Below are 112,239 nucleotides of genomic sequence, written 5' to 3'. Positions count from 1 at the left end.
GCGCGGCGTTGACGCTCCAGCCGAACACCGAGGTGTAGAAGGCCAGGGCCCGGTCGGTGTCCCGGGTCGCCAGCTCGACCCAGCCCAGCGTGCCGGGCGCGTTGAACAGCCCGGCGCCCGGGAAGGACCGCGCCTGCCACAGCTGGAACACCGCCCCCGTGGGATCGACGGCCACCGCGAACCGGCCCGCGTCGAAGACGTCCATCGGCCCGAGGATCACCGCCCCGCCGGCCTCCGCCACACGCCGTGCCGCCGCGTCCGCCTCGGCCACCGCGAAGGAGACGTTCCACGCTACCGGCTGGGACTCCTGGTACAGCGGGCTGAGCGCGGCCACCGCGGCGTCCCCCAGGTGCGCCACCGTGTACCCGCCCGCCTCCTGCCGCGGGTCGGTCTCCGGCCGCCACCCGAACAACTCGGTGTAGAACCGCTTGGCCCCCTCCAGGTCGCCGGTCCCCAGCTCGGTCCAGCAGGGACCGCCGGTCACCGGCTTGTCGAACTTCATGGCGGTTTCCTTCCGGCCGGGGCGGTCCGCCGCGGAGAACCGGAGCGGCCTGCCGTGTGGAAAGCGGCCTTCTCCCGCGCGGGAGAGCCCCTGTCCGCACGCTAGCCTCCGCTCCCGGGCCCGGCCATCCGAAACCCTCCGGCCCACCCGCCCGGGACCGGCGTACCCGCGCCGCCGTACCGCATAGCACGGCGTTCCCTCCCGGCCCGGCACCGGCCAGCCCGGCCCGGCACCGCCCGGCACAGTTCGGCCCGCCCGGCGTCGGCCAGCCCGGCCCGCACACCACCGGTCGGCGGCCCCAGCCCCCCGGTCGGCGACCCTAGAGCCCCGGCCGGTAACGCAACGGATGGTCCGGCGGGACCTCCACCAGGGCGATGCGGGTGCCGTCCGGGTCGGTGATCCACATCTCGACCAGGCCCCACGGCTCCTTCACCGGCGGCCGGACGATCTCGACGCCCTTGGCCCGCAGCTCCTCGTGCGCGGCCGTCACGTCCTCGACCTGCATCCAGAGGGCGACGGCGGGCGAGGGCGGGGTCTCGGACCGCCCGGACACCTCCAGGAATCCGCCGCCGAGGAAGTAGACCGTCCCGCGCTCGGGGCCCGTACCGAACTCGCGGTAGACGGCGAGTCCCAGATGCTCGCCGTAGAAGAGGCGGGAACGTTCGGGGTCGGTGGGCCGCAGAAGTGTCCGGCCGCTGAGTACGTGCACCATGCGTGCGGAGCCTAGTGGCAGCATTACGCTCATCCCTGGCTCAGCCACGCCCGAGATCGGAGACCGCCCCATGCACACCGCCACCGGACTCACCTTCCGTGACGCCACCGACGCCGACGTCGACGCGCTCGTCGCGCTGGTCGAGTCGGCGTACCGCGGGGACGCCAGCCGGGCCGGGTGGACCACCGAGGCGGACATCCTGGAGGGTCAGCGGACCGACCCCGAGGGCGTCCTGGAGGTGATCAAGTCGCCCGACAGCCGGCTGCTGACCGTCGAGCAGGGCGGCCGGATCGTCGCCTGCTGCCAGCTCGAACACCGCGGCGACCACGCCTACTTCGGCATGTTCGCGGTCAGCCCCACCCTGCAGGGCGCGGGCCTCGGCAAGACCGTCATGGCGGAGGCCGAACGCCAGGCCCGCGAGACCTGGGGCGTCACCGAGATGCACATGACGGTGATCTCCGTGCGCGACGACCTGATCGCCTGGTACGAGCGCCGCGGCTACCGCCGTACGGGAACGATGTCCCCCTTCCCGTACGGCGATGAGCGCTTCGGCGTTCCACAGCGCGACGACCTGCAGTTCGAGCTGCTGGTCAAGTCGCTGGTGTGACGCTCACCCCGGGGACCGGGCGCCGGGTCACGCGGTGAAGCGGCCCGTGCGCTTGATCTCCGGATAGTCGGTCGTCGCGCCGTCCAGCTCCAGCGCCCGGACCAGCCGCAGATGGTCCTGCGTGTTGACCACCCAGCCGATGATCCGCAGCCCGGACGCCCGCGCGCGCTCGACGATCTCGAGGGTGATCCGGCGGATGTCGAGGCAGACGGTCGCGGCGCCCACGGCGACGGCCCGGTCCACGACGTCGGTGCCGTAGCGGCTCGCGACCAGTGCGGTACGCACGCCCGGCACCAGCCGGGCGATCTCGGCGACCGCCTCGTCGTGGAAGGAGGACACCTCCACGCGCCCGACCAGGTCCCGCCGGTGCATGACGTCGGCCAGCGCCCGGGCCGCCGCGACGTCCTTGATCTCGGCCTGCACCGGCGTGCTCACCGCGTCCAGCACCTCCTCGAACACCGGCACGCGCTCCCCGCGGCCGGCGTCCAGGGCGCGCAGTTCCGCCAGGGTCTTCTCGGCGATCGGCCCGGAGCCGTCGGTCGTCCGGTCCACCTCCGCGTCGTGCATGACGACCAGGGCGCCGTCCTTGCTCAGATGCAGATCCAGTTCGATCAGGTCGAGGCCGGCGTGCTGCGCGGCGACGAAGGAACGAAGGGTGTTCTCGGGCTCGACACCCATGACCCCGCGGTGACCGATGGTAAGGAAGTTCAAGGTTCGACTCGCTTCCGTCGACGGCGGCTCGGCACGCGCGGGACGGGCGGACGCCGTCGTCCGCGCGGGCAGAGTCGCAGCCTAATGGCCTGGACCCGCGATGAACCCGCATGTGCGCGGGTGATCGGGGCGCGTGGCGGGCGCGGTCTGGCCGGTATCCGCTCCCGAGGTCACCCTGGCGTGGGCGATTCCCGCAGCCCTTGACTGTCCGGTTCGACCCGGTCGCGACCACTCCGTTCCCTCCTAGGTGCGGTGGAAGTGAGCGTCGTCACGGTTTACGGCAGGAAAAACATCGGTGACCAAGGGGTTGGGCAGAATAATTTCCAGGGTTGCCTCTTGCTGGCTGAAACCGGGTATGCATACGGTGTCCATACGCGAGGTTCTCCCGTGGAGGATGGGACATGACGGAAATTCTTGTGCAGGCCGGTGCGGAGGAGCAGGTTTCTTCGCTGAACAGGGTGGTTGAGCACCCGGCTTGGCCCGTGCTCAAGGATGCCGTGGAGCGGATCCGGCCGTGGCAGTCGAAGGATGGATCGATCGACTTCGACGCCGAGGATGCCCCGCAGCGGGCCGACGCCGTGGCGGCCGTCGAGCGTGTCGCCGACGCGGTCGAGCGGCTCTCCCCGCTCGTCCCCCACGATGCCGCCTACCACCAGGCCCTCGTGAAGGACCTGCGCCGCTGGGCCGAGGGCGGCTTCGAGGTCCCGGACTTCCTGGACTCCCTGCTGGCCTTCCAGCCCGCCGCGAACCGCAGGGACGGCCTGCAGCATCTGGTCGTCTTCCCGATGTACACGCAGAACGGCAACCTGGACCGCAACCTCGAGGCGGTCGTGCTGCGCATGGTCTGGCCCGACTGGCTGGCCGAGCTGGAGCGCACGCGTTACGACAACCCGCTCTTCTGCGGCATCACGTTCGAGGACTTCACCTCGGGCTACGACACCAACTCCGCCGTGCTCTTCCCGGAGACCATCGCCGTTCGCGAGGCGCCGGAACGTTTCTCCTGGGGTGGCATCTTCTGCGACCGCGAGGCCGCCCGGTTCCGTCGGGTCACCGAGGCCGCCGTGGACATCCTGGGCCTGGAGCTGCCCGAGGACATCGCCGCGATGGTCCACGACCAGAAGCGCTGCGAGGAGGCCTTCGTGCTGTGGGACATGGTCCACGACCGCACCCACAGCCACGGCGACCTGCCGTTCGACCCGTTCATGATCAAGCAGCGCCAGCCCTTCTGGATGTACGGCCTGGAGGAGCTGCGCTGCGACCTCACCGCCTTCAAGGAGGCCGTGAAGCTCCAGGCGGACGGCGTCCCGCAGGCCCGTGACGTGCAGTACGCGGTGCTCTTCGACCGCATGTTCCGCTTCCCGGTCACCGGCGACCGCGTGCGCAACTACGACGGCCTCGGCGGCCAGCTGCTCTTCGCCTACCTGCACAAGCACGACGTCGTCCGCTGGACCGACAACAAGCTCTCCATCGACTGGGAGCGCGCCCCGCAGGTCACCAACCAGCTGTGCGCCGAGATCGAGAAGCTCTACAAGGACGGCATCGACCGCCCGAAGCTCGTGCACTGGTTCGCCGGCTACGAGCTGGTCGCCACCTACCTCGCCCCGCACCCCGGCTCGAAGTGGGCCAAGGGTCCGGACGCCCTGGACCTGACCCAGCCGCCGCGCAAGCTCGTGGACGACGTGCTTCCGGATGAGTTTCCGCTCAGCATGTTCTATGAGGCCCTGTCCAAGAAGCTGAAGAATGTGATCGCCTCGACCAAGGGCATCACGGCGGACAGCGCCGAGCGGATCGCCGCGTGAGCGACCGCCTCCGGAACACTGCGCAAAAGGGGAAGAACATGGTGGGGAACGGGTCTCTCAGTGGTGCGGTGATCGCGGTGGCCGGCGCGGGCGGGCCCGCCGGGCACGCGGCGCTGGTCCGGCTCGCCGAGGCGGGCGCGGTGGTCGTCGGTGCCGACAACAACCCCGAGCGCCTGGCCGAGGCCGTGGACGCGGCCCGCTACGCCCGCGGCGGCGCCACGGTCACCGGTGAGACGGTCGACCTGCTCGACCTGCGGTCCACTCAGGACTGGGCCGCGCGCATCGAGAAGGACTTCGGCCGCATCGACGGCGTGGTCCACCTCGTCGGCGGCTGGCGCGGCAGCGCCACCTTCGCGGAGACGGACCTGGCCGACTGGGACCTGCTGGAGAAGCTGCTGATCCGCACGGTCCAGCACACCTCCCTGGCCTTCTACGACGGGCTGCAGCGCAGCGACCGCGGCCGGTACGTGCTGATCAGCGCGGCCGGCGCGTCGAAGCCGACGGCGGGCAACGCCGCGTACTCCGCGGCCAAGGCTGCCGCCGAGGCCTGGACGCTCGCCATGGCCGACGGCTTCCGCAAGGCGGGGGTCGCCGAGGGCGGTGAGGGGCCGCGCTCGGCTGCTGCCATCCTGGTGGTGAAGGCGCTGGTGCACGACGCGATGCGCGCCGAACGCCCCAACGCGAAGTTCGCGGGCTTCACGGACGTCAAGGACCTGGCCGAGGCCATCGAGGGCGTCTGGAGCAAGCCCCCCGCCGAAGTGAACGGAACCCGCCTGTGGCTGACCGAGAAGCCGTGAACCCTCCCAAGACCGACGCGCGTCGCCACCACGACCCGCAGGTCCGCGGTTTCGCAAGTGACAACTACGCCGGAGCCCACCCCGAGGTGCTGGCCGCCCTGGCCCTGGCCAACGGCGGCCATCAGGTGGCCTACGGCGAGGACGACTACACCGACAACCTCCAGCGGATCATCCGCAGCCACTTCGGGTCCACCGCCGAGGCCTTCCCGGTCTTCAACGGCACGGGCGCGAACGTGGTCGCGCTCCAGGCGGTCACCGACCGCTGGGGCGCGGTGATCTGTGCCGAGAGCGCCCACATCAACGTCGACGAGGGCGGCGCCCCCGAGCGCATGGCCGGCCTGAAGCTGCTGACGGTGCCCACGCCCGACGGCAAGCTCACGCCCGAGCTGATCGACCGGCAGGCCTGGGGCTGGGAGGACGAGCACCGTGCGATGCCGCAGGTCGTCTCGATCACCCAGAGCACCGAGCTGGGCACGCTGTACACGCCCGACGAGATCCGCGCGATCTGCGAGCACGCCCATGCCCGCGGCATGAAGGTGCACCTGGACGGTTCCCGGATAGCCAATGCGGCGGCCTCCCTGAACGTGCCGATGCGCACGTTCACCAACGCGGTCGGCGTCGACATCCTCTCGCTCGGCGGGACGAAGAACGGCGCGGTGTTCGGCGAGGCGGTCGTGGTCATCAACCAGGACGCCGTCCGCCACATGAAGCACATCCGCAAGATGAGCATGCAACTCGCCTCCAAGATGCGCTTCGTGTCGGTCCAGCTGGAGGCGCTGCTCGCCAAGGACCTGTGGCTGCGCAACGCCCGGCACGCCAACGAGATGGCGCAGCGGCTGGCCGAGGGCGTCCGCGCGGTGTACGGCGTGGAGGTCCTCTACCCCGTGCAGGCCAACGGCGTCTTCGCCAAGCTCCCGCACGACGTGAGCGAGCGGTTGCAGAAGCGGTTCCGGTTCTACTTCTGGGACGAGGGCGCCGGGGTGGTGCGCTGGATGTGCTCCTACGACACCACGGAGGAGGACGTCGACACCTTCGTGGCGGCGCTCAAGGAGGAGATGGCGCGCTAACCCGCGTATGCATAGGTATGCGGTCGCCTGAAAAGTCATTGACGTTCGGGTGATCGCATTCCTATGCTCTGCGGCCATGGAGCTGATCCAGAACACCGCCGATCTCTCCGCCTACCTGGCGGCAGATGACGTCATCGACCATCACCATCCCGTGGTCCGGGAGGCAGCCGCCCGGCTGGCCGAGGGCGCGGCCGACTCGTATGACTATGCGCGCGCCGCCTTCGAATTCGTTCGGGACGCCATCCCGCACTCCCAGGACTCCGGTGACCTCCGCGTCACCTGGCGCGCCTCCGACGTGCTGACCCTGCGCACCGGCATCTGCTACGCCAAGTCCCACGCCCTGGCCGCTCTGCTGCGGGCCGAGGACATCCCGACCGCCCTCTGCTACCAGCGCCTCGGTGACGACGAGGGCGGTCACGCGGTGCACGGGCTGGTCGCCGTCCGCTTCCACGGTGCCTGGCACCGCCAGGACCCCCGCGGCAACAAGCCGGGCGTGGACGCGCAGTTCTCCCTCCACGGCGAGCGGCTGGCCTGGATCCCCGACCCTGCCTCCGATGAGCTGGACCATCCCGTCCTGTATGCCGAACCGCACCCGGTCGTCCTGGACGTCCTGAAGGCGGCCCCGGACCGGCCGTACCTCTGGAAGACGCTCCCCGACACACTCTGAGTCGAGGGGGATGACCTTCACGCGCTCGAGGCGTACTCCGATCCCGGCGACGTGGTGTGGCGCGACGACGCCCGCGTGACCTGCCGCCGCTGGAACGGCGCCAGCCGAGGTGCAGACCGCGGGGCGCCGCACCTGCCGAGCCGCTCGAGAAGTTCGGTCCCTGCGCACGGGGCGAGGTGCCTGCCCGGTCATGGTCTGGGCCCCGCCCGACCGGCGGCCCGTCGCACTCGCTAGTCTCCCGCCCATGAGTGACGGGGGAGCGGCGGAGAACGAGGACGGCGCAGCCGATACGACCGCCGCGCCGGGTGGGACCAGCGGTCCGGCGTCCGTCGCCCCGGAAGGCGCCGCCGGATCCGCGGGCGGCGGGGGCACACCTGCCGCGTCCGTGGGCCGGGAAGGTGCCGCGGGTTCGGCCGGGGGCGTGGAGCCCGGTGAGCGCGCCGGTCGGCCGGCATGGCTGCGCAAGCACCGGCTGCCCGCCCTCGCCGTGGCGGCGGCCCTGGTCGCGGGTGCCGTCGCCGTGCCGCTCACGCTCGCCGGTGGCGCCCCCTCCTGCGCGGAACTCCCCGCCTCCCCACGGAGGTTGGCCGAGAACCCCGCGGCGGCGACCCGGGCCCTCGACCCCCAGGACGACATGTCCCGCTTCGACGCGGTGCGCGCACTCCTGTCGACCCGCGCCCTGTGCGGCGACGGCGGCCAGTCACTCGGCCGAGTGGTGGACGCCGCGACCCGGGCCCCGGCTCCCGACAGGGCGCACACTCCGGCCCAGGCCCGTGTCGTCTACGCGGTCGCCGCGGTGTACCACCGGGCCGACGTGCCACCCGGCGCGGCACCGGGCCTGGCCCGCATGCTCGCCGGATACGTCGTCGACACCACTGCCTTCGACGCCGACGAGCCCGACGCGAACACCCCGGCGGTTCCCGGCTCGTCGGCCACCCCCGACGCGTCCGGCTGGACCCGCTACGGCCGTTTCCCTCGCTCCCGGGGAGGCCCACCCGGACTTCGGCTTCGACTACTCCGGCACGGTGACCACCGACCAGCGGCCGCTCTTCGCCGACTGGCCGAGGACCCGCAGGCGTTCGCGATCCTCTACGACGCCGAGCGCGCCTACCTCGCGCACTACCTGGAGCGCCTCACCCGCCAGGGCGGAGACCCGGACTTCCACCCCGGCAAGGACCGGGGGGAGCTGACCTCCAGGACCACCACCTGGCCCGACAACGACCTCGAGGACATCGCCGGCCGCATCGGCACCCTGCTGGGCGCCAGGGCGAGCGGCGCCCGCGACGGCGGCATCGCCGACCTGGCCTCCTTCGACGCGGCGGTACGCCGGTACACCCGGGGCGCCTACCGGGCGGCCGGCCGGCAGCTGACCAGCCGGCCGCCGATGAGCGGCATCGCCGCCAGGCCGGTGAGCGGGCCGGTGCGCGGTGACCTCATGGACGGGCGCGACCAGATGTTCCGCACGCTGGACGCCTGGGCCGAGGCCCGGCAGGTCCCGGACGAGCGGGCGAACGCCATGCGGCAACTCCTCGACGACGCCTACCTGAAGGCACTCCGGTACGGGCCGCTGTGACGCCGGGAAGGGGCCGGACCCCTTGGGCGCCGGTCAGCCGGTCAAGCGCAGCCCGAAGCAGCCGCGCCGCTCGACCTGGTCCCGCGCGAACGCCCGCAGCAGCCCGCGCTGCTCCTCCCGGCCGACGCCGGGAATGTCCTTCGGCGCGCTGACCGCGAAGTTGGCGGCCTCCCCGGCGCAACGGGCGGTCGCCATCAGGGGCCGGCGTACGCCGTCGTAGGAGACCACGCGGTTGCTCCAGTCGCCGTACCAGGCGGCGAAGTCCAGGTTCTTCCCGGACTCGGAGGTCTCGCCGCCCCTGATCAGATCGCAGCGCCCGGCGGGTGCGGCGTCGTTCATCAGGATCCGCACCTGCCACCGGGCGGCCTGGGGCAGCCGGGCGCCGGCCACCCAGCCGCAGGCGGTGCCTGCCGCCTCGCGGACCGGGAGGGGCTTCGGCTCCTTCTCCCGGTCCGGTGGTGCCACATCACCCTTCGGCACCTTCAGCGGCTCCGCGCCGCAACCCAGACGCGTGGAAGCGGAATTGACGAGGGGGATCACCGTCTCGTACACGGCGTGGCTGGTCCGGGCGGTGGCGTCACCGACGACGGCGCTCACCAGCAGCCTGCGGGGCCGGCCCTCGGCGTCCTTGCCCAGGTCCGGGCAGTGCAGCAGGAACTGGAAGTCGCCGAACGAGTCGACGAACCCGGGCAGATGCCGCGGCAGCGGGTGCAGGGCGGCGAACGCCTCCTGCGGAAAGGCGGCCAGGAACGCGCTGTCCTGGTCGTCGCGCCGGACGTAGGCCGCCATCCGCACGACCAGCGTGTGCTCCCCCCGGCCCTCGAAGTGCAGGCTGCAGCCGTAGTCGCCCAGCCGCGGGTGCGACGTCGTGTCGGCCTCGGTGAAGTGGCCGCCGCCGACGGCCAGTTGCCGTACCGCACCGGCGGGCAGTGCCCCGTCGCAGGCGGTGCGCACCAGCCACCGGTCCTTGACGTACGGCGCGGCGATCCAGCCGCCGAGTCCCAGGACGGCCACCGCCGCCACCGCCGCCTTCATCCAGCGCCGCATCGACACGCCCCCGTAGCGCAGCCGTTCCACGAGAGCCGCGGGCTCTCCCGTTACGACCGCGAACCCTATCGGCCGCCGAACGGCGCCCCGTGCGCGGGTGTCAGAGCGCCTCGGCCGCGCGCAACTGCTCCGCCGTCGGCGCCGAACCGCCGAGGTGCGAGGGCAGCCACCAGGTGTCCTCCGCCCCCTTGGGGCGGCCCGGGTAGGCGCGCTGCGCGGCCTCCAGCAGCTCCTGGACGCGCTCGCGCAGCCGGCGGGTGATGGCACCGGCGTACTGGTCGCGGGGTGCCTCGACCGCCTCCCCGACGCGGATCGTGACGGGCAGGTGGTTGCGCTTGAAGTTGCGGGGCTGGCCCTTCGTCCACAGCCGCTGCGTGCCCCACACCGCCATCGGGACCAGCGGGACGCCCGCCTCCTGGGCCAGCCTGGCCGCCCCGGACTTGAAGCTCTTCAGCGTGAAGGACTGCGAGATCGTGGCCTCCGGGAACACCCCGATGATCTCACCGGAACGCAGCGAGTCCAGCGCGTGGGCGTAGGCCGTCTCGCCCTGCTTGCGGTCCACCGGGATGTGCTTCATACCGCGCATCAGCGGGCCGGAGATCTTGTGCCGGAAGACGGCCTCCTTGGCCATGAAGCGCACGAGGCGCTTCTGCGGCAGGGCTGCCAGGCCGTTGAAGATGAAGTCCAGATAGCTGATGTGATTGCTCACCAGCACGGCGCCGCCCGAGCGCGGGATGTTCTCCGACCCCTGGCAGTCGATCTTCAGGTCCCAGACCTTGAACATCGTCTTGGCGAATCCGATGACGGGACGGTAGACCAGCTCTGCCATGGGCGGGGCGGACCCTTTCTGCTCTGCTCGGGAAAGGGGATCCCGGCGGTCAAGTTACGCAGCCGTAGGTTTACGGCGTCTCGCAGATCGTGCCCGAAGAACGGACGGGTAGCCAGTCCTGGTGCCCCGCGGCGGCGAGATCCTCGTCACGTCGGCCTACATCCCGCCTCGAAACCCGGGAATCTTCGCAGTCTCCCGAATGCTTGTGCAGATGATGACCGGACCGGTGGTGCGCGTCGCGGTGTTCGTCGCGGCGAGCGCTCGAGGGAGTGCCGCACAAGCGGCGGAGCGGGAGGACGTGGGTGCGCGGGCGGGACGACGGTAAGCGGCTCGGGGCGGCCGAGCTGGGCGGCGAACTCGGCGAACGGGCCACCCTCGTGCAGTTCTCCAGCGCATTCTGCGCCCCCTGCCGGGCCACCCGGCGCGTCCTCGGCGAAGTCGCCGGCATGGTCCCCGGCGTGACCCACGTTGAGATCGACGCCGAGGCCCACCTGGACCTCGTACGCGACCTGCGGATCCAGAAGACGCCCACCGTGCTGGTGCTCGACGCCGACGGCCGGGTGGTGCGACGGGCCACCGGACAGCCCCGCAAGGCCGACGTCATCGCGGCACTGGGGGAGGTTGTATGAGGGGGCCTCAGGAGGCGGTGCGGGGGTTCCCGGATCCCCGACCGTACTTGACTGTGCGCACCACCTATCGTCAGCCTGACCGTATGCCGACCGACATCCTTCTCCACGAGCGGGTCCATGTGGACCTCGTGCGCACCGCGAGCGCCACCTGTCCGGGCCGTTGAGCACCGACGGCCCAGCACGTGACCTCCAGCAGAAGGACAACTCCATGACGGCCACCCCCGGCCTCCGCACCTGCCAGATCGCCTCCCCCGACCTGCTGCGGTCCACCTTCCGCCGGCATGCCGCCGGTGTGGCGGTGATCACCGCGCGCGGTGACTCCGGCCCGGTCGGTTTCACCGCAACCTCCCTCACCTCCGTCTCCGCGGACCCGCCGCTGGTCTCCTTCGGCATCGGCACCGGCGCCTCCAGCTGGCCCGCGATGGCCGAGGCCGACCATGTCGGCGTGCACGTCCTCGGCGAGCACCAGAGGGAGCTGGCCGCCACCTTCGCCCGCAGCGGCGCCGACCGCTTCGGCGCGCCGACCGCCTGGCGCGAGGGCCCGGAAGGCGTACCGGTGCTCGACGGCGTGCTCGCCTGGCTGGTCTGCCGGATCGTCGGGCGCGTCCCGGCCGGTGATCACCGGATCGTGCTCGCCGAGGTCGTCCTCGGTGATCCCTCGGGGTCCGGCCGCCCCCTCCTCTACCACCAGGGCCGCTTCAACGGCCTGCGGGATTGATCACGCCACCCTCTCCTGCGAAGCCGTCCGGTTCCGGTTACGCTGCGTTGCGAAGGTCACAGTTCAAAGCGCTTGCTTAGCGGGCATGAACTGGGTGTACTGACGAGTAATGTTTCGGTCGAAGCGCGCGGACGCCCCGACCGGGATCGGCCGCTTCAGGCGCCTATGCTGCCTGCAAGAGGCAGCCAGGAAATGACGATGCAGTAGGAGAGCCGGCGTGAGCTTGAGGATCGTTGTCACTGTGAAGTACGTGCCCGACGCCACTGGCGACCGGCACTTCGCCGATGACCTGACTGTCGACCGCGACGACGTGGACGGTCTGCTCTCCGAGCTGGACGAGTACGCGGTCGAGCAGGCACTGCAGATCGCGGAGAACGCGGACGACGCCGAGGTCACCGTTCTGACGATCGGCCCCGAGGACGCCAAGGACGCGCTCCGCAAGGCCCTGTCGATGGGTGCCGACAAGGCCATCCACGTCGAGGACGACGATCTGCACGGCACCGACGCCATCGGTACCTCCCTGGTGCTGGCCAAGGCCATCGAGAAGGCCGGCTACGACCTGGTCGTCTCCGGCATGGCCTCCACCGACGGCACCATGGGTGTCGTACCGGCGCTGGTCGCCGAGCGCCTGGGCGTCCCGCAGGTCACCCTGCTGTCCGAGGTCTCGGTCGAGGACGGCACGGTCAAGGGCCGCCGCGACGGCGACGCCGCCTCCGAGCAGCTCGAGGCGCAGCTCCCGGCCGTCGTCTCCGTCACCGACCAGTCGGGCGAGGCGCGCTACCCGTCCTTCAAGGGCATCATGGCGGCCAAGAAGAAGCCGGTGGAGTCCTGGGACCTGTCCGACCTGGACATCGAGGCCGAGGAGGTCGGTCTCGACGGTGCGTTCACCAAGGTCGAGACCGCGACCGAGCGTCCGGCCCGCACGGCCGGCACGATCGTCAAGGACGAGGGCGAGGGCGGCAAGCAGCTCGCTGAGTTCCTCGCGAGCCAGAAGTTCATCTAAGGGCTCGCCCCCGCTGACCGCCCCTCAACTTCGTTACGCAGGAGAGCAATCCCATGGCTGAAGTCCTCGTCTACGTCGACCACGTGGACGGTGCCGTCCGCAAGCCCACCCTGGAGCTGCTGACCCTGGCGCGCCGCATCGGCGAGCCCGTCGCCGTCGCGCTGGGCAACGGCGCCGCCGACACCGCCGCCACGCTCGCCGAGCACGGCGCGGTGAAGGTCCTCACCCACGACGCGTCCGAGTACGCCGAGTACCTGGTCGTGCCCAAGGTGGACGCCCTGCAGGCCGCCCACGAGGCCGTGTCCCCGGCCGCCGTGCTGGTCCCGTCCTCCGCCGAGGGCAAGGAGATCGCCGCCCGCCTGGCGCTGCGCATCGGTTCCGGCATCATCACCGACGCCGTCGACCTGGAGGCCGGCGACGAGGGCCCGGTGGCCACCCAGTCGGTGTTCGCCGCGTCCTTCACCACCAAGTCCCGTGTCATCAAGGGCACCCCGGTCATCACGGTCAAGCCGAACTCGGCCGCCGTCGAGGCCGCCCCGGCCGCCGGTGCGGTCGAGGCCCTGTCCGTGACCTTCTCCGACAAGGCGACCGGCACGAAGGTCACCGGCCGCACGCCGCGTGAGTCGACGGGCCGCCCGGAGCTGACCGAGGCCGCGATCGTGGTCTCCGGCGGCCGCGGCGTGAACGGCGCGGAGAACTTCTCGATCATCGAGGCGCTCGCCGACTCCCTCGGCGCGGCCGTCGGTGCCTCGCGTGCCGCGGTGGACGCGGGCTGGTACCCGCACACCAACCAGGTCGGCCAGACCGGCAAGTCGGTCTCGCCGCAGCTGTACATCGCCAACGGCATCTCCGGCGCCATCCAGCACCGCGCGGGTATGCAGACCTCCAAGACGATCGTGGCCGTCAACAAGGACGCCGAGGCCCCGATCTTCGAGCTGGTCGACTTCGGTGTGGTCGGCGACCTCTTCGACGTCGTCCCGCAGCTGACCGAGGAGATCAAGACCCGCAAGGGCTGAGCTTCGCCTTCGCTGTACGAGGCCCCCGTGACCAGCGCGGTCACGGGGGCCTCGGTGCATGCTGGACACGGTGTTGACCAGCGGGAACCATGCCGGATACCTTCATTCTACGGATTGTTGATTCCGTAGAGCGGAAAATGGAGGGTGTGGGATGGGCCAGGGCCAGCAGGAGCAGGGCCGGCAGGAGCGGGTGGCGACGAGCCTCGCGGGCGCCGTCAGCGAGGAGATCAGCGCCTCCCTCGCGCCGGTCGACGCGGAGCTGGAGCGCCGCTACCCCGGCGACCCCGGCACCCGGCAGCCCGTCCACACCGTCTACGTCCCCGGTGACGCCTTCGCCGCCGACACTCTGCGCTCGTGGGGCGACCGGGCCCTCGCCGCGCTGGACGAGCACGCCCCGGACGCGGCCTCCTTCGCGGCCGTCCTCGGCCTCCCCGACGACCTCGCCGAGCCGGTCCACTCCCGCGTCCGCGCCAAGCTGGAGCGCGAGCCCATCGAGGACCTGCGCGTCGACTTCGAGGACGGCTACGGCCCCCGCCCGGACGCCGAGGAGGACGCGGCGGCGGCCCGCGCGGCCCGTCTGATCGCCGAGGCGTACCGGAACGGCACGGCGGCGCCGTACATGGGCATCCGCATGAAGTGCATGGAGGCCGCGGTACGCGACCGGGGCATCCGCACCCTCGACGTCTTCCTCACCGGTCTGATGGAGGCCGGCGGCCTGCCCGAGGGTCTCGTCCTCACCCTGCCCAAGGTGACGTACCCCCAGCAGGTGAGCGCCTTCGTCCGCCTCCTGGAGGCCTTCGAGAAGGCCCACGGTCTGGACGCCGGGCGCCTCGGTTTCGAGATCCAGATCGAGACCAGCCAGTCCATCCTCGCCACCGACGGCACCGCCACCGTCGCCCGCATGATCCAGGCCGCCGAGGGCCGCGCCACCGGACTGCACTACGGCACCTTCGACTACAGCGCCTGCCTCGGCGTCTCCGCCGCCTACCAGGCAAGCGACCACCCGGCCGCCGACCACGCCAAGGCGATCATGCAGGTGGCGGCCGCGGGCACCGGAGTCCGCGTGTCCGACGGCTCGACGAACGTCCTCCCCGTCGGCCCGACCGCCAAGGTCCACGACGCCTGGCGCCTGCACTACGGCCTCACCCGGCGCGCGCTGGCCCGCGCCTACTACCAGGGCTGGGACATGCACCCCGGCCACATCCCGACCCGCTACGCGGCCGTCTTCGCGTTCTACCGTGAGGGCTTCGAGCAGGCCGCGGCCCGCCTCACCCGGTACGCCAACCGGACCGGCGGCGACGTCATGGACGAGCCCGCCACCGCCAAGGCCCTCAGCGGCTACCTGCTGCGCGGCCTGGACTGCGGCGCCCTCGACATCGCCGAGGTGGCCCGTCTGACCGGCCTCACCCGCGCCGACCTGGAATCCTTCGCGGCGCCCCGCCGAGGCGACCTGACGGCCTCCGCGAAGTAGCGGCCGCACTCGGGGACACCACTCAGCGAACGGCGCAACGGTGTCCCCGGGGCAACGGAAACCGGCCGGCGGAAACGGGATCGCAGGCTCGGGGGCCCGGAGCGACGGAACCGGTGGGCGGCCGGACCGCGTCAGGGACGACCGTGCTCCCACGGCCCCCGGCCGTCGGCGTACGGTTCGAGTCCCGATGCCGTCACCCACTTGTGGTGGGCGAACAGTCGCGTGCCCCGTGCGCACCGTGCGGCGTCACCGCGCGCCCGGGCGCTGAACTCCTCCGGTGTCACCCCGAACAGTTCCCGCAACGCGGCGGATTCCCTGAGGAGTTGGGTGAGGATCGCACGCTGGCCGGGATGGCGGCGGGGCGTACCGTCGCCGTTGCGCAGCACCCCGTGCCGGTTGACGTAGGAGTACACCCCGGGGAGGACCTGGCCGTCGGCGAGCTCGACGGACACGTCCGGTGCGGGCAGCCAGACCCGCCGGAAGTTGCCGTCGGGCAGCGGCACGCCCTCGCTGGCGTCGATCACCTCGAGTTGCCGGCGGTCGAGCCAGATGACGAACAACTCCCGCAAGGCACCGGGTGACTTGACGGGAGAGGCGGACACATAGCCCATGCGGCTGACGTGCGCGGAGACGCCCACGTCCACCCCGGTCACCCGCGTCCGCACCATGGGGATGGCACCGTCGATCCCGAACTCGGCCATCTTGTGCCGCAGTTGAGCGGGGGAGGCGTTGGAGCCGACGGCGAGCACCGGGGCCCGGTCGGCGTACACCAGGCGCTCAAGCGGCAGCATCCGGTCGCCGTGCAGCAGCCCGGAGTCCGCGGGCCAGGCGCCGGGATAGGTCAGCGGATGGTCACGGGGTGCCTCGGCGAGGCCGAGTTCCGCCAGGGTGCGGCCGGCCATGCGCGGCTCAGTCGGCCGGCGGCAGCTCGCCGGAGCCGCGCGTGATCAGCCGGGTCGGCAGCTCGATGCGCTCCGGTGCGACGAGGCTGCCGTCCAGTTGGCGGAAGAGACGCTCGGCGGCGGTCCGGCCGAGCGCGGCCGCGTCCTGCGCGACGACCGTGACGCCCGGCTGGAGCAGATCGGCCAGTTCGATGTCGTCGAAGCCGACGAGGGCGACCGGGCGGGGCCGCTCGGCGAGGACCCGGATCACGGTGACCGTCACGCGGTTGTTGCCGGCGAAGATCGCGGTGACCGGGTCGGGCCCGGAGAGCATCTCCTCCGCCGCCCGGCGCACCCGCTCCGGGTTCGTCGCCCCGAGGGACATCCAGTGGTCCTCGACCGGTATCCCCGCGTCCTCCATGGCCGTCCGGTAGCCGCGCAGTCGCTCGGCCGCGGTGTGGATCCGGGGCATGTCACCGATGAAGCCGACCCGCCGGTGCCCGTGCGCGATCAGATGGGCGACGCCGTCACGGGCACCGCCGAAGTTGTCGGACAGGACGACGTCGGCGTCGATCCGCCCGGCCGGGCGGTCCACGAACACGGTGGCCACGCCCGCCCTGATCTCCGGCTCCAGATAGCGGTGGTCGTCCCCGGCCGGGATCACCACCAGGCCGTCCACCCGTCGCGCGCACAGGGCCAGCGCCAGCTCCTGCTCGCGCTCCGGGTCCTCGGCGCTGGAACCGTTGATCAGCAGGGCGCCGTGGGCGCGGGCCACCTCCTCCACCGCGCGGCTGAGCGGACCGTAGAACGGGTCCGCGAGGTCCTCGAGGACCAGGCCGATGCTCGCCGTGCGGCCCTTGCGCAGCACCCGGGCGCTGTCGTTGCGGCGGAAGCCGAGGGCGTCGATCGCCTCCTGGACGCGGCGTTCGGTGTCCGGGGTGACGCCGGGCTCGCCGTTGACCACGCGGGAGACCGTCTTGAGGCCGACGCCGGCCCGTGCCGCCACGTCCTTCATCGTCGGGCGGTTGCCGTAGCGGGTCCCGGAATGGCGGTCTGTGCGGCGGGTGGTCTCGGGCACGATGCGCTGTCCTGTCCTGTTGGCCGTGTTCCCCCATGGGGTGGTGCGGCGGTCCATGGGCTTGTATGAGGATGTGGCGTCGAGCATAGAGCCTGGACAACGTTGTCAGATGCGAGAGAGACTGTCCACCGCTGTCTCCGGCCTGCGCCCCCACCGCTTGACCGGCCTGCCCCTCTTTGGTTCTCGAGCTTTCAACGGGGAGATCTGACTCTGATGCACACCGACCTCGTGGCGGCCCTCGACATCGGCGGCACCAAGATCGCCGGCGCGCTGGTGGACGGCCACGGACGGATCCTGGCGCGGGCCCAGCGCGCCACGCCCGCTCAACAGGATGGCGAAACGGTCATGCGGGCCGTCGCGGAGGTGCTCGGCGACCTCGGCGGGTCGCCCCTGTGGGGACGCGCCGGCTCGATCGGCATCGGGAGCGCCGGCCCGGTGGACGCCTGCGCGGGCACCGTCAGCCCGGTGAACGTGCCGGGCTGGCGCGACTTCCCGCTGGTCGAGCGGGTGCGCGCGGCCACCGGTGGTCTCCCGGTCGAGCTGATCGGCGACGGCGTCGCGATCACGGCGGCCGAGCACTGGCAGGGTGCCGCCCGCGGCCACGACAACGCGCTGTGCATGGTGGTCTCGACGGGTGTCGGCGGCGGTCTCGTCCTGAACGGCCGGCTGCACCCCGGCCCGACCGGGAACGCCGGGCACATCGGCCACATCAGCGTCGACCTCGACGGCGACCTGTGCCCGTGCGGCTCGCGCGGCTGTGTGGAACGCATCGCCAGCGGGCCCAACATCGCCCGCCGGGCCCTGGAGCAGGGCTGGCGTCCGGGCTCCGACGGCGACACCTCGGCCGCCGCGGTGTCCGCCGCCGCACGCGAGGGCGATCCGGTCGCCGTGGCGTCCTTCGAACGGGCCGCCCAGGCGCTGGCCGCCGGCATCGCGGCCACCGCGACCCTGGTCGAGATCGACATCGCGGTGATCGGCGGGGGCGTGGGCAAGGCCGGTGACGTTCTCTTCACACCCCTGCGCAAGGCGCTCACCGACTACGCGACCCTGTCCTTCGTGCGGCGGCTGACGGTCGTGCCCGCGCAGATGGGCACCGACGCGGGCCTGGTCGGCGCCGCCGCGGCCGCGCTGGCCCGCAGGCCGGACGCGACCGCGGCGAGCGTCTGATCGCAAGGTTCAGCAGCTCAGGCGGGCGTCCGCCCAGTCCGCGTGGTCCGAGTCGACGCCGTCCCCGCCGTCGCTGACGACCAGCCGGACCACCTGGGCGCCGCTGACGTCGGCGGTGACCGGCTGGGCCGGCTGCGCGTTGGTCAGCACACCGGTCGAGGCGGCCTTCGTGCCGTCCGCCCAGATCTCGAAGGCGACGGTGCCCTTGGCGCCCTTCTCGTCGTCCACCCCGACGTCCGCGGTGATCTTCTCGCAGGCCTTGCCCGTGTAGAAGGACAGCTCGCTCAGTGCGTGCACGCCGAGCCCCTTGGCGTACGTCACCCCGCCGATGCTGAGCGGGTTCCCGTCGCCCGCGGCGCTCTCCCCGTTGCTGGTGTCGCGTTCCACCGGCCCCCAGCCGCTCGTCGCCGACAGCCACGGCAGGTCGCTGAGGTACGACGTCCCGGAGGGCGGCGGCAGGACGACGGACGCGGTCAGCGCGAGGGTGCTCGTCACGCGCTGACCCGAGGGCGAGCGGTAGCGCGCCTCGAGCGTGAGGCCGTAGGAGCCCGTCGGTGTCCCGGCCGGGGTGGTCAGGCGCCAACCGGTGCTCAGTGACCGGCCCGTGGCGAGGGCGGCGGCCGTGGTCGCCGATGTGGGGCGCACGCTCCATCCCTGGGGGCCGGTCAGCGACACGGACACCTGACGCGCGGGCGTACGCCCGAGGTCGGTGACGGTGCTCGTCAGCGTGGCCGGGGCGCCCGCCACCAGCAACGGGCTGCCGTCCAGTCCGAGTTCCACGGCGGGAGGCCGGGCGGCCCAGTCCGGGTCGGCCGCGACGCGCAGCAGGACCGTGCCGTGGGCCGGGACGGTGGCGGCGATGGTGCCGGCGGTGTTGTAGCCGCGGTGCTGCCACAGGTCGCGCAGCGTGTAGGCGTCGGCGTCGGGCAGGCCCACGGCGCTCGCGCTGGTGGCGATCCGCTGGGCGGTGCCGGACTCGTTGAAGAGGGCCACCGCGCGGCTGCCGTCCTTCATCTCCTTGGCGACGACCCAGCGCCCGCCCGCGGAGGAGACGACCGTGCCCTGCTTGCCGAGCGGGTCCTGGTCGACGGCGATGACCTCCTTGTTGCCCAGGATGTCGTACGTCGCCTGGGAGGCCTTGCGCAGGTCGGTGCCGATGAGCAGCGGTGCGGCCATGACGGACCAGAGGGAGAAGTGCGAGCGGTACTCGGTGTCCGTCATGCCGCCGTTGCCGACCTCCAGCATGTCGGGGTCGTTCCAGTGGCCGGGTCCGGCGTAGGGGGCGAGCGGGAGGTTCTGCTTGAGGATGGACAGCATCGAGCTCCAGCTGTCGCTGATGTCGCCGGTGGTCCGCCACAGGTGACCGACGTCCGAAGCCCATTCCCAGGGCTTGTTCTCGCCCCATTCGCAGATGCTGTAGACGATGGGCCGGCCGGTCCTCGCGGAGGCGGCCTTCAGCGCGTCGCGCATGGTCCGGTAGCGCGTCCTGGCGTCGACGCCGAGGTTGTTGCAGTTGTCGTACTTGAGGTAGTCCACGCCCCAGTCCGCGAACTGCTGGGCGTCGCTCTCCTCATGGCCCAGGGCGCCGGGGAAGCCCGCGCTGTTGCACGTCTTGGTGCCTGCGCTGGTGTAGATGCCGAGCTTGAGGCCCTTGGCGTGCACGTAGTCGGCGACGGCCTTGATGCCGTTCGGGAAGCGGGCCGGGTCGGGCACCAGCTTGCCGTTGGCGTCGCGGTCGGGCAGCGCCCAGCAGTCGTCCAGGTTGACGTACTGGTAGCCCGCGTCCCGCAGGCCCTTGTCGATGAAGAGGTCCGCGATCCCCTTGACCATGGCCTCGTCGAAGTCGGCACGGCAGTGCGTGGAGTTCCAGTTGTTGAAGCCCATCGGCGGGGTGAGGGCGAGGCCGTCGGCCAGGGCGGGCGCGGCGGGCTCCTGCGCGGGAGCCGCCAGGGCGGGGGCGGCGAGACCGCCCGCGCACAGCAGGGCCGCGGTGAGTGCTCCGACCACTCTTCGACGGGTTGTGCGGGTGTGAGGGTGACGCATCGTTGACGTTCCTCCGACTCGCGAAAGGTGGATGACGGCATGCGGCCACCCGGGACTGCATGTACGCGTCATCGGTGCGCGTTCACGGTAGAAGCTGTCCGACTCTGTTGGAAGAGGTGCGTCGGGTTTGGACGATATCCCGTCAAAACCCTTGACAGGCGGACGATTTCGCAGTGCCGACGTGCTCGGACGTTCGGATGTGTTGGCTTCGGGCGATCTGGCCTCGTAGCCGAACCGGCGGCAGGTCGGAAGAGGCCAAGGGCGGCTGGGGCCAGGCGGGCGGGGACGGCAGCAGGAGCGCCGAGCTGCCCCGTCAGCCCGTCAGCCTGCCGCTGAGCCGGGCCGGCAGCCGGTGCCCAGGCCCGGCGACCGAGGGCCCGTCGAGCGCCAGGGGCCGGCGCCGGCCGGATCCACGACCGCCCCCTAGGTGGAGCCGTCGGCGAGCACCTGAGCACGCGTGCAAGTCGTCAGTCCCGAGGGACCCGCAGCTCAGCGTCGGACATTCCGGCAGCGCCCTCGCCCGACCGCAGGACGTCCTCGACGAGGCCGCCGCCCGTCCGTGGAAGCCAAAAGAACCGCTCACACCCGCTCCTGGTCCCGGCGGAACTCGTGCACGACCTCGATCCGGCCGACGATGTGGGTGTTGAACTCCTCCAGCTCCTCGGCCGGAACCCACAGCTCCAGGATCGTCTCGCCGCCCGCCTGCCGGACCGGATAGCGGCCGAGGAATTCCGCGTCGACCTCGAACCGGGTCACGAAGCCCGCGCCGTCGTGCTTGACGTTCCAGTCCCGGGCGATCCGGATCGCGTAGTCCTCGTTGAGGGCCGGGTAGAAGATCGGCTGCTCCGGCAGCCGGGGCGGCCACGCCCGCCACCCCAGCTCGCGCACCAGCTCCAGCTCCGCGGGCCCCGTCGGACGCCAGAGGGTCGTGGTGGAGCGGGGGCCGGTCATGGCTGTGCCCTCCTGGGCGGTCGCGGCGGTCAGGGCCGGTTACCGGGGTTGCGAACGATGCGGCGGTCACCGCGATGCAGGCCTCCGGACGATAGCCGCGGCATGATCGTCGGAGCCACGGGATTTCGCCGCTGCCCGCTGCCCGCTGCCCGCTGCCCGCCGTTGACGCCCGCCGTCCGCCGTGCTCCGGAGCGGAACCGTGGCGATCCGCGTGACCCCCGGCCGCTTCCGCAGTTGATCAGCGCATGAAGAAGCGCAGCATGCTCGCCCTCGCCACCCTCGCCGCCGGATTCGTCGTGGCCGCCGTCACCCCGTCCCACGCCGCGGAGGCCGGGCCCCTCGGCGACCTCAACGTCGCGGACACCCTCGACACGGCCGGTCAGCTCGTCAGCCACGACAGTTTCTCCGTCGACGACAACGCCCTCGGGCAGGAGTGAGGTCCGACGGCGTACGGCGAGTGTGCCGGTGTCCCCGCCGCGGGGGGGGGACCGGCACTCCCGTATGGGCGCCCTCACCGGGGCGGGGTTTCCGTGGCAGGGTGGAGCGGGCAAGCCACAGGGGGCCGACACAAGAGGGGGAGTCCGTGACCGTCGTCTGGATCAACGGCGCGTTCGGTGCGGGAAAGACCACCACCGCACGGGAACTGATCGAACTGATCCCGAACAGCACGCTCTTCGACCCCGAGGTCGTCGGCACGGCGCTCACGCACCTGCTGCCGGCCAAACGCCTGGCCGAGGTCGGCGACTTCCAGGACCTGCCGATCTGGCGCCGGCTCGTGGTCGACACGGCGGCCGGGATGCTCGCCGAGCTGGGCGGGACCCTCGTGGTACCCATGACCCTGCTCCGCCAGGAGTACCGCGACGAGATCTTCGGCGGTCTCGCCGCCCGCAGAATTCCCGTGCACCACCTGGTCCTCGCCCCGGCCGAAACGATCCTGCGCGCCCGGACAGCCGGCCGGGAGGTCCCACCGGACCTGCCCGACGGCGAGCTGCGGGTACGGCAGTGGTCGTACGACCACATCGAGCCCTACCGCGCCGCCCTCGCCTCCTGGCTCACCGCCGACGCCCACCTCGTGGACACCAGCGCCCTCACCCCGTACGAGACCGCCGTGCGCATCGCCGAGTCCGTCGGCAGCGGTGCCGTACCCGCCTGCGAGATCGTGCAGACCCCCGAGCCGACCGCCGAGACGCTCGCCGCCGGGGTCCTGCTCTTCGACGAGCAGGACCGGGTGCTGCTCGTGGACCCCACCTACAAGCCCGGCTGGGAGTTCCCCGGCGGCGTGGTGGAGCGCGGCGAGGCCCCGGCCAGGGCCGGCATGCGCGAGGTCGCCGAGGAGACCGGGATACAGCTGCGGGAGGTGCCCCGGCTGCTCGTCGTGGACTGGGAGCGGCCCGCGCCGCCCGGCTTCGGCGGGCTGCGGCTGCTGTTCGACGGCGGCAGGCTGGAGCCCGGCGAGGTCTCCCGGGTGCTGCTGCCCGGGCCGGAGCTGCGGGCCTGGCGCTTCGCCGGCGAGCAGGAGGCCGCCGAGCTGCTCCCGCCGGTCCGCTACGAGCGGCTGCGCTGGGCCCTGCGCGCCCGCGAGCGGGGGACCGCCCTCTATCTGGAGGCCGGCGTGCCGCTCGGCTGACCTGCCGCCGCGTGGGGACGTGATCAGAACGCGGCCGCCGCGCCGCGCAGAGCGGCCGCGGCGTCGCCCACCACCGGGTCACCGTGCCCGAAGCAGGCCACCTCCGCGTCGAGGTCCGCCAAGGTGCCCAGGGAGGCGAGGAGCTGGGGGCGGTCGAGGTTGAACACCCCTGGCATCACCGACCCGTCGACCGGTGAGGCCGCCACCGTGTCCCCGGTGAACAGCACGCCCTCGTCGGGCAGGAACAGCGCGATGCTGCCGTCGGTGTGGCCGGGGACGTGGAGCACCCGGGCGCCGCCGCCGAAGTCCAGCACGTCGCCGTCCGACAGGCCGGTGACCGCGTGCGGGGGCACCGGCGTGCCCTCGGGCAGGTGCCTGGCCGCCGCCGCGTGGACCGGCAGCTCCCACTCCTCGAACCGCGGCGGCGGGCCGGGGAGTTCTCCGCGGACGAACGGTGCGTCCAGCCGGTGCGCCAGCACCTCCGCACCGCTCAGCGCGGCGAACTCACCCGCCCCGCCCGCGTGGTCCTCGTGGAAGTGGGTCAGCACGATCCGCCGTACGTCCTCGGGGGCGCGCCCCAGCGCCGTGACCGCCTCCGCGATCGTCCGGCCGGCACCGAGCGCTCCGGCGTCGATCAGCGTCAGCTCGTCGTCGTCGCGCCAGAGATAGGCCTGGCCGACCGGGAAGCGCAGGAGGTGGAGGCGGGGGAGCAGTTCGATGACGTCCATGCGCCGACCGTAGGCAGGGCCCCCGCCCGCGGGCGAGGGCCCTCTGCCGCCGGCAGAAGGGTCAGCCCGCCGCGTAGTTGCGCAGGAAGAGCGCCTCGGCGACCGACAGCCGCTCCAGCTCCTCGGGCGACACGCTCTCGTTGACCGCGTGGATCTGCGCCTCCGGCTCGCTCAGGCCGATGAGCAGGATCTCCGCCCGCGGGTACAGGCCGGCGAGCGTGTTGCACAGCGGGATCGAGCCGCCCTGGCCGGCGTACTGCATCGTCTCGCCCGGGTAGGCCACCGCCATCGCGTCGGCCATCGCCTGGTAGGCAGGGCTGGAGGTGTCGGCGCGGAACGCCTGGCCCTGGCCGATCTGCTCGGTGGTGACCCGGGCACCCCACGGGGTGTGCGCCTCGAGGTGCGCCTGGAGCAGCTTGGTGGCCTCCGCCGCGTCCACGCCCGGCGGCACCCGCAGGCTGATCAGGGCGCGGGCGGTGGACTGCACGGACGGGGTGGCGCCGACGACCGGCGGGCAGTCGATGCCGAGGACCGTGACCGCCGGGCGGGCCCAGATGCGGTCGGCGACCGAGCCGTCCCCGATCAGCCCGACGCCGTCCAGCACCTTGGCGTCGTCGCGGAACTGCTCCTCGGTGTACTCCAGACCGTCCCACCGCGCCGTGGCGTCCAGCCCGTCGACCGTGGTCGAGCCGTCCTCGGCGCGCAGCGAGTCCATGACGCGGATCAGCGCGGCGAGCGCGTCCGGGGCGGCGCCGCCGAACTGGCCCGAGTGCAGGTTGCCGGCCAGGGTGTCGATCCGCACCCGGAGCAGCGTCATGCCGCGCAGGGTGGTGGTGACCGTCGGCAGGCCGACCCGGAAGTTGCCCGCGTCGCCGATGACGATCGTGTCCGCAGCCAGCAGCTCGGGGTGCTGTTCGGCGTACCGCTCCAGGCCGCCCGTGCCCTGCTCCTCCGAGCCCTCCACGATCACCTTCACGTGCACCGGGACGCCGCCGTTCGCCTTCAGGGCGCGCAGGGCGAGCAGGTGCATGATCAGGCCGCCCTTGCAGTCGGCGGTCCCGCGGCCGTACCAGCGGCCGTCGCGCTCGGTCAGCTCGAACGGCGGGGTGGTCCAGCCGGACTCGTCCAGCGGCGGCTGCACGTCGTAGTGCGCGTAGAGGAGAACCGTTTTCGCGCCCTCGGGGCCCGGGAGGTAGCCGTAGACCGACTGGGTGCCGTCCGGCGTGTCCAGCAGGGCCACGTCGACGAAGCCCTCGGCGCGCAGCGCGTCGGCGATCCAGCTCGCGGCGGCCTCGCTCTCGCTCTTCGGGAACTGCGCGAAGTCCGCCACCGACTTGAAGGCGACCAGCTCGGTCAGCTCCGCCTTCGCCCGGGGCAGCAGCGAGGCGACGGTCTCGGCGACCGGATTCGACGACATGGGCACGCTCCTCGTGGGTGCGACGTTGAACGGGGTGAGTACCCCCGATACTCCCACAGTGGCCTGCGGCGACGGCCGCCGTAGGATGCGAGGGACACTACGGCAGCGGCTTGATCGGAGCAGTAGACCATCGTGAGCGGCGAGAACTCTTCGGCGGACGACGTGCAGCGGGTGTGGGACGTCGTCGTGGTGGGCGCGGGACCCGCGGGGGCCTCGGCCGCCTACGCGGCGGCGGTCGCGGGGCGGCGCGTGCTGTTGCTGGAGAAAGCCGAGTTGCCCCGCTACAAAACCTGCGGCGGCGGCATCATCGGCCCCTCGCGCGACGCACTGCCGCCCGGCTTCGAGCTGCCCTTCCGGGACCGGGTGCACGCGGTCACCTTCTCGAACAACGGCCGCTTCACCCGCACCCGCCGCTCCAAGCAGATGCTGTTCGGGCTGATCAACCGGCCGGAGTTCGACCAGCAGCTCGTCGAGCACGCCCAGAAGGCGGGCGCCGAGCTGCGTACGGGCGTCACGGTGCAGCGCGTCGAGCAGCACGGCTCGGCGGTGCCGGACCGGCGTACGGTCGCCGTCGTCCTGCAGGGCGGGGAGACGGTGCTGGCCCGCGCGGTCGTCGGCGCCGACGGCAGCGCCAGCCGCATAGGAGCCCACGTCGGTGTGAAGCTGGACCAGGTGGACCTCGGCCTGGAGGCGGAGATCCCGGTGCCGGAGCCGGTCGCCACGGACTGGAAGGGGCGGGTCCTCATCGACTGGGGTCCCATGCCCGGCAGTTACGGCTGGGTGTTCCCGAAGGGCGACACGCTGACGGTCGGCGTGATCTCCGCGCGCGGCGAAGGCGCGGCCACCAAGCGCTACTTGGAGGACTTCATCGCCCGCCTCGGTCTGTCCGGCTTCGAACCGGCCATCTCCTCCGGCCACTTGACCCGTTGCCGCGCCGACGACTCGCCGCTCTCCCGCGGCCGGGTGCTGGTCTGCGGTGACGCGGCCGGCCTGCTGGAGCCGTGGACGCGCGAGGGCATCTCCTTCGCGCTGCGTTCGGGCCGGCTGGCGGGGGAGTGGGCGGTGCGGATCGCCGAGGCCCACGACGCCGTCGACGCCCGGCGCCAGGCCCTGAACTACGCGTTCGCGATCAAGGCCGGGCTCGGCGTCGAGATGAGCGTCGGCAAGCGGATGCTGGCCGTCTTCGAGAAGCGTCCCGGGCTCTTCCACGCGGCCCTCACCGGCTTCCGTCCGGCGTGGAAGGCGTTCAAGGACATCACGCAGGGCTCGAGTTCGCTGGGCGAGATGGTCCGTGCCCATCCGCTCGCCCAGCGGGCCCTGACCGCACTGGACCGGGGGCAGGCCGCCCCGGCGGAGGAGCCCGTCAGTTCGTGACGGTGATCCGGAAGACGGGGTGGTCGGGGGCGCAGGCGACGATCTCCTCGTCGGAGGACGTGGCGGTCACCCCGTCGAAGTACTGGTTGACCTCCCAGCCCCACTTGTCCAGGTAGGTCCGCAGCATGGGGAGCTTCTCGGCGTCGGGAAGCTCCACCGCGGTGAAGGTGCGCACCTTGCGGCCGACGCGCAGTTCGCCGCCGCCGGCGGCCCGCATGTTCCGCACCCACTGGGAGTGGCCGCGCGCCGAGACCAGGTACTGCCCGCCGTCGTAGGTGTGCGGGTTGACCGGGATGCGCTGCATCTTGCCGCTCTTGCGGCCGGGCACGGACATCTCGGCGGTGCCCGCGAGGCTGAGCCCGTGCCGGGCGAGCCAGCCGATCACCCTGTTCAGGCGGACGTTCAGCGGGCTGCCCTTGAGGTAGTACGGCGAAGACGACGACATGGTGACCCCCACGGTTCGGGAGAGCGGTGCTCTCGCTCCACTCCAGTGTGGAGCAGACGGGTGCTCCGGAGCAAGAGCGGTGCTCTCTTTTCCGTGCGCCGCTCTTGTTCGCGTGCCCTGCTCTATTTATTGAGCGCCGCTCTCTCTTGTGTGCACCGCTCTTGCTCCGTGGCACACTGCTGGCATGAGCACCGCACAGGGCGCCCGAGCGCGGGCCAGGGCCGAAGTCACCGCGGCCATCAAGGAAGCCGCCCGCAGGCAGTTGGCGGCCGAGGGCGCGGCCAAGCTCTCGCTGCGAGCCGTCGCCCGCGAGGTGGGCATGGTCTCGTCGGCCGTCTACCGCTACTTCCCCAGCCGTGACGAGCTGCTGACCGAGCTGATCATCGACGCCTACGACTCCCTCGGTGAGGCGGCGGAACAGGCGCGGGACGCCGCGTCCGACGCCACGCCCGGGGAACGCTGGACGGCGGTGTGCGAGGCGGCGCGCGGCTGGGCGCTCGCCCATCCGCACGAGTACGCGCTGATCTACGGCTCGCCCGTGCCCGGCTACGCCGCCCCCGACACCACCGTCCGGGCCGCGTCGCGCGTCGGCCTGGTCCTCATCGGCATCCTCCGCGACGCCCACCGGGGCCCCGGTCTCGCCGCCCCGCCGCTCCCGGCCGACCTGCGCCCCGAGGCCGAGCGGATGGCCGCCGACCTCGCCCCCGAACTGCCGGCCGAGGTGGCGGCGTCGCTGGTGGCGGCCTGGGCGCAGCTGTTCGGACTGATCGGGTTCGAACTGTTCGGGCAGTTCAACCGGGTGGTGGAGGACCGCGAGACGTTCTTCCGGCACGCGGTCGCCCAGCTGGCGCGCGGGGTGGGCCTGGTGCAGGCCTGAGCCGCGTACTCCCCGGGGAGTACCGGTGATCACGCCGCCCGGCTGACGCCCTCGCGCCCCGGCGGCGTCTAGCGTGGCGTGCATGGAAGAGGAGCACGGGGGCGGTCCCTCCCACTGGTGGCGCTACGGGCCTCCCTGGTGGAACCGCCCGGGCGATCCCGAGGTGCACCGGGCCCGGCTGCCGTGGCGCTCGACCGCGTTCCTCACCGCGTTCGTGCTGATCGGTACCCACTTCGCCGCGCACGACCAGCAGCACCGCGTACAGCTCGACGGTTACGGGCGCGCGTTGCTGCTGATCGCCTCGGTCCTGCTGCTGTGGCGGCACCGCCGTCCGGTGCCCGTGGCCTTCGGCACGGCGACGACGGTCCTCCTCTATCTGGTCCTGGGCTACCCGTACGGCCCGGTCCTCCTCACGGTCGCGGTCGCCTGCTTCAGCGCGCTCGTCGCCGGGCACCGGCGGGCCGCCTGGGCGGCCATCGGGCTGCTGTGGGCCGGCCACGCGCTGGTCGCTCTCTGGCTCTACCGCCGGCTCCCGCCCGCGGGGGACGAGAGCGCGGGCCTCACCCAGGAGATCGTCATCGCCACCTGGGTGCTCGCCGTCGTCGCCCTGGCCGAGCTGGCCCGGGTGCGCCGCGAGCAGTGGGCGCGGGAGCGCGCGGACCGCGCCCAGGCGGCCAGGCGGCGCGCCGACGAGGAACGGCTGCGGATCGCCCGCGAGCTGCACGACGTCCTCGCGCACAGCATCTCCGTCATCAACGTCCAGGCGAGTATGGGGCTGACACTCCTCGACAGCGACCCCGAGCAGGCGCGGGCCGCGCTCACCACCATCAAGGCCGCCAGCAAGGAGGCGCTCGGGGAGGTGCGTCAGGTCCTCGCCACCCTGCGCGCACCCGGTGCCGCGCCGCGCGCCCCCGCCCCCGGCCTCGACCGGCTCCCCGAGCTGGTCGAACAGGCGGCGGCCGCGGGCCTCACCGTGGAGATCGAGGGCGGCCCGCCGCAGCTGCCGCCCGGCGCCGACCTGGCTGCCTTCCGCATCGTGCAGGAGGCCCTGACCAACGTCGTACGCCATTCCGGATCACGGCACGCGCGTGTGCGCTTCGCCCACGACGGCGGCGCGCTGCGGCTGCGGATCGACGACGACGGCCCCGCGACCGGCGCGGACGCCGGGGGCAGCGGGAACGGGCTGGTCGGCATGCGGGAGCGGGCGGCCGCGCTGGGTGGCACCATCGACGCGGGCCCGCGCCCCGACGGCGGCTTCCGGGTGCTCGCCGTACTGCCGACGCACCTGAGGGAGGACCAGTGATCCGGGTACTGCTCGCCGACGACCAGTCGCTGGTGCGGGCCGGTTTCAGGGCGCTGCTCGACGCCCAGCCGGACCTCGCGGTGGCCGGGGAGGCGGCCGACGGGGAGGAGGCGCTGCGGCTGGTACGCGAACTGCGGCCGGACGTCGTCCTGATGGACATCCGCATGCCCCTGCTGGACGGCCTGGCCGCGACCCGGCGCCTCACCGGGGAAGCGGAACTGAAGGACGTGAAGGTGATCATGCTCACCACCTTCGAACTGGACGAGTACGTCTTCGAGGCGATTCGCGCGGGCGCCTCCGGCTTCCTGGTGAAGGACACCGAGCCGGCCGAACTCGTGCGCGCCGTGCGGGCGGTGGTGGCGGGCGACGCGCTGCTGTCGCCGGGCGTCACCCGGCGGCTGATCGCCGAGTTCGCGGCCCGCTCCAAGGAGCCGGCGGCCGCCGACGCGCTCTTTCGGCTCACCGAGCGGGAGCGGGAGGTGATGGCGCTGGTCGGCATCGGCCTGTCGAACGAGGAGATCGCCCGCCGCCTGGTGGTCAGCCCGCTCACGGCCAAGACCCATGTGAGCCGCACGATGGTCAAACTGGGCGCCCGCGACCGCGCGCAACTCGTGGTCCTCGCCTACGAGTCGGGGCTGGTACGACCGGGCTGGCTGGGCTGAGCCGCTCGCCGGACGGTACGGCCCGTCCGCGCGCGTGAGCCCGGCGGGTGCGCAGCCGTGCGCCCGGCGGAGCGGCAACTCCCACCGGGCGCACGTTCGGAGGCGGTCCCCCTGGGGCCGTCCGACCGTTCCCGTCCGCCCTTCGGGCGACGACGCGGATGGTCGGAACAGGCCCTAGTCGTGGACCGGTACGCGGTCCACTTCCGCCTCCCCCACGGTGGACTTGGCGACGACGACCGACTGCCCGCCGCGTCGGCTGCGCAGACCGGTGAGGCTGATGAGCAGACCGGCCACCGCGATGCCGGTGACGACGAGGAAGCCGGGCCGGTAGCTGTCGAGGACGGCCTGCGGGGTGGCGTGCGCTGGAGCGCCCGCGGTGACCACGGCGGTGACCACCGCCAGGAAGATCGCCCCACCCACCTGGATCGAGGTGTTCAGCAGCCCGGAGACCATGCCCTGCTCGTGGTCCTCGACCCCGTTGGTGGCCTGGATGTTGAGCGCGGGGAAGACCAACGCGCAGGCCGCGCCGATCAGCAGCATGGACGGCAGGACGACGGCCGCGTACACCGGGTCGAGGTCGACGCGCAGGAACAGCGCGTACCCGAGGACCATCAGCGCGAAGCCCGTCGTGATCAGCCGGGGAGTGCCGAACCGGTCGACGATCGCGCCGACCTTCGTGGCGGACACCGCCACCAGCGCACCGGCCGGCAGGAAGGCGAGCGCCGTGTGCAGCGCCGACCAGCCGAGCAGCGACTGCATGTACAGGGTGGTCAGGAACTGGAATCCGACGTACGAGCCGAAGAAGCAGATCGCGCCGAGCTGGGCGCGTACCTGGCTGCCCGCGCGCAGCACGCCCAGCCGGATCAGCGGGCTCGGCGAGCGCCGCTCGACCAGGACGAAGGCGGTCAGCAGGACGGCGACGGCGAGGAAGGACAGCAGGGTGCGGGCAGAGGTCCAGCCGGACTCGGGCGCCTGGACGACGGTGAACACCAGCAGCAGCATCGACGCGGTGCCGAGGACGGCGCCCGGGATGTCGTAGCCGTCGTGGTCCTCCTCGCGGGGGCTGCGCGGCAGCAGCTTCAGGCCGGCGGCGAGGGCGATCAGGGCGATCGGCGCGGGCAGCAGCATGGTGAAGCGCCAGCTGGCCTCGGTGAGCAGCCCGGACAGCACCAGGCCCATGGAGAAGCCGGTGGCGGCGCAGGTGGTGTAGATGGACAGGGCGCGGTTGCGCAGCGGGCCCTCCGGGAACGTCGTGGTGATGATCGACAGGCCGGCCGGTGCCGTGAACGCCGCGCTCAGGCCCTTGATGAACCGGCTGGCGATCAGCAGCGGTCCGGAGTCCACCAGCCCGCCGAGCAGGGACGCCAGCGCGAAGACGGCCAGTGCCACCAGGAACACCTGGCGCCGCCCGAGCAGGTCGGCGGTGCGGCCACCGAGGAGGAGCAGGCCGCCGTATCCCAGGATGTAGCCGCTGACGATCCATTGCAGCGTCGACGTGGACAGGTGGAGATCGGAGCCGATGGACGGCAGCGCGACGCCGACCATCGACACGTCCAGCGCGTCCAGGAACATCGCGGCGCACAGCACCAGCAGAGTGCCCCACAGCCGGGGAGTCCAGCGGACCGCCGATGACGCAGCGGCGGAGGTGGTGAGCGGAGAGGTCATGCCGAGGAGACTACATGCATATGCATTGAATGCAAGAGCATTTAATTCCGATGCAACAAACTCTCTTCTCTGCTACCGTGCGCTCATGGCGGCGAAGAAGGCCGAGCAGGCGCTCGTGGAGCAGTGGCGGGACATCCTCGGCCTGCACGCCCGCACCCAGTGCGAGCTGGACCGGGCACTGCACGGACACGGCCTGTGCGCCAGCGACTTCGAGGTCCTCGACCTGCTGGCCGAGGGCACGGCGGCGGACGGCGGCTGCGCCTACCGTGTGCAGGAGATCTCCGAGCGGGTCCACCTCAGCCAGAGCGCGCTGTCCCGGCTCATCGGCCGCCTGGAGAAGGACGGCCTCGTCGAGCGGGCCATGTGCGCCGAGGACCGGCGCGGGGTACGCGTGGCGCTCACGGCGAAGGGACACGCGCTGCACGGCGAGGTGCGGCCGGTGCAGCGCGCGGTGCTGGCCCGCATGCTCGACGAGGTCGACTGACGGGCCTCAGATCCCGGACGCAGCCCGCCACAGATCGGCGAGAGCGCGATCCCCGGTCACGGCCGGGACCGGCGCCCGGTTCCACAGCGCCAGGTACAACTGGTCCGCGGGGCCCGACAGCTCGGCCTCGGCCTCCCCTGCCGCCCTCCGCACGGTCACCGGCGGCTCGGTCGTCAGCCGTACGGTCCACACCGCGTCCGCCCCCGCGTCCACCGCCCGCACCCGCAGCACCCGCGGCCGTTCGGTGCGGACCCGGCTCCTGGGCCGGGCGTGGAATCCGCGCAGCAACTCGTCGATGCCGTCCGCCGCGAAGTCCGGCGCGATCGGTGTGGCCGTACCCCCGTGCGCCGCCTCCGCGTCGTGGCGGTGCACGGTCGTCTCGTGCGCCTGCCGCCGGGTCCAGAACGCGAGCGGCGAGGGGCCGGGCGCCGGCAGGAAGGTCCAGCACTCCACGTCGGCCGGAGCACCGGCCAGGGTGTCGACCAGCAGCCGGTGGCTGTCGCGGTACCAGGCCACCAGCTCGGCACCGTCCAGGTCCGGCGGGTCACCGAGGGGCCGGGGCGCGGTATGCGCGTCGGCGACGAACGCGGCGGCCCACCGGTGCACCGCCCCCGTGTGCCGCAGCAGGTCACGCACCTGCCACTCCGGACAGGACGGCACCTTGGCGTCGGGCCCGGCCTCCGCGGCGGCCGCGGCCAGCAACCGGCCCTCCCGGTCCAGGGCATGAAGGAACTCGGCAGTCTCCATGGGGCGAGTGTGCCGGATGGAGCGCGCTCAAGGGTGATTGTTCTCCGGCGCCGCGTGGCCGTACCCGGCGGCGACGGCGCAGGGCCGCTGCGCCGAACGTCCCCGCGGGGGACATTGCGGGATCGGGGGCGGTGCACGCGGTGCACCGCACTCCTTCACGCACCGACTGCCGCCTCGCGCCCGCTCCGGCCCGTGGGACCCGCCGCGCGGGAGGCCGACGTCAACCGCCCATCGCCCGCCGGGTCGACACCCCGATGGCCGCGGCGACGGCGGCCAGTGCGGCGACGCTGGTGAGCGCGGTGGGCAGGGAGAACCAGTCCGCCATGAAGCCGATCGCGGGCGGCCCGAGGAGCATGCCGCCGTAGCCCAGCGTGGAGGCGACGGCGACGCCGGACGGGCCGGCGAGGGCACCGGCACGCTCCACGGCGACCGGGAAGAGGTTGGCGAGCCCGAGTCCGGTGACGGCGAAGCCGATCAGCGCCGCCCACGCGGACGGGGCGAGCGAGCCGAGCAGCATGCCGGCCGCCGCGACGGCACCGCCGGCGATCACGGTCCGTGCCCGGCCGAGGCGCGCCAGCAGCGCCGCCCCCGTCAGCCGGCCGATGGTCATGGCCAGCGCGAACGACGCGTACCCGGCGGCCGCCGTGCCCGAGGACGCCGCCAGGTCCTGCTGGAGGTGGAGCGCACCCCAGTCGGCCATGGCACCTTCGCCGTAGGCGGTGCACAACGCGACCAGCCCGAAGACGACGACCAGCCCACGACCGCCGGTCCGCCGCGCCCCGCCGCCGGTCCCCGCCTGCGCCGACGGCGTACTGTCCGCCGGTGCGGGGGGCTCGTGCCGCAGCAGGACGCGGCCGGCGACCGCCGTGACGAGCAGCCCGATCAGCGTGAGACCGAGCAGATGACGGGCGGGGGAGAGAGCACCGGCGACCAGTCCGCCCAGGCCCGCGCCGATCATCCCGCCCAGGCTGAACGCGGCGTGGAAACTGGGCATGACCGGTCTGCGCAGGGCGGCCACCAGATCGACGGCGGCGCTGTTGAAAGCGACGTTCACACCCCCGTACGCGGCGCCGAAGAGCAGCAGGACGGCGCCGAGTGCCGTTGCCGAGTGGGTGAGCGGGGGCAGCGCGACGCTGAACGCGAGCACCACCATGCAGACGACGGTCACCGGATGGCTGCCGTAGCGACGGCACAGCCGGCCGATGAGCGTCATCGTGACGACGGCACCGGCGGACACGCCCAGCAGGGCGAGCCCCAGGGCGCCGGCGGAGGCATGCGTCTGGTGCTTGATGTCGGGGATGCGCACGACCCATCCGGCGAAGATGAAGCCGTCCAGCGCGAAGAAAGCGGTGATCGCCGCGCGCAGCCCGGCAAGACCCTGGCCCGGCACTACGCTGTGCGTACGGGTTTTGTTTATTAGCGACACAAAGTCAACCCTAGGGCGAGCCGTGGAGGGCGAGCAAGAGGTGGGAGGGCGAGCAAAAGGTGTGCCGGTGGGCGGCCGGCGACCCGGTTCCCGATCCTCGAGGACGTGTTCGGCCTCGCAGGCGGCCTCTGCGAGAAGCAGTCCCTCACCGGCGCCCGTCGGTTCGGCGCGGGTGGACCCGCAAGGGCGGTGACGGTCACGGCGGTTCGCGGCGACGGGGGCCGGCGGGTTGCCTGTGCGGAGCGTGAACGCTCGTGTGGGATGGGGGCGTGTTCCGCGGCGAACAAAGGTCGGTTAATGCTTGTCCACAAGCTGGTTGCGGGCGGGTGAGCGCGCCATGATGGGCCCATGACGTTGGCCTCGCGCGCGTTCGCGCAACTGGCGACCTGGCCGGACCTGAAGCAGGCCGCACCGAGCTGCGGACTGGGGCAGGCGGTGAGTTCGGCCCAGGGCGAGATAGCCCACTTCCACTCGGACCGGGATGTCGATCTGCGACTGACCGACCGGGCCATCCGCCGGTTCGCCAAGGACTTCAAGGGCGCGGGGGCGATCAGGATCGTGCCGGGCTCGCAGTGGGTGACCCTGCGCCTCGACGCCGCGAGCGACGTAGACCTTCTGCTGACCTTGGTGAGCGTGGCGCTCCAGGCCCCGCAGAGCTGGCCCGACCCCGCCGACCGACCCTTGGCCGGCTGCAACGACCAGCGCGGCAAGGGGTTCGTGAAGGCCGACCTCGGCGCGTTCTGAACCTGCCGTCGGCCGTCACACCGCCACGACCCGGATCCCCGCGTCCTCGAACCGCCGCACCGTCTCCTGTTCCACCGCCGTGTCCGTCACCAGCGTGTTCACCAGCTCCGCCCCGCAGATCCGGGCGAACGCCCGCTGGCCCAGCTTGCTGGAGTCGGCGGCGACCACCACCCGCTCGGCGCGCTCGCACAACAGCCGGTTGATCGCGGCCTCCGCCTCGTCGTGCGCCGCCGCGCCGTGCGTGACGTCGAACGCGACCACCCCCAGCACCGCCACGTCCAGCGTGATCTGGCCGAGCACCCCGTCCGCGAGCGGGCCGATGAGTTCGTACGACTGCGGGCGCGCCACCCCGCCCGTCACCACGATCTTGAACTGGGGCCGCACGGCGAGTTCGTTGGCGATGTTGAGCGCGTTGGTGACGACGGTGAGCGCAGGCGACCCGGTGGACAGGTCACCGCGTACGGCAAGTGCGCGGGCCACCTCCGTGGTGGTCGTACCACCGGTCAGCCCCACCGCCTCACCCGGCGCGACGAGGTCGGCCACCGCCTTGGCGATGCGCTGTTTCTCGGAGGCGCGGCGGGCCGTCTTGTAACGCAGGGGGAGTTCGTACGACACCCCGTGCACCACCGCTCCGCCCCGCGTGCGCACCAGCATCTGCTGTTCGGCGAGCTGGTCGAAGTCCCGGCGGATCGTGGCCGCCGACACCTCCAGCTCGGTGGCCGCCTCCTCGACCTCCAGCCGGCCGCGCTCGACGAGCAGTTCCAGCAGCGCCTTCCAGCGGGCGTCCCGGGACATCCGCGGCCTCCGTTCTGCGATCGGTCCCCGAGCGGTCTGCGACGGCGGCGTCGGTGGCGTCCCCGATCGCTCGCCGATCATTCCGCGACCGTACCCCGATCGTTTCCCGCTCCCTTTCTGCGTCTCCCGGTGACCCTAGCGCACCCACCTTGCGCTCGGATGCTTGATTGTGCTCAAAAGATCGCTATATCTTGCAGGAACGATCAGCAAGGGAGGGTGTGGGCATGACCCATGTCGAGGACGAGCTGAACAGCCAGCCGGAGTGCTGGACCCGGGCGGCCGAGGAGGCGGGACGGCACCGCGACGCGCTGCCGGGGCCGGGGGAGCGGGTCGCCGTCGTCGGCTGCGGAACCTCGTACTTCATGGCACAGGCGGTGGCCGCCCTGCGCGAGCGCGCCGGACAGGGCGAGACCGACGCGTTCGCCGCCTCCGAGTTCCCGCACGGGCGGTCGTACGACCGGGTGCTCGCCCTCACCCGCTCCGGGACCACCACCGAGGTGCTGGAACTGCTCGGCGCGTTGAAGGGGCGCACACGCACCACGGCCGTCACCGCCGACCCCGGCACCCCCGTCATGACGGCCGCCGACGACCTGGTCGTCCTGGACTTCGCCGACGAGCGATCCGTCGTCCAGACCCGGTTCGCGACCACCGCCCTCACCCTTCTGCGGGCACACCTCGGCCTGCACGCCGACAGCGTCGTCGCCGACGCGCGCACCGCCCTCGCCGCTTCTCTGCCCCGAGGACTCGTCGGCTGCACCCAGTTCACCTTCCTGGGGCGCGGCTGGACCGTCGGACTCGCGAACGAGGCCGGGCTGAAGATGCGTGAGGCCTCCCTGTCCTGGACCGAGGCCTACCCGGCGATGGAGTACCGGCACGGCCCGATCAGCGTCTCCACCGAGGGCACGGCCACCTGGATGCTCGGCGAGGCGCCCGACGGGCTCGCCGAACAGGTCCGCGCCACCGGCGCGAGGTGGATCGAGGGCGCGCTCGACCCGCTCGCCGAACTCGTCCGCGTCCAGCGCCTCGCGGTCGCCGTCGCCGCCGCCCGCGGCCTCGACCCCGACGAGCCGCGCCACCTCACCCGCTCGGTGATCCTCGCCCCCTGAACCCGCCGCCCCGCGTCCCGGAAGGACACCTCACGTGCCTCTCGCGTCAACCGGCGAGCTGGTCACCCGTGCCGCCGAAGCCCGCTCGGCCGTCGCCGCGTTCAACGTCATCACCCTGGAACACATCGAAGCCGTCATCTCCGGCGCCGAGTCGGCGGACGCGCCCGTCGTCCTCCAAGTCAGCGAGAACGCCGTCAAGTTCCGCTACGGTCGGCTGCTGCCGCTGGCCCGCGCGGCCGTCGCCGCCGCCGAGCGGGCGGCCGTACCCGTCGCGCTGCACCTGGACCACGTACAGAGCGACGACCTGCTGCGCCAGGCGGCCGGTGCGGGCTTCAGCTCGGTGATGTACGACGCGGCCCGCCTCCCGTACGCCGACAACCTCGCCGCGACCCGGGCCGCCGTCGACTGGGCGCACGCCCGAGGACTGTGGATCGAGGCCGAGTTGGGGCAGGTCGGCGGCAAGGACGGGCGGCCCGCGCTGGACGCACACGCGCCGGGCGCCCGCACCGATCCCGACCAGGCCCGGGACTTCGTCACCAGGACCGGGGCCGACGCCCTGGCCGTCGCCATCGGCAGCGTGCACGCCATGACCACCCGCAGCGCCACCCTCGACCACGGCCTGCTGGGGCGCCTGTCCGCCGTGCTGGCCGTCCCGCTCGTCCTGCACGGCTCCTCCGGTGTGCCGGACGACGGGCTGGTCGCGGCGGTCGCCCGCGGCATCGCCAAGGTCAACGTCGGCACCGCCCTCAACGCCGCCATGACCGGGGCGATCCGCGAGTTCCTCGCCGCGCACCCGGAGGCGGTCGACTCCCGGAAGTACCTCAGCGTGGGCCGGGAGGCGATGGCCCGCGAGGTGGCCCGGATCATCCGTGTCCTCTCCCGGATCCCCGGCTGATCATGCGCCTGACGACCCTCCACCTCGGACAGCCGCCGGACGTGGTCGCCGCCGGAGTCGGTGTGCACGGCGTCGCGAGCCGCACGGACGTCTTCCGGCTCCCCGAGCTGTGGCAGCTGCACCTGTACGGCTACGACGCCGAGCTGGTCGTGGACGGCACCCCGCACATCCTGCGGCCGGGCCGGGTGAGTCTCGTACCGCCCGCCACGACCGTCCACTACCGGTACCGGGGCCGCTCCGAGCACCTGTACGCGCACCTGCGCATCCCGGCCGCCGGACCGCTCCGCACGATCCCCGTCGTGCAGGACACGGGACCGGAACGCACCGTCATCACCGCTCTGCTGCGGCAGGCGGTGGCCGCCGTACCCGCCTCGCCCGAGCGGACCCGCGCCGAGGTGTGGGCCGCGCTGTGGCGCGTCGCCCACCTGACGCCCGCCGTCGGCGAACGGCCGGGACCGCACCCGGCGTTCAGCGCGGCCGTCGCCCACATCGAGGCGCACCTGGCCGAACCGCTCAGCGTGCCGGAGATCGCCCGGGTGGCGGGCGTCTCGCACAACCACCTGATCCGCCTCTTCCGCGCCGCGACCGGAGACACGGTGGTCGGCTACGTCCGCCGCCGCAGACTGGACCGCGCCCACCACCTGCTGCGCGCCACGACCCTGTCCATACCGGCGATCGCCGCCGCCGTCGGCATCCCCGATCTGCAGACCTTCAACAAGGCCTGCCGCCGGGAACTCGGCGCCTCCCCGCGGGCCGTGCGCGCTAGCTCTGCCTGACGGCCTTCAGCACGACGAACTTCCGGTCGCTGCCGACCAGTTCGCAGTTCCCGAACAGCCGCTTGAGCTTGACGTGGTAGCCGAGGTGCCGGTTGCCGATCACCCACAGCTCACCGCCCGGCCGCAGTGCGCGCTTCGCCCCGGTGAACATGCGCCAGGCCGTCGCGTCGGTCGTCGCCTGGTGGGAGTGGAACGGCGGGTTGTTCAGAACGAGGTCCACACTGCCGGGAGCCACCCCGGCCAGCCCGTCCCCGACCCGGAACTCGGCGTGCCCGGGCACCCCGTTCGCCTTGTACGTCGCCTCCGCCGAGGCCACCGCCTGGAACGACTCGTCCACGAACAGCACCTCGGCCGCAGGGTCGGCCAGCGCCACCGCCGTACCGACCACGCCGTTGCCGCACCCGAGGTCCACCACGCGGCCCGCGCCCGGACCGGGCAGATGCTGGAGGAAGAAGCGGGTACCGATGTCGAGCCGGTCGGCGCAGAAGACGCCCGCGTGATTGACGACCGTGCGCCCCGACACCGCGCCGACTCCCTCCGGGAGCGCGTAGCTGTACGGCCACGGGTTGGCGGGCCGCTCCGGCGCCGGATCCGGGGTACAGAAGATCAGCCGTGCCTTCTGCTGTGCCGGCGAGGTCCGGGTCGGGCCCAGGATCCGCTCGAACAGCTGGAGCGTGGAGGTGTGGATCTCCTTCACCATCCCGGTGCCGACGACGACCGTGCCGGTGTGCACGGCGGGCGCCAGCCGCAGCAACTGGTCCTCCAGCAGAGCCAGGCTCTTGGGCACCCGCACGAGCAGCACGTCCACACGCTCCGGCGGCGGATCCTGCGTGGTGAGGAGCCGTACCGCACCGGGCTCGACGCCGGCCCGCGCCAGATTGGCCCGGGTCGCCTCCTGACTCAGGAAGGAGTCGGTGATCTGCGTCGGCCCGTGCTCCGCCAGCGCCGTGACCAGTGCGCCCCAGCGGTCCCCGACCACCACGACCGCCCCCGTGAGCGGCACCTGCTGCTCGGCCAGGTGGCGCAGCAGATACGCGTCGGAGGCGTCCCAGGCACGCAGCCGGTCGCGCGGATCCTCGGGGAAGCGGGTCAGCTCGACCTCGCCCCACGGTGTCGTCATACGGTCGCTCATCGTGCGTCCAGGCTAGCGGAGCCGCAGATCAGGGGCGGTGGGGCGGGCATGCGGCAGGATGGAGCGCGTGGACGCGGAGCTGTTTCCCAGGGAGCGTGCGGAGGTCGCGCCGGGCGCCGTGCACGTCCCGGACTGGCTCGACCCCGAACGGCAGCGCGAGCTGGTCGCCGCCTGCCGGCGGTGGGCGCGGCCCCCGGCCGGCCTGCGCACGGTTCGCACCCCGGGCGGCGGCACGATGACCGCGCGCCAGGTCTGCCTGGGCCGGCACTGGTACCCGTACGGCTACGCCCGCACGGCGGTCGACGGCGACGGAGCGCCCGTGAAGCCGTTCCCGGCCTGGCTGGACGAGCTGGCCCGCCGCGCGGTGGCCGACGCGCTCGGCCCGCGGACCGTCCCGGCCGGGCCGTACGACATCGCGCTGATCAACTTCTACGACGGCGACGCCCGCATGGGCATGCACCGCGACAGCGACGAGCAGACGGACGCCCCGGTGGTCTCGCTGAGCCTCGGCGACCGTTGCGTGTTCCGCTTCGGCAACACCGAGACGCGTGCGAAGCCGTACACCGACGTCGAGCTGCGCAGCGGGGACCTGTTCGTCTTCGGCGGCCCCTCCCGGCTCGCGTACCACGGCGTACCGCGCGTCCACCCGAACACGGCCCCACCCTGGCTGCACCTCACCGGCCGCCTGAACATCACCCTGCGGGTGAGCGGCCTGTAGCGGCCGGTGCCCGTACCCAGGGGACCGGCTCGGCTGCGCGGCCTGTGGTCGGCGGCGTCGGTCATCAGGGGTGCGGATCATGGGAGACTCGCCCTCATGAGCGGTAAGGCGGATCCCCGGACGGCGGGGGAAAGTACCACCTCGAGGGCGCGGCTGGACCGGGGGCGCGGTGCGCTGGGCCCCGCGCTGGAGCTGGTGCACACGGGGCGGGCGCCGACCCGGGCCGTGCTCACCGCCGAACTCGGCGTCACCCGTGCCACCGCCGGCGCGGTGGCCGCCGAGCTGGAGGCGCTCGGCCTGATCCGGGTGGACGCCCGGCCGGGCGCGGCGGCCGGTTCCCAGGGCCGCCCCTCGCACCGGCTGGAGATCGCCGAGGACGGGCCGGTCGCCCTGGCGGCGCAGGTCCACGCCGACGGCTTCCGGGCCGCGCTGGTCGGCCTCGGCGGGCGGATCGTCGCGACGGCGCCGGGCTGCGAGACCGTCGACGCCGACCCGGCGAAGGTGCTGGGCTCGGTCGTGGAGGCGGGCGCCGAACTCCTGCGCACGACCGGCCGCCGCTGCGTCGGCGCCGGACTCGCCGTACCGTCGGCCGTCGCCGAACCCGACGGCCTGGCCCTGAACCCCCTGCACCTGGCCTGGCCCGTCGGCGCCCCCGTCCGCCGGATCTTCGAGGAGTGTGTGCGCGCCGCCGGCATCACCGGCCCCGCGTTCGCGGCCAACGATGTCAACCTCGCCGCGCTCGCCGAACACCGGCACGGCGCCGGGCGGGGCGCCCGGGACCTGCTGTGCGTGGCCACCGGGCACCGGGGCGTCGGCGGCGCCCTGGTCCTGGACGGCCGCCTGCACACGGGCAGTTCGGGCCTCGCCCTGGAGGTCGGCCACCTCACGGTGAACCCGGAGGGCCGCCCCTGCCACTGCGGCAGCCGGGGCTGCCTGGACGTCGAGGCGGACCCGCTGGCCCTGCTCGTCGAGGCGGGCCGCGAGCCGGGCCCCGAGGTGTCCCTGCTCCAGCAGGCCAACGACCTGCTGAGCACCCAGTACGCCGACCCGGCCGTCCGCACGGCCGCGCAGGCCCTGATCGACCGCCTCGGACTCGGGCTCGCCGGACTGGTCAACATCCTCAACCCCGACCGCATCATCCTCGGCGGCCTGCACCGCACCCTCCTGGACGCCGACCCCGGCCGCCTGCGAGCGGTCGTCGCCGACCGCAGCCTGTGGGGCCAGAGCGGCGGCGTACCGATCCTGCCGTGCACCCTGGACCACAACAGCCTGGTCGGCGCCGCTGAGTTGGCCTGGCAACCGGTACTGGACGACCCACTGGGGGCACTGCGGTGACGGACACCGCGGATTCCCCGGTTTCCCCGCTTCCCGAGGCGTCCGAGGTGGAACTCCTGCCCGCCACGCGTATCCGGCTCGTGGAGACGGCCGCACCGGAGCTGTCGTCACGGCACCGCTCGGCGATGGACCGCGTGTGGGAGGAGGCGGTACGGGCCAACCCGGCGCTGTTCGACGGCCCGGTGGCGGTGCTGACCGGACTGGAGCGGGACGGGCACGACGGTCTGCTGCTGTCCTGGGCGCGGGCCACCTACCGGTACCGGGCGCTGCGCCAGGTGCCCGGGGCGCCCGTGTGCTCCTCCCTGTTCGTCTCCGTGCTTCAGCCCACCGGCGACGGGCGTCTGCTGATCGGCCGGATGGCACCCTCGACGGCTGCTCCCGGCCGCTGGCAGCTGCCTGGCGGCACCGTCGAACCCCCGCAGACAGACGGAGAGTTGGACCTGGCCGACCTGCGCGCGCACGCGGCTCGCGAGCTGGCGGAGGAGATCGGCTCCGACACCTCCGCGGCCGCCCTCACCCGCTGGCTGACCGCCCGCGGCGCGCGAGGCAGCGTCGGCGTCTTCTTCGTCGCCCCGCCGCGCCCGGCGCGGGAACTGCGGGACCGGTACGCGGCGCTGGTGGGGGCGGAGACAGCACGCGGCGTCGACCCGGAGTTCGACCGCATCGAGCTGATCCGCTCGCCCGCCGCTCTGGCGGCTCTCGGAGGACCGCACGTCGACTATCTGCGACCGGTCGTACGCCGTTACACCGGCACCTGAGCCGCCCGACTCCGCGGCACCGCCCCGAGCGGCCGCCGTGGCCCCGTCCTGAGGACGCCCAGCCCGACCGGGAAGCGTGCCGGTGCCGGGCGGTCATGCGCAGACATCAGGACCGTGAGCCAGTGGTCCTGGGTCCTGTGGTCCTGTGGTTCTTCCCTCTCCGTCGTCCGGACGGCGGCCGGCGCGGAAGCCGTCCGGATGGACCGAGATCCGCACGATCGGGCCACAGTGTCCCCACTCCGGCTCGACCGCGAGCGTCCTCACCTCCAGTCGGCCGCGAACGCCCGGCCGGGGTGCTCCGTGAGGATGCGGTCCACCAGCTCCGCCCCGACGGCCTCCGCCAGCCGCGGCCGCAGCCGGCGCAGCAGGTACGGCATCCCGGGGCCGCCGTCGACCGAGCGTGCCCCGGCGACCACCGTGTCCCCGCCCAGCAGCAGCCGGTCCCCGAACCCGGCCTCCACCAGGGCCCGTACCGTCTCCGGCATCCGCCAGTCGGTGGCGTGATGGGCGCGGGACGGTCCGTCGAACGCCAGCCAGCAGCCCGACTCGGCGGCCTGCCGCTGCGCCACCGCGTCGGGGAAGCGGTTCAGATGACCCAGGATCACCCGGTCACCGGGAACCCCCAGCTCGCCGCAGAGCAGGTCGAGTACGTCGAGCGCACCGGTGCCCAGCTCCAGGTGGACGGCGATCGCGGCGCCGGTGGCGTGGTGCGCCTCGGCCGCCGCCGTCATGGTCCAGCGGGCGTGTGCGTCGAGGCCGTGGAAGCCGCCCGCCACCTTGATCAGTCCAGCCCGCACACCGCTCGTGCCGATGCCCTGGGTCAGCTCGCAGACGAACACCTCCGCCAGCCGGTCGCGCAGACCGGCGAGCAACTCGTCGTCGTAGTGGGCGACTTGGTGAAGGCCCGTGGCGCAGACGACCCGCACCCCGGTGGACCGGGACAGCTCCGGCAGGTCCGCCGCCCGCCGTCCCATGCCGTACGGCGTCCACTGCACGACGGCCGCTCCGCCCGCCGCGCGGAACGCGTCCAGTTCGGCACGCGCGGCCCTGACGTCGTCCAGCTCCCGCCCCGGCAACTGCGGGCTGCGCAGGAAGAGATGATCGTGGGAGTCGCACACGCCAAGTTCGTCGGGGCCGATGTCACCGAGGACCGTACGGACGCGGCTCACCACTGCCGTCCGCGGCGGAGCCGGTCGCGGCCCGGCGCGGACAGGTGCAGCACCTCGAAGACGTCCCCGACGGCCTTGGAGGTGTCATGCTCCCAGAGGGAGAAGTGCACCAGCTCCCAGCGGTGCGGATCCACGGCCGCCGCCGCGAGCACGGCACCGTCTTCACCGGCCAGCCGCTCCGTCTCACCGGCCACGTCCTCCATCAGCACGGACAGTTCGGCCCCCTCCGGCACGGGCACCCGCCGCCGCACGGCGAACGCGGCGCGCGAGCCCGCGCCCTCGGAGCAGGCGAGCCCGGTCCACTGCCGTACGGCGGGACGCCCGAAGTCGTCGACCACCCCCTGGAAGGCGCCGCCCCACAGGAAGCGGTTCATGCCCTCCACGGTGTTCCACAGGTAGAACGGCGCGTACTGGTTGACCGGGGAGCCGTGCCACCCGCGTTCGCGCACGAGGTAGGCCTTGAGGCCGAGGCCGTCCCAGTCGTCGAGCCGGTGCCCGATGCGGGCGACCCGTGCGCGGACGATGTCCGTGTCGTAGTCGGCCGGGAGAGTCAACTCGTACTGCATGGCGTGCATGAGGCGGGTCCTTCCGTAGTGACGCGCCGGCTCAGGCGGGGTATTCGGTCGTCGACACGTGGGCGTCCCACTCCGTGGTGGTGCCGTCCTCGGCGGCCTCCACGACCGCGAGGTGGGTCATGAAGGTGCGGGGACCGGCCCCGTGCCAGTGCCCTTCGTCCGGCTCGATCCACACGATGTCGCCCGCGCGGATCTCCTCCACCGCACCGCCTTTTCGCTGCACCGGTCCCTCGCCCTCCAGGACGTGCAGGACCTGCCCGTGCGGGTGCCGGTGCCAGGCCGTGTGGGCGCCCGGCGCGAAGTGGACGTCGAACATGCGCAGCCGGGACGGGGCCGTGGGGGCGGCGATCTCGTCCAGCCGGACCGTGCCGGTGAAGTTCTCCGCCGGGCCCTGCCGGGTGTCGGGACGCCGTCTGGTGATGTGCACGTGATTCAGTTCTCCTGTCCGGGAGTTCGGGGTGCGAGCAGCGAGAGAAGGCCCCGGACACCGGCGTCGAAGGCGGCGGGCGAACCGGACGCACGGGCGAGGACGTAGCCGCCCTGCACGGTCGCGACGACGGCCGCGCCGATCTCCTCACCGTCCAGCTCCGGCGCGAACTGCCCCTGCCGCTTGCCCTCTTCGACGATCTCGGCGATCAGCTCCCGGATCCGCGCGATGGTCCCGTCCACCGGCGCCCGCAGCTCGTCGCTCGCGATCACGTCCGGGTCCATGGTCAGCCGACCGACCGGGCAGCCGCGCAGCACGTCGCGCTCGCGCAGCAGATACGCCTCGATCCGCTCGTACGGCGTGCCCGGACCGTTCAGGACACCTTCGGCGGTGGCCCGCAACTCCTCGGCGGTGCGCCGGATCGCCACCAGGGCGAGATCCGGCTTGCCCTTGAAGTGGTGGTACATGCTGCCCTGTCCGGCGCCCGCGCGCTCCAGGATCGCCTTGGGACTGGTGCCCACGTACCCACGCTCCCACAGCAGCTCACGGGTGGACTCGATCAGTCGCTCCGAGGTGCTCATGCGGTCACTGTACATACTAGTAGTTACAGACCGCCAGTCCGTAGGGAGCAGCGGTCCCTCACCCACGTACTCCCCGGGAGGTACGCGTACTGCCGTCGGCCGCACGACGACCCCGGCCCCCCTGCGGAGGGAGCCTCGGGACATCACCCGAGACCCGAACCCATGAGGGAGATGACCCGAGATGCAGACCCTGGCGAACTGGGACGGCGGACCCGGTCCCTGGATCCTGTTCTTCCCGCTGATCTGGGCGGCCGTCGTGATCGGCGCCGTCACCTTCCTGCGCCGCACCGCCTGGCGCGGCCGCGGCGGACCCTGGCGCTCCATGGACGGCGGCCGCCCCACGGGCGACTCCCCGCTCGCGGTCCTCGGCCGCCGCTTCGCCTCCGGCGAGATCGACGAGGACGAGTACTGGCGCCGCCTGTCCGTCCTGGAGGAGCAGTTCGGCCGCCTCGGCAAGGGCGGTGCGGCATGACCACGACGACCGCAGTGTGGGCCGCGGACCGCGTCGTGGACGCGGTGAAGGTGTACGGCGGCGGCGACACTGCCGCACGCGCCCTGGACAGCGGACGTGGCCTTCCCGGCCGGACGCTTCACGGCGATCGTAGGCCCCTCGGGCTCGGGCAAGTCCACCCTTGCTCACCCTCGTCTACGCGCTGCTCGCCCTCGCGGTGGTCATCGCCCTGCTCGGCATCACCAACACGCTGACCCTCGCCCTGCACGAGCGCACCCGGGAACTGGGACTGCTCCGGGCCGTCGGCCAGACCCGCGCCCAACTGCGGTCCATGGTCCGCTGGGAGTCGGTCCTGGTCGCCGCCTTCGGCACGGTGGGCGGTGGGCGGACTAGGCCGGGGCGGCTTCCTGGAGCGACACGGCGTGCGCCTTCGCGCTCCCGCCCGCGCACCTCGCGGTGGTGGCGCTGATCGGCGTCACGGCCGGAGCCCTCGCCGGCCCGCGCCCCACCCGGCGCGCGGCCCGCCTGGACGTCTGCGGGCGATCGCGACGGAGTGACGACCACCGGGCACCGAGAACGTGGGGCGGGGCGCCAGGCCGTCACTCCGAGGCGCGGGCCACGGCGGGCCCGGCAGCCCCCGCCCGCACCCCGACGGGAGCGCCTGCACCGACGGGAGCGCCTGCACCGACTGGAGCCCCTGCACCGATCGGTGTACCCGCGCGTACAGGTGTACCGGCGCCGACAGTTGTACCCGCGCTGCTCGGAGTCCCTGCACCGACGGGTGATCCGGCAGCGACCGGAGCCCCCGCACCGACCGGACGCTGTGCACGCGCCCCGACCGGAGTGTCCGGACCGGCGGGTGATCCGGCAGCGACCGGAGCCCCTGCTCCGACCGGAGCGCCTGCGCCTACCGGTGTACCGGTGTCGCCCGGAGTTCTCGCGCTGCCCGGAGTCCTCGTGCCCACCGGAACCGTGGCCGCCACGGGGGCGGGTGCCCGTGCCGGGCGCGCCTCGGCCGGTCGGGGCGCCGCAGGCTGCCGTTCCGCCGCGCGGCGCGGCGTGCGGGCCGCGTGGGTGCGTACCGCCGTAGGGGCGGGCAGCGTGAACCACACGACCTTGCCGTTCTCGCCGTCCGGCCGCGCACCCCAGCTCTCGCTCATCGCGGCGACCATCGCCAACCCGCGACCGCAGGTGGCCAGTGGGCCGGTGTCCGTCGCGTCCGTGCCCTCGGCCGGCACCGGAAGTCGCGGATCGTGATCGCGCACCGACACCGTGAGCCGGTCCGGCAGCAACTCCAGCTCGACGGTGCACGACTTGTCGGGCCTGGCGTGCCGGTGGACGTTGCTCAGCAGCTCCGTCACACCGAGCGCGGCCCGGTCTATCAACGGGTCCATATGCCAGTAGCGCAACTGCGCAGATACGATTCTGCGGACCTGGCCGATCCGCGACGGCAGGGCTTGGAGCTCCACCGTGCAGTGCCTGCTTGGGTGACTGATCACGGCTGCGACTCCCCGATGTAGAGGTCCGGAGGCACCGGAAGAACACGGAGAACAACGGATCCAGCAGGGTGCTTGCGTCCAAACGTCCGCCTGCTGTCGTGGCCGGCGGCTGGTTCGCAGCGTTATCGCCGGTAAACCCAGAGTGACGTGAGACCAGCGTGACGCAGCGGATGCCCGCACGCAACTCGCCGCGACGGGCCGCTGCGCAGAGTTCGCGACACCAGGTCGCTCAGCCGCCGCGTCCGGCCGCCCGGCGCACCGCCTCGATGAACCGCCGCGCCGCAGGCGGCCCCGGCTCGCCCGGTGCGGGGTCGTGCTCGCCCAGCGTCAGCAGGTACCGCTTGCCGTTGAGGTCGGCCAGCGCCCGGTCGTCCGGCGCGAACCACGGCTTGGACGCCCGTACCGCCTGTACCGGCGCGCTGTCGATCTCGCTGCCGTAGCTGGTGAGCAACTCCAGCCTGCCGTCGTTGATCCGGACCTGCCCGGCGCGGGTGAGCGAACGCAGCCGCTTGCCGATCCGCACGCCCGTGGCCGTGAACTCCGGCTCCGCCATCCTTCGCCGCCCCCTTGCGCGTGTTCCCGTGATCCCGTGTGCGCCCCCGCTCGGGACGATCGTCCCGACGCGTGCAGTCTGCCCCGATGCGGCGTGGAGCACCAGTACGCACGGGACGCGTGCGACGGCCGGCCGGAGCACTCCCGCCAATGCGCCCCCCGGTTGCCTCGCACGCCCGTTTCCCCAGGGCGTCTTTGGGCAGCTCAAAGATGCGTTTATGCAGGTGGGATGCGGTCTGAAAGATGCCTATGCTCGAGGTGCCGGCCGTGCGCAGCGCCGTCTGCGCCCAGCGTAAGGAGCACCGCCGTGAGCATCGTCCCCCAGGCCCGGACCGGCGCCACCCTCGACGTCGACCGCAGCGACGCCGCCTACCGCGACTGGCTGAAAGAGGCGGTCCGCAAGGTCCAGGCCGACGCCAACCGCTCGGCGGACACGCATCTGCTGCGCTTCCCGCTGCCCGAGCGGTGGGGCATCGACCTCTACCTGAAGGACGAGTCGACGCATCCCACCGGCAGCCTGAAGCACCGGCTCGCCCGTTCCCTGTTCCTCTACGGCCTCTGCAATGGCTGGATCCGCCCGGACAGCCCCGTGATCGAGGCGTCCAGCGGCTCGACCGCCGTCTCCGAGGCCTACTTCGCGAAGCTGATCGGCGTGCCCTTCATCGCGGTGATGCCGCGCACGACGAGCGCCGAGAAGATCCGCCTCATCGAGTTCCACGGCGGACAGTGCCACTTCGTCGACGACTCCCGGAAGATGTACGAGGAGTCCGCCCGCCTCGCGGGGGAGACCGGCGGCCACTACATGGACCAGTTCACCTACGCCGAGCGGGCCACCGACTGGCGCGGCAACAACAACATCGCCGAGTCGATCTTCCGCCAGCTGGAACTGGAACGGTTCCCGGAGCCGACGTGGATCGTCGCCACGGCCGGCACCGGCGGCACGTCGGCGACGCTCGCGCGCTACGTCCACTACATGCAGTACGACACCCGGGTCTGTGTGGCCGACCCGGAGAACTCCTGCTTCTTCGAGGGCTGGACCGCCGGCGATCCGGACGTCACCTGCGACTGCGGTTCCCGGATCGAGGGCATCGGGCGGCCGCGGATGGAGCCGAGCTTCGTGCCCGGCGCGATCGACCGGATGATGAAGGTCCCGGACGCGGCCAGCGTGGCCGCCGTACGCGCGCTGGAACGGGCCATCGGCCGCAAGGCGGGCGGCTCGACCGGCACCGGGCTGTGGAGCGCGCTGAAGATCGTCTCCGAGATGGTGGCCGCAGGGCGCCGGGGGAGCGTGGTCACCCTGCTGTGCGATCCCGGCGACCGGTACCTCGACAAGTACTACTCGGACGCCTGGCTCGCGGAGCAGGGCCTGGACATCACGCCCTACACGAAGGCGATCGAGACCCTGCTGGCAACGGGCGTCTGGCCCGACTGACGTCCGGGGCCCGGAAGACCGCCTCCGGCGCGGCAGCCATGTCCCGGACGAACACCAGTCGTACGGGAGCGGTCCGACGAACTCGCGTACCGACCGCGGGCGCAGACGGTGAGCCATGGCGGCCAGCCCCTCGTGAAGTCCCCTGCGGGAGACGGGCGCCGGCCGTCAGCGCAGTTGACGCACCGTCAGAATTCCTCGTCCGGTTCCGGCTCGGGCTCGCCCGCCACGACCAGCCGCGGCAGATGCTCCGAGATCTCCGCGCGCGCATCGGCGGGCAGGCCCGCGTCCGTGACGAGCGTGTCAACCTGCTCCAGCGCGGCGAACGAACTCAGGCCCACCGTGCCCCACTTGGTGTGGTCGGCCACCACCACGACGCGGCGCGCGGAGTGCACCAGCCGGCGGTTGGTCTCGGCCTCCGCGAGGTTCGGCGTGGACAGTCCGGCCTCCACCGATATGCCGTGCACGCCCAGGAAGAGCAGGTCGAAGTGGAGCGCGGCGATCGCCTGGTCGGCCACCGGACCCACCAGTGAGTCGGACGGGGTGCGCACCCCTCCGGTCAGCACGACCGTGGCCGCGCCCTGCCGCTGCCCGGAGGTCCGCTGTGCCGCGTGGAAGACGTCCGCGACCCGCACCGAGTTCGTCACCACGGTCAGATCGGGCACCTCCAGAAGGTGCTGCGCGAGCGCGTACGTCGTCGTACCGCCGGACAGGGCGATCGCCGTGCCCGGGGCGACCAGCCGGGCGGCGGCGCGGGCGATGTCCTCCTTGGCGGTCAGCTCGAGGCCGGACTTCGCCTCGAACCCCGGCTCGTGGGTGCTGGGCTCGACCACCGGCACCGCGCCGCCGTGCACCTTCTCCAGCACCCCCTGGCGGGCGAGCGCGTCCAGATCGCGGCGCACGGTCATGTCGGACACGCCGAGCTTGCGGGTCAGTTCGTTGACCCGCACACCGCCCCGGCGCCGGACCTCGTCCAGGATCAGGGCGCGGCGCTGCTCCGCGAGGAGGTTCTGATTCTCACTCACGTACGCTCCGGTCCTTTCGCCGTCAACCGTCCGACACGCCCGGCGCACCTGCTCCGACCAGGACGTACCAGCTGTCTGAAGTGCGCGGGCGTCCCATCTTTTCACGGGTCGGTACCGGTTGCGCCACCCACCTGACACGATGCGCACATGCCACTCCGGTCGCGGGCGCTCCCCTCGTCACACGGATCGGGGAGATTCCGTGACGACGCGTGTACACCGCCGCGGAACCGGAGATCCTGAAGCGCGCACCGACACAACCCTTCACGGCGGCACGGGGGAAGTGCGAGAACAGTGGAACGCGCGCAGGAACGCCCCACCGGGCAGGAATCGACCGAGCCACGGCACGAGCCGGACACCGACCTCGAGCTCCTCGTGCACGGGGTCGGCGGCACCACGCCCGAGAAGATGCTCGGTGATCCGCGCACGGTCCGGATCACCGGCGACGACACGGCCGCCGTGTTCCGGCGCGCCGCGGACGCCGGGGCCGGGAGCCGCCCCAGGCGCGGGCCCGTCCAGGAGGCGTACGTCTGGTGCAACCTGACCTCCGGCGACGGCAGCCGCGCCCTGTGGCTGTTGCTGCTGCCGTTCATGGTGGTGAACCTCGCCCACTGGATGCGGCCCGCCGCACCGGGCCGGCAGCGCACCGTCCGGCTCTACGGACTCCTCGTGCGCCTGGCCGCCCTCACCCTGACCGTGCTGCTGGTGGCCGCCGCCTGCGAGGTGGCCCTGGACCTGGTGGCCTGGCAGTGCGCCGGGACCCGTGCCTGCGCCCGCCGCCACTCCTGGCTGGGTTTCCTGGCGCCCGGCCCGGCCGGCGGCTGGTGGAGCGCGCCCGGTCGCCGGCTCGCCCTCGCCGCAGTGGTCCCGGCCGCGCTCACCGGCCTGCTCTGGTACCTCTCCCACCGCACCTGGAACGCGTACGAGTCCCACCAGCCGATGTCCCGCGACCCGGAACCGGCCACCGACGCCAGCGCCCTGGCCCGGCCCGGCTTCTGGTACGGGCGCCGCCTGGTGGCCCGGCTGCGCGCCGCCCACACCGCGGCAGGCCTGCTGACCGTGGCCGCCGCCGTCGCCCTCCCCGCGGTCCGCTTCGACCACCGTCCCGGCGGACCCGCCGCCCTGGACGCCCTCAGCCGGCTGCTGCCCGCGGCCCTGACCGCCTGCGCGGGTGCGGCGGTGGGCGTGGTCTGCCGCCGGGGCCGCAGCGAGAACCGCCTCGACCAGCGGCTCGACCGGCACCTCGTACGGCTCCTGCCGCTCGGCGCGCTCACCCTGCTGCTCCTCACCCTGGTGTACGCCGGCTGGTCCCGGCCCGGCTGGCAGTCCGCAGGCCGGCTGCCCGGGAACCCGGCCTTCGGCGCCCTCATGCTGGTCCAAGGGCTCCTCGTGGTCGCCCTCGCCGCCGTGGCCCGGGACCTGTACCGGCGCCGTCCCGACCCGCGCGCCGGACTGCGCGGCCTCGGCGGCCCGGCCGTTGCGCTGCTCGCCTGCGCACTCGGCGGGGTGATCTCCGGCGGGGTCGCCCAGCGCGTCGCCGACTGGCTGGACGGCACCCGCGCCCTGCTGCCTGGGCCACCCGTCCTGCTCACCTGGCAGGCGTCCGCGATCCCTCCCCTCCTCGCCGTCCTGTTGCTCCTGGCCGCCCGGCTCGCCCTGAGCACCGCCCGGCTCGCCCGCGCCGAACGCGACCGGGTCCGCCGCGAGCACCCCGGCGAACCCGAGGACCCGGCCCGCACCCGCGCCATCGCCCACGCCCGCGCCATGGCCACGCTCACCGACCGGGCGCCACTGGTTCTCGCCGTGCTCACCATCACCACACTGCTCCTGGGCGCCGGGGCGCTGGCCGGAGCCCTCGCCACCGGAAAGACCCCCGGCGGCGCGGCCCACCGCACCCACCACGCCGTGCAAGCCCTGGCCGAGACCTCGCAGGCCGTGGGCTCCTGGCTGATCGGGCTCGGTTTCCTGCTGTTCGTCACCTGGGGCAGGCGCGCCTACAAAGACGCCTCGGCCCGCCGCACCATCGGCATCCTCTGGGACGTCGGCACCTTCTGGCCGCGCGCCGCCCACCCCTTCGCGCCGCCCTGCTACGCCGAGCGCGCGGTGCCGGACCTGACCTGGCGGATGGCGACCTGGATCCAGCGCACCGGCGGCCGGCTGGTCCTCTCCGGGCACTCCCAGGGCAGCGTCCTCGCCGCCGCCGCGGCCTGGCAGCTGACGCCGTCGGTACGCGGACGCGTCGCCCTGCTGACCTACGGCTCCCCGCTTGAGCGCCTGTACGGCCGCTGGTTCCCGGCTCACTTCGGCCCGCCGGCGCTCGCCGCGCTGCACCGCGACGTCGCCTGCTGGCGCAATCTCCACCGCCCGACCGACCCCATCGGCGGCCCCGTCCGTGTCCCCGGCGCCCCGCCGGTGGACCACGAGCCCCTCGCGGACCCCCTCGCCTACGGCCGCACCCCCGACCACCCGCTGCCGACCCCGATCCACGGCCACTCCGACTACCAGGCGGACCCGGCCTTCACCCGCGAACGCGCTCGGCTGCTGGCCCGCCTGTGCCCGGAACTGCCGGGGCAGCGCCCGGGTCCGGACGCGCCGGAGTGAGGCGGGCGGCCCCGTGCTCCCCGCAACGGTCGAGGACCTGCTCGCTGCTGCGACGAGCGGGCTGCTCAAGGCAGCTCCGGCAGATCCTCCGCGTACAGCAGGGTCAGGTCGTCGGTGGTCGGGTCGGCGAGCTGGGCGACGCGGCTCGCATGCCGCTCCACCATCGCCTCGAACGTCTGGCGGGCGGTACGGCCGTTGCCGAACGCCGGTCCCTTCGGGATCTGCGTGAAGTACTTCAGCAGCGCCTCGGACGCAGCCGGCGTCAGCCGGTACTCGTGCTCGTCGGCCTGCTGCTCCACGATCCGCAGCAGCTCCTCGGGGCCGTAGTCGCCGAAGGTGATGGTGCGTGAGAAGCGGGAGGCCACACCCGGGTTGACGGAGAGGAAGCGCTCCATCTCCGCGGTATAACCCGCGACGATCACCACCACCGCGTCCCGGTGGTCCTCCATCAGCTTCACCAGCGTGTCGATGGCCTCCTTGCCGAAGTCACGCCCGGCGTCCTCCGGGGACAGCGCGTACGCCTCGTCGATGAACAGCACACCGCCGCGCGCCCGCTCGAAGGCCTCCTGGGTGCGGATCGCCGTGGAACCGATGTGCTCACCGACCAGGTCGACCCGGGAGACCTCCACCAGGTGTCCCTTCTCCAGGACACCGAGCGAGGCGAGGATCTCGCCGTAGAGCCGGGCGACCGTCGTCTTGCCGGTGCCGGGGGAGCCGGTGAAGACCAGATGCCGCTTGACCGAGGCCGCTTTCAGACCTGCCTGCTGCCGCCGCCGGCCCACCTCGATCATGTCGGTCAGCGCCCGCACCTCGCGCTTGACGCTCTCCAGGCCCACCAGCGCGTCGAGTTCCCCCAGCACGTCCTTCGACGCCCGCACCGGCTGCGCCGGCTCCGCGGCGGCCACCGACGGCTCCTGGTCGCCGGTGCGCTGCCCGGGGATCGAGCCGAGCAGGCCGGGGGACTGCGGCACCGTCTGCACGGCCGTCTCATGGGCCGCCGGCGGCCGCAGGCTGCCGCTCTCGTCGCTGGTGCAGTCCTCCACGACCGGGCCCGTCCCGGACCCGGTGTCCGGCCCCGCCTCGGCGAACTCGTAACCGCCGCGCGCGCACCGCTCCGTACGGCACTTGCGCAGCGTCGTACGGCAGCCGTCGATCACATGGAAACCGTAACCGCCGCTGCCGGTCACCCGGCAGTTCAGGAAGCTGCCGCGACCGCCCGCCGACACGTAGAAGCCGGCCTCGGCGGGGGAGTCGACCGTGCAGCGCTCGATCGTCGGGTCGGCGCCCTTGGTGACGATCACTCCCGTCTGGGTGCCGTCCAGCGTGCAGTTGTTGAGCGTGCCGCCGCTGCCGTGGTCGCGGAACCACGCGCCGGTGGCCGCGTCCCTGATCCGGCAGTCGTCGAGCTGCGCGGTCGCCCCGTCACTCACCGAGACGGCCGTGTTGCGCACCTGGGACAGGTCGCTGTCCACCACGTCCGCGCGGGAGCCCCGGTCCAGCACGAACAGCGCGTCCGGCACGTCATGCACCCGGCAGGACTCCAGGACCGCGGTGGCGCCGTCGCTCACCCACACCGCCGGGTAGTCACCGGTGCTGTCGAAGATCTCGCACTGGTTGGCGTCCACCCGGGTGCCCGGGTCCCAGACCGACAGGCCGTTGCGCCCGAACTGACGGACCGTGGTCCGGGTCAGCGTGAGCACCGAACGGGAGCGCAGGTCGACCGCGTTCTCCGGGATGTCGTGGATGCGGCAGTCGGCGAGCGTGAGCACCGCGTCCGTGTCCAGCGTGACACCGTCCGCGGTGGTGCGGTGCACATCGCAGTCGGTCAGGTGCGCCGTGGCCCGCTGGGTGATCTGCACCCCGGAGCCGCGCACCTCGTAGATCTCGCAACCGACCGCCTCGAGCGCGGAGTTCTCGCCGGTCGCGGTCAGCCCGGTGCCGGAGGCGTGGTGCACACGGCAGCGCTCCAGGCGCGGATGGGCGCCACCACGGACCGCCACACCCGCCTGTCCGGCCGCGACGACCTCGCACTCCTCGAACACCCCGCCCCCGCCGTCCAGTACGGCGATGCCGATGCCGGCCGGGTTGTCCACGGTGCAGCGGCGCACGGTCGGGCGGGCGCCTCCGCGCACCTCGATGCCGACGGCGGACCGCGTGACGATCCGGACGTCCATCAGCTCGGGCGTGCCCTCCTCGACCAGCAGCGCCGGCGCGGCCGCGTCCTGGCCCTCCACATGCAGGTCCTGCACCACGGCCGAGGCCCGCACGGTCAACGGCACGCCGTCCGCCGGTGCGATCCGTACCGAGCCGGGGGAGCCCTCCGGCCCACGGAGCGTCACCGCCCGGGCGACGACGAGGTTCTCCCGGTAGGTGCCGGGGGCGATCGTGAGGACGTCGCCGTCGGCGGCGGCCTCCAGGGCGGCGGCGAGCGATGCGTACTCACCCGTGCGGCGCCGCCACCGCGAAGTACCGGTGTGCGTCACCTGGACCGTGCCCTGTGCCATGGCGTTGCTGTGCCCCCACCTCGTCGTACTGATGGCTCGCTCCCGTCGGGGCGTCGCCGCCGGTGCCGGGACCGCGAGCGGGCCCGACCCCCGGATACCCGAGCGCGTTCGCGCCCTCGAGAACCCGTACGCCCCTGGGATGCGCTCATCCGCGGGTCGTCGCCGAAAGCGCGTCGGCCGGTCCACCGTAGCGTGTGCGTGCACGGTGGGTTGACCAGAGCCGGAAGGCCGTCAGCTGCCGGTGCCCGCCTTGCCCCAGTCCGGGCCCGCCCGGTCCCAGGCCTGGTCCCAGCGTGCGTACCGGCGGCGGACCATGCGCCACACGGCCAGACGCCGCCCGCCCTCGACCAGGGCCGCGACCAGGAGGGCCGCGCCTACCCCGGCGAGCACCGCGTGTGTCGTCGCCGTCGGGGAGTCCAGCGGGCGGGTCGTTATTCGGCCGTGCGGGTCCGTCCAGAGCTTGAAGTGGTCCCCGGGATGCGGGGACTTCAGGTCCGCGAGGACCGGGCCGTGCCGCCGGATGCCGTCCGGCGCGGACCAGTCGGCCACGACGCGGCTGCGGGCCTCGTGCGAGGTGCCGGTGTCGGGATCGGTCTCCAGCCGGACTCGCCCCAGGTCACGGACCACGGTGGCCGTGACGAGGTGGCGGGTGTGCTGCTGCTCCCGCACCGACCGCTGCAGCGCGTCCTGGGCGGCGGCACCGACCAGACAACCGATCAACGGCGCGGCCACGGCGATCAGCACCAGCGCGACCAGGGCCACCCATGCCTCGGCCAGATCGGTCGCACGGCACAGCGGGTTGTGCCGCCAGCGCCACAGCCCCCTCAGTGCCCGCATCTGCCCACCCCCTTTCGCACCGTCATAGCCCCCCGCGCAGGCGCTCGCCCCTCGGTCCCGGCCGAGAGAGAGCGACATCACGTCCCCTGCCGCGACATCACGTCCGCCGCCACCTGCGGCGGACGCGGCCTCTCACGAATTCCTCATGCCGTCCCAACGACCGGGACCCGGCCCCGTGTTCCCGGCCGCCGGACCTGTCTGCGAGCCGCGGGTGCGCTAGTCCAGCACCCGGACCGGGTCCCCGACCCTGATGGTGCCGCGCGAGAGAGGCACGAGGTTCTGGCCGAAGACCAGCTTGCCGCCGATCCTGCGATGCCGTGCCAGCGTGCGCAGCGGCTCCCGGCCGCGTACGGCGGTGTCCTGGTCGGTGGTGGTCACCACGCACCGGCCGCTGGCCTTCGGGGCCCGGAAGACCACCTCGCCGATGGAGAGCCGCGACCAGTGGTCCTCGGCCCAGGCCTCGGTGCCCGCCACGACGACGTTGGGGCGGAAGCGGTTCATGGGCAGCGGGCCCTCGTGGGCGCGGTCGCCCTCGGCTATCAGGGAGTTGAGGGCGTCGAGGGACGCCGCTGTGGTGACCAGCAGGGGATAGCCGTCGGCGAAGCTCACCGTCTCGCCGGGCAGGGCGTAGTCGGGGTCGACCGGGCGGCGGGTGGCCGGGTCGTCCATGTGGACCAGGCGGACCTCCGCCCGCAGATAGGCGCTGCACCAGGCGTGCGCGGCCGCCGCCGCGGGGACCGCCTCGACCTTCGTGCCGAAGACGTTCACCGGCACTGTCGTCGCCGGCTCCGGCACCGCGACCGTCAGCGGCGCCCGACCGGGCGCCGACAGACGAAGGCCGCCGCCGGCCAGAGGCTCGGCGGCGGCCAGCGCGAGGCGCGGCTGCTCTCGCTGTGTGACGACCTTTCCCCCGTCGTCGATCAGTGTCCAGCGGCGGTCGCCGGCCAGGCCCCAGGGCTCCACCACGGCCTCCCGGGGTGACAGGCCCCGGAACGCCTTGACCGGATGGACGTGGATCGACTGCACTTCGGCGTTTTCCATGACGCCATCGTGCCAGCCGACACCGCCGGCCCAGGGAGTGCGCCGGTCAGTACCCGCGGTACTGCTGGTTGTTGTACGGGTCCTGATAGGAAGGCTGCGCGGGCCGCGGCGCGGCCGGGCGCATGGCCTCGTATCCCGTGCCCGCCGCCATCGGGCGCTGCTGCTGCGGGGCCTGCGGACCGGGGTACGCCCGCGGCGCGCTCGCCTGCTGCGGGATGTACGCCGTGGGCGCCTGCTGCAGCGGGGCGGGCTGCTGAGCCTGCGGGTAGCCGTAGGCGGCGGGGGCCTGCTGGGACGGGGCCGCCGGGAGGGCGGGCAGTGCCGACGGCAGGGCGGGCAGGCTGCTGCCCGTGTCGTAGGCGGCGGGGACCCGGATCGGGGCGATCTGCGGGGTGCCCCGCTCGGCCACGAGGGAGTCGTAGATCGGGGTGTCCGGGAAGGAGGCGGAGTAGTAGCCGCCACCATAAGTGGAGCGGGGGGAGGTCATGGCACATAAGTTAAGCCCACGATGTGCTGGTTGGGGAGACCGATAAGAGGGTTGTTTTCCGTGTCGGCTGTGACCCGGGAGCCCCAATCCGATCGAACTCGGCAAAAAGGGACGCCGATCAACGTTTGGATCGCGCAAAAGCCGAGTTCCTGCTGGGTTACCGGCGGTTGACCGGCGATCTTCCTGCGCCGCTCATGGGACTCTGCCGTAGCCGGGAATAGGTTGTGCGGGTAGGGATGAACCGGACCACCGGGGACGCCCGGAAACCGACACGGGATGGGGGCGGACATGTCAATGCCGAAGGGATCGAACACGCCGGTGCCGGCCACGGCCCTGCGCGTCGAAATGGGCTGGCGCCCCGGACCCGGTGTGCCCGACGCCGACGCCTCGGCGCTGCTGCTCGCCGCCGGAAAAGTCCGCTCCGACGGGGACTTCGTCTTCTACAACCAGCCCGCCCACCCCTCCGGCGCGGTCCGCCACGAGGGCAAGCGGACGGCCGACGGACGCGTCACCGACACCCTTTTCGTCGACCTCGCGCGCGTGGAGACCACGATCGAGCGGATCGTGCTCGCCGCCTCCGCGGACGGCGGCACGTTCGGACAGGTCCCGGACCTCTACGTCGAGGTGACCGACCCCGCGACCGGCCAGGTGGCCGCCCGCTTCGACAACCCCGGCGCGACCGTCGAGACGGCCTTCGTGCTCGGCGAGTTCTACCGCCGCCAGGGCGGCTGGAAATTCCGCGCCGTCGGCCAGGGCTACAGCAGCGGACTCGAAGGCCTGGCAACGGACTTCGGCATCACCGTGGACGAACCGCAGCACGCCGAGCCGCCCAAGGGAAGCACCCCGGCGGCCGTACCACCGCCTCCGGCCGCGGCCCCGGTGCCGCCGCCGGTGACCGTGCCGCCCCCACCTTCGGCCCCTCCGGCACCCTCGGCCCAGCCGGTTCGCCTGTCCAAGGTCACCCTCACCAAGGCGGCACCCTCCGTCTCGCTGGCCAAACAGGGCGGTACCTCCGGAACCATGCGGGTGAACCTCAACTGGCAGGTCCACAAGCAGCTTTCGGGCTGGGGCGGCCGGTGGGGCGGCGGACGGGGGGACCTCGACCTCGACCTGTGCGCGCTGTACGAACTCGCCGACGGCCGCAAGGGAGTCGTACAGGCCCTCGGCAACGCCTTCGGCTCGCTGCACCGGCCGCCGTACATCCACCTCGACGGCGACGACCGCACCGGCGCGGTGTCCAGCGGCGAGAACCTCACCATCAACCTCGACCACAAGCAGGACTTCCGGCGCATCCTCGTCTTCGTCACCGTCTACGAAGGCGCCAGCTCCTTCGCCGACCTGCACGCCACCGTCACCCTCCAGCCGCAGCACGGCGCCCCCATCGACTTCTCCCTCGACGAGTGCACCGTGCCCTCCACGGTGTGCGCGCTCGCGCTGATCACCAACACGGGCGGCGACCTCTTGGTCCAGCGCGAGGCGCGGTATCTGGTGCCGGAGCGCGGAGTGAGCCCGCAGCGGACCATAGACCACGCCTACGGCTGGGGCATGAACTGGACGCCCGGCCGCAAGTGACCGGGCTCAGCCCTCATCGGGCACCGCGCCGGGACGGGCGTAGGTGCGTCCCTTCCAGGCCGCCCCGCGCCCCCGGTAGTGCTGCACGGCGGAGTCGACCGTCATCAGGAGGTAGAGGAAGGCGGTGAACGGCAGCAGCGGCGCGAGCCACAGCGGCTGCCGGTAGTAGCGCAGCATCGGCACGTACGTGCCCGTCATCACCGCCCACGCCAGCGCACCGAGCACCGCTGTCGCCGCGCTGCCGGCGGCCGCGCCCACGACCAGCGCGGCGGGCGGCACCAGGTACACCAGCGCGAGCCCGGCGACCGTACCGAGGAGCAGCAGCGGGTTGTGCCGCAGCTGGGCGTAGGCGCTGCGCGAGACCATCCGCCACAGATCGTGCAGCCGCGGGTAGGGCCGCACGCTGTCCACCCGGTCGGCCAGTCCCAGCCACACATGGCCGCCCGCCCCCTTCACCGCGCGCGCGAGCGCCACGTCGTCGATGACGGCGTGCCGGATGGCGTCGGGGAGGCGGGCCTGCTCGGCCGTACCGGCCCGCAGCAGGACGCAACCGCCCGCCGCGGCGGCCGTACGCGATCCCCTCCGGCCGATCCGGCGGAAGGGGTACAGCTGCGCGAAGAAGTACACGAACGCCGGGACCACGAGCCGCTCCCACAGGCTCTCCACGCGCAGCCGCGCCATCTGCGACACCACGTCGTAGCCCCCGGAGCGGGCCGCCGCCACCAGCTCGCGCAGACTGTCCGGCGCGTGCGCGATGTCCGCGTCCGTCAGCACCAGGTACTCGGGTTCACGCGCGTGTGCCAGTCCCATGCCGTACCGCACCGCCCACAGCTTGCCCGTCCAGCCCGCAGGCGGCTCGCCGGGCGAGCCCACCGTCAGCGGCAGCCCGCCGTGCCGCCGGGACAGCTCGCGGGCCAGCTCCCCGGTGCCGTCCGTACTCCCGTCGTCCACCAGGAAGACCTCCGCCCGCCCCGGATAGTCCTGCGCCAGTAGCGACGGCAGGCTCGCCGGCAGCACGGCGGCCTCGTCACGAGCCGGTACGACCACACAGACCGACGGCCACTCGTCCGGATCCCGGCGCGGCGGCAGCCGGACGTCCGTGCGCCAGAAGAAGCCCTGGCACAGCAGTAGCCAGCACCAGGCGGCAAGTGATACGGCGGTGATCCACAGGATGGCGCTCACGGCCGCAGTCTGCCCCACCGGACCGGTCCGCAAGAGCGCATCGTCTATCGTGGCCGGGTGAAGATCGCGCTCATGGACTCCGGAATCGGCCTGCTTCCCGCCGCTGCCGCGGTACGTCGACTGCGGCCCGACGCGGATCTCGTACTGTCGTGGGACCCGGACGGAATGCCCTGGGGACCGCGCACTCCGGAAGACATCACCGAGCGCGCCATCAACGTGGCCGAGGCCGCCGCCGCGCACGAGCCCGACGTCCTGATCGTGGCGTGCAACACCGCGTCCGTGCACTCCCTGCCGGCGATGCGGGCCCGTTTCGAGCCGGATCTCCCGATCATCGGCACCGTCCCGGCGATCAAGCCGGCTGCCGCGGGCGGCGGCCCCGTCGCCATCTGGGCCACCCCGGCGACCACGGGCAGCGCCTATCAGCGGGGGCTGATCGAGCAGTTCGCCCAGGGGGTGGCGGTCACCGAGGTCGCATGCCCCGGCCTTGCGGACGCCGTGCACCACGCGGACGAGGAGGGCATCGAGGCCGCGATCGCCTCGGCCGCTGCCCGCACCCCGGACGACGTGACCACCGTGGTCCTCGGCTGCACCAACTACGAACTGGTCGGCGAGCGCATCCGGGCAGCCGTCCAGCGGCCCGGCCGCCCGCCGCTCATCCTGCACGGCTCCGCCGGAGCGGTGGCCGCCCAGGCCCTGCGCCGGATCGGAGCGGAGCCGGATCCGGCCGCCGTCGCCGACACCACCCTCACGGTGCTGCTCAGCGGTCGCGACGCGACCCTTCCGGACACGGCCCTGGCCTACGAGGAAGGCCGCTTCCTGCGGACCGTCAGCCCCGTCCGCTGACCGGGGACCGGACCGGCCCCTCCGGTCCCGCCCATGCCCCCACCCGGGCCAGTCACCGTGCGTTACGCCCTCCCCGCGCGGCGAAACCTGAGTAACCTCATATACATGAGGGACCACCCCCACGCCGACGACCGGCACCCGGACGTCTGGACCGGGCGCGCCACCAACCGCGTCCAGTGGCTGCTGGCGCTGGCCGGTGCCGCCTGCATGGCGCTCGGCATCCAGCTGGCCGTGGACTCGACCTGGAACTCCGGCATCGCCCCGCTGGTGATGTCCGTCGTGGGCTGCATCGCGGCCGGTCTGCTGGTCATCTTCGGCACACTGGCCTTCGTGCACGTCGACCTCAGACTCGACAAGGAGTGCGTCGAGGTGCGCTGCGGCCACATCGGACTGCCACGCCGCCGCATCCCGCTCTCCCACGTGGCCGGCGCCGACTTCACCGCCCTCGTCACGCCCCGGCACTGGGGCGGATGGGGCTACCGCTGGCGCCCGGAGAAGGGCACGGCGGTCGTCGTACGCCGTGGCGAGGGCATCGTGCTGCGCCTGTGGGACGGCCACACCTTCACGATCACCGTCGACAACGCGGAGTCGGCGGTACGGGTCATCAGGGACCGGCTGCGGACGAACACGCCGGGGCCGGGTCGCTGATCCCGAACGGCCGGGTCGCTGGTCCGAAAAACTCCCGCGTACAAAGGGGGGTATCCATGCCTGGCAAGGTTCGGACTGTGCGACGAGCCGCTCGGACGGGGTCTTCGTGGGGCGCGGCTCGGGCTGCGTGAACGTGAAGGCGTAGTACCGCCCGGATCGGTCGTTTGCCGGGCGTGGCTCGGGCTGTGCGAAGACGTACGGCCGTCCGGATCGGTTTGCCGGGCGCGGCTCCGGCTGCGTGAAGACGCACCGCCGGCCCTTCGGGTGCCTGCTCAGAAGTGTGGCTCCGGGTCGTCGCCCGCCCACGGCCGTGCCGTCGCCCATCCGGCCAGCAGCCCCGCGCCCACGGTCACCGTGGTGAAGCTCAGCGCGTTGCCCACCGAGGCCAGGACGGCCAGCGCCGTCAGGGACGCACCGGCGGTGAGGGCGACCGGGGTGGAGCGAGGAGTGCGCCACAGCGCGTGCAAAACCCAGCAGAACGCGGCCGCCAACAGGAACACCCCGACGAAACCCTGCTCCGCCGCCTGCTGCAGGGGAGCCGAGTGCGGTTTGCCGTCGGACAGCAGGGTGTGCGGCGTCGTGTCGCTCAGTTCGCCGAACCGGCCGGGGCCGACACCCAGGCCGCTGTCCCGGCCGGCCAGCCGCAGGGCGTCACGCCACAACTGGACCCGGTGCGGGGTGAGGCGGTCGGCGAGCGCCCCGGTGAGGCCGTCGGGCAACCAGCCCGCGGCGACCGCCCAGGTCGTCCCCGCCACCAGGGCCGCCGCGACGGCCAGAGCCGCCAGGCCCGCGCCCCGACGGGACACCCGGCCCGCGGCGAGCGAGCACAGCAGGACGGCCGCGCCGGCCGCACATCCGGCCGCCGATCCCAGGGCGGCCGCGGTCAGCACGGTCGCGGCGGCCAGCGCCCGCAGCCCCAGCCGCAGTGCCGGTACGGGCGTCGCCCACGCGGCACAGCAGGCGGCCCCGGCGGCCAGCGCCAGCAGCGCGGCCGTGGCGCCGACGTGCCCGAGCGGGACGGTGTACCGGGGTCCGGGGGAGAGGCCGGGCAGCGCCACGGCGAGCGCGAGCCCGGCCGCCGCACCGGCGCCGGGCGCCGCCACCGGCAGCAGCGTCCCGGAGACTCGGCCCGCGGCGTAACCGGCGGCCACCGCGAGCACCGCGAGCAGCATCCCTTCGGGCCGCCCGTCGTGGGCCGCCGCGGTGATCAGCGACCATCCCGCGCAGGCTCCGAGCAGCATCATGCCCGCACCGTCAGAAACGTTTCGTCCGGCGTTCTCCGCGTCCGCACCGGTCGCGGACCTCATCCCCGTCGGCCCCACCCGTCGCCCCTCGCACCCGGTCCCCCGACCTGTGGCAGGCCAAGGCCGTGCGCCGGGTCCGGCCGCACCGCCGAGGCTGGGCACACCGTAACGGCTGACGAGCCGTTTGTGGACGAGTACGGAGGAACGCCGTGATGTCCACCGGGTTCCGGCACCGATGCCTGCCTGCGTTGCCGACCGGCCGGTTGCCGACCGTACGCCGGAGTCGGCGCCCGTGGTGTGCGCGGAGCGGTGCCACGTCCGGACGGCGACCGGCGAGTCATGAGGGGGCCGGAGCGGGTGCCGTCCGGTGGCTGCGGCGGAGGCCGATGTGTCGACCGGCGGGGCCCTGGTGGTGTCGGGCGGCGCCGGTCGCCGGGGCCGTTGCGGCTGCCGTTCGGCGGTTACCGCGGATGCCGGTCTGCGTCGACGCGGGGGTCGGGGAGGGCGGCGAGCGGCGACCTATGAGAAGGACGGGGCGGGTGCCGTCCGGTGGCTGCCCCGGGGGTCGGTGCGGGTGCCGTGCGGTGACTGTCGCGAGGGGCGGCCCGCGTCGGCCGCGGGGGGGGCGGAGGGGGCGCCGACCAGCGGTGACCTGGGTGGCCGGAGGCGGTTCGGCGGCTGACCGCGTTGTCGGCGGCCGGGGCGACCGCCGTACACTCACCCGGGTGACCGTCACCGCAACTTCCGTGGACCAGCCGGATCGACTCCGGCCGTCGCCCGCGCCCGGCGCGCTCGGCGGCCGGCTGCTGCGCCTGGTCCCGGCCGCCGTCTCCGCGCTCTGCGGAGTGCTGCTCTACGTCAGCTTCCCGCCGCGCACCCTGTGGTGGCTGGCGCTGCCCGCCTTCGCCGGTTTCGGCTGGGTGCTGCGCGGCCGTGGCTGGAAGGCGGCCCTCGGTCTCGGTTACCTCTTCGGGCTCGGCTTCCTGCTGCCGCTGCTGGTGTGGACCGGCGTGGAGGTCGGGCCCGGTCCCTGGCTCGCCCTGGTCGTCATCGAGGCGGTCTTCATCGCCCTGGTCGGCGTAGGCGTCGCCGCCGTCTCCAGGCTGCCGGCCTGGCCGGTGTGGGCGGCCGCGGTCTGGATCGCGGGGGAAGCGGTACGCGCGCGCGTGCCCTTCCGTGGCTTCCCCTGGGGCAAGATCGCGTTCGGTCAGGCGGACGGTGTCTTCCTGCCGCTCGCCGCGCTGGGCGGCACGCCGGTGCTCGGCTTCGCGGTCGTGCTGTGCGGATTCGGCCTGTACGAGGCGGGACGCCTGATCGTCGAGGGGCGCCGGACCCGGGCCGTGCGGCGCGGAGCGGCGGCGGCCGCGCTGCTGAGCGTGGCCGTGCCGGTGGCCGGCGCGGTCGCGGCCCGCGCGCTGGTGAGCGACAAGGCCGAGGACGGCACCGCGACCGTGGCGCTCGTCCAGGGCAACGTGCCGCGCGCCGGGCTGGAGTTCAGCGCCCAGCGGCGGGCCGTGCTGGACTACCACGCGCGCGAGACGCTCAAGCTCGCCGCCGACATCAAGGCGGGCAAGGCCGCGAAGCCCGACTATGTGCTGTGGCCGGAGAACTCCTCCGACATCGACCCCTTCGCCAACCCCGACGCGGCCGCCGTCATCGAGGGCGCCGCCAAGGCGGTCGGCGTGCCCATCTCGGTCGGCGGAGTCGTCGAGAGGGACGGCAAGCTGCTCAACGAGCAGGTCCTGTGGGACCCGGTCAAGGGCCCGACCCAGACCTACGACAAGCGGCAGATCCAGCCCTTCGGCGAGTACCTTCCGCTGCGCGGGCTCGTCGGCGCGATCAACAAGGACTGGACCGGCATGGTCCGCCAGGACTTCAGCCGGGGCGGCAAGCCGGGCGTCTTCGACATCGACGGCGTCAAGGTCGGCCTGGCCACCTGCTACGAGGCAGCCTTCGACTGGGCCGTGCGGGACACGGTCACGCACGGCGCGGAGATGATCTCCGTGCCGAGCAACAACGCCACGTTCGACCGCAGCGAGATGACCTACCAGCAGCTCGCCATGTCCCGGATCCGCGCCGTCGAACACAGCCGCACCGTGACCGTGCCGGTGACCAGCGGCGTCAGCGCGTTCATCATGCCGGACGGGAAGATCACCCAGAAGACCGGAATGTTCGTACCCGCCTACCTCGTCCAGAAGGTGCCGCTGCGCAGCTCCAAGACCCCGGCGACCGAGCTGGGCGTCCTGCCGGAGATCGCCCTCGTGCTGGTCGCGGCGGGCGGCATCGGCTGGGCGATCGGCTCAGGTGTGCGCGGTCGGCGCGCCGGTGGCGCGTAACCGTACGACCGTCGTGCGGCACCCGAGTCCGACGGGGATCCGCGGACCGTCCCGTTAGGGTCGGGCCATGGCTACTCCCGAATTCATCCGCACGCTCCGGTCCTCCATCGACCACCAACTGCTCTGGCTTCCCGGAGTCACCGCGATCGTCTTCGACGACGACGGCAGAGTGCTCCTCGGCCGGCGGTCCGACACCCGCAAGTGGTCGGTCATCGGTGGTATCCCGGAGCCTGGCGAGCAGCCCGCCGCCTGCGCCGTGCGCGAGGTCTTCGAGGAGACGGCGGTGCACTGCGTCGCCGAGCGGATCGTCCTCGTCCAGGCCCTGGAGCCGGTGACCTACACCAACGGGGACGTCTGCCAGTACATGGACATCACCATCCGCTGCCGGGCGGTGGGCGGCGAGGCCCGGGTCAACGACGACGAGTCGCTGGAGGTGGGCTGGTTCGCGGTGGACGCGCTGCCCGAACTGCACGAGTTCGGTGTGTTCCGGATCAAGCAGGCCATGTCGGATGCACCCACATGGTTTGACCCTATGACTGCGAGCTGAAGTATGGGTGGTCACCATATGTGGTGAGGGGTGGGCTCCGCTTAGGGTCGGCACATGACCTCGCCCACCCCCCTGCCCGGTCCGGGCCCCCACGGCCAGCTCCTCGCCCTCGACCTCGGCGGCCGCACCGCCGTCGTCACCGGCGCCGCCAGCGGCATCGGCCGCGCCTGCGCGCTGCGGCTCGCCGCCGCCGGGGCCGAGGTGCGGGCCGTCGACCGCGACGCGGCCGGCCTGGCCGAGCTGGCCCAGCAGGCGAAGCAGCCCGGAGACCTCGCGGGCACCGTCGTGCCGCACGCCGTCGACCTCACCGACCTCGACGCCGCCGAACGCGCCGCCGCCGGGGCCGACGTGCTGGTCAACAACGCCGGGCTGCAACTCGTGCGCCCCATCGAGGAGTTCCCGCCCGAGGTCTTCCACACCGTGCTGACCGTGATGCTGGAGGCACCGTTCCGCCTCATCCGCGGTGCCCTCCCGCACATGTACGCGCAGGGCTGGGGCCGGATCATCAATGTGTCCTCCGTCCATGGTCTGCGTGCCTCCGCCTTCAAGTCCGCCTATGTGGCCGCCAAACATGGCCTCGAAGGTCTCTCCAAAACGGCGGCTCTGGAAGGCGCCCCCCATGGCGTGACCTCCAACTGTGTGAACCCGGCCTATGTGCGCACCCCCCTGGTCGAGAAGCAGATCGCCGACCAGGCGCAGGCGCACGGCATCCCCGAGGAGCGCGTGCTGTCCGAGGTCCTGCTGAAGGACAGCGCGCTCCAGCGGCTCATCGAACCGGAAGAGGTCGCCGAGGCCGTGGCCTACCTGTGCAGCCCGCAGGCGTCCTTCGTCACCGGTACGTCGCTGGTGCTCGACGGCGGATGGACGGCACACTGACCGGCCCGGCGGCATCGGTCCCCGGAGTTTTCCACAGGCCTGACGGGCCGGGCGGCGGATGCGGAATCCTGTGACCATGTCTCGCGATCACCTTCAGTCGGCTCCCAGCGGCAGCGCCGAGGCCGAGTACCTCGACCTGCTGGCCCGCGACGCCTCCGTGGAGGCCTACGAGCAGCCGGTGCTGCTCGCCCGTGCCGAGGGCCGGTCCGCCGACCGGATCGCCGCGCTGGAGCAGGCCAAGCTGCTCGCCCTGCGCGTCCGCGCGGAGCTGGAGGGCCGCAGGCGACGCGAGGCGGAGCTGTCCGCCCTGTTCGAGACCGCCCACGACCTGGCAGGGCTGAGGGATCTGGACGCCGTCCTGCAGGCCATCGTGCAGCGCGCCCGCTCCCTGCTCGGCACGGACGTCGCCTACCTCACCCTGAACGATCCCGCGCGCGGCGACACCTACATGCGGGTGACGGAGGGCTCCGTGTCCGCGCGCTTCCAGCAACTGCGCCTCGGTATGGGGGAGGGGCTGGGCGGGCTCGTCGCCCAGACCACGCGGCCGTACGTCACCGACGACTACTTCCAGGACGCCCGGTTCCAGCACACCCTCGCCATCGACACCGGGGTCCGCGACGAGGGCCTGGTCGCCATCCTCGGCGTGCCCCTGATGCTCGGCCCGCACGTCATCGGTGTGCTCTTCGCCGCCGACCGCAGGGCCCGCGTCTTCGAACGCGAGCAGATCGCCCTGCTCGGCTCCTTCGCCGCGCTCGCCGCGGCCGCCATCGACACCGCCAACCTGCTCACCGAGACCCGCGCCGCGCTGGCCGGGCTCGAACGGGCCAACGAGATCATCCGGGACCGCAGCGCCGTCATCGAACGCGCCTCCGAGGTCCACGACCGGCTCGCCGAACTCGTCCTGCGCGGCGGCGGGGTCCACGACGTGGCGGCGGCCGTCTCCGAGGTCCTCGACGGCACGGTCGAGTTCACCGAGGCCGACGCGGCACCGGCCGGGGCGCTGGAGGCGTCCCGCGCCGAGGGCCACGCCGTGCGGCACGGCGGCGACTGGATCGCCGCGGTCACCGCGGGCGGCGAACTCCTCGGCGCCCTCGTCCTGCGCGGGCACCCGGCCATGGACCCCGTCGACCAGCGCACGCTGGAACGCGCCGCCATGGTGACCTCGCTGCTCCTGCTCGCCCGCCGCTCCGCCGCCGAGGCGGAACAGCGCGTACGGGGCGAGCTGCTGGACGACCTCCTGGACGCCCGCGACCGGGACCCGCGGCTGCTGCGTGAACGCGCCGCCCGGCTCCGTGCCGATCTGGACGCCACACATGTCGTGCTCGCCGCACGCCTCGACGGCCCGGCGGCCGACGCGGACGAGGAGGCAGCGGCCCGCCGCCGGCTGTGGTCCGCCGCGTCCCACCTCGCCGCCACCCGGCACGGCCTGGCCGCCGCGCGGGACGGGGGCACCGTCCTGCTGCTGCCGCTCGGCGCCGGCGCCACCGCCACGGACGTGGCCCGCCGCACCGCCCGGCACCTGGGCACGGCCGTCCACCAGCCGGTCACGGTCGGTGCCTCGGCCCCCGTCACCGATCTTGCCGCGCACCCGGAGAAGGTCGCCGCGGCCTACGCCGAGGGCCGCCGCTGCCTGGACGCGCTGCATCTGTTGGGCCGTGCCGGTGACGGCGCCGCTGCCGAGGACTTCGGCTTCCTCGGCCTGCTCCTGGCGGGCGAACGGGACGTCACCGGCTTCGTCGACCGCACCATCGGCCCGGTCGCCGACTACGACGAGCGGCGCGGCACGGAACTGCTGCGCACCATGGACGCGTACTTCGCCTGCGGGATGAGCCCGGCCCGCACCAAGGACGCGCTCCACGTGCACGTGAACACGGTCGCCCAACGGCTGGAGCGGGTGGGCCGGCTGCTCGGCGAGGACTGGCAGACCCCCGCCCGCGCCCTCGAGATCCAACTGGCCCTGCGGCTGCACCGGTTGGCGGCACCGGACAGACGGTGACCCGGTTCGGACGGTTACCCGGCGAGGACGGTGGCCTTCTCCGGCGGTGAGCCGTCCAGGCAGCGATCCCCTTCCAGAGGCCGGCCCCCGTACGGACGTGCCGTACGGGGGCCGGGGCGGGGCGGGGTGCGCGCTGGAGCGGGCCCGCCGCTCAGACCGTCCGCGCCTCGGCGGCCGGGCTCGCGTCGGAGAGCTCGCCCTCCTCGCCGTCGACCCGGGCGAGGTCCCGGTGCCGCGTCTCCCGGGCCACGCCCACCGCCACCAGGGTCAGCACCGCGGCAGCGATCACGTACAGGGCGATCGGGGTGGAACTGCCGTAACCGTCGAGCAGCGCGGTCGCGATGAGCGGGGCGGGCGCACCGGCCGCCACCGAGGCGAACTGCGCACCGATGGAAGCCCCCGAGTACCGCATGCGGGTGGCGAACATCTCGGTGAAGAAGGCGGCCTGAGGCGCGTACATGGCGCCGTGCAGCACGAGCCCGACGGTCACGGCCAGTATCAGGTAGCCGAACGACCCGGTGTCCACGAGCGCGAAGAACGGGAACATCCACAGGCCGACACCGGCGGCGCCGAGCAGGTACACCGGCCGCCGCCCGACCCGGTCGGACAGCGCGCCCCAGGCCGGGATGACCGCGAAGTGCACGGCGGAGCCGATGAGGACGGCGTTGAGGGCGGTCTGCTTGGAGACACCGGCCGAGGTGGTGGCGTAGACGAGGATGAAGGCGGTGATCACGTAGTAGCTGATGTTCTCCGCCATGCGGGCGCCCATCGCCACGAGCACGTCACGCCAGTGGTGGCTCAGCACGGAGACGAGCGGGAGCTTCTCCGTCTCCCCGTCCCGGCGGGACTCGGCTCGCGCCAATGCCTCCTTGAACACGGGCGATTCGTCGACGGACAGCCGGATCCACAGACCGACGAGCACCAGCACCCCGGAGAGCAGGAACGGGATCCGCCAGCCCCAGGTGCCGAACGCGTCGTCGGACAGTACGGCGGTGAGCAGCGAGAGCACGCCGGTGGCGAGCAACTGCCCCGCGGGCGCCCCGGTCTGCGGCCACGAGGCCCAGAAGCCGCGCCGCCGCGCGTCCCCGTGCTCCGACACCAGCAGCACGGCGCCGCCCCATTCGCCACCGAGCGCGAACCCCTGCACGAGTCGCAGCGCGGTGAGCAGCACGGGAGCGGCCGTGCCGACGGTCGCGTGCGTGGGCAGCAGGCCGATGGCGAAGGTGGCCCCGCCCATCAGCAGCAGGCTGAGCACCAGAAGCTTTTTCCGTCCCAGCCGGTCACCGTAGTGCCCGAACACCAGCGCCCCCAGCGGGCGGGCCGCGAATCCGACGGCATACGTCAGGAACGACAGCAGCGTCCCGACCAGCGGGTCGGAGTTCGGGAAGAACAGCTTGTTGAACACGAGGGCGGCCGCGGAGCCGTAGAGGAAGAAGTCGTACCACTCGATGGTGGTGCCGATGAGGCTGGCGGCGACGATGCGGGGGAGGTTGGGCGGAGCTGGTGGAGCGCTTGCGGGCGACGACATCGGCACCACTTCCTGGCGTTACGAACGGGGACGTTTGCGTGTCGCCACACCGTAGGAATCTGCAGGTCAGAGGCGTATGTGGTGGGACACCATAGTTTTTGGTGTGGGAGTGCGCGTGTCCACCATGTCGGCGAGTCAAGGGCCGCCGTGAGTGCTTCGGCAGGGTCGCCAGGGGGCGTATCCGAATTTCGCTATCACGGTTCGGCCGGTTCAGCCGGTCCTGGAGCCGGGACGAGGAGTGGATCATCGTCTCCGGCGGCCCGACGGGCAGCGTGCGCGCCCGTATCGTCAAGCCCGCCGACGCGGCTGGTGGAGACGCGTCGTGCGCGCTGCCTCTCGCCGTCCGCGCCAGTTGGCGACGGAGCCGTATGCGTCGGGCGAGCCGGTTCCGATCCGTGAGGACAGGCCGTCGTACGGCTGCTGGTCCGACCGGTCAGCCGGGGTCGTCGAACAGGGCCAGCAGTGCTTGCTCGTCTGTCTCCGGCGCAGGCTGCTCCGGCCGCGGAATCTGCTCGGCCCACACCGTTTTGCCCTGCGGCATGTAGCGGGCACCCCAGCTCTTGGTGAACTGCGCCACGAGGAACAGGCCGCGCCCGCCCTCCTCGGTCGTGGCCGCGCGGCGGATGCGCGGAGAGGTGTTGCTGCGGTCGGAGACCTCGCAGATCAGTGAGTCGTCGCGCAGCAACCTCAGGCCCACCGGCCCCCGGCCGCCGTACCGCACAGCGTTGGTGACCAGCTCGCTGACCACGAGCCCGGTGTTGAAGTCCAGCTCCGACATGCCCCAGGCGGCGAGCTGGGCCCGCGTCAGCGCCCTGGCCCGGGCCACGGCCGCGGGGTCGGACGGAAGTTCCCAGGACGCCATCCGGTCCTCGGGCAGCGCGTGCACACGGGCCAGCAGAAGAGCCACGTCGTCGTGCGGGCCGCCGGGGAGAAGGGTGTCCGTGACCTGGTCGCAGACCTCCTCCAGCTCCGGACCGGCAAGGTTCAGGGACGCCAGCAGCTGCGCGGTGCGCGCGTCGGTGTCCTCGTAGCCGCGGCTCCTTTTCAGAAGGCCGTCGGTGTACATCGCCAGCAGGCTGCCCGCCGGCAGATCGACGGTGGCGGACTGGTACGGCTGAATCCCGCCGAGGCCGAGAGGTGGACCGGTCGGAAGGTCGATCAGTTCGCTCTCTCCGTCCGGCGTCAGCAGAGCGGGCAGCGGATGACCGGCCGTCGCGGCGGTGCATCGGCTGGACACCGGGTCGTAGATCGCGTACAGGCAGGTCGTCCCCGTCGCCGGGTCCTGATCGTCGGCCGATTCGTCGGGTGCGCGGCTGACGAGGTCGTCCAGGTGGGCCAGTACCTCCTCGGGCAGCAGGTCCAGTCCGGCCAGCGTCCGTACCGCCGTACGCAGCCGGCCCATGGTCGCTGCCGCCTGCAGCCCGATTCCGGGCACGTCACCGACGACCAGCGCCACACGCATACCGGACAGCGGGATCGCGTCGAACCAGTCCCCGCCCACGCCTGACCTCGCGTCCGCGGGCAGATAGCGGGAGGCGAGGCCGACGGTGCTCAGCCGCGGCAGCGTATGCGGCAGCAGGCTGCGTTGCAGCATGAGGGAGGCGTGCTGCTCCCGGCGGAAGCGGCGGGCGTTGTCCATGCCGATCGCGGCACGGGCCGCCAGCTCGCCCGCCAGCGTCAGGTCGTCCTGCTCGTACCGCCTCGTCCTGCCGCGGCGGTAGAACCCCGCCAGGCCGATGACGGAGCCCCGCGCGGACAGCGGAGCGCCCAGGTAGGAGTGCGTGCCCTCGCCGAGAAAACCGACCGGGTGCACCTGGCCGGTCGGGTGCCCGGCCAGGGCGGCGGTCACCACCGAGTCCGTGACCGGCCGTCCGGTCTCCAGGCACCGGGCCTGGGGTGAACCGGCGGGGTAGCCGGTCGGCTCGTTCACGCCGCCCACCGGGAGGTCGCGGGAGTCCTCGCCGGCCCAGGCGGCCACCCGGCGCAGTGGTACGTCGGGGCGCAGCGGTCCGGGCGGAGGCTCCTCACCGGCCAGGACGCTTTCGGCCAGGTCGACGACGACCAGGTCGGCGAAGCGCGGCACGGTGATCTCCGCCAGTTGCTCGGCGGTACGCCACAGGTCCAGGGCGGTGCCGAGTCGCACGCCTGCCTCGTTCAGCAGGGCCAGCCGTCCGCGTGCCTCGGCGGCGACCCGGCCGACTCCCGGGTCGCCCACGAGCAGCAGCCACGCGTCGGTCGCTGCGGCGGCGTGCGCTTTCGCCGGCGCGCCGGGAACGTCCGCTCCCGCCTCCTCGGCGGGGCGGTTCAGGAGTGGCACACGACGACCGTCGGAGGCGGTCGCGGTAGCAGTCGGACCCGCTGCACCGGTGCCGCCGGTGTCCTCGAAACTGACCTCGACCGCCGCCCCCTCCGCGTCGCCGTGGTGCAGCTCCCGGCGGCGCAGGACGGCCACGCGACTGCCCGCAAGCGGCACCTCGGCGAATGCCTCACCGGTCGAGGAGATCAGTTCGACGGCACGCTCCAGCAGAATCGACCGCTCCTGCGTGGCCAGCCGGGGCGGCGGTCCGCCGCGCCGGGTCAGCTCCCCCGATTCGACATCCAGCTCGGCATGCCCGCCGCTCTCCATGGCCCGGCGGAAGGCGTTCGTGAGCTCCAGCTCGCGGACCGTGCTCAACTCCAGCAGGCGTTCCCCGATACGTTCGGTGGCGTCCTGCAGGACAAGTGCCATGCCGGGGTCGGCCAGCGCCCGGGGCACGGAGAGGTTGACCGCGCCCCGCACAGTGCCGCCCACCGGGTCGCACACCGGCGCGGCCATGCAGGTGAGCTCCTTGAGGTCGTGCAAGAAGTGTTCGTGGCCCACGACCACGAAGGGCGCCCTGGTGCTCAGCACCATGCTGACGCTGCTGGTTCCCATGAATCGCTCGTCGACATTGGCGCCCGGTACCAGGGAGGCGGCGTCCATCAGCTTCAGCCCCGCCGGGTCGCCCCACCGGTCCAGGATGTTCGCCCGTGAGTCTGCCAGTGTCATGGTCACCGGCACGCCCGAAAACCGTTCGTACAGGCGGGCCAGCACCGGCGCGGCCGCCCTGATCAGCCGGGAGTCGGGATCCAGGTCGGTCTTGATCGGCAGGGCCGCCCGCTCGCGGTCGATGCCGAGCGACTGCGAGCGCTGCCAGGAAGCAAGGATCTCCGGGCGTACTCCGCCGACCAGCGGCGACCGGTCGCCGCGATCGCCGGCCGAAGGAGTTGGGTACGACTCCATCACTCCAGAGTAATCGGGCAAACAGGACACTCGCTTTGGTGTGGCTGGTACAGCTACAAGTGCTTCGGCCCGTCCACCCTGCCGGGCTCGCTGTGGCCGGCGTACAGGACCCCGAGCACGACGACCACCAACGCGGCGACGGGCGCGATCAGACCGAGCCACGGGCGCAGCGACGGGTGCAGCACCGCGGGCGCCGGCCGGCCGGTCACACCCCCACCGCGTCCGGACGACCCGGCGCGTACGACCGTCCACGGACATCGATCCGGCCCTTGCCCTATGCCGTCCGAGCTGTCATCTCCACTGGCCCGGCCGGGGGAACCACGCGCCCTGGGGGCGTCTCGAGTGGCCGGGAGATATCGGTGGTGCCCAGACTCGATGGCAGACCTGTGCTCGTCGCCCCCGGCGGGGCACCGCCGGCGCACGAATCGCCCTGCCTCAGGAGGCACCCTCGCATGACGTTCAATCCACTCGAGCAGCGGGGCATCCCGCTGGACCGCCAGCTGCGCAATTGGCGTGAGCTGAACGTGCAGCCGATCGACCCCGACCGCTGCGACCCCTATACCCGGTGCCGCATCATCACGATGAACGGCATCGAGGTCGAGGCGATCCTCTTCAGCCACCAGCTCGCCCGTAACACTCTCGACCCGGAAGTGAAGCGGCAGCTGGCGCGGACCCGGTACATCGAGGCACAGCAGCAGAAGGTCGTGAACTGGCTGCTGCCGGGCGTCTCGTCGGTGCTGGAGACCACGATCGCCTACGAGCAGGTCGCGGTGGACCTGACGGCGTGGGTGGCGCGCATGGAGCCGGACCCGTACCTCAAGCAGGCGTACCAGTTCGGCGTGCTGGAGGACTTCGACCATCTGTACCGGTACGCCAACCTGTACGAGATGATCGAGCACCGCAAGGCGGAGTCGATCGTCGACAACCTCACCGAGGTGATGCCGGGCCGTCCCACCAGGTTCCACCATCGCGATCCGGTCGACAACGTCCGCGACCCGTACGACAAGAACACGACGGACCCGCTGTCGAAGCTGCACGCGCTGACGATCATGTCGGCGGAGCAGCAGACGATGAACTTCTACATGAACACCGGCCCCACCTACATGGAGCCGATCGCCCGTCAGCTCTACCAGGAGATCGGGCTCATCGAGGAGGAGCACGTCACCCACTACGAGTCCCTCGTCGACCCGGGCGAGACGTGGTGGGAGCAACTGGTCAACCACGAGTACAACGAGTGCTACCTGTACTACTCCTTCATGGAGCAGGAGAGCGACCCCAAGGTCAAGGCGATCTGGGAGCTGCACCTGAACATGGAGCTGGAGCACCTGCACGCCGCCTGCGACCTGATGCGCCGTATCGACGGACGGGAGCCGCAGGAGGTTCTGGCGCCGGAGCTGCCCAACGTGCTCACCTTCGAGCCGAACAAGCAGTACCTCCGCGAGCTGCTGGACACACAAATGGACCTGACCACTCTCGGTGCGGGCTATGTGCGGGAGGCCCACGAGCGGTTCGAGAAGATGCAGGAGCAGATCCACGGGGGCGAGGAACCCCCGAGCGACCGGGTCATGGCCGAGCACGACGCGATGTTCGGCCGCGAGTACCGCGTCCAGACGGAGGGTGAGCACCCCGACCCCGCACAGCGCGAGAAGTGAGGCGGCCTCGCATGTCCGAACTGCACACTCCCCAGGCCGGCGACGACCAGGCACCCGACACCGATGTCGTCGCCCTGCTCATGCGTCAGCACGGCGACATCCGCAACCTTTTCGACGAGGTCGAGCGGAGCGAGGGCGAGGAGCGCCGTGACGCGTTCCGTCGCCTTGTCCGCCTGCTGGCCGTGCACGAGACCGCCGAGGAAGAGGTGGTGCATCCGTTCGTGCGACGCGCGGTGTCCGGCGGTGCGCAGGTCGTCGAGGACCGCCTCGCCGAGGAGAAGGCGGCCAAGGAGACGCTGTCCGTCCTGGACGAGATGGACACCGACGACCCGACGTTCATGCCGCAGCTGATGAAACTGCGCACGGACGTACAGGAACACGCCCGGGCGGAGGAACGCTACGAGTTCTCCCACATCCGCCGCAGCACCGACGTCACCAACCTCGCCGCCATGGCCAAGGCCGTCAAGGCCGCCGAAGCCATGGCTCCCACCCGGCCCCACCCTGGTGTCGAGTCGGGCGCGGCGAACGTGGCCCTCGGTCCGGTAGCCGCCCTCATGGACCGGACCAAGGACGCCGTCCGCAAGGCCATGGGCCCGCCCTGACAACCGCTACGCCCGGAGGTTCCGCCTGTGGGCACACCGGCTTCACGTGGGTGCTCCACAGGCGGACGTTCTTCGGTGGATCACGCGGACACGCGGGCATCGAGCTGACGCGTTCACCGGGCCCCGAGAGCAACGTCCCGCATGCCGGCTTCTCCCGCACGCCGGGCGGGCGCACCGACAGCGATGGCTCCTGCGGGGCCGGCCCTGTGCCATTACCCGTGGTCCGTGGCGCGGATGCTGCCGCCGCCGGAGCCGCGGCAGCATCCTGGTGGGCGACGGGGGTCGTCAGGCTCCTGGCTGCTCGGTGGATGTGGCCCCGCCGTCGGAGTCGGTGTCCTCCCCGTCCCCGGTGTCGTCGGCCGCGGTCTGCGGCTGTCGGCCTTCCTCTTCCTCGGGATGGACGTCCTTCTCGCCGGTGACCTGCTCCAGCGGGTGGGCCAACTCGTTTTCCTGTGGGTCGCTCATGTCGGTTCCTTCCAGAACGGCGGGCTTCCGGGTTCCCACGGGGACGATCCACTTATCCCGTTTTCACTCTTTTATCCGTTTCGTTCTCAGGCGCTGACGTGGGTGATGCCCGCCGCTCCATCCCACCTCTGTCCGTACCGACGTCGTCCTTCCGTTTGCCGTAGGGGCCGGCGGGGACCCGGCGCGCATGAGCACAACGCCCCGTCGCCGTCGGTTGCGGCAGAACCGGATCTCGAGATTGCCGGACGCGTTGGAGCGTGTTCCGGACCTGTGGCCCGGCCGTCCCCGGGAGGCGGGCGTGCTGGTGGGCGTGGGCCTGGCGGCGGCCGTGCCTGCCGCGCCGGCGGGCGCCGTCGACCAGGCGGAGCTGCACCGGCGGCAGATGCGTGTCGGGCTCGTGCACGCCCTCACCGACACGGCGGCCGTCGGTCTGTGTGCGACGTCGCTCGCCTGCCGTGCCAAGGGGCGGGCGGGAGCAGGCCGCATCTACGGCTTCCTGGGGCTGCCCGCGGTCGGGCTCGGCGGCCACCTGGCCTACCGCCAGGCGTCCGGTGCCAAGCATGCGGAAGAGGTCCCGCACATCGTCCGCGACATCGGGCACCGGGTCGGCGCGGTGACGGAGTTCCCCGCCGGAGAGTGCGTGCGTCGCGTCGACGATGTGCCAGCCCTTGTGCGTCACGGCCGGGACGGCGACCAGGAAAAGAGCGCGAAAGGAAGGGTCCGGGCCGATGGGTACAGCACTTGACAGCCGCCTGGCGCGACGGGCGAACGGGCTGCTGCGGCGCATGCACCGGAACTACTCCGCCGGGCACGATCGGCCGCTGGGCGGCTATCTCGCGGCCATGGCGGGGTTCGGAGCGTATTCGGCGCTCTGGGCCACGGCCGTGCGGCTCAGCGGGCGTCCGCTGCCGGAGCGCCCCGAGCCGTGGGACGTGATGCTGACATCCGTGGCCACCTTCCGACTCAGCCGACTGCTGAGCAAGGCGTCGGTGACCAGCCCGCTGCGCGCCCCCTTCACTCAGTACGTCGGCCCGCAGGGCCCCGCCGAGCTGCATGAGGAAGCACAGCCCGAGCCGGGCAAGGAAACCGTGGGCGAGTTGATGACCTGCCCGTTCTGCATGAGCGTGTGGGTGGCCTCGACGCTGACCGGCGGCCAGTTGCTGTGGCCGCGCGCGACGCGCACCGTCATGGGCGCGCTCAGCGCGCTGGCCGGAGCAGACGCGCTGCAACTGATGCACAGCGCGATGGTGGACAGGACCACACGTGACTGATCCGCGCCTTCGCCGGTCGGCCGAGCCCTGACGGTCCGTGCCGTGGGCGCGGCGAATCGGGAGTGGCTGCCCGTCGAAAGGACAGGTGATGAGCAGTGGTCAAGAGCGCCGAGAGCGCGTGGAAGCGGGATTCCTCTGGCCGGTCTGGGGACAGCCATGTCGAAAAGCATCAAGGATCAGACGCTCGAGCAGTTGGGTGGTCAGGGGAGCGTGCTGGCGCGGCAGCGCCGCGACCACGCGGAGATCGACCGCCTCATGGAGTGTTACCGGAGCGGCGCCGGCCGTGATCGGGAACGCGCGTTGAAAGACGTGGTTCAGCTGGTCTTCAGCCACGCCTTCGCGGAGGAGACCGTGCTGTGGCCGGCCGTGCGCCGCTCGGTCCCCGACGGGGAGGAGCTGACCGCCCGCGTCGAGGAGGAGCACCAGCAGATCAACGATCTCGTAGCCGACATCGAACGGCTCTCTCCCGGCGATCCGGAACGCGAGGACAAGGTGCAGCGGGCGTTCACGCTCATCCGGCAGGACATCAGGGACGAGGAGGATCTTCTGCTCCCGCGATTGCAGGACGCGATGGAGGCCGGGCACCTGCGGCGCCTGGGAGCCGCATGGGAGACGGTGCGCCGGACCGCGCCCACGCACCCCCACCCGGTGGTTCCCCGGCGTCCCCCGGGCAACGCGATGCTGGGCGTGCCGCTGAGTCTTTACGACCGGATACGGGACGCGATCGGTCCCGCGGGCTCCGAGCGGGGCGGTGGCGGGCGCTCCGGCACGTGACGCCGACGCCATCTGTTCGTCGGAGACGGTCGTCCGCAGGGGTCCGCCAGGCGGGCCGACCCGTCGACCGCCGACGGTTCACCAGTTGCCCTGTGGGGCCCCGCGGCGGCTGCCGGCGGCGGTGCAGGAGCCGGTCGGGGCCGGTAGCTCGGCCGTGGCAGGGGAGTGGGGGTGTCCGGCGCCCGGAGCAGGTCGTGGGCAGCGGCGTGACCAGCCACGGAGCCGCTACGCCGCCCGGTCGCCGCAGCTCTGCATTGCGGCCGACTGGCGGGCGGTGATGACGCTGCCGTCGGGTGCGGCGGCGTGACAGCCACGGAGCCGCTACGCTGCCCGGTCGCCGGCTCGCAATCCACTGCGGCCACTGCCGGGTACGGGTGTGACGCTGCCGTCGGGTGCGGCGGCGTGACAGCCACGGAGCCGCTACGCCGCCCGGTCGCCGGCTCGCAATCCACTGCGGCCACTGCCGGGTACGGGTGTGACGCTGCCGTCGGGTGCGGCGGCGTGACCAGCCACGGAGCCGCTACGCCGCCCGGCCGCGGCTCACACCCACTGCGGGCGACTGCCGGGTACGGGTGATGACGCCGCCGTCGGGTACTCGCCCGGACATGATCAGGCGCGCGTTGTGGCAGGGGCCGGTCGCCGGTATTGCCGGTGGCGTCGTGATGACTCTCGGGGAGAAGATCGAGCAGGCCCTCACCGGTCGGCCCGATTCCCACGTGCCCGCCCGCGTGCTGCAGCGCCTGACCGGCCTGCCGGAACGCCCCGGCACACAGCCGCTGCCGGTGAACTGGGCCATGCACTACGGTCAGGCCGCCGTGCTCGGCGTGCTGCGCTCGGTCATGGCCCAGGCCGGACTGCGCGGACCGCTCGCCTCCGCCAAGTTCACCGTGGTCCGCATCACCAACGACCAGATCCTCGAGAACGCCACCGGTGTGGGCGCTCCGCCTGCCACCTGGCCCCGTAGGGAACTCGTACTGGACCTCCTGCACAAGGCCGTCTACGCATTCGTCACCGGAGCCGTCGCCGACCTGCTCGCAGCCGCCGACGGTCCCGGCCCGGGACAACGCCACGCCGTCCTCCGCCCCGGCCGCCACGCCGACGTGGGCCCCCTTCCACGCGGGAGCGCGCACGCCGGATGAAGGCGGGCACCACGTGAACGGCCAGATATCAGGTCACGGAAACGCGGCCCGCTCCTCGTCGACGCGACCCGGTGTGACAGCCCTGGATCATGGATGCGACAAGGTGATGAACATCCCGGGCGGACGGGCGACCAGCAGGTGAAGGAGATGAGGAGATGGCAGGGCCGGAGCACACGGAGACTCACGGGGAACAGCCCCTGGCGGCGACGGGTGAGCTGACCGGGGCGCTCGAAGCGATCGGGACGGGCGCCTACGTGGTGGACGAGCAGGGCCGCATTGTCGGGGTCAACGCCCGCGCCGGAGAATTGCTGGCCCGGCCCACGCAGGACTTTCTCGGCCGCGACGCGCACGACCTGCTGCACCGAGACGCCCACGGTCAGCCCGTGCCCAGGACTCGGTGCACCATGCGACAGGCGTTTCACGCCGGGCGCACCGCGCAGGCGGAGGACGGCTATTTCCTGGGCGGGGACGGCTCCGTGTTGCCCATCTCCTGGCTGATCACCCCCTACGAAGCCGGCGACGGTGAACTCGGCACGCTCGTCCTCTTCCACACCCGGTGCGCGCAGGCAGCCGATCCGCAACCCAAGCCGACGGCCCCCCAGCTGTCGGAGCTCGAACGGCTCGCCCTGCTGGCGGAGACCACCACGCGGCTGACCTCCACCCTTGATGTCGACGAGGCACTGCGCCGGCTGGTGGCCCTGGTGGTGCCCCGGCTGGCGGACTGGGTCGTCATCGATCTGATCTCCGAGCGCGACGAGGTGTGGCGTACCGTCGTCGTCCAAGCGGACGGTGACAACCTGGTGCACCACGAGGAACTGCAGGGGCCGATGCCACCGGTCCCGGAGGAGTCTCCGATGCCGCTGTCGAGGGCCCTGCGCGGGGTCGCCTCCACCTTGGCCGGACCGCAGACCTATCAGGGGTCACCGGATTCCGGCATCGCGGTCGAACAGCGCCGTCTGTTCGACGCCACGGGCATCCACTCCGCGGCGATCGCCCCGATCCGCAGCACTCGCGAGGTCCTGGGGGCCCTCACCCTGGGACGCGCCAAGCAACCGGGCGACTTCGCCATCGCCGACCTTCCGCTGCTGGAGGACATCGCCCGCCGTGCCGGCCTCGCCCTGGACAATGCCCGTCTCTACCAGCGCCAGCGCAAGGTCGCCGAGACCATGCAGAACCACCTGCTGCCCCAGATGCCGCGCGTGCCAGGGCTGCAGATGACGGTGCGCTACCTGCCCGCCCCTGATGCCTCGCAGGTCGGCGGCGACTGGTACGACGCCTTCAGCCTGCCCGACGGAGCGACGGCCCTGGCCGTCGGGGATGTCGTCGGTCATGATCTGGAGGCCGCGGCCGGCATGGCCCAGGTCCGCAACATGCTGCGCGCCTACGCATGGTCCCAGCAGGAATCCCCCAGCCGGATCGTCGAACGGCTGGATGAGGCGGTCCTGCACATCACCGACGTCGCGATGGCGACCATGATCTTCGCTCGGGTGGAGGAAGCCGACGACGGCCACTGGAAACTGTCCTGGACCAACGCCGGCCACCCACCGCCCCTGCTGATCACCCACGACGGCCTGGCCGACTACCTGACGGACGGCCACAACATCCTGCTGGGCGCCGGGGTACGCTCATCCCGCGCTGACGCCACCGTCCTGCTGCCGCCCGGCTCGACCCTGGTCCTGTACACGGACGGCTTGATCGAGGAAACGGGCCGCACTCTCGACGAGGGCTTGCACCGGCTGCGCCGGCACGCCGCCGCCCTCGCCCACCGGCCCCTGGCGTCCTTCACCGACCAGCTCCTGCGCCGGGTCCGTCCCGTCGCCAACGACGACGACGTCGCCCTCCTCGCCTTGCGGACGCCCACCCGGCCCCGGACCGGAGGGACGGCTCCCGAACGCGGTCGGTGACCGGGCGCGCAGCTCGAAGATGCCGCTTCCCGAGGCCATGAGCTTGCTGAGGGGGCCGCGCCGAGCCGGTCGCGTCGTGACTCAGCAGGCCGCCTCCCGCGTTCCTCCCGGCAGCGCAATGGCAGATTGGACTGGCACGTCCCCGACTGGCTGAACTGGCCACTGTCGACAGGCGGCTACTCCTGTCCGGGGACCGCCATCTCCCCGAGGAGCGACCAGTCGTCCTGCGCAACGGTCGCGTTCACGATGCGTGGCGTCTCGGCCAGATGGGGCGGCAGCGTCTGCTGCGCGGCCTCGAAGTGCGCGGACTGCACATGCGCGGCCCCGGCCTCGTCGTCGCGGAAGGCCTCGACCAGGACGTACTCCGTAGGGTCCGCAACGCTGCGCGACCAGTCGAACCAGAGGCAGCCCGGCTCGGCGCGGGTGGCCCGGGTGAAGTCGGCAGCGATCTCGGGCCAGCGGTCGGCGTGCTCGGGACGGACTCGGAACTTGGCGGTGATGAAGATCATGGGTTTCCCTCCATGGGCAGGCGGGGCTTTGCCCGGCTTCCGGCCGCGCAAGCAGGACTCATGGCGACAGGATCGTACGGCCTGGGCTTGCCGTCGCCGGCTCGTCGACCGCACGGCGGCGGACGCGTCGCGGCATTCCGCCGCACGGCCGCGGCCCCCCACGCGTCGCGGTGCGGCGGGCCGGGGGCGCGGGCAGGAGGGAGTTCCGCGGTGAGGAGGTACTCGTACACCTGCCGCGCGCCAAAGTCCTGCCGTACGTAGCGGCGTCGCTCCTCCGGCTCGGTGCAGTCCCTCCGGCGCGCATGCTTCCCTCCCGCCGTCCCCGGGCGGGGTTGCGCTCGCCTACGTGGGATTCACCACTAGCAGTTATGTTGACAGGAGTTGGACGCAGTGGTCGCACAGGTGGCGCAGCGCACCCGCGCCTCGGTGGAGCGCGAGGCCGTCGGCCGCGCCGTCCGCACCGCCCACGGAAAGACCTACGGCCTCCTCAAGGCCACCGTCACCATCGGTGACAACCCGGGATTCCACGGCCAGGGCATCTTCGCCCGGCCCGCCGTGTACGACGCCGTCGTCCGCTACTCCAACGGCCTGGGTCACCAGCGCCCCGACCACCAGCTGGGCGCGGCGTGCGGGATGGGCATCAAAGTGTTCGGGGTGCCCGGCCCCTCACTGCTGGACGACGAACCGGACAGCGGCACGTTCGACCTCAACCTGATCAACAACGAGGTCTTCTTCGCGAACACCGCCTACGACTACATGGTCATCGAGGACCTGTTCGCGGAGCTGCCCGAGGCACTGGTGAACCCCGCCCGCCGCAAGACCTGGTTGGCGGATTTCCTGACTCGCCGGGGAACGCTCACCGATCCGGACAGCTGGTTGTGGGACGAACTGTTCGCCATGCTGTCGTTCACCACCGTGCCGCGCAGGAACCTGCTGTCGTACACCTACAACAGCATGGGTGCCTTCCGGCACGGCGACCACATCGCCAAGATCCGTACCGTTCCGACGGCCGAGTCCCTGGCCGTGCTCACGCACCGGATCGTGGACGTGCGCGCGGACAACGAGGCGTTCCGCCACACCCTCGTGGCCGAGGCCGCGGAACGGGACCACTCCTTCGACCTCCAGGTGCAGCTCAACACCGATCTGGCCCGCATGCCGGTCGACAACACCTCGGTGAAGTGGCCCGAGGAACTGTCCGGCTGGGTGACCGTCGCCCGGGTGGACCTCCCGCGCCAGGACATCGGCGGGGACGACAACCTGACGGCCGCCGACGCCACCTCGATCACACCGTGGCGCGCCCGCGAGGAGCACCGGCCCATCGGTGAGATCCAGCGGGTGCGACAGGAGGTGTACCGGCGTTCGTCCGTCGAACGGCACCGCATCGACGGACAACAGCGGCGCGAACCGGCCGGCAGCGCGCAACTGCTCGGCTGAGGCCATAGCGGGGAAAGGGGGTCACCGACCTTCGCGAGCTGTTCCGTGCGGCCTACAACCGTTCGCCGACGGACCGCCGACCGCGGCGCACGCCGGAAGGGCCCGGGAGGACCTCCCCCCGGGCCCCGCGTGTGTGCGGGTGTCTCAGGGCTCAGACCTTGTCCGCGGCGAACGCGGCCGCCGCGTCGGCGTCCGCCGCGTATCCGAGGTGCGCCGGTGTGTTGACCCCGCCGGGTTCGCAGACGGGGTCGCCCTTGGCGCAGAAGTCGATGGTGCGGCTCTGGTACGTGCCGGTGACGCTCCTGCCGAGGGCCCGGATCGGGTTGCCGAACAGCAGCACCGCGCTGACCCTCGGCTCGACCGAGGCGGGCAGGGTGGCCACGATGGGGCTGCCGACCACCGCGCCGGCACTGCTGACGCCGATCGAGTTGTCGACGACGTTCGCGCCCTGCGAATAGCCGACGAGAACGAACTTCTGATCCGGGCACGCGGCAGCCTGGTTCCTGACGTGGTTCACCAGATCCGCGTTGCCCCGCGCGGCCGAGGTCAGGGAGAGGTCCGCGGGATAGTTCACCGCGTAGCCGGACAAGGTCTTGCCCGTCAGCTTCTTCTGCAGCGCCGCATACACCGGGTCGCCGACGATCAGGCCGAGCGTGCCCGGCTCGAAGGTACCGCGAGCCGAGACGACCTGGATGTCCGTGCAGGCGGCGGCCGATGCCGTGGATGACGAGAGGGCGGCAAGTCCGGTCCCGCCGACCAGCGAGAGCACGGCGAGGCACCAACGGATACGCATGGGGATCCTCCGCGTGTGGGGCGCATGAGGCGCCCGTGAAAAGGACGGCCCGAACGTATTCCGCGTGCTCGGCGGGGCGTTATGGACGGGATGATGAAAGTGCCACGGGTTTTTGTCGCCGCTCGAGTATCGGAATCAGTCCTGCTGTGGTTCCCGTGCCTCGGCCCGTAACGCGAGAATCAGGTCGAGGCGGGTGCCCGGGTCGTGCAGGGCGTCGCCGAACAGCTTCTCCAGCTGGCGCAGGCGGTAGCGGACCGTCTGCGGGTGGATGTGCAGGCGGACGGCGACGTCCGGCACGTTGCTGCCGCTGAGCAGCCAGGCCAGCAGCGTCTCGGTGAGCCGGGCGCGCTGCCCCGCCGTGACCGCGTCGAGCGGGGCGAGGACACGGGCCTGGAGCTGGGCGAGCAACGGCTCGTCGGCGTGCAGCAGCAGGGTCGACAGGTGGTCGGCACACCGCACCACGCCCTCGCGTGGCAGGATCCCACGGCCCATCAGCGCCAGCGCGCGGGTGGCCCAGCGCAGCGACGGGGCGGCCTCGGTGACCGCGACCGTCGGTCCGATCGCGGCGGGCCGGCCACGCAGCGCGAGCGTGAACGTCCGGCCCGCGAACCGGCCGGAGGCGTCCGGGTCGGGCACCAGCATGCGCGGCGGCCGGGACTCCATGTCCACCAGCGCTCCCGCCGCGGCCGGGGGCCGGTCCTCCTCTCGCCGGTCCGGGGCGGCCGCCAGCGCGACGACCGCCACCTGCCGCGGCACCGGCCACCGTGCGCGGTGAGCCAGGTCCTGCACGGCCTCGCGGGACACCGGTCCCTCCTCCAGGAGCAGGTCGAGCAGGCGCCTGCGGCGCCGTTCCAGCTCCTGCGTGCCGTGCGACTGAGCCTCCGCGTAGCCGGCCGCGGCCGCCTCCGCGACCTCGTGCACGGTCCGGAACGCGAGCTCTCCCAGCGCGGCCACGACCGCCGAGTCCAGCCCGAGTTCCTCCGCCGTACGGCCCATCAGCCGCCAGGCGTGCAGCCCGCCGACGCGCACTGCGGACTGCAGCGCGCCCAGACCGCGGCCTCGCGACGCCGCATCGCGCCCCAGTTCGTGGTACGTCGCGGCGATCGCCTCCCCGTTGCCGCGCGGATCGGCGATGTGGTCGACGAACAAGGTCAGGGCCTGCACCACTCCGGCCCGCAGGGTTCTGCCGTCGGGGCCGTCCGCGGGCCGCGCGTACTCGGGGACCTGGCGGCGGACCTCCTCCTGAACCTCGTCGGCGACGGCCTCGAGCTGGGCGCGCAGCAGCTCGGCCAGATCCGACGGCACCGGCGCGGCACCGGCGCCGTCCGGCACGCGGTGCGAGGGGGGAACAGCCTTCACGGGCACTCCTTTCACCAGGAAGCGGCTCACCCGCGCACTGTTGTCAGCGGGACCGGTGGGATGTCCTGTGTGGGACGAACGGCCTCTGCGCTGCGTTCCGTTGTCCCGACGGCACCGCCAGGTCGCGTCACGTGCTGGTCGTGATCAGCCGGCCTTCCACTGCGGCCACTGCTTCAGCGCCGTGTCGACGCGGTCCGTCAGGGTGGGGAGGACGTCGCTCGCCTGTTCGTAGGCGTCGAAGAGCTGCTCCACCATCTTCGTGTTCCGCCGTACGTCGTCGCTCTTGGAGTCGAGCACGGACGTGCACTCGCGGGCCGCGTCGCGGCTCTTGGCCAGCAGGGCGGACCATGCGCGGCCCAGTTCGGGGTCGGGTACGCCCAGATGGCGCCGAGCGGTGCTCGTGTCACGGGCGAGACCGGTGCAGACGGGACGCAGGGCGTCACCGTCGATGGCACCGGTCTCGGCGTCCATCGACTCCTTGAACCACGTGCCGAGATCGGTGTAGCGAGAGGCCAGGGCAACGATGTCGGCCTGGCCGCTCGCCTTGAACCAGGCCAGCAGCTGGAAGCTGCGCACCCTTTCGTTCGTGTCGGCGGCCGGGGGACGGTCGGGAGCCGCCAGGGCCGTGCCGTCGCCCGTCATCGAAGGGACGGCGAAGACGGACGACGCGACGGCCAGGACCGCGACGGCGCCGACGGCGATCCGGAGCGGCCAGGAGCGCCGTACGGCCTCGGTGGGCGCCGAAGGCCGTTCGGCGCGGGGGAGCCGGGCCAGGGGGGCGGCGACCAGGGCGGCGCCGAACATCGCCGGTGCGGCCGTCTGCACCAGGAGTTCCGTCAACGACCACGAGGCGTCGGGCAGCCAGTGACAGGTGTTGCCCATGACCCGCAGCGGGCCCAGGCAGCCGTCGGCGGACTGGAGCACGAACTGCCCTGCCAGCGCCACGATGTGGGCGATGCCCGCGGCGGTGAGGGCGCGGGGTAACCGGTGGGCGCGGGTGGTCACGGCGACGACGGCAGCCGTCACGGCCACGCCGGCCCACAGGGCGACGGTCCGCCACCACATGTAGACGACTCCGAAGGCGATGCCCCGCACCCCTAACGGAGGGCGCCAGGAGTGGACGTACGCCATCACCGCCGCCACGGCGGCGACGCCGAACACACCCCCGGCCAGCCCGGCTAGGACCGTGGACCGCAGCCCCGTCGCTCGTGGCCGCCTGAGCAGCAGCGCTGCCGGATACACCCACAGCACCACGGCGGCCGCCGCGATCAAGGGGGTCGAGCCCGCGACGCTCGCGCTGACGAGCGCCGTGGCGATCCAGGGCAGCACCGTCGCGTACTGCGCGTACCGGTCCCAGGGGCCGGGGAAGATCTCGCGGACGTGCTGCTCCAGACCGCCCGCCCGGTACAGGTTCCCGGCCGACCACAGCTGGCCCTCGCCCATCCACCAGCCGAGGCCGGCCGCCGCCACCACGCATCCCGCGGCGACCGCGACGAGCACCGCCGCGCGCAGCGCACGTGGCGTGCCCCGGGTGTCCCGCAGGTGCAGCCGGGTGCACTGGGTCAGCCAGCAGACGTAGGCCACGGCGCCGAGGAACGGGAAGAGCAGGGGCTCCAGGTGCGCGGGCCACCAGTCCGGGCCGATGCTCGCCCCGGAGAGCAACTCCCCGCAGACCAGGCCGAGTCCGAGCGACAAGCCCGCCCGCACACCCGAGGGGCCGGGGGTGCCCCGGTGCGCGGCATACAGGGCCGCGCGCCACACCGAGACCGTCAGGAGGGCCGCCGCCAGGCCTCCGACGAGCCAGGCGGCCGGACGCTCGTCCCACAGGTCGCTCAGCGCGTTCCCGGTGACCAGGGTGACCGCGCCGAGCAGGAACAACGGCAGGTCCGTCAGCGCGAACAGGCCCGCCGGATCCCCGAGTACGCGGCACCGTTCCTCCCAGGAGGGATGACTGCGCCACAACGCCGAGATGCTCCGCGCCGGGCGGCCCCGTGCCACGGCCCCGTCGGCCCGCGACCGCCAGACGCCGGGATCGGCACCCAGGGCCACGGCCCCCCGGTCGGCGTACAGCTCGCGGTGGCGCAGGGTGTCGGCGCGGGCCAGGACGACCAGCAGGAACAGGAACGCGGCGGTCGCGATCTCCCTGACCATGTACGGCCGGGCGGCGGGCCAGAAGACGGCGTCGGCGCCCATGAACCAGCCGAAGTGCGCCGCGACGAGGCTCCCGCCGACCATGAGGGTGAACGGGACGGCGGCCAGCGCGAGGAAGGCCCGCCAGAGCGCCGTCACGGCGTAGGCGATGTCCACGTCCCGGTGGCGCAGGTGGGACAGCTCGTGCAGGACCACGGCCCGGAAGCGGGCCGGGTCCGAGCGGCGGACGTGCAGCAGACCGTTGTTGAGGCAGAGGGTGCGCCTGCCCGCCCGGCCGAAGACCACCGCGCCGGCGTCGAGGGCGGTCAGGTCGACGACGAGGTCGGGCAGGGTGCGCACGCCCGCGATCCCGGCCAGCCGGGCGACCTCGGCCCGGATCTCGCCCTGCGGGTCCCGGCCGGGCAGCGGCACCAGACCGCGCCGCCAGCGCTTCCAGCGCGGCAGCAGGAGGTACACGGCCGCGGCCGCCAGCAGGACGACGGCGCTGCCGGCCGGGCCGTACCACTCCGGCGTCACGGGGGCGCCCTCGGCACACTCCCTGATCGCCGCTGCCTGGGCGTTGCTCCGCGCCACGTTGTCGATGAGGTTGCCCCCCGGGTCGTAGCCCGCCGCGAACTCGCAGAGGAACTCGACGTTCCGGGCGGGGTACGGCCGCAGGATGCCGCTCAGCATCTCGAGCGTGGCCACCGCCATCGCGACGACCAGGACGAGGAAGCGCAAAGTGGTCCCGGCGGGCAGCGTGCCCGGGTCGGGGGCGGGCGGCACCGGGGCCTGGCGGGGCACCGCCGCCTCCGTGCTCCCGCTCACCGGACCGCTCCGTCCGCTGGACGACCACCACCATCGCCCGACTCACCGGAGTCACCGGACCCACCCGACTGGGCGTTCTGTGAGTCCTCCGTGCCCGCCAAGGCCAGCCGTGCGACGACGCTGTCCGCGAGGGCGTCGGCGGCGGCGTCGGAGAGGCCGTGCCGGATCGCCTCCTCACGCACGCGCCGCCGTACGGACGCCAGTTGCTCCCGGTCGAGGTCGGGCACCTCGGGCGGGGCGGCTGGGCGGCAGGCGGACGGGCGCAGGCGTCCGAGGGCGGTCGTGACCCGGTTCATCAGCCGGCCGGTCCCGTCCGCGACGGCGGCGCGGCACGCCTCGTCGACCACCAGCAGTACCAAGGGCGTGACCAGGGTCGCGATGTCGTCGAGGCCGAAGCCCAGCGGGTCGGCCCGCCTGCCGGAGGACGCCTGCCGCAGCCGCCGTACCACCAGGCCGTAGTCCAGACCCGCCAGATCCTCGACCAACTGCCGTTCCTGCGGGGCGTGTTGACCGACGACGCCCCGCACCACATCCAGCACGGTCGCACGCATGCGTCCGCTCCCTCCCGGCCCATCCGCCCCGCACGGCCCCGCCGACCAGGATGCACCAGCGTGAGCGACCGCGGACAGACGGCAGTCGTTTCCCTCCGAGCCCCTACTGGCCGCACCCCGTACGCGCCTCACCGGGCGCGCTGTTCCGGTATTCCCGCCGGAGCGTGGCGTACGCCTGCCGGAACGCCCGGCTCCGGCCGTTCACCCGCCAGGCTGACGGCGGCGTCCGGTCCCCGGGAGACGCGGACGGCGAAGGGCCCATGTCCTTCTCGCAGGGCAGGGCCACCGTGCCGGCAGGTCGAGTTCGGGACGGAGAAGGCTGAGAGGCCTGGTCAGCCCAGCTTGAGCAGGCCGGATTCGACGACGGCGCGGCCGAAGGGACCGGCGAGTTCGGCGAGGCGTTCGCAGTCGGCGTCACCCAGGGCGGCGTAGGCGGGAAGGGCCAGGCGGTCGGTGCGGTCCTCGATGTGCCGGCGCAGGAGTTCGCCGTCCGGGCTGAGGGCGTCGCCGTCCAGGAGACCTCGCTCGCGCAGGCGCTCCTCGGCGCCGGCCCATTCCTCCTCGGGCCAAGCGCGGCTCGCCTTGAGGAAGTCGACGGGCGCCTCACCGGTGGCGGCGTGCAGGATCAGCGCCTCCAGGCCCCCGACGCCCTCGCTCAGCAGGCACGCGACATGTCCGTCTCCACGGAACTCCCGGAGCAGCGTCTGGGCGTGCCACAGTTGCAGTACCGGCTCCTGCGGCCAAGGCAGTGCCGCATGCGCCGCGAACAGCGGGCGGCCCTGCGCGTGATCGCGGGCCGCTTCGGCGGCCCGGCGGGCCAGCGCAAGGACCTCGTCCAGGGCGGGCAGCTCGTGGATCCCCGCCCGCCGCAGGGCTTCGCCCGCCGCGGCGTACCGCGCGTCCAGCACCTGCCGCGGTGTCGTCGCGTCCCAGGCCCCGTCGATCGCCTGCCGTACGAAGGCCGGGTTGAAGTTGTAGAAGGTCGAGATGACCAGCTCGGCGGACGCCCGGCCGAACGGGGCGCTCCGGGAGGCGAAGTACCCGGCGCGTCCGCTCAGTCCGAGGTCCGCGTACCGTCGCCGTGCCTCGGGGGCGAAGTAGATCATGGCGTGTACGGGCTCGAGGCGGCGCCAGGCCGCGCGTGCTGTCTTCACGGGGTCACCTCATCGGGGAGTCGGCGAAAGGGGCGTTCGCTGCGGGTTCCGTGCGCGGCGTGCGCGCGCAGGTGTTCCAGGAGCAGGCGGCTCAGCGTCTCGGGCGCCTCCTCGGGCACCCAGTGGCTGACGCCCTGGAGGGTCTCGAAGCGGTACGGGCCGTTGACCCACCGCCCGGTCTCCCGCGCGGCGGCCGGGCCGAACGCGCTGTCCTCCGTGCTCCAGACGTACAGCGTGGGCACGTCGATGACGCCGATCGCGCCGTCGGGACGGCCGGCCCGGTACCAGTTCAGTGCCGCGGTGAGAGCGCCCGGCCGGGACAGGTGCCGCACGTAGGTCTCGGCACTGTCCCGCGGGACCTTTCCGGCGTAGAGGGCGCGAAGCTCCCGGGCGTCGTCGGCGAGCATGCGCTCCTCGGTCGCGGGTGTGTCACGCCAGTCGATCATGTAGCGCGAGCGTGCGCGCTGGTCCTGGTCGGTGCGCAGGGTGGTGGCCAGAGCGCCCGGGTGCGGGGTCGAGACAACCGTCAGGGTGCGTATGCGGCCGGGGTGGGCGTGCGCGGTCCACCACGCCACCGCGCCTCCCCAGTCATGGCCGACCAGGTCGAACGCCGCCCAGCCCAGTTCCTCGCCGATGGCGACCACGTCGTCCACGAGATGGCCGATGCGATAGTCCTCGGGCCGCTGGGGGCGGGCGCCGGGGGAGTACCCCCGCTGGTCGGGTGCCACCACCCGGTGACCGTGCGCGGCCAAGGCCGCGATCTGCCGTTGCCACACCAGCCCCGTCTGCGGGAAGCCGTGCAGCAGCAGCACCGGACGACCCCCGGGCGGACCCGCCACGATCGCGTCGAACACGCCCGCACCCGTGGAGATGCACAGCTGGGTCACGATCCACCCCTTCGTACCGACTGGTCGGTACCCTCCAGGGAGCAGGGCGGGCTGTCAAGACCCGGCGCTCGGTTGAACCTGACGCCGAATTCAACTATAACGAGCCCGGCGCACGGTGCTCGGAATCCCGGCCGGCGAAGCTCCCGGACGAACCGGACCAAACAGAAAACAGTGAGGCGACATGAGGGAAGCAGTCATCGTTTCGACGGCACGGACGCCGATCGGAAAGGCGTACCGCGGCGCGTTCAACGACACCCAGGCGCAGGAACTCGCCGCCCACGCCCTTGAGCACGCGGTACAGCGCGCCGGACTCGAGGGAGGCGAGGTCGAGGACGTGATCTTCGGCTGCGCCGTGCAGCAGGGGTCCTCCGGGGGCAACATCGCGCGTCAGGCGGCTCTCCGTGCCGGACTTCCGGACACCGTGTCGGGGATGACGATCGACCGGCAGTGCTCGTCGGGCCTGATGGCCATCGCGACGGCCGCCAAGCAGATCGTCACGGACGGCATGCAGGTAGCCGTCGGCGGCGGTGTCGAGTCGATCTCCCTGGTGCAGAACGACCACATGAACACCCACCGCATGGCGGACCCCTGGCTGGTCGAGCACAAGCCGAGCATCTACCTGCCGATGCTGCAGACGGCGGAGATCGTCGCCGAACGCTATGGCGTAAGCCGGGAACGGCAGGACGAGTTCGCGCTGCTGTCGCAGCGGCGCACCGCGGCGGCGCAGGAGGCCGGCCGGTTCGACCGGGAGATCGTCGCGCTCCCCAGCGTCAAGAAGGTCCTCGACAAGCAGTCCGGAGAGGTGCGGGACGAGGAGGTCACCCTGACCCGGGACGAGGGCAACCGCGCGTCGACGACGCTCGAAGGCCTGGCCGGCCTGGCGCCGGTGCTGCCCGACGGTCAGGTCAGCGCGCGTTCCAGCGTGACGGCCGGCAACTCCTCCCAGTTGTCGGACGGGGCTTCGGCGTCGGTGTTGATGGAGTCGAAGGAGGCCGAGCGCCGCGGACTGGAACCGCTGGGCGTCTACCGGGGTATGACCGTTGCCGGCTGCGCGCCGGACGAGATGGGCATCGGTCCGGTGTTCGCGATTCCGCAACTGCTGAAGCGGCACGACCTCACCATCGACGACATCGGTCTGTGGGAGCTCAACGAGGCGTTCGCCTCCCAGGCGGTGTACTGCCGGGACGAACTGCACATCGACCCGGAGCGGTTCAACGTCGACGGCGGCGCGATCTCGGTCGGTCATCCGTACGGAATGACCGGCGCCCGGCTGGTGGGGCACGTCCTCATCGAGGGCAAGCGCCGAGGCGTGCGTTATGTGGTGGTCTCGATGTGTGTCGGCGGCGGAATGGGCGCGGCCGGGCTGTTCGAGGTCGCCTGAGGACCGCCTTCCTGCTGGAGAACCGTGACCGCCGTCGCGTCGCACGGCGGCGAACCGACCGTGAGAGAGAGGGATGGACACCGTGTCGAACGTGGTGGAAAGGGCCAGGACCGCGGTCCTGGTGGACTTCGGCGGTGTCATCACCTCCAGTGTCTTGCGGGCTTTCACCGATTTCGGCGCCTCGCTCGGCGGCGACCCGCGCCTGCCGCTGGACCTGCTCGCCCGGGACCAGCCGTCACGCACCCTCCTGGCCGACCACGAGTGCGGCCGTATCGGCACCGAAGCCTTCGAGCGAGGATTCGCCGAGCGTCTGCGCCTCCATGGCGCCGACGTACCGGCCGAGGGGCTCACGGCCCGGATGCAGGCGGGAATGTCGATCGACCGGGACATGCTCGCGCTGCTCGCTGACCTTCGAGCCGCCGGCCGCCCCGTCGCGCTCGTCTCCAATTCGTTCGGTACCGGAACCTACGACGGTGTCGACCTCGCCGCCGTAGCCGACGCGGTCGTCATCTCCGGGGAGGTCGGGATCCGCAAGCCCTCCCGGCGGATCTACGCCCTCGCCTGTGAGCGCCTCGGCATCGACCCCGAGGAGGCGGTCATGGTCGACGACCTGCAGCAGAACCTCGACGGAGCGGCACGGATCGGCATCGGGGGCGTCCTGCACACCAGCGCCGCCGACACCCGCCGCCAACTCGCCGAACGCTTCGGGATCACCACCTGACCGACCGACCGTTCGACCGACCCGTCGACCGGTAGGGCGCAGTGCGCCCAGGCGTCCGGCCGCACCGTCCGGGGCCATGTCGAGGCCGGGCCACGTCAACCGATCGGCGAGGGCGAGACCCGTACCGCCACCCGCTCCCATCCCGGAAGGCACCACCCATGACCAATGTTCTCGATCCCGTGTGCCGCCACGCGGCCGCCGCTCCCGACACCGTCGCACTGCGCGGCGCCACGGATCGGTGGACCTACCTCCAACTGCGTGACGCGAGCATGCGGTACGCGGGCGCCCTGGCCGCCGCGGGTCTGTCCCCCGGGGACCGGGTGCTGCTCGCGGCGCCGTCGGTACCCGAGTTCGTGGTGGCCTACCTCGGGATCCAGGCCGCGGGCTGCGTCGTCGTGCCGGTCAACACGATGGTCACCCGGTCCGAGGCCGAGTACGTCCTCGGCGACGCCGGGTGCTCATGGGCGATCGCCTGGCACGCCCTCGGCCCCGCCGTCGCACAGGCGGCAGCGGCGCTCGACGTGCCTTTTCGGACGCTGTCCCCGGGCGCGTCGGTCACCGGAGCCACCCCTGCCCGCGTGGTCGACCGGGACCGCGACGAGACCGCGGCGATCCTCTACACCTCGGGCACCACGGGGCGCCCGAAGGGGGCTCGACTCACCGTAGGGAACCTGTTGTCCGCCGGGGAGATCGGCGCCGAGTGCAGCCGCGCCTCGAGCACCGACCGTACCGGCACCGGACTCCCGCTGTTCCACGTGTTCGGCCAGGCATCGGTCATGATGGCGACCCTGACCGTGGGCGGCTCGATGTCGTTGCTGGCCCGATTCGACCCGGCGTCGATGCTGGAGATGCTCCGCCGCGACCGGCTCACCATCATGGCCGGCGTGCCCACCATGTGGAACGCGCTGCTGCACGCGGCGGGCGATGCGAACCCGGCGGACTTCGCCCAGCTCCGGGTCGCCGTCTCCGGCGGCGCCTCTCTGCCCGGGGAGATCGCCCGGGCCTTCGAGGCCCGCTTCGGCTGCACCATCCTCGAGGGGTACGGGCTCACCGAGACCACCGCGTTCGGCACTTTCAACGACATCGACCGCGGCGGCAAGACCGGCTACACCGGCCGGGCGGTCCCGGGGATGCGGGTCCAGGTGCGCGACATCGAGGGCAACGAGTGCCCGCCGGGTACCGTCGGCGAGGTCCACATCAAGGGCCCCACGGTCATGCGCGGCTACTGGAACCGTCCCGCGGACACCGCCGCGGCCCTCTCGCCCGACGGCTGGTTCCGCACCGGCGACCTCGGCGAAACCGACGCGGACGGCGACCTGCGCATCGTCGACCGCATCAAGGACCTGATCATCCGCGGCGGTTACAACGTCTACCCCGGTGAGGTCGAGGAAGTTCTCTACGAGCATCCGGACATCGTCGAGGCGGCCGTGATCGGCGTTCCCGACGAGCACTACGGCGAGGAGGTCGCCGCGCTCATCGCCGCGCGGCCCGGTTCGCAGCTCGCTGCCGCCGAGGTGTCGAGCTGGGCACGGGAGCGGCTGTCCGCCTACAAGATCCCGCGTATCGTCCGGTTCGTCGACGCGCTGCCCAAGGGCCCGTCGGGGAAGATCCTCAAGCGGTCCATCGACCGTGCCGCTCTGACCCGCGACACGGCGCCCGCCGACGGTGCCGTCCGCCGCCACTGAGCACCCGTACGGCGGGGTTTATGAGTATGGCGTCGGATTCAAGTAGAGTCCCCGGATGGACACTACTGCGCCCGAGGAGTTCGACAGCGAGAAGGCACCGCCCATGGCGCCCCTCTCGCACCTTCGCGAGCCGCCCACGACGAAGCGCGGAGCGCGGACGCGGGCCGCCTTGGTGAAGGCCGCGCGGAAGGTGTTCGAACGGGACGGCTACCTCGACGCCCGCCTGACCGACATCACCAAAGAGGCCCAATGCGCGGCGGGATCCTTCTACACCTACTTCGCCAACAAGGAAGAGGTGCTTGCCGCCGTTCTCCTGGAGGCGCAAGAGGACATGATGCACCCGGGCATGGGCCGGGTGGAGGGCACCGACGACCCCTATGCGGTGCTCGAGGCGAGCAATCGCGCGTATCTCGAGGCGTACAGACGGAACGCGAAGCTGATGGCCCTGCTCGAGCAGGTCGCCCAAGTGGAGCCCGAGTTCCGCGAGTTCCGCAGCCGGCGCGCTGACGCGTTCATCCGCCGCAATGCCCGGGGCATCGCCGAGCTGCAGGCGCGGGGCGTGGCAGACCGCGAGGTCGATCCGATGATGGCCTCCCGCGCGCTGTCGGGCATGGTCAGCGTCATGGCCTACAACGCCTTCGTGCTCGGCGAGCGGCAGGAGGAAGAGGCGCCGGTGGACTTCGACGCACTCGTGTCCACGGTCACCCGGCTCTGGGCGAACGCCCTGCGGTTCCCCGGCAACCGCTGATCCGGCGGCCTGGTCCGCCTCCCGCAGAGCACCCGGTTCCGCCGGGTGCTTCTTTCTTTGCGCTCTCCGACGCAGGGGGCCGGGCGGCCCCCTGCGCGCGCTGCCGCACGCCCCACAGTTGAACTTGAAGTCAGATTCAAATATACAGGAGGCGCGCACACCCGCCGTCGAAACATCCCCTCACTCCCAGTCAGGAGTTCACATGTCCCTGTTCGAGATGTCGGACCGTGCCAGGAAATACCAGGCGGACCTGCTCGACTTCATGGACGCGCACATCTACCCCGCCGAGGCGGTGTACCACGAGCAGATGCGCGCGTCGGGTGACCCGCACTTCCACCCGCCGATCATCGAGGAACTCAAGGCGGAGGCGCGCAGGCGGGGACTGTGGAACCTCTTCCACCCGCACCCGCACTGGGGTCCCGGGCTGACGAACCTCGAGTACGCGCCGCTGGCGGAGATCATGGGCCGCAGTCACATCGCCTCCGAGGCGTGCAACTGCAACGCTCCCGACACCGGCAACATGGAGGTGCTCACGCTGTTCGGCAGCGACGAGCACAAGGAGAAGTACCTCAAGCCCCTGCTCGACGGGACGATGGCCTCGGCCTTCGCCATGACCGAGCCGCGTGTCGCCAGCTCCGACGCCACCAACATCGAGCTGCGGATGGAGCGCGACGGTGACGCGTACGTGCTCAACGGCCGCAAGTGGTTCGCGTCGAACGCCCTGCACCGCAACTGCAAGGTACTCATCGTCATGGGGAAGACGGACCCCACCGCTGCTCCGCACCGGCAGCAGTCGATGATGGTCGTCCCGATCGACGCCCCCGGGATCACGGTGCTGCGCGGCCTGCCCGTGTTCGGCTACCAGGACCGTGAGGGGCACGCCGAGATCGACTTCACCGACGTACGCGTGCCGGCCAAGGACCTCCTCAAGGGCGAGGGCGAGGGCTTCGCGATCAGCCAGGCCAGGCTCGGGCCCGGTCGTATCCACCACTGCATGCGGGCCATCGGCGCGGCCGAGCGGGCGCTGGAGCTGATGTGCCGGCGTGCGGAGTCACGGGTGACCTTCGGCAGTCCGGTCGCCGAACGGTCCAACATCCAGGACTGGATCGCGGAGGCACGTATCGACATCGAGATGATCCGCCTGCTCACGCTCAAGGCCGCCCATCTGATGGACACGGTCGGGAACAAGGAGGCGCGCACCGAGATCGCGGCCATCAAGGTGGCCGCCCCGAACATCGCGCTGAAGATCGTCGACCGCGCGATCCAGGTGCACGGAGCGGCCGGAGTGACCGAGGACTTCCCGCTGGCGATGATGTACGCGCAGCTGCGGACGCTCCGGCTGGCGGACGGTCCCGACGAGGTCCACAAGCGGGCCATCGCCCGGCAGGAACTGCGGCGGCACCGCGACGGGGCCACCGCCGGCGGCACGGACACCCCGGCGGCCACAAGGCAGGGGTGAGCTGAGATGACAGGACGGGATCTCACCGGTCGCACCGCCGTCGTCACGGGCGCCTCGCGCGGCATCGGGCTCGCGATCGCCCGGTCCTTCGCCGCCGCAGGCGCGAACGTCGTCCTCACCTCCCGCACCCAGGAGGCGGCGGACGCCGCCGCGGCCCAGGTCGGCGGCACGGCGGTCGGTGTCGGTGCGCACGCGGTCGACGAAGAAGCGGCCCGGCGCTGTGTCGATCTGACGCTCGAGCGCTTCGGCAGCCTGGACATCCTCGTCAACAACGCGGGGACCAACCCGGCCTTCGGGCCCGTCATCGACCAGGACCACGGCCGGTTCGCCAAGACCTTCGACGTGAACCTGTGGGCTCCCGTGCTGTGGACGGGGCTGGCCACGCGGGCCTGGATGGGCGAGCACGGCGGCGCGGTCGTCAACACCGCGTCGGTCGGCGGCATGGCCGTCGAGGCGAACATCGGGCTGTACAACGCGTCGAAGGCCGCACTGATCCACCTCACGAAGCAACTGGCCCTGGAACTCGCGCCGAAGGTCCGGGTCAACGCGGTGGCACCGGGGGTGGTGCGCACGAAGCTGGCCGAGGCCCTGTGGAAGGAACACGAGCAGACCGTGTCCGCCGCGACGGCACTCAGGCGCATCGGGGAGCCCGCCGACATCGCCTCGGCGGTCGCCTTCCTCGTCTCGGACGCCGCGAGCTGGATCACCGGCGAGACGCTGGTGATCGACGGCGGGCAGCTCCTCGGCGACGCGCTCGTCCTCGGACAAGGAGCCGGCCCGGGCGTGTAGCGCGGACACCACCGGAATCGACGCCGGGGCGGTGAGCCGCCGGCCCGGCACCTCGGCGTCGACCGCGCCGGGCAGCCGGTCACCGACCGGGGCGGGCCCGGCCAGGCGCATCCCCGCGGCCGCTGCCGTCCCCGCGAGGCGACGGCGGTGCCGGACAGGCGGGGAGCGAGGTGTCGTCGAGCCGAGACACCCCGGCGCCCCGGCCGCCCGCGGGCGTCTCAGCCGGGCGGGGCCGACAGATGGATCAGGATGCCGCACACCTCGTCCACGATCTCCCGGGCCTCCGTCTCGTCCCCGCAGTCGGCCAGCTCGCGCGCTGCCCCTCCGATGACGGTGGTCAGCACGCTCACCCGGACCCGGCCGGCGCGTCGCCGCTCGTCCACCTCCAGGAGCCGGGCGTTGCGCCGTACCCACGCGCGGTCCCACTGGCGGCGCAACGCGTCGAAGCCCGCGGGGCCGTCGTCCTCCGCGAGGAGTCCGCCGAGCCGCCGGTTGTCCCAGGCGCCCTCCAGGTACGCCCTGGCTCCCGCCACGAAGAGGGCGATGGGGTCGTCCACCCCACGGCCGCGCTCGCAGGCCAGTGTGGCCGCGGTCCGGCGCTCCTGCTCCTCCCGGAACTCCTCCCACAGGGCGAGGTAGAGCCCGCGCTTTCCGCCGTAGTGCTGGAAGAGGCTGCCCACCGGGATGCCGGAGCGAGCCGCGATCTCGGTGAGACCGGCGTCGGTGTAACCGCGCTCGGTGAACACCTCCAGCGCGCCGTCCAGCAGCGCGCGCCGGACCGTTCGGTTCTGTCCCGCGTCCCCCTCCGCAAGGCCCATGCCCCCTTGCCCGCCGGGCAGCTGACGGGCCGCCTCGGTCCCGGCGGACTCCACGATGCCGCTCACTGGCGATCCTCACCTTCCCCGGACCCGTCGCGGATGGCGAGGGCGACCAGTAGTTCCAGGAGGTCGGCGATCCGGCGCGGATTGCGGCCGGTGCGTTCCTCGATCCGCCGCAGCCGGTAGTGCGCGGTGTTGTGGTGCACCCGCAGCCGTTCGGCGGCCAGCCGCAGATTGAGGTCCGCCGCCGCGAACGCCCGTATGGTGGCGGCCAGCGTGTCGCCCCGTCCGCGGTCCTCCTCCAGCAGCACCCGCACCCGGGGATCGACCAGCTGGCGGGCGAGGTCGTCGGCGCGCAGCGCCAGGTAGTCGAACGGGGACAGCCGCGGCAGCGCCGCCACCCCACCCCCGCCCGGCACCAGATCGAGGGCGGCCCGCGCCTCCTGGTAGGCGCGCGGCAGCTCACCTGCGCCCTCTGCGACCGTACTGATCCCCATGGCAAGCATGGTTCCGCCCCGCGCGAGCCGCCGCTGCACGGCCTCGAAGTGGGCACATATGTCCTCCGCGTTCATCCCGGCCCGGACCACGGGCACGGCCACCACCTCGCCGTGCCGCACGACGACCAGGGTTCTGCCGGCCCAGGGCCCGGCGACGCTGATGGACGCGCTGGTGGCATACCCGTTCTCGGCCGAGGACAGGTCCCCGGTGCAGGTGTCGCCGACGCACACCGCCACGACCGCCATCATCGGCGAGCGCGGCCCGACGCCGTACGCCTGCGCCGCGGCGAGCAGCGGACCACGCGTCGGCGCCACACCGGACAGCAACTGGTCCAGCAGATCCCGGCGCTCCCGGTCCGCGTCCGCCACCACGTGCTGCTGGTACTCGACGTACGCCTGCGCGGCATGGGTGCTGGCGTAGTCGACGTACCGCATCAGCGGGGTGACGAGGGACAGCGCCGCCTGCTGGGCCTCGGCGGAGGTGCCCGCGCAGTCCAGCAGCGCGTCCCACAGCACCTGCCGGCCGACCCGGAAGGCACTGATCCAGTCCTCCAGGGCGAACCCCGCGCGTGCCCTGCGCATGGCTGCCGCACGGCTGAAGACCAGGTCCTCGGGGGCCATGTCGCGGTCGCCGGCCAGCGCCGCCAACTGCATCCGGTAGTGCTCCAGCACCTGGCCCCGTACGTCGTCGAAGAACCGCTCGTCCTGCAGCGCGTACGACGGGATCTCCGCGCGCATCACAGCGACGGCGGTCTCCGCCACCTCCTCGACCCGGTCGTGGACGGCGTGCAGGATCCGCCGCCGCTCCCGGCGGAGCGGTTCGGAGAGTGGGGGAGCGCCCGGAGCGGGACCGCTAGGCATGGCGCCGATCGTCGCCGTCCGCCTCGTGCTCCGTCAACAGGCCCGGTGTGAGACATCTGACGGCACTTGTGCGCGGCGCACAGTTCGGCGACCGGGAAGTTGGGTGCTCACACCCAATGTGCGCCTGGAACGCCCCCACCTACTGTGACGCTCGCCCACCCCCCAGCACGTCGGAAGGGGCGTCACTCATGCTCGCGGTCGACGGTATCACCGTGCGCTTCGGCGGGATCACGGCACTGAACGGTGTCGCTTTCACCGTCGAGCCGGGCACCGCCGTAGGGCTCATCGGGCCCAACGGAGCCGGCAAGACCACCTTGTTCAACTGCTTCACCCGGCGCTGCACCCCCGACGCGGGAGACGTGCGGTTCGAGGAGGAGGACCTGCTGGCCCTCCCCCCGCACGCCGTGGCCGGGCGCGGCATCGCCCGCACCTTCCAGAACCTGGGCCTTTTCCCGCGGCTCACGGTCCGGGAGAACGTCATGGTCGGGGCCCACAGCCGGGGGCGCACCGGACACCTCGCCGCGGCGCTCCGGCTGCCCCGCGTCCGGCGGGAGGAGAGGGAACTACATGACCGGGCGGACGACCTGCTACGGCGGCTCGGCCTGGCGGACGTCGCCGACCACCCCGCCTCCGGGCTGCCGTTCGGCACGCTCAAACGCGTCGAACTCGCCCGGGCGCTCGCGGTACGGCCCCGGCTGCTGCTGCTCGACGAACCGGTCAACGGGCTCAGCCACGGCGAGGTCGACCAATTCGCGGATCTGGTCCGCTCGGTGCGCCAGGAGTTCGACCTCACGCTCGTGGTGGTCGAACACCACATGGGGTTCGTGATGGGCCTGTGCGACAAGGTCGTGTGTCTCGACTTCGGCCGCAAGATCGCCGAGGGCTCGCCGGAGGAGATCCAGCGCGACCCGGCGGTCATCGAGGCGTACCTGGGGGTGGCGGCGTGAGCGAGCCCACCACCGACCGCGCCGAGGCCGCGGCGACCGCGGAGCCGGACTTCCTGAAGGTTGCCGGCCTGCACGCCGGATACGGCCAGGCCCGCGTGCTGCAGGGCCTCGACTTCTCCGTCGCCCGAGGTGAGGTGTGCGCGATCCTCGGACCCAACGGCGCGGGCAAGACCACGACGCTGCGGGCGCTGTGCGGCATGGTCCGCGGCCGCGGCTCGGTCACCCTGAACGGCACGGAACTGCTGGGCCGCCCACCCGAGCAGGCCGCCCGGCTCGGCGTGGCGCACGTGCCCGAGGGCCGGGGCACCTTCAACGACCTGACCGTCGAGGAGAACCTGCGCGTCGGCGCCCACCTGCGCACCGGTCTTTGGCGGGGCCGCGCCGAGCGTGCGGCCGTGGCCGCCGACCTGGAGCGGATCTACGGCTACTTCCCCAAACTGCGCCAGCGGTCCCACCAGGCCGCCGGCAGCCTCAGCGGCGGGGAGCAGCAGATGCTCGCCATCGGCAGGGCGCTGATGCTGCGGCCCTCGCTGCTGCTCCTGGACGAACCGTCCCTGGGACTCGCGCCCCTGGTCACCCGCGAGCTGTTCGAGATCGTCCGTGCCGTCAACGAGGAGGAACGCACCACCGTGGTCGTCGTCGAACAGAACGCCCAGCTCGCGCTGGACATCGCCCACCGGGCCCACGTACTGGAGGCCGGCCGCCTGGTGCTGTCCGGCCCGGCCGCACAGATCCGCGAGGACGGGCAGGTCGCCGAGGTGTACCTCGGGGTCTCCGTCCTCTCCCGGAAGGCCGGGTGAGCGCCGTGACCGATCTTCTCCAGCAAGTGGTGGAAGGACTGGGCTCCGGCGCGGTGTACGCCAGCCTGGCGCTTGCCCTCGTCCTGATCCACCGGTTCACGGGGATCGTCAACTTCGCGCAGGGCGAGCTGGCCATGCTCTCGACGTACGTCGCCTGGCAGCTGGTGGCGTCCGGGATGCCGTTCTGGCTGGCGCTGCCGGTCACCCTCGCGGTGTCCTTCGCCGGCGGCATGCTGGTCGAGCGGATCGTCATCCGGCCCGTACAGGGTGCGCCCGAGCTGACGGTGGTCATCGTCACGGTCGGCCTGTTCATCTTCGTCAACGCGCTGGCCGGTCTGATCTGGTCCTTCACCGTCAAGGACTTTCCGCAGCCCTTCCCCGACGGGGGGCTCCACCTGGCCGGGGTGCGCCTGGACTGGTCGACGCTCGGGATCATCGGCGTGGTGGCCGCCGTGATGGGTCTGCTGTACCTGCTGTTCCAGCACACCTCCATAGGCCTGGTGATGCGGGCGGTCGCCTGCAACGCGCCCTCCGCCCGGCTGTCGGGCATCCGGGTGGGCCGGGTGCTCATGCTCGGCTGGGGGCTGGCCGCGACGGTCGGCGCGGTGTCGGGCGTGCTCGTCGCCCCGCTGCTGTTCCTGGAGCCCAACATGATGGGCGGGGTGCTGATCTACGCGTTCGCCGCGGCCACCCTCGGGGGCTTCGACAGCCCGGTCGGCGCGGTCGTCGGCGGTCTGTTCGTGGGCGTCGCCGAGACGCTGACGGGAGCGTACGTGGACGTCATCGGTGCCGATCTGAAAGTGGGCGTCCCCCTGGTGATCATCCTGGCGGTGCTGCTGGTGCGGCCCCAGGGCCTGTTCGGACGGGCGGCGGTGGAGCGCGCATGAACACGATCACAGCGGCACCCGGCACCGACCGGGTCCGGTGGCTGCGGGCCGCGCTCACCGTGCTGGTCGCGGCGGCGGCAGCCGTCGGCGCACCGTTCTACTTCGCCCCCTTCCAGGTCTTCCAGCTGACCATGGTGCTCCTGTACGCCGTGGCCCTGTCCGGCCTGAACCTGCTGGTCGGCTTCGGCGGGCAGATCTCGCTCGGTCACGGCGCGTTCTTCGCGGCGGGGGCGTACACGGCGGCGGTCATGCTCGACCGGTACCACACCGGCCACCTGGCCACGCTGCCGGTCGCGGCCGCCGGATGCTTCGTGCTGGGCCTCGGGTTCGGCGTGCCCGCGCTGCGGCTGCGCGGCCTGTACCTGGCCCTGGTCACCCTGTCGTTCGCGGTGTTCCTGCCGCCCCTGCTCAAGCGGCTCGAACCGGTGACGGGCGGCTCGATGGGGCTGACCGTGGACAAGCTGCGGCCGCCGGCGTGGAGCGGGCTGGCCGAGGACCAGTGGATGTACTTCGTCGTCCTCGCCGTCACCGCGGTGGCCCTGCTGCTCGCCCGCAACCTGCTGCGGTCCCGGGTCGGCCGGGCACTGCTCGCCGTGCGGGACAACGAGAGCGCCGCCGAGGTCATGGGCGTGCGGCTGTCGCTGCACAAGACCCTCGCCTTCGCGTGGAGCGCGCTGTTCGCGGGTGTCGCCGGGTGCCTGTACACCTGGGTGATCGGCTTCGTCTCGCCGGACTCCTTCAGCTTCGTCCTGTCCATCACGCTGCTGGCCGGCCTGGTGGTCGGGGGGCTCGGCTCGCTGTACGGACCCTTGCTGGGCGGGGCGTTCGTGATGTACGTGCCGAGCGTGTCCCAGGACGTCAGCGAGGCGGCACCGGGCGTGGTGTTCGGCCTGCTCATCATCGCGGTGATGTTCGTGGCCCCGACGGGTCTGGCCGGTCTGCCGGGCCGGGTCCGGGACGCTGTCGCCCGTCGCCCGTCCCGCACCAGCGCCGCTTTCGACCGGACACCCGGGACCGCAGCCGCGCCCGACGCGGAGCCGCAGTCCCAGGCCGAGTCCGTCCCCTCCGCGACCTACGCCTGCGCGGACCCCGCAGTTGCCGACGCCGAACCCGTGGGCGCACCGCCCCGCACGGAAAAGGAATGAATCACATGCGCAAGACGACCGCTCTGCGGGCGGCCGCGGCCGCGACCGCCGCCCTGCTCACCGCGACCGCCTGCAGCAGCCAGCGAGGGCAGGACGCCCAGGACACCGCTGCCGGCGGCGCCTGCAAGGGCCAGCAGACCACCGGCATCACCGACAAGACCATCAAGCTGGGCGGGATCTACCCGCTGTCCGGACCGGCGTCCGCCTACGGCACGATCAGCAAGGGCGTGGCCACCTACCTCAAGTACGTCAACGACAAGGGCGGCATAGACGGCCGCAAGGTCGAGTTCGTCGTCCGCGACGACGGCTACCAGCCGCCCAAGGCGGTCGAGGAGGCCCGCAGACTCGTCGAGCAGGAGAAGGTCTTCGCCCTGTTCCAGACCCTGGGCACCCCGTCCACGGCAGCCGTGTGGGACTACCTGGACAAGCAGAAGGTGCCGCAGCCCTTCGTCGCCACGGGTGCCTCCGCCTGGGGCACGGACGAGCGGCACCCCTGGACCATCGGCTGGCAGCCCGACTACGTGTCCGAGGCACGGGTGTACGCCAAATACCTCAAGGACGCGCAGCCGAAGGCCGACGTCGCGGTCCTCTACCAGAACGACGACTTCGGCAAGGACCTGCTCGGCGGGTTCAAGAAGGCCGTCGCCGGCAGCGGCATCAAGGTGGTCGCCGAGGAGAGCTACGAGGTCACCGCTCCCTCCGTCTCGGCGCAGATGACGAGCCTCGCCCGCTCCAAGGCCGACGTGCTGCTCGACGTCACCACGCCGAAGTTCGGCAGCCAGGCCCTCGCCGCCGACGCCAAGAACACCGAATGGAACCCGCTGCACATCGTGAACAACGTGTCCTCGTCGGCCGCCGTGCTCAAGCCCGTCGGATTCAAGAACGTCCAGGGCGTGGTCTCGGCGACCTACTTCAAGGACCCCGCCGACCCGCAGTGGGCCGACGACCCGGAGGTGAAGACGTACAAGGACGCCCTGCACACGTACGCGCCCGACGCCGACCCGGCCAACCAGTTCAACGCCTACGGCTGGGCCGTCGCCTCCAGCCTGCACAAGGCACTGGACGCGATGAAGTGCCCGACCAGGGAGGGACTGCGGGACGCGGTGCGCCACCTGAAGGACGTCGAGGTGGACATGCTGCTGCCCGGTGTCACCCTCTCCACCGGGCCTGACGACGCGTTCCCGATCGAGACGATGCAGCTGATGCGGTTCAAGGGCGAGCGGTGGCAGCTGTTCGGCAAGCCCGTCGACACCCGCAAGGAGTTCGGCCCGGCGGCGAAGTGAGCCGGCGGGGGCGGTCCCTTGTCGACGCGCCGACCCTGGCGACCGCCCCCGCCCCGCCACCGGCGCCCGGAGCCCTGGCCGCGCCGGTGCGTCGGCGTCCACCGGCCGCTGCCGGGGGACCGCCGGGCGGGCCGTGATCACCCCCGCCCGCCGGGCCGGGCGCCGCGGCGGCGCGGGCGCGGCCCAGGCGGGTTCACTACGCTTGGTGTATCGGCAGGTCAGCCAGCGGTGGAGAAGCGGATGACGGAGTTCAGCGCAAGCCACGACGATCCGTTCGCCCCGCACCTCGCCGCCCTGGCGGTGCTGGACGACCGGGGAGACGTGACCGGATGGAACCGGCGGGCCGAGGAGCTGCTCGGTCATCCCGGCGCAGCCGTCATCGGTCGTCCGGCCTTCGAGGTCCTCGTCGATCCGCCCGATCTGCCGGCCGTCAGGCGGGCCGCGGCGAGCTGCCGGAGAACCGGCGGCTGGTTCGGGCGGCTCAGGCTGCGGCACCGCGACGGGCGGCTTGTGGAGATGGGGCTCAGGGCGCACGCGTTCGCCCGCGACGACCGGGTCCGCGAGTGGCTCGTCGCCGGGGCACTCGCGGCCGACGTCCTGGAATGGCAAAGGGACCGCGCGGTTCTCGACGGGCTGTACCGCCGGTGCCCGATCGGCCTGGTCGTCCACGGCCCCGACCTGAGGGTCCTGCGGGTCAACCGGGCCATCGAGCGGTTCACCGGCGTCCCAGCGGCAGACTTCCGGGGTCTGCCCACCGGCCACATGCTCCTTCCCGACGACGCACGCCGGGCCGTGGACCGGGTACGCCAGGTGCTGGAGACCGGCAGACCGCTGATCTACTCCGAGCAGTTCGCCCGCCTCCAGCAGGATCCGGCACGCGAGCGGGTCGCGTTGGTCTCGTCCTTCCGGATGGAGGATCCCTCCGGCCGCATCCTGGGCGTGGCCGAGATGATCGAGGACATCACCGAGCGCCATCGGGCCCAGCGTCGGCTCGCGCTTCTCGACCAGGTGGGCAGCCGTATCGGAACCACCCTCGACGTGGCGGAGACGGCCCGGGAACTCGCCGAGGTGATGGTGCCTCACCTCGCCGACCACGCGTCGGTGGACCTGCTGCAGCCGGTGACACGCGGTGAGGAACCGGCGCGGTCACTGGCGGGACCGGTGGTACGGGTGGGGGCCTGCGGCGTCGGCGCCCAGCAGCCCGGCCCGCCCCACCCCCACGGCGCGCCGGTGGAGTTCGCACCCGACACGCCCCAGGCGCGATGCCTGACCGAGGGGCGTCCCGTCCTGGAGCCGGTCCTGCCGCCCGACTCGTTCTCGGCCGAGAGCCGCCAGGGCGCCCACGCCCCGGACCTGGCCGCCCACTCGCTGATCGTGGTACCGCTGGCCGCACGGGGCATGGTGCTGGGCGTCCTGACCCTGTGGCGTTCGCGCCACCCCGATCCGTTCGAGGCGGACGATCTCACCCTCGCCCAGGAACTCGCCTCGCGCGCCGCCGTCGCCATCGACAACGCCCGGCGCTTCACCGAGCAGCAGCAGACCGCGTTCACCTTGCAGAGCAGCCTTCTGCCCCGGGCCGTACCGGACCAGTCGGCCGTCGAGGTGGCCCTGCGGTACCTGCCGGCCAGCGCGGCCCCGGGCCTGGGCGGCGACTGGTTCGACGTCATCCCCCTGTCCGGGGCGCGGGTCGCCCTCGTCGTCGGCGACGTGGTGGGACGCGGCATCCATGCCGCCGCCACGATGGGCCGGCTGCGTACCGCCGTCCACACGCTCGCCAGCCTCGACCTGGAACCGGACGAGGTCCTCTCCCGCCTGGACGACCTGGTCACCCTGCTGGCGGCCGAACAGGAGGCGATCGGCGAGCGGCCCGTGGGGGAGCAGGTCGTCGGCGCCACCTGCCTGTACGCCGTGTACGACCCGGTCTCCCGGCGGTGCTCGATGGCCCGCGCCGGCCACCCGCCGCCGGTGGTGACCGCCCCGGACGGGCATGTGGCCCTGCTCGACCTGCCCGCGGGCCCACCGCTCGGCCTGGGCGGTCTGCCGTTCGAGGCCCGGGAGATCGACCTGGCCGACGGAAGCCTGCTGTGCCTGTACACCAACGGGGTCATCGGCGAACGCCACCTCGACGCGGACATCGGCCTGGCCAAGCTGTGCGCGGCGCTCACCCGCCCCGCGGACGCGCTGGAACGCACCTGCCAAGCAGTGGTCGACTCGCTCGTGCCCGCGCGTCCCAGCGACGACATCGTGGTGCTGGTCGCCCGCACCCACGTGCTGCCACCGGACGACGTCGCCTCCTGGCAGCTGCCGCCGGAGCCTGCCAGCGCCGCCCGGGCCCGGGCACTGGCCTCGGCCAAGCTGACCGAATGGGGGCTGGAGCACTTGGCGTTCAGCACCGAGTTGATCGCCAGCGAACTGGTCACCAACGCCTACCGGTACGCCGGCGGCCCAGTGACCCTGCGGCTGATCCGTGAACGGTTCCTCGTGTGCGAGGTCAGCGACGGCAGCCACACCGCACCACACCTGCGCCGCGCCCGCACCACCGACGAGGGCGGGCGCGGCCTGTTCCTGGTGGCCCAGATGGCCGAACGCTGGGGCACCCGCTACGGCCGCGAGGGCAAGACCGTGTGGACCGAGCAGCCACTGGCCGGCCTGCTCACCTGACCGTCGCGGGCCACGCGGTTGCCGGTGCACGGCAGAGTGCGCCCGGTCACTCGGCAGCGGCCAGCAGACGTGCCTCGCTCTCCTCGTACAGCTGCCGGCTCTCCCGGCTCCCGGCTGCGCGGCGCCGGTGGTCCAGACGGCTGCCCAGCCAGCCCACCAGGTAACCGAAGGGGATGGAGACCAGCCCGGTGGACTGCATCGGGAACCAGTGGAAGTCGGCGTTCGGGAAGACGGCGGACGGCGTGCCCGAGACGGCCTTGGAGAAGACCATCAGCACCAGCGCGCAGGCCGCACCGCCGTAGAGGGCGGCGAGCAGGCCGGTGCGGGTGAAGCCTTTCCAGAAGAGGGAGTAGGTCAGCGCGGGAGCCACCGCGGACGCCCCGATGCAGACGGCCAGAGTGGTCAGCACGCCGACGTCCCAGTCCTGGACCAGGGTGGAGAGCCCGATCGCCACGGTTCCCACGGCCACGCTCGCCCACACCGCCACCGTCATCTCCGTGCGCGGCTCCGCCTGTCCCCGCCGCGTCGCCTCGGCGAACAGGTCGTGGGCGAGCGACGACGCCGCGGCCAGGGTCATGCCCGCGACCGAGGACAGCAGGGTGATGAACACCATGCCCGCCACGGCCGCGTAGAGGACCGTCGCGCCCGCGGAGGCGGGGGCCCCGCCGAGCACCTGGGACAGCATGAGCACCGCCGTCCTGCCGTGCGGGTCGACCGCGGTGATGGACCGCGATCCCACCAGTGCTGCCGCCCCCGTACCCACGATGATCACGAGCAGGCAGAAGGTGGTGACCGTGCCGACCGCCCACGACATGGAGCGACGTACGGCCGGCACGTCCTGCGCGGAGTACAGCCGCATGGTGATGTGGGGCAGGCAGGCCACGCCGAGGACCACGGTGACCTGGAGACCGGCGAAGTCCAGCCGGTCGATGCCCGAGGTGCCCAGCTGAAGGCCCTGCTGAAGGAAGGCCGGGCCCGTGCCGCTGCCGTGCTGGGCGGCCCTGAGCACGGCTCCGGGGCTCCAGTCGAAGCGGCGCAGGACCAGAGCGGCGACGACGACGGTGGTGCCCAGCAGGATGACGATCTTGATCATCTGAAGGAGCGCGGTTCCCCTCATGCCCCCGAGCGCCGCGTAAATGATCATCAGAGTGCCGACCATGACGATGCACGCCGTCCGGGCGCCCGCCCCGTGCGGGATGTCCAGGATGAAGGTGAGCAGCGACCCGGCCCCGGAGAGCTGGACGACCAGGAAGGGCAGGGTCGCCGCGAGCGTCACCACACAGGCGGCGACCCGCGCGGCCCGCCCGGGCACGGTGCGGGCCAGGACGTCGCCCATGGTGAACCTGCCGGCGTTGCGCAGGGGTTCGGCCAGCAGGAACATCAGCAGCACCAGGGACAGGGCGGTGCTGACCGCAAGGACGTAGCCGTCGTACCCGGCCAGCGCGATGATGCCGGTGGTGCTCAGCACCGTGGCCGCCGAGATGTAGTCGCCCGCGATGGCCAGGCCGTTCTTGAACGGGGTCAGCGAGAGGTAGCCGGTGTAGAAGTTCGCCAGGTCGTCGCGGTCCGGTCCCGCCATCACGCAGATCAGCAGCGTGAGGGTCACCAGGGCGGTGAAGAGGACGAGGACGGTGACCTGCGTCCCGGAGCCGAAGTCGTTCACCCGGCCACCCCCGTGGGCCGGCCGGCCGCCCGTTCCCTGACGGTGCGGGCCAACGGGTCCACCGAGCGCTGTGCGCTGCGTCCGTACCAGAAGACCGCCGCGAAGGTGACGACGAGCTGGAGCACCCCCAGGGCCATGCCCAGGCTCAGCTCCCCGGTCATCTTGGACCCCATGAGGTCCGGTGCGCAGCAGGACAGCGCCACGTACACCACGAAGGATCCGAGCGCGGTGAGTGTGGAGGCCCGGCGCAGCACGCGGTAGGCCGAGCGCAGGGCGGCGAGGTCGGCGCCGTGCCGAGGGGCCTCGTACGGTTCCCGCCGGGGGGTGCGCCCGTACCGGTCGTACGGAGCGTCGTCGTATCCGGACGGGGAGGGCTGCTGCCCCGCGTCCCACCCGTACGACTCGTACCGGGGGGAGCGGCCGTACGGCTCGGTCCGCGGCTGCGGCCACTCGGGCGGTGCCGGCGGCGGGTACCACTTGTCGTCGGGATGTGTCATCGCGTGGCCTTCCGGTGCGGCTCGGATCCGTGGGGGGCGGGCGGTGAGCAGTGGTGCGCCGGCGCACGATACCGACTGGTTGGAATGCCTGATAAGGCTGCCGGACGTTACGTTTTGGGCTCGAGGCGGCATCCGGAAGGCGACGGTCGTCCGACGGTCCGGCGGCCTCCGAACGATAGGCAGCCGCCGGGCGGAGCGGCGTGTGGTGAATATCACGGAGGCAGACGTACCTACTGGTCGGTATGGTCGCGGAGAGCCGCGACGACAGGAGGCGCCATGTCTGCGACCAACCGCCAGATCCGTCTGGCAGCACGCCCCGTGGGCGAGGTCAAACCCGAAGACTGGGAGCACAGTGCGGGGCCCGTCGACGAACCGGGCCCGGGCCGGTTCGCCGGCCGGACACGCGTGATCTCCCTGGACCCCGCGATGCGGGGCTGGCTGGACGACCGCCCCTCCTACCTGCCGCCGGTGGGCATCGGCGAGGTGATGCGCGCCGGATCGGTCATCGAGGTCACCGCGTCCGACCACCCCGACTTCCAGCCCGGCGACCACGTGGTCGGCACGTTCGGCGTCCAGGAGTACGTCGTCTCCGACGGCCGGGGCGCCATGAAGATCGACACCTCCCTCGCCCCACCCTCGACGTATCTCGGCGCGCTGGGCATGCCCGGCATGACCGCCTACTTCGGCCTGCTGGACGTCGGGGCACTGAAGGACGGCGAGACCGTCGTGGTGTCGGGGGCGGCCGGCGCGGTCGGCACCATCGCGGGGCAGATCGCCAAGGCCAAGGGCTGCCGTGTCGTGGGCATCGCCGGAGGCCCGGAGAAGTGCGCGCTGCTCACCGACGAACTGGGATTCGACGCGGCGATCGACTACCGCGCCGACGACGTCAAGAAGGCCCTGCGCCGGCACGCCCCCGACGGCATCGACGTCTACTTCGACAACGTGGGCGGCGACATCCTCGACGCCGCCCTGACCCGGCTGGCGATGCACGCGCGCGTCGTGGTCTGCGGTGCGATCAGTCAGTACAACAACGCCACCCCGGTCAAGGGCCCCTCGAACTACCTGACCCTGCTGGTGCGTCGCGCCCGCATGGAGGGCTTCGTCGTCTTCGACTACGCCAAGCGCTACGCGGAGGCCGCCCGAGACATCTCCGCCTGGATCGGCGCCGGCCGCATCAAGGTCAAGGAGCACGTGGTGCGGGGGACCGTGGACGACTTCCCCGAGACGTTGCAGATGCTCTTCCGCGGCGAGAACGTCGGCAAGCTCGTCCTGGAGCTGGCATGACGGCCACCGGAACCGGAGCCCCGCTCCAGGACAAGGTGGCGATCGTCACCGGCGGTGCCGGCGGACTGGGCCGGGCCACGGCGCTGGCGCTGGCGAAGGCGGGGGCCCGCGTCGTGGTCGCGGACCTCGACGCACGGGGCGGCCGCGAGGTGGCCGAGATGATCGGCGGCCAATTCCGTGCCTGCGACGTCTCCGACCTCGACGCCAACCGTGCGCTGGTCGAATTCGCCCAGGAGCGGTACGGCGGCGTCGACATCGCCTTCCTCAACGCCGGGGTGGTGACCGGATGCGGCGTCGGCGACGACTTCGACCTGGCGCGCTACCGCCGGGCGATGGGCGCCAACCTGGACGGCGTGGTCTTCGGCACCCATGCGGTGCTGCCGGCGCTGCGGGCACGCGGCGGAGGGTCGATCGTGGCGACCGCGTCCCTGGCGGGCCTCGCGTCCGTACCGCTGGAGCCGCTGTACGCGGCCAACAAGCACGCGGTCGTGGGACTCGCACGCTCCCTGGGACCGGCCCTCGCGCCGGACAACGTGCGCTTCAACGCGGTCTGCCCGGGGTTCGCCGAGTCGCGGATCATCGACCACCTGCGCGGCATGCTCTCCGAGCAGGGACTGCCGGTCATCCCGGCCGAGGTCGTGGCGGACACGGTGCTGCGGATCGTCACCGGCGACGGCACCGGGGAGTGCTGGTTCGTCCAGGCCGGCCGCGAACCGGAGCCGTTCCGATTCCGCCGCGTGCCCGCTCCGGGCAGGCCCGTCGGCGCCTGAGAACACTGACGGCAGTCCGGGTCCGCCACGGACTGCCGCCGCCTCCGCCGCCGGGGGAGCGGGGACGGAAGCGCCGTGCACCCGCACGGTACCGGGCAGCTCGCCGTCCATGGCGAACTGCCCGGTGCAGCCGCACCGCCCGAACGAGGAAAGCCCCTGCACGCTGACGCACCGGGGAAACCAGCAGCTGGAGACTGACGAAGCGCAGCGCGGCTGACTCTTCGGGCGGCCATCACGCCCGCCCGACCGCCCCCGCCACGGATCAGGCCGCGGTGCCTGGCGCGTTGCCGGCCGGCCTGAGGCTGCCGGCCTGATCGATCGCCGCCCGGGCGGTCTCGACGGCGACGACCGACTTCACGGCGTCCGGGGATGCGCCGGTCCTGAGTCGCCGGTGGAGATT

The 112,239-nt window shown here is 72.5% G+C and carries 102 protein-coding genes and 4 pseudogenes (1 of these 106 only partly in view); 61 read left to right on the top strand and 45 right to left on the bottom strand.

Translation table 11 applies throughout. The features are described from left to right. Both ACGFRF_RS02465 and ACGFRF_RS02460 read right to left on the bottom strand, forming a co-directional pair. A protein-coding gene (locus ACGFRF_RS02465) for a VOC family protein (RefSeq protein ID WP_393736383.1) crosses the window boundary here: on the bottom strand, positions 1–502 show its 5' portion. It extends 263 nt beyond the left edge of the window; the window shows 502 of its 765 coding nt (coding positions 1–502); the start codon lies at positions 500–502; its stop codon lies off the left edge, out of view. Positions 503–821: 319 nt separating this feature from the next. Then, positions 822–1,214, bottom strand: coding sequence for a VOC family protein (locus tag ACGFRF_RS02460; RefSeq protein ID WP_393736381.1), 393 nt, complete (start codon positions 1,212–1,214; stop codon positions 822–824). A 70-nt stretch (positions 1,215–1,284) separates the two neighbouring features. Between ACGFRF_RS02460 and ACGFRF_RS02455 the strand changes: the two genes are divergently transcribed. Further along, positions 1,285–1,821 carry a GNAT family N-acetyltransferase gene (locus ACGFRF_RS02455; RefSeq protein ID WP_393736379.1) on the top strand — a complete coding sequence of 179 codons (537 nt, stop codon included), beginning with the start codon at positions 1,285–1,287 and terminating at the stop codon, positions 1,819–1,821. Positions 1,822–1,848: 27 nt separating this feature from the next. Here the strand turns inward: ACGFRF_RS02455 and ACGFRF_RS02450 are convergent, their stop codons facing one another. Then, positions 1,849–2,532, bottom strand: coding sequence for a glycerophosphodiester phosphodiesterase (locus tag ACGFRF_RS02450; protein ID WP_393736377.1), 684 nt, complete (start codon positions 2,530–2,532; stop codon positions 1,849–1,851). Between the two features lie 401 nt (positions 2,533–2,933). Between ACGFRF_RS02450 and ACGFRF_RS02445 the strand changes: the two genes are divergently transcribed. The 5 genes from ACGFRF_RS02445 to ACGFRF_RS02425 all read left to right on the top strand — a co-directional run bounded on the left by ACGFRF_RS02445 (position 2,934) and on the right by ACGFRF_RS02425 (position 8,435). Then, positions 2,934–4,331 carry a DUF6421 family protein gene (locus ACGFRF_RS02445; protein WP_393736375.1) on the top strand — a complete coding sequence of 466 codons (1,398 nt, stop codon included), beginning with the start codon at positions 2,934–2,936 and terminating at the stop codon, positions 4,329–4,331. 38 nt (positions 4,332–4,369) lie between these two features. Beyond that, entirely contained in the window at positions 4,370–5,128 is a 759-nt protein-coding gene (locus ACGFRF_RS02440) for an SDR family NAD(P)-dependent oxidoreductase (RefSeq protein ID WP_393736373.1), read from the top strand. Continuing rightward, positions 5,125–6,195, top strand: a complete 1,071-nt coding sequence (locus ACGFRF_RS02435; protein WP_393736371.1) for a threonine aldolase family protein — start codon at positions 5,125–5,127, stop codon at positions 6,193–6,195. Before ACGFRF_RS02440 ends, ACGFRF_RS02435 begins: the two co-directional genes overlap by 4 nt. A 76-nt stretch (positions 6,196–6,271) precedes the next feature. Continuing rightward, the gene (locus ACGFRF_RS02430) at positions 6,272–6,862 is read left to right on the top strand and encodes a transglutaminase family protein (protein ID WP_393736369.1); all 591 of its coding nucleotides are present in this window, start codon (positions 6,272–6,274) and stop codon (positions 6,860–6,862) included. A gap of 244 nt (positions 6,863–7,106) precedes the next feature. After that, positions 7,107–8,435: a hypothetical protein gene (locus ACGFRF_RS02425; protein ID WP_393736367.1), complete on the top strand. Its 1,329-nt coding sequence runs from the start codon at positions 7,107–7,109 to the stop codon at positions 8,433–8,435. Positions 8,436–8,468: 33 nt separating this feature from the next. Here ACGFRF_RS02425 and ACGFRF_RS02420 read toward each other — a convergent pair whose 3' ends face one another. Together ACGFRF_RS02420 and ACGFRF_RS02415 are read right to left on the bottom strand one after the other, a co-directional pair. Beyond that, positions 8,469–9,512 (bottom strand): hypothetical protein, encoded by a 1,044-nt coding sequence (locus ACGFRF_RS02420; protein WP_393736365.1) that lies wholly within the window; start codon positions 9,510–9,512, stop codon positions 8,469–8,471. 70 nt (positions 9,513–9,582) lie between these two features. Beyond that, the gene (locus ACGFRF_RS02415; RefSeq protein ID WP_393736363.1) at positions 9,583–10,311 is read right to left on the bottom strand and encodes a lysophospholipid acyltransferase family protein; all 729 of its coding nucleotides are present in this window, start codon (positions 10,309–10,311) and stop codon (positions 9,583–9,585) included. 214 nt (positions 10,312–10,525) lie between these two features. On the opposite strand from ACGFRF_RS02415, the pseudogene ACGFRF_RS02410 reads away from it, so the two are divergent. The 6 genes and pseudogenes from ACGFRF_RS02410 (at position 10,526) to ACGFRF_RS02385 (ending at position 15,148) form a co-directional block, all read left to right on the top strand. Next, a pseudogene (locus ACGFRF_RS02410) lies at positions 10,526–10,940 on the top strand (TlpA family protein disulfide reductase). Beyond that, positions 10,937–11,104 (top strand): putative leader peptide, encoded by a 168-nt coding sequence (locus ACGFRF_RS02405; protein WP_393736361.1) that lies wholly within the window; start codon positions 10,937–10,939, stop codon positions 11,102–11,104. Before ACGFRF_RS02410 ends, ACGFRF_RS02405 begins: the two are co-directional and overlap by 4 nt. Before the next feature lie 44 nt (positions 11,105–11,148). Continuing rightward, positions 11,149–11,658, top strand: coding sequence for a flavin reductase family protein (locus ACGFRF_RS02400; protein WP_393736360.1), 510 nt, complete (start codon positions 11,149–11,151; stop codon positions 11,656–11,658). Between the two features lie 217 nt (positions 11,659–11,875). Further along, complete coding sequence (locus tag ACGFRF_RS02395) at positions 11,876–12,661, top strand: electron transfer flavoprotein subunit beta/FixA family protein (RefSeq protein WP_393736358.1); 786 nt, start codon at positions 11,876–11,878, stop codon at positions 12,659–12,661. 53 nt (positions 12,662–12,714) lie between these two features. Next, the gene (locus ACGFRF_RS02390; RefSeq protein WP_393736356.1) at positions 12,715–13,677 is read left to right on the top strand and encodes an electron transfer flavoprotein subunit alpha/FixB family protein; all 963 of its coding nucleotides are present in this window, start codon (positions 12,715–12,717) and stop codon (positions 13,675–13,677) included. 151 nt (positions 13,678–13,828) lie between these two features. After that, entirely contained in the window at positions 13,829–15,148 is a 1,320-nt protein-coding gene (locus ACGFRF_RS02385; RefSeq protein WP_393736354.1) for a DUF6986 family protein, read from the top strand. 131 nt (positions 15,149–15,279) lie between these two features. On the opposite strand, the gene ACGFRF_RS02380 is transcribed toward ACGFRF_RS02385, so the two are convergent. Next, complete coding sequence (locus ACGFRF_RS02380) at positions 15,280–16,050, bottom strand: hypothetical protein (protein WP_393736352.1); 771 nt, start codon at positions 16,048–16,050, stop codon at positions 15,280–15,282. Positions 16,051–16,057: 7 nt separating this feature from the next. Beyond that, positions 16,058–17,107 carry a LacI family DNA-binding transcriptional regulator gene (locus ACGFRF_RS02375; RefSeq protein ID WP_393736351.1) on the bottom strand — a complete coding sequence of 350 codons (1,050 nt, stop codon included), beginning with the start codon at positions 17,105–17,107 and terminating at the stop codon, positions 16,058–16,060. Between the two features lie 213 nt (positions 17,108–17,320). Here ACGFRF_RS02375 and ACGFRF_RS02370 point away from each other — a divergent pair, with 213 nt between their 5' ends. Further along, positions 17,321–18,274: an ROK family protein gene (locus ACGFRF_RS02370; RefSeq protein WP_393736349.1), complete on the top strand. Its 954-nt coding sequence runs from the start codon at positions 17,321–17,323 to the stop codon at positions 18,272–18,274. 9 nt (positions 18,275–18,283) lie between these two features. Here ACGFRF_RS02370 and ACGFRF_RS02365 read toward each other — a convergent pair whose 3' ends face one another. Together ACGFRF_RS02365 and ACGFRF_RS02360 are read right to left on the bottom strand one after the other, a co-directional pair. Continuing rightward, positions 18,284–20,317: an NPCBM/NEW2 domain-containing protein gene (locus ACGFRF_RS02365; protein ID WP_393736347.1), complete on the bottom strand. Its 2,034-nt coding sequence runs from the start codon at positions 20,315–20,317 to the stop codon at positions 18,284–18,286. A gap of 579 nt (positions 20,318–20,896) precedes the next feature. Further along, a complete protein-coding gene (locus ACGFRF_RS02360; protein ID WP_393736345.1) occupies positions 20,897–21,268 on the bottom strand; it encodes a hypothetical protein in 372 nt (123 codons plus the stop codon). A 245-nt stretch (positions 21,269–21,513) separates the two neighbouring features. Between ACGFRF_RS02360 and ACGFRF_RS02355 the strand changes: the two genes are divergently transcribed. Next, positions 21,514–21,705, top strand: coding sequence for a hypothetical protein (locus tag ACGFRF_RS02355; RefSeq protein ID WP_393736343.1), 192 nt, complete (start codon positions 21,514–21,516; stop codon positions 21,703–21,705). 146 nt (positions 21,706–21,851) lie between these two features. Beyond that, a complete protein-coding gene (locus ACGFRF_RS02350; protein ID WP_393736341.1) occupies positions 21,852–22,895 on the top strand; it encodes an NUDIX domain-containing protein in 1,044 nt (347 codons plus the stop codon). A 23-nt stretch (positions 22,896–22,918) separates the two neighbouring features. On the opposite strand, the gene ACGFRF_RS02345 is transcribed toward ACGFRF_RS02350, so the two are convergent. Both ACGFRF_RS02345 and ACGFRF_RS02340 read right to left on the bottom strand, forming a co-directional pair. Then, positions 22,919–23,623, bottom strand: a complete 705-nt coding sequence (locus ACGFRF_RS02345; protein WP_393736340.1) for an MBL fold metallo-hydrolase — start codon at positions 23,621–23,623, stop codon at positions 22,919–22,921. 61 nt (positions 23,624–23,684) lie between these two features. Then, positions 23,685–25,040, bottom strand: coding sequence for a dipeptidase (locus tag ACGFRF_RS02340; RefSeq protein WP_393736338.1), 1,356 nt, complete (start codon positions 25,038–25,040; stop codon positions 23,685–23,687). A gap of 132 nt (positions 25,041–25,172) precedes the next feature. On the opposite strand from ACGFRF_RS02340, the gene ACGFRF_RS02335 reads away from it, so the two are divergent. Further along, the gene (locus ACGFRF_RS02335; RefSeq protein WP_393736336.1) at positions 25,173–26,414 is read left to right on the top strand and encodes a geranylgeranyl reductase family protein; all 1,242 of its coding nucleotides are present in this window, start codon (positions 25,173–25,175) and stop codon (positions 26,412–26,414) included. Here the strand turns inward: ACGFRF_RS02335 and ACGFRF_RS02330 are convergent. Next, a complete protein-coding gene (locus tag ACGFRF_RS02330) occupies positions 26,404–26,859 on the bottom strand; it encodes a nitroreductase family deazaflavin-dependent oxidoreductase (RefSeq protein WP_393736334.1) in 456 nt (151 codons plus the stop codon). The genes ACGFRF_RS02335 and ACGFRF_RS02330 overlap by 11 nt on opposite strands. Before the next feature lie 184 nt (positions 26,860–27,043). On the opposite strand from ACGFRF_RS02330, the gene ACGFRF_RS02325 reads away from it, so the two are divergent. The 3 genes from ACGFRF_RS02325 (at position 27,044) to ACGFRF_RS02315 (ending at position 29,701) form a co-directional block, all read left to right on the top strand. Continuing rightward, positions 27,044–27,736, top strand: coding sequence for a TetR/AcrR family transcriptional regulator (locus ACGFRF_RS02325; protein WP_393736332.1), 693 nt, complete (start codon positions 27,044–27,046; stop codon positions 27,734–27,736). Between the two features lie 82 nt (positions 27,737–27,818). Then, a complete protein-coding gene (locus ACGFRF_RS02320) occupies positions 27,819–29,039 on the top strand; it encodes a sensor histidine kinase (protein WP_393736330.1) in 1,221 nt (406 codons plus the stop codon). After that, positions 29,036–29,701 carry a response regulator gene (locus tag ACGFRF_RS02315; RefSeq protein WP_393736328.1) on the top strand — a complete coding sequence of 222 codons (666 nt, stop codon included), beginning with the start codon at positions 29,036–29,038 and terminating at the stop codon, positions 29,699–29,701. Before ACGFRF_RS02320 ends, ACGFRF_RS02315 begins: the two co-directional genes overlap by 4 nt. Before the next feature lie 174 nt (positions 29,702–29,875). On the opposite strand, the gene ACGFRF_RS02310 is transcribed toward ACGFRF_RS02315, so the two are convergent. Then, a complete protein-coding gene (locus ACGFRF_RS02310; RefSeq protein ID WP_393736326.1) occupies positions 29,876–31,366 on the bottom strand; it encodes an MFS transporter in 1,491 nt (496 codons plus the stop codon). An 85-nt stretch (positions 31,367–31,451) separates the two neighbouring features. Here ACGFRF_RS02310 and ACGFRF_RS02305 point away from each other — a divergent pair, with 85 nt between their 5' ends. Beyond that, complete coding sequence (locus ACGFRF_RS02305) at positions 31,452–31,850, top strand: MarR family winged helix-turn-helix transcriptional regulator (RefSeq protein ID WP_393736324.1); 399 nt, start codon at positions 31,452–31,454, stop codon at positions 31,848–31,850. A 6-nt stretch (positions 31,851–31,856) separates the two neighbouring features. Here ACGFRF_RS02305 and ACGFRF_RS02300 read toward each other — a convergent pair whose 3' ends face one another. Together ACGFRF_RS02300 and ACGFRF_RS02295 are read right to left on the bottom strand one after the other, a co-directional pair. Further along, positions 31,857–32,597, bottom strand: a complete 741-nt coding sequence (locus ACGFRF_RS02300; RefSeq protein WP_393736322.1) for a maleylpyruvate isomerase family mycothiol-dependent enzyme — start codon at positions 32,595–32,597, stop codon at positions 31,857–31,859. A 220-nt stretch (positions 32,598–32,817) separates the two neighbouring features. After that, positions 32,818–33,987, bottom strand: coding sequence for an MFS transporter (locus ACGFRF_RS02295; RefSeq protein ID WP_393736320.1), 1,170 nt, complete (start codon positions 33,985–33,987; stop codon positions 32,818–32,820). Between the two features lie 384 nt (positions 33,988–34,371). On the opposite strand from ACGFRF_RS02295, the gene ACGFRF_RS02290 reads away from it, so the two are divergent. Further along, positions 34,372–34,767, top strand: a complete 396-nt coding sequence (locus tag ACGFRF_RS02290; RefSeq protein ID WP_393736318.1) for a luciferase family protein — start codon at positions 34,372–34,374, stop codon at positions 34,765–34,767. Positions 34,768–34,782: 15 nt separating this feature from the next. Here ACGFRF_RS02290 and ACGFRF_RS02285 read toward each other — a convergent pair whose 3' ends face one another. Then, entirely contained in the window at positions 34,783–35,562 is a 780-nt protein-coding gene (locus ACGFRF_RS02285; protein ID WP_393736316.1) for a DeoR/GlpR family DNA-binding transcription regulator, read from the bottom strand. Between the two features lie 224 nt (positions 35,563–35,786). On the opposite strand from ACGFRF_RS02285, the gene ACGFRF_RS02280 reads away from it, so the two are divergent. Genes ACGFRF_RS02280 through ACGFRF_RS02270 form a run of 3 tightly spaced genes read left to right on the top strand, consistent with a single transcriptional unit; the run spans position 35,787 to position 38,339 of the window. Further along, positions 35,787–36,668, top strand: coding sequence for an SIS domain-containing protein (locus ACGFRF_RS02280; RefSeq protein WP_393736314.1), 882 nt, complete (start codon positions 35,787–35,789; stop codon positions 36,666–36,668). Between the two features lie 34 nt (positions 36,669–36,702). After that, positions 36,703–37,563, top strand: coding sequence for a class II fructose-bisphosphate aldolase (locus ACGFRF_RS02275; RefSeq protein ID WP_393736312.1), 861 nt, complete (start codon positions 36,703–36,705; stop codon positions 37,561–37,563). 2 nt (positions 37,564–37,565) lie between these two features. Continuing rightward, entirely contained in the window at positions 37,566–38,339 is a 774-nt protein-coding gene (locus ACGFRF_RS02270; protein WP_393736311.1) for a helix-turn-helix domain-containing protein, read from the top strand. On the opposite strand, the gene ACGFRF_RS02265 is transcribed toward ACGFRF_RS02270, so the two are convergent. Then, positions 38,326–39,459, bottom strand: coding sequence for a methyltransferase (locus ACGFRF_RS02265; RefSeq protein ID WP_393736309.1), 1,134 nt, complete (start codon positions 39,457–39,459; stop codon positions 38,326–38,328). The two genes, ACGFRF_RS02270 and ACGFRF_RS02265, sit on opposite strands and share 14 nt — an antisense overlap. 79 nt (positions 39,460–39,538) lie before the next feature. Between ACGFRF_RS02265 and ACGFRF_RS02260 the strand changes: the two genes are divergently transcribed. The 3 genes from ACGFRF_RS02260 to ACGFRF_RS02250 all read left to right on the top strand — a co-directional run bounded on the left by ACGFRF_RS02260 (position 39,539) and on the right by ACGFRF_RS02250 (position 42,282). After that, positions 39,539–40,189, top strand: a complete 651-nt coding sequence (locus tag ACGFRF_RS02260) for an alpha-ketoglutarate-dependent dioxygenase AlkB family protein (RefSeq protein WP_393736307.1) — start codon at positions 39,539–39,541, stop codon at positions 40,187–40,189. A 96-nt stretch (positions 40,190–40,285) separates the two neighbouring features. Continuing rightward, positions 40,286–41,524 carry an ROK family protein gene (locus ACGFRF_RS02255; protein WP_393736305.1) on the top strand — a complete coding sequence of 413 codons (1,239 nt, stop codon included), beginning with the start codon at positions 40,286–40,288 and terminating at the stop codon, positions 41,522–41,524. Then, the gene (locus tag ACGFRF_RS02250) at positions 41,521–42,282 is read left to right on the top strand and encodes an NUDIX hydrolase (protein ID WP_393736304.1); all 762 of its coding nucleotides are present in this window, start codon (positions 41,521–41,523) and stop codon (positions 42,280–42,282) included. The genes ACGFRF_RS02255 and ACGFRF_RS02250 overlap by 4 nt, the downstream gene beginning before the upstream one ends. Positions 42,283–42,542: 260 nt before the next feature. On the opposite strand, the gene ACGFRF_RS02245 is transcribed toward ACGFRF_RS02250, so the two are convergent. The 4 genes from ACGFRF_RS02245 to ACGFRF_RS02230 are packed head-to-tail and all read right to left on the bottom strand — an operon-like array spanning position 42,543 to position 45,034. Then, the gene (locus ACGFRF_RS02245) at positions 42,543–43,451 is read right to left on the bottom strand and encodes a phosphotriesterase (protein ID WP_393736302.1); all 909 of its coding nucleotides are present in this window, start codon (positions 43,449–43,451) and stop codon (positions 42,543–42,545) included. Further along, complete coding sequence (locus ACGFRF_RS02240; protein ID WP_393736300.1) at positions 43,448–44,026, bottom strand: DUF4865 family protein; 579 nt, start codon at positions 44,024–44,026, stop codon at positions 43,448–43,450. Before ACGFRF_RS02240 ends, ACGFRF_RS02245 begins: the two co-directional genes overlap by 4 nt. Positions 44,027–44,057: 31 nt before the next feature. Continuing rightward, complete coding sequence (locus ACGFRF_RS02235) at positions 44,058–44,453, bottom strand: cupin domain-containing protein (RefSeq protein ID WP_393736299.1); 396 nt, start codon at positions 44,451–44,453, stop codon at positions 44,058–44,060. A 5-nt stretch (positions 44,454–44,458) separates the two neighbouring features. Next, positions 44,459–45,034 (bottom strand): TetR/AcrR family transcriptional regulator, encoded by a 576-nt coding sequence (locus ACGFRF_RS02230; RefSeq protein ID WP_393736297.1) that lies wholly within the window; start codon positions 45,032–45,034, stop codon positions 44,459–44,461. Positions 45,035–45,215: 181 nt separating this feature from the next. Between ACGFRF_RS02230 and ACGFRF_RS02225 the strand changes: the two genes are divergently transcribed. The 3 genes and pseudogenes from ACGFRF_RS02225 to ACGFRF_RS02215 form a co-directional block, all read left to right on the top strand. Continuing rightward, entirely contained in the window at positions 45,216–45,506 is a 291-nt protein-coding gene (locus ACGFRF_RS02225; RefSeq protein ID WP_393736295.1) for an SHOCT domain-containing protein, read from the top strand. Then, a pseudogene (locus tag ACGFRF_RS02220) lies at positions 45,503–45,674 on the top strand (ATP-binding cassette domain-containing protein); the annotation flags it as partial. The gene ACGFRF_RS02225 and the pseudogene ACGFRF_RS02220, both read left to right, overlap by 4 nt. Next, positions 45,667–46,042 (top strand): annotated as a pseudogene (locus ACGFRF_RS02215) (ABC transporter permease); the annotation flags it as partial. The pseudogenes ACGFRF_RS02220 and ACGFRF_RS02215, both read left to right, overlap by 8 nt. Positions 46,043–46,477: 435 nt before the next feature. On the opposite strand, the pseudogene ACGFRF_RS02210 reads toward ACGFRF_RS02215, so the two are convergent. Both ACGFRF_RS02210 and ACGFRF_RS02205 read right to left on the bottom strand, forming a co-directional pair. Then, positions 46,478–46,984, bottom strand: a pseudogene (locus ACGFRF_RS02210) (ATP-binding protein); the annotation flags it as partial. Positions 46,985–47,213: 229 nt separating this feature from the next. After that, positions 47,214–47,537 (bottom strand): hypothetical protein, encoded by a 324-nt coding sequence (locus ACGFRF_RS02205; RefSeq protein ID WP_393736293.1) that lies wholly within the window; start codon positions 47,535–47,537, stop codon positions 47,214–47,216. A 306-nt stretch (positions 47,538–47,843) separates the two neighbouring features. Here ACGFRF_RS02205 and ACGFRF_RS02200 point away from each other — a divergent pair, with 306 nt between their 5' ends. Beyond that, on the top strand, positions 47,844–48,968 hold the full coding sequence (locus ACGFRF_RS02200; RefSeq protein ID WP_393736291.1) for a PLP-dependent cysteine synthase family protein: 1,125 nt from the start codon (positions 47,844–47,846) through the stop codon (positions 48,966–48,968). Positions 48,969–49,153: 185 nt separating this feature from the next. Here ACGFRF_RS02200 and ACGFRF_RS02195 read toward each other — a convergent pair whose 3' ends face one another. Further along, a complete protein-coding gene (locus ACGFRF_RS02195) occupies positions 49,154–49,990 on the bottom strand; it encodes a DeoR/GlpR family DNA-binding transcription regulator (RefSeq protein WP_393736289.1) in 837 nt (278 codons plus the stop codon). Positions 49,991–50,281: 291 nt separating this feature from the next. Between ACGFRF_RS02195 and ACGFRF_RS02190 the strand changes: the two genes are divergently transcribed. Then, the gene (locus ACGFRF_RS02190) at positions 50,282–52,588 is read left to right on the top strand and encodes a hypothetical protein (protein WP_393736287.1); all 2,307 of its coding nucleotides are present in this window, start codon (positions 50,282–50,284) and stop codon (positions 52,586–52,588) included. 65 nt (positions 52,589–52,653) lie between these two features. Here ACGFRF_RS02190 and ACGFRF_RS02185 read toward each other — a convergent pair whose 3' ends face one another. The 4 genes from ACGFRF_RS02185 to ACGFRF_RS02170 form a co-directional block, all read right to left on the bottom strand. Next, positions 52,654–55,092 carry a right-handed parallel beta-helix repeat-containing protein gene (locus tag ACGFRF_RS02185; protein WP_393736285.1) on the bottom strand — a complete coding sequence of 813 codons (2,439 nt, stop codon included), beginning with the start codon at positions 55,090–55,092 and terminating at the stop codon, positions 52,654–52,656. A gap of 231 nt (positions 55,093–55,323) precedes the next feature. Then, a complete protein-coding gene (locus ACGFRF_RS02180; RefSeq protein WP_393736283.1) occupies positions 55,324–55,929 on the bottom strand; it encodes a hypothetical protein in 606 nt (201 codons plus the stop codon). Positions 55,930–56,145: 216 nt separating this feature from the next. Next, a complete protein-coding gene (locus ACGFRF_RS02175) occupies positions 56,146–56,970 on the bottom strand; it encodes an MOSC domain-containing protein (RefSeq protein ID WP_393736282.1) in 825 nt (274 codons plus the stop codon). A gap of 46 nt (positions 56,971–57,016) precedes the next feature. After that, a complete protein-coding gene (locus tag ACGFRF_RS02170; RefSeq protein ID WP_393736280.1) occupies positions 57,017–57,457 on the bottom strand; it encodes a DUF6643 family protein in 441 nt (146 codons plus the stop codon). 294 nt (positions 57,458–57,751) lie between these two features. On the opposite strand from ACGFRF_RS02170, the gene ACGFRF_RS02165 reads away from it, so the two are divergent. Next, on the top strand, positions 57,752–59,029 hold the full coding sequence (locus tag ACGFRF_RS02165; protein ID WP_393737094.1) for a TerD family protein: 1,278 nt from the start codon (positions 57,752–57,754) through the stop codon (positions 59,027–59,029). A gap of 6 nt (positions 59,030–59,035) precedes the next feature. On the opposite strand, the gene ACGFRF_RS02160 is transcribed toward ACGFRF_RS02165, so the two are convergent. Next, positions 59,036–60,229, bottom strand: a complete 1,194-nt coding sequence (locus ACGFRF_RS02160) for a glycosyltransferase (protein WP_393736278.1) — start codon at positions 60,227–60,229, stop codon at positions 59,036–59,038. A gap of 39 nt (positions 60,230–60,268) precedes the next feature. Here ACGFRF_RS02160 and ACGFRF_RS02155 point away from each other — a divergent pair, with 39 nt between their 5' ends. After that, positions 60,269–61,054 carry a glutamate racemase gene (locus tag ACGFRF_RS02155; protein WP_393736276.1) on the top strand — a complete coding sequence of 262 codons (786 nt, stop codon included), beginning with the start codon at positions 60,269–60,271 and terminating at the stop codon, positions 61,052–61,054. A 105-nt stretch (positions 61,055–61,159) separates the two neighbouring features. Then, positions 61,160–61,702: a hypothetical protein gene (locus tag ACGFRF_RS02150; RefSeq protein WP_393736274.1), complete on the top strand. Its 543-nt coding sequence runs from the start codon at positions 61,160–61,162 to the stop codon at positions 61,700–61,702. A gap of 272 nt (positions 61,703–61,974) precedes the next feature. Here ACGFRF_RS02150 and ACGFRF_RS02145 read toward each other — a convergent pair whose 3' ends face one another. Then, complete coding sequence (locus ACGFRF_RS02145) at positions 61,975–62,946, bottom strand: O-antigen ligase family protein (protein WP_393736272.1); 972 nt, start codon at positions 62,944–62,946, stop codon at positions 61,975–61,977. Between the two features lie 725 nt (positions 62,947–63,671). On the opposite strand from ACGFRF_RS02145, the gene lnt reads away from it, so the two are divergent. The 4 genes from lnt (at position 63,672) to ACGFRF_RS02125 (ending at position 68,701) form a co-directional block, all read left to right on the top strand. Beyond that, positions 63,672–65,282, top strand: a complete 1,611-nt coding sequence (lnt, locus tag ACGFRF_RS02140; protein WP_393736270.1) for an apolipoprotein N-acyltransferase — start codon at positions 63,672–63,674, stop codon at positions 65,280–65,282. A 67-nt stretch (positions 65,283–65,349) separates the two neighbouring features. After that, positions 65,350–65,829 carry an NUDIX domain-containing protein gene (locus ACGFRF_RS02135; RefSeq protein WP_393736268.1) on the top strand — a complete coding sequence of 160 codons (480 nt, stop codon included), beginning with the start codon at positions 65,350–65,352 and terminating at the stop codon, positions 65,827–65,829. Between the two features lie 54 nt (positions 65,830–65,883). Continuing rightward, positions 65,884–66,705, top strand: a complete 822-nt coding sequence (locus ACGFRF_RS02130) for a 3-hydroxybutyrate dehydrogenase (protein WP_393736266.1) — start codon at positions 65,884–65,886, stop codon at positions 66,703–66,705. Positions 66,706–66,781: 76 nt separating this feature from the next. Further along, complete coding sequence (locus ACGFRF_RS02125) at positions 66,782–68,701, top strand: helix-turn-helix domain-containing protein (protein WP_393736264.1); 1,920 nt, start codon at positions 66,782–66,784, stop codon at positions 68,699–68,701. A gap of 151 nt (positions 68,702–68,852) precedes the next feature. Here the strand turns inward: ACGFRF_RS02125 and ACGFRF_RS02120 are convergent, their stop codons facing one another. The 3 genes from ACGFRF_RS02120 to ACGFRF_RS02110 form a co-directional block, all read right to left on the bottom strand. Further along, positions 68,853–70,229: an MFS transporter gene (locus tag ACGFRF_RS02120; protein WP_393736262.1), complete on the bottom strand. Its 1,377-nt coding sequence runs from the start codon at positions 70,227–70,229 to the stop codon at positions 68,853–68,855. A gap of 433 nt (positions 70,230–70,662) precedes the next feature. Continuing rightward, positions 70,663–73,491, bottom strand: a complete 2,829-nt coding sequence (locus ACGFRF_RS02115) for a SpoIIE family protein phosphatase (RefSeq protein ID WP_393736261.1) — start codon at positions 73,489–73,491, stop codon at positions 70,663–70,665. A 53-nt stretch (positions 73,492–73,544) separates the two neighbouring features. Next, positions 73,545–73,700 carry a hypothetical protein gene (locus ACGFRF_RS02110; protein ID WP_393736259.1) on the bottom strand — a complete coding sequence of 52 codons (156 nt, stop codon included), beginning with the start codon at positions 73,698–73,700 and terminating at the stop codon, positions 73,545–73,547. A 243-nt stretch (positions 73,701–73,943) separates the two neighbouring features. Here ACGFRF_RS02110 and ACGFRF_RS02105 point away from each other — a divergent pair, with 243 nt between their 5' ends. Beyond that, positions 73,944–75,143, top strand: a complete 1,200-nt coding sequence (locus tag ACGFRF_RS02105) for a hypothetical protein (protein WP_393736257.1) — start codon at positions 73,944–73,946, stop codon at positions 75,141–75,143. A gap of 11 nt (positions 75,144–75,154) precedes the next feature. Then, a complete protein-coding gene (locus tag ACGFRF_RS02100) occupies positions 75,155–75,745 on the top strand; it encodes a hemerythrin domain-containing protein (RefSeq protein WP_393736255.1) in 591 nt (196 codons plus the stop codon). A gap of 285 nt (positions 75,746–76,030) precedes the next feature. Here the strand turns inward: ACGFRF_RS02100 and ACGFRF_RS02095 are convergent, their stop codons facing one another. Next, positions 76,031–76,210 (bottom strand): hypothetical protein, encoded by a 180-nt coding sequence (locus ACGFRF_RS02095; protein WP_393736254.1) that lies wholly within the window; start codon positions 76,208–76,210, stop codon positions 76,031–76,033. Positions 76,211–76,460: 250 nt separating this feature from the next. On the opposite strand from ACGFRF_RS02095, the gene ACGFRF_RS02090 reads away from it, so the two are divergent. The 5 genes from ACGFRF_RS02090 (at position 76,461) to ACGFRF_RS02070 (ending at position 81,298) form a co-directional block, all read left to right on the top strand. After that, positions 76,461–76,955 (top strand): hypothetical protein, encoded by a 495-nt coding sequence (locus tag ACGFRF_RS02090; RefSeq protein ID WP_393736252.1) that lies wholly within the window; start codon positions 76,461–76,463, stop codon positions 76,953–76,955. Further along, complete coding sequence (locus ACGFRF_RS02085; RefSeq protein WP_393736250.1) at positions 76,939–77,481, top strand: DUF1360 domain-containing protein; 543 nt, start codon at positions 76,939–76,941, stop codon at positions 77,479–77,481. The genes ACGFRF_RS02090 and ACGFRF_RS02085 overlap by 17 nt, the downstream gene beginning before the upstream one ends. 156 nt (positions 77,482–77,637) lie before the next feature. Further along, entirely contained in the window at positions 77,638–78,255 is a 618-nt protein-coding gene (locus ACGFRF_RS02080; RefSeq protein ID WP_393736248.1) for a hemerythrin domain-containing protein, read from the top strand. Between the two features lie 605 nt (positions 78,256–78,860). Then, positions 78,861–79,394: a hypothetical protein gene (locus ACGFRF_RS02075; protein WP_393736247.1), complete on the top strand. Its 534-nt coding sequence runs from the start codon at positions 78,861–78,863 to the stop codon at positions 79,392–79,394. A gap of 155 nt (positions 79,395–79,549) precedes the next feature. Then, positions 79,550–81,298, top strand: coding sequence for a SpoIIE family protein phosphatase (locus tag ACGFRF_RS02070; RefSeq protein ID WP_393736246.1), 1,749 nt, complete (start codon positions 79,550–79,552; stop codon positions 81,296–81,298). 176 nt (positions 81,299–81,474) lie between these two features. Here ACGFRF_RS02070 and ACGFRF_RS02065 read toward each other — a convergent pair whose 3' ends face one another. After that, positions 81,475–81,807 carry a putative quinol monooxygenase gene (locus ACGFRF_RS02065; RefSeq protein ID WP_393736244.1) on the bottom strand — a complete coding sequence of 111 codons (333 nt, stop codon included), beginning with the start codon at positions 81,805–81,807 and terminating at the stop codon, positions 81,475–81,477. Positions 81,808–82,197: 390 nt separating this feature from the next. On the opposite strand from ACGFRF_RS02065, the gene ACGFRF_RS02060 reads away from it, so the two are divergent. Then, entirely contained in the window at positions 82,198–83,241 is a 1,044-nt protein-coding gene (locus ACGFRF_RS02060) for a catalase family protein (RefSeq protein WP_393737093.1), read from the top strand. 151 nt (positions 83,242–83,392) lie between these two features. Here the strand turns inward: ACGFRF_RS02060 and ACGFRF_RS02055 are convergent, their stop codons facing one another. The 6 genes from ACGFRF_RS02055 to ACGFRF_RS02030 form a co-directional block, all read right to left on the bottom strand. Continuing rightward, positions 83,393–84,034 (bottom strand): cutinase family protein, encoded by a 642-nt coding sequence (locus ACGFRF_RS02055; RefSeq protein WP_393736242.1) that lies wholly within the window; start codon positions 84,032–84,034, stop codon positions 83,393–83,395. A 135-nt stretch (positions 84,035–84,169) separates the two neighbouring features. Beyond that, the gene (locus ACGFRF_RS02050) at positions 84,170–85,399 is read right to left on the bottom strand and encodes a helix-turn-helix domain-containing protein (protein WP_393737092.1); all 1,230 of its coding nucleotides are present in this window, start codon (positions 85,397–85,399) and stop codon (positions 84,170–84,172) included. 138 nt (positions 85,400–85,537) lie between these two features. Then, a complete protein-coding gene (locus ACGFRF_RS02045) occupies positions 85,538–88,351 on the bottom strand; it encodes a M48 family metallopeptidase (protein ID WP_393736240.1) in 2,814 nt (937 codons plus the stop codon). Then, positions 88,348–88,902 carry a hypothetical protein gene (locus ACGFRF_RS02040; RefSeq protein WP_393736238.1) on the bottom strand — a complete coding sequence of 185 codons (555 nt, stop codon included), beginning with the start codon at positions 88,900–88,902 and terminating at the stop codon, positions 88,348–88,350. Before ACGFRF_RS02040 ends, ACGFRF_RS02045 begins: the two co-directional genes overlap by 4 nt. Positions 88,903–89,234: 332 nt before the next feature. Further along, on the bottom strand, positions 89,235–90,056 hold the full coding sequence (locus ACGFRF_RS02035; protein WP_393736236.1) for a hypothetical protein: 822 nt from the start codon (positions 90,054–90,056) through the stop codon (positions 89,235–89,237). Continuing rightward, positions 90,053–90,946: an alpha/beta fold hydrolase gene (locus ACGFRF_RS02030; RefSeq protein WP_393737091.1), complete on the bottom strand. Its 894-nt coding sequence runs from the start codon at positions 90,944–90,946 to the stop codon at positions 90,053–90,055. The genes ACGFRF_RS02035 and ACGFRF_RS02030 overlap by 4 nt, the downstream gene beginning before the upstream one ends. A gap of 178 nt (positions 90,947–91,124) precedes the next feature. On the opposite strand from ACGFRF_RS02030, the gene ACGFRF_RS02025 reads away from it, so the two are divergent. The 6 genes from ACGFRF_RS02025 to ACGFRF_RS02000 all read left to right on the top strand — a co-directional run bounded on the left by ACGFRF_RS02025 (position 91,125) and on the right by ACGFRF_RS02000 (position 97,726). Then, entirely contained in the window at positions 91,125–92,324 is a 1,200-nt protein-coding gene (locus ACGFRF_RS02025) for an acetyl-CoA C-acyltransferase (RefSeq protein WP_393736235.1), read from the top strand. A gap of 73 nt (positions 92,325–92,397) precedes the next feature. After that, entirely contained in the window at positions 92,398–93,045 is a 648-nt protein-coding gene (locus ACGFRF_RS02020; protein ID WP_393736233.1) for an HAD-IA family hydrolase, read from the top strand. A 158-nt stretch (positions 93,046–93,203) separates the two neighbouring features. Beyond that, complete coding sequence (locus ACGFRF_RS02015) at positions 93,204–94,730, top strand: class I adenylate-forming enzyme family protein (protein WP_393736231.1); 1,527 nt, start codon at positions 93,204–93,206, stop codon at positions 94,728–94,730. A gap of 55 nt (positions 94,731–94,785) precedes the next feature. Continuing rightward, on the top strand, positions 94,786–95,478 hold the full coding sequence (locus tag ACGFRF_RS02010; RefSeq protein WP_393736229.1) for a TetR/AcrR family transcriptional regulator: 693 nt from the start codon (positions 94,786–94,788) through the stop codon (positions 95,476–95,478). Positions 95,479–95,680: 202 nt separating this feature from the next. Then, positions 95,681–96,937: an acyl-CoA dehydrogenase family protein gene (locus ACGFRF_RS02005; protein ID WP_393736227.1), complete on the top strand. Its 1,257-nt coding sequence runs from the start codon at positions 95,681–95,683 to the stop codon at positions 96,935–96,937. Positions 96,938–96,943: 6 nt separating this feature from the next. Next, the gene (locus ACGFRF_RS02000; protein WP_393736225.1) at positions 96,944–97,726 is read left to right on the top strand and encodes an SDR family oxidoreductase; all 783 of its coding nucleotides are present in this window, start codon (positions 96,944–96,946) and stop codon (positions 97,724–97,726) included. 218 nt (positions 97,727–97,944) lie between these two features. On the opposite strand, the gene ACGFRF_RS01995 is transcribed toward ACGFRF_RS02000, so the two are convergent. Together ACGFRF_RS01995 and ACGFRF_RS01990 are read right to left on the bottom strand one after the other, a co-directional pair. Further along, on the bottom strand, positions 97,945–98,610 hold the full coding sequence (locus ACGFRF_RS01995) for a TetR/AcrR family transcriptional regulator (protein WP_393736223.1): 666 nt from the start codon (positions 98,608–98,610) through the stop codon (positions 97,945–97,947). Continuing rightward, positions 98,607–99,902: a PucR family transcriptional regulator gene (locus tag ACGFRF_RS01990; protein WP_393736221.1), complete on the bottom strand. Its 1,296-nt coding sequence runs from the start codon at positions 99,900–99,902 to the stop codon at positions 98,607–98,609. The genes ACGFRF_RS01995 and ACGFRF_RS01990 overlap by 4 nt, the downstream gene beginning before the upstream one ends. Positions 99,903–100,090: 188 nt before the next feature. Here ACGFRF_RS01990 and ACGFRF_RS01985 point away from each other — a divergent pair, with 188 nt between their 5' ends. From ACGFRF_RS01985 to ACGFRF_RS01960, 6 genes are all read left to right on the top strand, one after another. Then, positions 100,091–100,849, top strand: a complete 759-nt coding sequence (locus tag ACGFRF_RS01985; protein ID WP_393736219.1) for an ABC transporter ATP-binding protein — start codon at positions 100,091–100,093, stop codon at positions 100,847–100,849. Then, complete coding sequence (locus ACGFRF_RS01980; RefSeq protein ID WP_393736217.1) at positions 100,846–101,649, top strand: ABC transporter ATP-binding protein; 804 nt, start codon at positions 100,846–100,848, stop codon at positions 101,647–101,649. Before ACGFRF_RS01985 ends, ACGFRF_RS01980 begins: the two co-directional genes overlap by 4 nt. A 5-nt stretch (positions 101,650–101,654) precedes the next feature. Further along, positions 101,655–102,536 carry a branched-chain amino acid ABC transporter permease gene (locus tag ACGFRF_RS01975; RefSeq protein WP_393736215.1) on the top strand — a complete coding sequence of 294 codons (882 nt, stop codon included), beginning with the start codon at positions 101,655–101,657 and terminating at the stop codon, positions 102,534–102,536. Beyond that, positions 102,533–103,681: a branched-chain amino acid ABC transporter permease gene (locus tag ACGFRF_RS01970; protein ID WP_393736213.1), complete on the top strand. Its 1,149-nt coding sequence runs from the start codon at positions 102,533–102,535 to the stop codon at positions 103,679–103,681. Before ACGFRF_RS01975 ends, ACGFRF_RS01970 begins: the two co-directional genes overlap by 4 nt. A 5-nt stretch (positions 103,682–103,686) precedes the next feature. Beyond that, positions 103,687–104,964 carry an ABC transporter substrate-binding protein gene (locus ACGFRF_RS01965; RefSeq protein WP_393736211.1) on the top strand — a complete coding sequence of 426 codons (1,278 nt, stop codon included), beginning with the start codon at positions 103,687–103,689 and terminating at the stop codon, positions 104,962–104,964. A 240-nt stretch (positions 104,965–105,204) separates the two neighbouring features. Beyond that, entirely contained in the window at positions 105,205–107,625 is a 2,421-nt protein-coding gene (locus tag ACGFRF_RS01960; RefSeq protein WP_393736209.1) for a SpoIIE family protein phosphatase, read from the top strand. Positions 107,626–107,671: 46 nt separating this feature from the next. Here the strand turns inward: ACGFRF_RS01960 and ACGFRF_RS01955 are convergent, their stop codons facing one another. Then, positions 107,672–109,288: a cation acetate symporter gene (locus ACGFRF_RS01955; protein WP_393736207.1), complete on the bottom strand. Its 1,617-nt coding sequence runs from the start codon at positions 109,286–109,288 to the stop codon at positions 107,672–107,674. Continuing rightward, on the bottom strand, positions 109,285–109,785 hold the full coding sequence (locus ACGFRF_RS01950) for a DUF485 domain-containing protein (RefSeq protein ID WP_393736205.1): 501 nt from the start codon (positions 109,783–109,785) through the stop codon (positions 109,285–109,287). Before ACGFRF_RS01950 ends, ACGFRF_RS01955 begins: the two co-directional genes overlap by 4 nt. Before the next feature lie 276 nt (positions 109,786–110,061). Between ACGFRF_RS01950 and ACGFRF_RS01945 the strand changes: the two genes are divergently transcribed. Both ACGFRF_RS01945 and ACGFRF_RS01940 read left to right on the top strand, forming a co-directional pair. Then, positions 110,062–111,069: an NADP-dependent oxidoreductase gene (locus ACGFRF_RS01945; protein WP_393736203.1), complete on the top strand. Its 1,008-nt coding sequence runs from the start codon at positions 110,062–110,064 to the stop codon at positions 111,067–111,069. Next, positions 111,066–111,839, top strand: a complete 774-nt coding sequence (locus tag ACGFRF_RS01940; protein WP_393736201.1) for an SDR family NAD(P)-dependent oxidoreductase — start codon at positions 111,066–111,068, stop codon at positions 111,837–111,839. Before ACGFRF_RS01945 ends, ACGFRF_RS01940 begins: the two co-directional genes overlap by 4 nt. Positions 111,840–112,239: the final 400 nt, after the last annotated feature.

It is taken from the genome of Streptomyces sp. NPDC048521 (assembly GCF_043199855.1).
Lineage (GTDB): Bacteria > Actinomycetota > Actinomycetes > Streptomycetales > Streptomycetaceae > Streptomyces.
The sequence above is the reverse complement of the archived record's forward strand: the minus strand, read 5'-3'. Positions and strand labels throughout refer to the sequence as shown.

Bases quoted from the DNA above. Each gene is read 5' to 3' on its own strand.
- ACGFRF_RS02425 (WP_393736367.1), top strand. From the start codon at position 7,107: ATGAGTGACGGGGGAGCGGCGGAGAACGAGGACGGCGCAGCCGATACG.
- ACGFRF_RS02130 (WP_393736266.1), top strand. From the start codon at position 65,884: ATGACCTCGCCCACCCCCCTGCCCGGTCCGGGCCCCCACGGCCAGCTC.
- ACGFRF_RS02230 (WP_393736297.1), bottom strand. From the start codon at position 45,034: ATGAGCACCTCGGAGCGACTGATCGAGTCCACCCGTGAGCTGCTGTGG.
- ACGFRF_RS02000 (WP_393736225.1), top strand. From the start codon at position 96,944: ATGACAGGACGGGATCTCACCGGTCGCACCGCCGTCGTCACGGGCGCC.
- ACGFRF_RS02340 (WP_393736338.1), bottom strand. From the start codon at position 25,040: ATGTCGTCGAATCCGGTCGCCGAGACCGTCGCCTCGCTGCTGCCCCGG.
- ACGFRF_RS02360 (WP_393736345.1), bottom strand. From the start codon at position 21,268: ATGACCGGCCCCCGCTCCACCACGACCCTCTGGCGTCCGACGGGGCCC.
- ACGFRF_RS01940 (WP_393736201.1), top strand. From the start codon at position 111,066: ATGACGGCCACCGGAACCGGAGCCCCGCTCCAGGACAAGGTGGCGATC.
- ACGFRF_RS02325 (WP_393736332.1), top strand. From the start codon at position 27,044: ATGAGCACCGCACAGGGCGCCCGAGCGCGGGCCAGGGCCGAAGTCACC.
- ACGFRF_RS02225 (WP_393736295.1), top strand. From the start codon at position 45,216: ATGCAGACCCTGGCGAACTGGGACGGCGGACCCGGTCCCTGGATCCTG.
- ACGFRF_RS02100 (WP_393736255.1), top strand. From the start codon at position 75,155: ATGTCCGAACTGCACACTCCCCAGGCCGGCGACGACCAGGCACCCGAC.
- ACGFRF_RS02400 (WP_393736360.1), top strand. From the start codon at position 11,149: ATGACGGCCACCCCCGGCCTCCGCACCTGCCAGATCGCCTCCCCCGAC.
- ACGFRF_RS02320 (WP_393736330.1), top strand. From the start codon at position 27,819: ATGGAAGAGGAGCACGGGGGCGGTCCCTCCCACTGGTGGCGCTACGGG.
- ACGFRF_RS02305 (WP_393736324.1), top strand. From the start codon at position 31,452: ATGGCGGCGAAGAAGGCCGAGCAGGCGCTCGTGGAGCAGTGGCGGGAC.
- ACGFRF_RS02280 (WP_393736314.1), top strand. From the start codon at position 35,787: ATGACCCATGTCGAGGACGAGCTGAACAGCCAGCCGGAGTGCTGGACC.
- ACGFRF_RS02265 (WP_393736309.1), bottom strand. From the start codon at position 39,459: ATGACGACACCGTGGGGCGAGGTCGAGCTGACCCGCTTCCCCGAGGAT.
- ACGFRF_RS02135 (WP_393736268.1), top strand. From the start codon at position 65,350: ATGGCTACTCCCGAATTCATCCGCACGCTCCGGTCCTCCATCGACCAC.
- ACGFRF_RS02020 (WP_393736233.1), top strand. From the start codon at position 92,398: ATGGACACCGTGTCGAACGTGGTGGAAAGGGCCAGGACCGCGGTCCTG.
- ACGFRF_RS02300 (WP_393736322.1), bottom strand. From the start codon at position 32,597: ATGGAGACTGCCGAGTTCCTTCATGCCCTGGACCGGGAGGGCCGGTTG.
- ACGFRF_RS02380 (WP_393736352.1), bottom strand. From the start codon at position 16,050: ATGGCCGGCCGCACCCTGGCGGAACTCGGCCTCGCCGAGGCACCCCGT.
- ACGFRF_RS02240 (WP_393736300.1), bottom strand. From the start codon at position 44,026: ATGCACGCCATGCAGTACGAGTTGACTCTCCCGGCCGACTACGACACG.
- ACGFRF_RS02440 (WP_393736373.1), top strand. From the start codon at position 4,370: ATGGTGGGGAACGGGTCTCTCAGTGGTGCGGTGATCGCGGTGGCCGGC.
- ACGFRF_RS02370 (WP_393736349.1), top strand. From the start codon at position 17,321: ATGCACACCGACCTCGTGGCGGCCCTCGACATCGGCGGCACCAAGATC.
- ACGFRF_RS01990 (WP_393736221.1), bottom strand. From the start codon at position 99,902: ATGCCTAGCGGTCCCGCTCCGGGCGCTCCCCCACTCTCCGAACCGCTC.
- ACGFRF_RS02065 (WP_393736244.1), bottom strand. From the start codon at position 81,807: ATGATCTTCATCACCGCCAAGTTCCGAGTCCGTCCCGAGCACGCCGAC.
- ACGFRF_RS02170 (WP_393736280.1), bottom strand. From the start codon at position 57,457: ATGACCTCCCCCCGCTCCACTTATGGTGGCGGCTACTACTCCGCCTCC.
- ACGFRF_RS02120 (WP_393736262.1), bottom strand. From the start codon at position 70,229: ATGTCGTCGCCCGCAAGCGCTCCACCAGCTCCGCCCAACCTCCCCCGC.
- ACGFRF_RS02330 (WP_393736334.1), bottom strand. From the start codon at position 26,859: ATGTCGTCGTCTTCGCCGTACTACCTCAAGGGCAGCCCGCTGAACGTC.
- ACGFRF_RS01970 (WP_393736213.1), top strand. From the start codon at position 102,533: ATGAACACGATCACAGCGGCACCCGGCACCGACCGGGTCCGGTGGCTG.
- ACGFRF_RS02165 (WP_393737094.1), top strand. From the start codon at position 57,752: ATGCCGAAGGGATCGAACACGCCGGTGCCGGCCACGGCCCTGCGCGTC.
- ACGFRF_RS01985 (WP_393736219.1), top strand. From the start codon at position 100,091: ATGCTCGCGGTCGACGGTATCACCGTGCGCTTCGGCGGGATCACGGCA.
- ACGFRF_RS02180 (WP_393736283.1), bottom strand. From the start codon at position 55,929: ATGCGGGCACTGAGGGGGCTGTGGCGCTGGCGGCACAACCCGCTGTGC.
- ACGFRF_RS02150 (WP_393736274.1), top strand. From the start codon at position 61,160: ATGAGGGACCACCCCCACGCCGACGACCGGCACCCGGACGTCTGGACC.
- ACGFRF_RS02355 (WP_393736343.1), top strand. From the start codon at position 21,514: ATGAAGAAGCGCAGCATGCTCGCCCTCGCCACCCTCGCCGCCGGATTC.
- ACGFRF_RS02430 (WP_393736369.1), top strand. From the start codon at position 6,272: ATGGAGCTGATCCAGAACACCGCCGATCTCTCCGCCTACCTGGCGGCA.
- ACGFRF_RS02105 (WP_393736257.1), top strand. From the start codon at position 73,944: ATGACGTTCAATCCACTCGAGCAGCGGGGCATCCCGCTGGACCGCCAG.
- ACGFRF_RS01945 (WP_393736203.1), top strand. From the start codon at position 110,062: ATGTCTGCGACCAACCGCCAGATCCGTCTGGCAGCACGCCCCGTGGGC.
- ACGFRF_RS02070 (WP_393736246.1), top strand. From the start codon at position 79,550: ATGGCAGGGCCGGAGCACACGGAGACTCACGGGGAACAGCCCCTGGCG.
- ACGFRF_RS02205 (WP_393736293.1), bottom strand. From the start codon at position 47,537: ATGGCGGAGCCGGAGTTCACGGCCACGGGCGTGCGGATCGGCAAGCGG.
- ACGFRF_RS02255 (WP_393736305.1), top strand. From the start codon at position 40,286: ATGAGCGGTAAGGCGGATCCCCGGACGGCGGGGGAAAGTACCACCTCG.
- ACGFRF_RS02455 (WP_393736379.1), top strand. From the start codon at position 1,285: ATGCACACCGCCACCGGACTCACCTTCCGTGACGCCACCGACGCCGAC.
- ACGFRF_RS02095 (WP_393736254.1), bottom strand. From the start codon at position 76,210: ATGAGCGACCCACAGGAAAACGAGTTGGCCCACCCGCTGGAGCAGGTC.
- ACGFRF_RS02145 (WP_393736272.1), bottom strand. From the start codon at position 62,946: ATGATGCTGCTCGGAGCCTGCGCGGGATGGTCGCTGATCACCGCGGCG.
- ACGFRF_RS02290 (WP_393736318.1), top strand. From the start codon at position 34,372: ATGACGTTGGCCTCGCGCGCGTTCGCGCAACTGGCGACCTGGCCGGAC.
- ACGFRF_RS02175 (WP_393736282.1), bottom strand. From the start codon at position 56,970: ATGGAAAACGCCGAAGTGCAGTCGATCCACGTCCATCCGGTCAAGGCG.
- ACGFRF_RS02270 (WP_393736311.1), top strand. From the start codon at position 37,566: ATGCGCCTGACGACCCTCCACCTCGGACAGCCGCCGGACGTGGTCGCC.
- ACGFRF_RS01965 (WP_393736211.1), top strand. From the start codon at position 103,687: ATGCGCAAGACGACCGCTCTGCGGGCGGCCGCGGCCGCGACCGCCGCC.
- ACGFRF_RS02115 (WP_393736261.1), bottom strand. From the start codon at position 73,491: ATGGAGTCGTACCCAACTCCTTCGGCCGGCGATCGCGGCGACCGGTCG.
- ACGFRF_RS02185 (WP_393736285.1), bottom strand. From the start codon at position 55,092: ATGGCACAGGGCACGGTCCAGGTGACGCACACCGGTACTTCGCGGTGG.
- ACGFRF_RS02385 (WP_393736354.1), top strand. From the start codon at position 13,829: ATGGGCCAGGGCCAGCAGGAGCAGGGCCGGCAGGAGCGGGTGGCGACG.
- ACGFRF_RS02025 (WP_393736235.1), top strand. From the start codon at position 91,125: ATGAGGGAAGCAGTCATCGTTTCGACGGCACGGACGCCGATCGGAAAG.
- ACGFRF_RS02015 (WP_393736231.1), top strand. From the start codon at position 93,204: ATGACCAATGTTCTCGATCCCGTGTGCCGCCACGCGGCCGCCGCTCCC.
- ACGFRF_RS02405 (WP_393736361.1), top strand. From the start codon at position 10,937: ATGAGGGGGCCTCAGGAGGCGGTGCGGGGGTTCCCGGATCCCCGACCG.
- ACGFRF_RS01960 (WP_393736209.1), top strand. From the start codon at position 105,205: ATGACGGAGTTCAGCGCAAGCCACGACGATCCGTTCGCCCCGCACCTC.
- ACGFRF_RS02445 (WP_393736375.1), top strand. From the start codon at position 2,934: ATGACGGAAATTCTTGTGCAGGCCGGTGCGGAGGAGCAGGTTTCTTCG.
- ACGFRF_RS02085 (WP_393736250.1), top strand. From the start codon at position 76,939: ATGGGTACAGCACTTGACAGCCGCCTGGCGCGACGGGCGAACGGGCTG.
- ACGFRF_RS02285 (WP_393736316.1), bottom strand. From the start codon at position 35,562: ATGTCCCGGGACGCCCGCTGGAAGGCGCTGCTGGAACTGCTCGTCGAG.
- ACGFRF_RS02125 (WP_393736264.1), top strand. From the start codon at position 66,782: ATGTCTCGCGATCACCTTCAGTCGGCTCCCAGCGGCAGCGCCGAGGCC.
- ACGFRF_RS02415 (WP_393736363.1), bottom strand. From the start codon at position 10,311: ATGGCAGAGCTGGTCTACCGTCCCGTCATCGGATTCGCCAAGACGATG.
- ACGFRF_RS02460 (WP_393736381.1), bottom strand. From the start codon at position 1,214: ATGGTGCACGTACTCAGCGGCCGGACACTTCTGCGGCCCACCGACCCC.
- ACGFRF_RS02345 (WP_393736340.1), bottom strand. From the start codon at position 23,623: ATGGACGTCATCGAACTGCTCCCCCGCCTCCACCTCCTGCGCTTCCCG.
- ACGFRF_RS02010 (WP_393736229.1), top strand. From the start codon at position 94,786: ATGGACACTACTGCGCCCGAGGAGTTCGACAGCGAGAAGGCACCGCCC.
- ACGFRF_RS02310 (WP_393736326.1), bottom strand. From the start codon at position 31,366: ATGACCTCTCCGCTCACCACCTCCGCCGCTGCGTCATCGGCGGTCCGC.
- ACGFRF_RS01950 (WP_393736205.1), bottom strand. From the start codon at position 109,785: ATGACACATCCCGACGACAAGTGGTACCCGCCGCCGGCACCGCCCGAG.
- ACGFRF_RS02390 (WP_393736356.1), top strand. From the start codon at position 12,715: ATGGCTGAAGTCCTCGTCTACGTCGACCACGTGGACGGTGCCGTCCGC.
- ACGFRF_RS02080 (WP_393736248.1), top strand. From the start codon at position 77,638: ATGTCGAAAAGCATCAAGGATCAGACGCTCGAGCAGTTGGGTGGTCAG.
- ACGFRF_RS02365 (WP_393736347.1), bottom strand. From the start codon at position 20,317: ATGCGTCACCCTCACACCCGCACAACCCGTCGAAGAGTGGTCGGAGCA.
- ACGFRF_RS02005 (WP_393736227.1), top strand. From the start codon at position 95,681: ATGTCCCTGTTCGAGATGTCGGACCGTGCCAGGAAATACCAGGCGGAC.
- ACGFRF_RS02055 (WP_393736242.1), bottom strand. From the start codon at position 84,034: ATGCGTATCCGTTGGTGCCTCGCCGTGCTCTCGCTGGTCGGCGGGACC.
- ACGFRF_RS02075 (WP_393736247.1), top strand. From the start codon at position 78,861: ATGATCAGGCGCGCGTTGTGGCAGGGGCCGGTCGCCGGTATTGCCGGT.
- ACGFRF_RS02040 (WP_393736238.1), bottom strand. From the start codon at position 88,902: ATGCGTGCGACCGTGCTGGATGTGGTGCGGGGCGTCGTCGGTCAACAC.